104 protein-coding genes, 2 pseudogenes and 2 riboswitches (1 of these 108 running past the window's edge) are annotated in these 115,343 nt (G+C 43.6%); of the genes and pseudogenes, 80 read left to right on the top strand and 26 right to left on the bottom strand.

Features of this window, described 5'->3' with window-relative positions; translation table 11 throughout:
• The 5 genes from AC58P7_RS20095 to AC58P7_RS20075 form a co-directional block, all read right to left on the bottom strand.
• Positions 1 to 359, bottom strand: partial view of an MMPL family transporter gene (locus AC58P7_RS20095; RefSeq protein WP_497345962.1) — the start only. The gene continues 1,897 nt to the left of window position 1, outside the view; 359 of the gene's 2,256 nt are visible here — the first part of the coding sequence; the start codon lies at positions 357 to 359; its stop codon lies beyond the left edge, outside the window.
• 76 nt (positions 360 to 435) lie between these two features.
• Complete coding sequence (locus tag AC58P7_RS20090) at positions 436 to 1,815, bottom strand: sensor histidine kinase (RefSeq protein WP_497345960.1); 1,380 nt, start codon at positions 1,813 to 1,815, stop codon at positions 436 to 438.
• Positions 1,812 to 2,492, bottom strand: a complete 681-nt coding sequence (locus AC58P7_RS20085) for a response regulator transcription factor (RefSeq protein ID WP_497345958.1) — start codon at positions 2,490 to 2,492, stop codon at positions 1,812 to 1,814. The genes AC58P7_RS20090 and AC58P7_RS20085 overlap by 4 nt, the downstream gene beginning before the upstream one ends.
• Positions 2,493 to 2,650: 158 nt before the next feature.
• The gene (locus tag AC58P7_RS20080) at positions 2,651 to 3,013 is read right to left on the bottom strand and encodes a cupredoxin domain-containing protein (protein WP_497346014.1); all 363 of its coding nucleotides are present in this window, start codon (positions 3,011 to 3,013) and stop codon (positions 2,651 to 2,653) included.
• A 165-nt stretch (positions 3,014 to 3,178) separates the two neighbouring features.
• Positions 3,179 to 3,661 (bottom strand): HPP family protein, encoded by a 483-nt coding sequence (locus tag AC58P7_RS20075; protein WP_497345956.1) that lies wholly within the window; start codon positions 3,659 to 3,661, stop codon positions 3,179 to 3,181.
• A gap of 115 nt (positions 3,662 to 3,776) precedes the next feature.
• Between AC58P7_RS20075 and AC58P7_RS20070 the strand changes: the two genes are divergently transcribed.
• The 8 genes from AC58P7_RS20070 to AC58P7_RS20035 all read left to right on the top strand — a co-directional run bounded on the left by AC58P7_RS20070 (position 3,777) and on the right by AC58P7_RS20035 (position 10,785).
• On the top strand, positions 3,777 to 4,667 hold the full coding sequence (locus AC58P7_RS20070; protein WP_497345954.1) for a LysR family transcriptional regulator: 891 nt from the start codon (positions 3,777 to 3,779) through the stop codon (positions 4,665 to 4,667).
• A gap of 243 nt (positions 4,668 to 4,910) precedes the next feature.
• Positions 4,911 to 5,516 (top strand): undecaprenyl phosphate transporter UptA, encoded by a 606-nt coding sequence (gene uptA, locus AC58P7_RS20065; protein ID WP_497345952.1) that lies wholly within the window; start codon positions 4,911 to 4,913, stop codon positions 5,514 to 5,516.
• Positions 5,517 to 5,584: 68 nt separating this feature from the next.
• Positions 5,585 to 6,151, top strand: coding sequence for a thioredoxin family protein (locus AC58P7_RS20060; protein WP_497345950.1), 567 nt, complete (start codon positions 5,585 to 5,587; stop codon positions 6,149 to 6,151).
• 13 nt (positions 6,152 to 6,164) lie between these two features.
• A complete protein-coding gene (locus tag AC58P7_RS20055) occupies positions 6,165 to 6,788 on the top strand; it encodes an MBL fold metallo-hydrolase (protein WP_497345949.1) in 624 nt (207 codons plus the stop codon).
• A gap of 325 nt (positions 6,789 to 7,113) precedes the next feature.
• Positions 7,114 to 7,410, top strand: coding sequence for a hypothetical protein (locus tag AC58P7_RS20050; protein WP_497345947.1), 297 nt, complete (start codon positions 7,114 to 7,116; stop codon positions 7,408 to 7,410).
• 55 nt (positions 7,411 to 7,465) lie between these two features.
• Positions 7,466 to 7,729, top strand: coding sequence for a hypothetical protein (locus AC58P7_RS20045; RefSeq protein WP_497345945.1), 264 nt, complete (start codon positions 7,466 to 7,468; stop codon positions 7,727 to 7,729).
• Positions 7,730 to 8,515: 786 nt separating this feature from the next.
• Positions 8,516 to 9,670, top strand: coding sequence for a Gfo/Idh/MocA family protein (locus AC58P7_RS20040; RefSeq protein WP_497345943.1), 1,155 nt, complete (start codon positions 8,516 to 8,518; stop codon positions 9,668 to 9,670).
• A 32-nt stretch (positions 9,671 to 9,702) separates the two neighbouring features.
• Positions 9,703 to 10,785 (top strand): Gfo/Idh/MocA family protein, encoded by a 1,083-nt coding sequence (locus AC58P7_RS20035; RefSeq protein ID WP_497345941.1) that lies wholly within the window; start codon positions 9,703 to 9,705, stop codon positions 10,783 to 10,785.
• Here AC58P7_RS20035 and AC58P7_RS20030 read toward each other — a convergent pair.
• The gene (locus AC58P7_RS20030; RefSeq protein WP_497345939.1) at positions 10,769 to 11,671 is read right to left on the bottom strand and encodes an AraC family transcriptional regulator; all 903 of its coding nucleotides are present in this window, start codon (positions 11,669 to 11,671) and stop codon (positions 10,769 to 10,771) included. The two genes, AC58P7_RS20035 and AC58P7_RS20030, sit on opposite strands and share 17 nt — an antisense overlap.
• A gap of 522 nt (positions 11,672 to 12,193) precedes the next feature.
• Here AC58P7_RS20030 and AC58P7_RS20025 point away from each other — a divergent pair.
• The 4 genes from AC58P7_RS20025 to AC58P7_RS20010 are packed head-to-tail and all read left to right on the top strand — an operon-like array spanning position 12,194 to position 15,893.
• The gene (locus tag AC58P7_RS20025; RefSeq protein ID WP_497345937.1) at positions 12,194 to 12,922 is read left to right on the top strand and encodes a (Fe-S)-binding protein; all 729 of its coding nucleotides are present in this window, start codon (positions 12,194 to 12,196) and stop codon (positions 12,920 to 12,922) included.
• Positions 12,919 to 14,439, top strand: a complete 1,521-nt coding sequence (locus tag AC58P7_RS20020) for a LutB/LldF family L-lactate oxidation iron-sulfur protein (protein ID WP_497345935.1) — start codon at positions 12,919 to 12,921, stop codon at positions 14,437 to 14,439. Before AC58P7_RS20025 ends, AC58P7_RS20020 begins: the two co-directional genes overlap by 4 nt.
• Positions 14,432 to 15,172, top strand: a complete 741-nt coding sequence (locus tag AC58P7_RS20015; RefSeq protein WP_497345933.1) for a LutC/YkgG family protein — start codon at positions 14,432 to 14,434, stop codon at positions 15,170 to 15,172. Before AC58P7_RS20020 ends, AC58P7_RS20015 begins: the two co-directional genes overlap by 8 nt.
• Before the next feature lie 13 nt (positions 15,173 to 15,185).
• Positions 15,186 to 15,893, top strand: coding sequence for a FadR/GntR family transcriptional regulator (locus tag AC58P7_RS20010; protein ID WP_497345931.1), 708 nt, complete (start codon positions 15,186 to 15,188; stop codon positions 15,891 to 15,893).
• Between the two features lie 88 nt (positions 15,894 to 15,981).
• Here the strand turns inward: AC58P7_RS20010 and AC58P7_RS20005 are convergent, their stop codons facing one another.
• The 4 genes from AC58P7_RS20005 to AC58P7_RS19990 form a co-directional block, all read right to left on the bottom strand.
• Complete coding sequence (locus AC58P7_RS20005; protein WP_497345929.1) at positions 15,982 to 17,061, bottom strand: Ger(x)C family spore germination protein; 1,080 nt, start codon at positions 17,059 to 17,061, stop codon at positions 15,982 to 15,984.
• Entirely contained in the window at positions 17,058 to 18,167 is a 1,110-nt protein-coding gene (locus AC58P7_RS20000; protein WP_497345927.1) for a hypothetical protein, read from the bottom strand. The genes AC58P7_RS20005 and AC58P7_RS20000 overlap by 4 nt, the downstream gene beginning before the upstream one ends.
• A 2-nt stretch (positions 18,168 to 18,169) precedes the next feature.
• The gene (locus AC58P7_RS19995; protein ID WP_497345926.1) at positions 18,170 to 19,510 is read right to left on the bottom strand and encodes a spore germination protein; all 1,341 of its coding nucleotides are present in this window, start codon (positions 19,508 to 19,510) and stop codon (positions 18,170 to 18,172) included.
• A 137-nt stretch (positions 19,511 to 19,647) separates the two neighbouring features.
• Positions 19,648 to 21,459: a putative bifunctional diguanylate cyclase/phosphodiesterase gene (locus AC58P7_RS19990; RefSeq protein WP_497345924.1), complete on the bottom strand. Its 1,812-nt coding sequence runs from the start codon at positions 21,457 to 21,459 to the stop codon at positions 19,648 to 19,650.
• Positions 21,460 to 21,529: 70 nt separating this feature from the next.
• Positions 21,530 to 21,621, bottom strand: a riboswitch (cyclic di-GMP riboswitch).
• Positions 21,622 to 22,015: 394 nt separating this feature from the next.
• Between AC58P7_RS19990 and AC58P7_RS19985 the strand changes: the two genes are divergently transcribed.
• From AC58P7_RS19985 to AC58P7_RS19950, 8 genes are all read left to right on the top strand, one after another.
• A complete protein-coding gene (locus AC58P7_RS19985; RefSeq protein ID WP_497345922.1) occupies positions 22,016 to 22,984 on the top strand; it encodes a lysylphosphatidylglycerol synthase transmembrane domain-containing protein in 969 nt (322 codons plus the stop codon).
• Between the two features lies 1 nt (position 22,985).
• Positions 22,986 to 24,446, top strand: coding sequence for an alkaline phosphatase family protein (locus tag AC58P7_RS19980; RefSeq protein ID WP_497345920.1), 1,461 nt, complete (start codon positions 22,986 to 22,988; stop codon positions 24,444 to 24,446).
• Complete coding sequence (locus AC58P7_RS19975; protein ID WP_497345918.1) at positions 24,439 to 25,188, top strand: glycosyltransferase family 2 protein; 750 nt, start codon at positions 24,439 to 24,441, stop codon at positions 25,186 to 25,188. The genes AC58P7_RS19980 and AC58P7_RS19975 overlap by 8 nt, the downstream gene beginning before the upstream one ends.
• Positions 25,185 to 26,714, top strand: coding sequence for a hypothetical protein (locus AC58P7_RS19970; protein WP_497345916.1), 1,530 nt, complete (start codon positions 25,185 to 25,187; stop codon positions 26,712 to 26,714). The genes AC58P7_RS19975 and AC58P7_RS19970 overlap by 4 nt, the downstream gene beginning before the upstream one ends.
• A 104-nt stretch (positions 26,715 to 26,818) precedes the next feature.
• A complete protein-coding gene (locus AC58P7_RS19965) occupies positions 26,819 to 27,847 on the top strand; it encodes a hypothetical protein (protein WP_497345914.1) in 1,029 nt (342 codons plus the stop codon).
• A 45-nt stretch (positions 27,848 to 27,892) separates the two neighbouring features.
• The gene (locus AC58P7_RS19960) at positions 27,893 to 29,374 is read left to right on the top strand and encodes a copper amine oxidase N-terminal domain-containing protein (RefSeq protein ID WP_497345912.1); all 1,482 of its coding nucleotides are present in this window, start codon (positions 27,893 to 27,895) and stop codon (positions 29,372 to 29,374) included.
• A 90-nt stretch (positions 29,375 to 29,464) separates the two neighbouring features.
• A complete protein-coding gene (locus AC58P7_RS19955) occupies positions 29,465 to 30,388 on the top strand; it encodes an FTR1 family iron permease (protein ID WP_497345911.1) in 924 nt (307 codons plus the stop codon).
• Between the two features lie 50 nt (positions 30,389 to 30,438).
• Complete coding sequence (locus tag AC58P7_RS19950; RefSeq protein WP_497345909.1) at positions 30,439 to 31,206, top strand: Rossmann-fold NAD(P)-binding domain-containing protein; 768 nt, start codon at positions 30,439 to 30,441, stop codon at positions 31,204 to 31,206.
• A gap of 83 nt (positions 31,207 to 31,289) precedes the next feature.
• On the opposite strand, the gene AC58P7_RS19945 is transcribed toward AC58P7_RS19950, so the two are convergent.
• A complete protein-coding gene (locus tag AC58P7_RS19945; RefSeq protein ID WP_497346012.1) occupies positions 31,290 to 32,018 on the bottom strand; it encodes a response regulator in 729 nt (242 codons plus the stop codon).
• Complete coding sequence (locus tag AC58P7_RS19940; RefSeq protein ID WP_497345907.1) at positions 31,996 to 33,627, bottom strand: ATP-binding protein; 1,632 nt, start codon at positions 33,625 to 33,627, stop codon at positions 31,996 to 31,998. Before AC58P7_RS19940 ends, AC58P7_RS19945 begins: the two co-directional genes overlap by 23 nt.
• Before the next feature lie 276 nt (positions 33,628 to 33,903).
• Between AC58P7_RS19940 and AC58P7_RS19935 the strand changes: the two genes are divergently transcribed.
• The 6 genes from AC58P7_RS19935 to AC58P7_RS19910 all read left to right on the top strand — a co-directional run bounded on the left by AC58P7_RS19935 (position 33,904) and on the right by AC58P7_RS19910 (position 39,443).
• Complete coding sequence (locus AC58P7_RS19935; RefSeq protein WP_497346010.1) at positions 33,904 to 34,935, top strand: Bug family tripartite tricarboxylate transporter substrate binding protein; 1,032 nt, start codon at positions 33,904 to 33,906, stop codon at positions 34,933 to 34,935.
• A gap of 66 nt (positions 34,936 to 35,001) precedes the next feature.
• On the top strand, positions 35,002 to 35,463 hold the full coding sequence (locus AC58P7_RS19930) for a tripartite tricarboxylate transporter TctB family protein (protein ID WP_497345905.1): 462 nt from the start codon (positions 35,002 to 35,004) through the stop codon (positions 35,461 to 35,463).
• Between the two features lies 1 nt (position 35,464).
• A complete protein-coding gene (locus tag AC58P7_RS19925; protein ID WP_497345903.1) occupies positions 35,465 to 36,991 on the top strand; it encodes a tripartite tricarboxylate transporter permease in 1,527 nt (508 codons plus the stop codon).
• 5 nt (positions 36,992 to 36,996) lie between these two features.
• Positions 36,997 to 38,424 (top strand): NAD-dependent malic enzyme, encoded by a 1,428-nt coding sequence (locus AC58P7_RS19920; protein ID WP_497345901.1) that lies wholly within the window; start codon positions 36,997 to 36,999, stop codon positions 38,422 to 38,424.
• 54 nt (positions 38,425 to 38,478) lie between these two features.
• Entirely contained in the window at positions 38,479 to 39,165 is a 687-nt protein-coding gene (locus tag AC58P7_RS19915) for a TerC family protein (protein ID WP_497345899.1), read from the top strand.
• A gap of 35 nt (positions 39,166 to 39,200) precedes the next feature.
• Positions 39,201 to 39,443, top strand: a complete 243-nt coding sequence (locus tag AC58P7_RS19910; protein ID WP_497345897.1) for an HPr family phosphocarrier protein — start codon at positions 39,201 to 39,203, stop codon at positions 39,441 to 39,443.
• A gap of 67 nt (positions 39,444 to 39,510) precedes the next feature.
• Here the strand turns inward: AC58P7_RS19910 and AC58P7_RS19905 are convergent, their stop codons facing one another.
• A complete protein-coding gene (locus AC58P7_RS19905; RefSeq protein ID WP_497345895.1) occupies positions 39,511 to 40,716 on the bottom strand; it encodes a COG4705 family protein in 1,206 nt (401 codons plus the stop codon).
• 704 nt (positions 40,717 to 41,420) lie between these two features.
• Here AC58P7_RS19905 and AC58P7_RS19900 point away from each other — a divergent pair.
• From AC58P7_RS19900 to AC58P7_RS19890, 3 genes are all read left to right on the top strand, one after another.
• On the top strand, positions 41,421 to 42,080 hold the full coding sequence (locus tag AC58P7_RS19900) for a TVP38/TMEM64 family protein (protein ID WP_497345893.1): 660 nt from the start codon (positions 41,421 to 41,423) through the stop codon (positions 42,078 to 42,080).
• Between the two features lie 299 nt (positions 42,081 to 42,379).
• A complete protein-coding gene (locus AC58P7_RS19895) occupies positions 42,380 to 43,681 on the top strand; it encodes a bifunctional DedA family/phosphatase PAP2 family protein (protein ID WP_497345891.1) in 1,302 nt (433 codons plus the stop codon).
• Between the two features lie 493 nt (positions 43,682 to 44,174).
• Positions 44,175 to 44,942: a YheC/YheD family protein gene (locus tag AC58P7_RS19890; protein WP_497345890.1), complete on the top strand. Its 768-nt coding sequence runs from the start codon at positions 44,175 to 44,177 to the stop codon at positions 44,940 to 44,942.
• Positions 44,943 to 45,001: 59 nt separating this feature from the next.
• Here AC58P7_RS19890 and AC58P7_RS19885 read toward each other — a convergent pair whose 3' ends face one another.
• A complete protein-coding gene (locus tag AC58P7_RS19885) occupies positions 45,002 to 45,763 on the bottom strand; it encodes a YheC/YheD family protein (protein WP_497345888.1) in 762 nt (253 codons plus the stop codon).
• Between the two features lie 237 nt (positions 45,764 to 46,000).
• Here AC58P7_RS19885 and AC58P7_RS19880 point away from each other — a divergent pair, with 237 nt between their 5' ends.
• The 8 genes from AC58P7_RS19880 (at position 46,001) to AC58P7_RS19845 (ending at position 52,653) form a co-directional block, all read left to right on the top strand.
• Positions 46,001 to 46,600 (top strand): undecaprenyl-diphosphatase, encoded by a 600-nt coding sequence (locus tag AC58P7_RS19880; protein WP_497345886.1) that lies wholly within the window; start codon positions 46,001 to 46,003, stop codon positions 46,598 to 46,600.
• Positions 46,597 to 47,601 carry an alkaline phosphatase family protein gene (locus AC58P7_RS19875; protein ID WP_497345884.1) on the top strand — a complete coding sequence of 335 codons (1,005 nt, stop codon included), beginning with the start codon at positions 46,597 to 46,599 and terminating at the stop codon, positions 47,599 to 47,601. Before AC58P7_RS19880 ends, AC58P7_RS19875 begins: the two co-directional genes overlap by 4 nt.
• Before the next feature lie 162 nt (positions 47,602 to 47,763).
• Positions 47,764 to 48,687 carry a hypothetical protein gene (locus AC58P7_RS19870; protein ID WP_497345882.1) on the top strand — a complete coding sequence of 308 codons (924 nt, stop codon included), beginning with the start codon at positions 47,764 to 47,766 and terminating at the stop codon, positions 48,685 to 48,687.
• 81 nt (positions 48,688 to 48,768) lie between these two features.
• Positions 48,769 to 49,512 carry an ABC transporter ATP-binding protein gene (locus AC58P7_RS19865; protein WP_497345880.1) on the top strand — a complete coding sequence of 248 codons (744 nt, stop codon included), beginning with the start codon at positions 48,769 to 48,771 and terminating at the stop codon, positions 49,510 to 49,512.
• Positions 49,505 to 50,251, top strand: coding sequence for an ABC transporter permease subunit (locus AC58P7_RS19860; protein ID WP_497345878.1), 747 nt, complete (start codon positions 49,505 to 49,507; stop codon positions 50,249 to 50,251). Before AC58P7_RS19865 ends, AC58P7_RS19860 begins: the two co-directional genes overlap by 8 nt.
• A gap of 16 nt (positions 50,252 to 50,267) precedes the next feature.
• Positions 50,268 to 51,770, top strand: coding sequence for a sensor histidine kinase (locus AC58P7_RS19855; protein WP_497345876.1), 1,503 nt, complete (start codon positions 50,268 to 50,270; stop codon positions 51,768 to 51,770).
• Positions 51,733 to 52,428 (top strand): response regulator transcription factor, encoded by a 696-nt coding sequence (locus AC58P7_RS19850; RefSeq protein WP_497346008.1) that lies wholly within the window; start codon positions 51,733 to 51,735, stop codon positions 52,426 to 52,428. The genes AC58P7_RS19855 and AC58P7_RS19850 overlap by 38 nt, the downstream gene beginning before the upstream one ends.
• A 45-nt stretch (positions 52,429 to 52,473) precedes the next feature.
• Entirely contained in the window at positions 52,474 to 52,653 is a 180-nt protein-coding gene (locus AC58P7_RS19845) for a hypothetical protein (protein WP_497345874.1), read from the top strand.
• Between the two features lie 61 nt (positions 52,654 to 52,714).
• Here AC58P7_RS19845 and AC58P7_RS19840 read toward each other — a convergent pair whose 3' ends face one another.
• Positions 52,715 to 53,233, bottom strand: coding sequence for a C40 family peptidase (locus AC58P7_RS19840; RefSeq protein WP_497345872.1), 519 nt, complete (start codon positions 53,231 to 53,233; stop codon positions 52,715 to 52,717).
• 390 nt (positions 53,234 to 53,623) lie between these two features.
• Here AC58P7_RS19840 and AC58P7_RS19835 point away from each other — a divergent pair, with 390 nt between their 5' ends.
• Both AC58P7_RS19835 and AC58P7_RS19830 read left to right on the top strand, forming a co-directional pair.
• Complete coding sequence (locus AC58P7_RS19835) at positions 53,624 to 54,244, top strand: COG4280 domain-containing protein (protein WP_497345871.1); 621 nt, start codon at positions 53,624 to 53,626, stop codon at positions 54,242 to 54,244.
• Positions 54,241 to 54,453, top strand: a complete 213-nt coding sequence (locus tag AC58P7_RS19830; protein WP_497345869.1) for a hypothetical protein — start codon at positions 54,241 to 54,243, stop codon at positions 54,451 to 54,453. Before AC58P7_RS19835 ends, AC58P7_RS19830 begins: the two co-directional genes overlap by 4 nt.
• A 19-nt stretch (positions 54,454 to 54,472) precedes the next feature.
• On the opposite strand, the gene AC58P7_RS19825 is transcribed toward AC58P7_RS19830, so the two are convergent.
• Together AC58P7_RS19825 and AC58P7_RS19820 are read right to left on the bottom strand one after the other, a co-directional pair.
• A complete protein-coding gene (locus AC58P7_RS19825) occupies positions 54,473 to 55,846 on the bottom strand; it encodes a sensor histidine kinase (RefSeq protein WP_497345867.1) in 1,374 nt (457 codons plus the stop codon).
• A complete protein-coding gene (locus AC58P7_RS19820; RefSeq protein ID WP_497345865.1) occupies positions 55,843 to 56,550 on the bottom strand; it encodes a response regulator transcription factor in 708 nt (235 codons plus the stop codon). Before AC58P7_RS19820 ends, AC58P7_RS19825 begins: the two co-directional genes overlap by 4 nt.
• Before the next feature lie 193 nt (positions 56,551 to 56,743).
• On the opposite strand from AC58P7_RS19820, the gene AC58P7_RS19815 reads away from it, so the two are divergent.
• Together AC58P7_RS19815 and AC58P7_RS19810 are read left to right on the top strand one after the other, a co-directional pair.
• On the top strand, positions 56,744 to 57,664 hold the full coding sequence (locus tag AC58P7_RS19815; protein ID WP_497345863.1) for an ABC transporter ATP-binding protein: 921 nt from the start codon (positions 56,744 to 56,746) through the stop codon (positions 57,662 to 57,664).
• Positions 57,657 to 58,604, top strand: a complete 948-nt coding sequence (locus AC58P7_RS19810; protein WP_497345861.1) for an ABC transporter permease — start codon at positions 57,657 to 57,659, stop codon at positions 58,602 to 58,604. Before AC58P7_RS19815 ends, AC58P7_RS19810 begins: the two co-directional genes overlap by 8 nt.
• Positions 58,605 to 58,607: 3 nt before the next feature.
• On the opposite strand, the gene AC58P7_RS19805 is transcribed toward AC58P7_RS19810, so the two are convergent.
• Complete coding sequence (locus tag AC58P7_RS19805; protein ID WP_497345859.1) at positions 58,608 to 59,261, bottom strand: phosphatase PAP2 family protein; 654 nt, start codon at positions 59,259 to 59,261, stop codon at positions 58,608 to 58,610.
• Positions 59,262 to 59,375: 114 nt separating this feature from the next.
• Between AC58P7_RS19805 and AC58P7_RS19800 the strand changes: the two genes are divergently transcribed.
• The 11 genes from AC58P7_RS19800 (at position 59,376) to AC58P7_RS19750 (ending at position 73,110) form a co-directional block, all read left to right on the top strand.
• Positions 59,376 to 60,173: a COG4705 family protein gene (locus tag AC58P7_RS19800; protein ID WP_497345857.1), complete on the top strand. Its 798-nt coding sequence runs from the start codon at positions 59,376 to 59,378 to the stop codon at positions 60,171 to 60,173.
• 117 nt (positions 60,174 to 60,290) lie between these two features.
• The gene (locus AC58P7_RS19795; RefSeq protein WP_497345855.1) at positions 60,291 to 60,965 is read left to right on the top strand and encodes a response regulator transcription factor; all 675 of its coding nucleotides are present in this window, start codon (positions 60,291 to 60,293) and stop codon (positions 60,963 to 60,965) included.
• Positions 60,962 to 62,383: a HAMP domain-containing sensor histidine kinase gene (locus AC58P7_RS19790; protein WP_497345853.1), complete on the top strand. Its 1,422-nt coding sequence runs from the start codon at positions 60,962 to 60,964 to the stop codon at positions 62,381 to 62,383. Before AC58P7_RS19795 ends, AC58P7_RS19790 begins: the two co-directional genes overlap by 4 nt.
• 193 nt (positions 62,384 to 62,576) lie before the next feature.
• Entirely contained in the window at positions 62,577 to 63,695 is a 1,119-nt protein-coding gene (locus AC58P7_RS19785) for an MGDG synthase family glycosyltransferase (RefSeq protein ID WP_497345851.1), read from the top strand.
• A 16-nt stretch (positions 63,696 to 63,711) separates the two neighbouring features.
• Positions 63,712 to 64,512, top strand: coding sequence for a polysaccharide deacetylase family protein (locus AC58P7_RS19780; RefSeq protein ID WP_497345849.1), 801 nt, complete (start codon positions 63,712 to 63,714; stop codon positions 64,510 to 64,512).
• 222 nt (positions 64,513 to 64,734) lie between these two features.
• Entirely contained in the window at positions 64,735 to 66,423 is a 1,689-nt protein-coding gene (locus AC58P7_RS19775) for a GMC oxidoreductase (RefSeq protein ID WP_497345847.1), read from the top strand.
• On the top strand, positions 66,420 to 67,115 hold the full coding sequence (locus AC58P7_RS19770) for a gluconate 2-dehydrogenase subunit 3 family protein (protein ID WP_497345846.1): 696 nt from the start codon (positions 66,420 to 66,422) through the stop codon (positions 67,113 to 67,115). The genes AC58P7_RS19775 and AC58P7_RS19770 overlap by 4 nt, the downstream gene beginning before the upstream one ends.
• Complete coding sequence (locus tag AC58P7_RS19765) at positions 67,108 to 68,814, top strand: GMC family oxidoreductase N-terminal domain-containing protein (RefSeq protein WP_497345844.1); 1,707 nt, start codon at positions 67,108 to 67,110, stop codon at positions 68,812 to 68,814. The genes AC58P7_RS19770 and AC58P7_RS19765 overlap by 8 nt, the downstream gene beginning before the upstream one ends.
• Positions 68,815 to 69,278: 464 nt before the next feature.
• Positions 69,279 to 70,802, top strand: a complete 1,524-nt coding sequence (locus AC58P7_RS19760) for a spore germination protein (protein WP_497345842.1) — start codon at positions 69,279 to 69,281, stop codon at positions 70,800 to 70,802.
• Positions 70,803 to 70,816: 14 nt separating this feature from the next.
• Complete coding sequence (locus AC58P7_RS19755; RefSeq protein WP_497345840.1) at positions 70,817 to 71,989, top strand: Ger(x)C family spore germination protein; 1,173 nt, start codon at positions 70,817 to 70,819, stop codon at positions 71,987 to 71,989.
• Between the two features lie 29 nt (positions 71,990 to 72,018).
• On the top strand, positions 72,019 to 73,110 hold the full coding sequence (locus tag AC58P7_RS19750) for a GerAB/ArcD/ProY family transporter (protein WP_497345838.1): 1,092 nt from the start codon (positions 72,019 to 72,021) through the stop codon (positions 73,108 to 73,110).
• Positions 73,111 to 73,178: 68 nt separating this feature from the next.
• On the opposite strand, the gene AC58P7_RS19745 is transcribed toward AC58P7_RS19750, so the two are convergent.
• The 4 genes from AC58P7_RS19745 to AC58P7_RS19730 form a co-directional block, all read right to left on the bottom strand.
• Entirely contained in the window at positions 73,179 to 73,586 is a 408-nt protein-coding gene (locus tag AC58P7_RS19745; RefSeq protein ID WP_497345836.1) for a (2Fe-2S) ferredoxin domain-containing protein, read from the bottom strand.
• Positions 73,555 to 74,679, bottom strand: coding sequence for a hypothetical protein (locus AC58P7_RS19740; protein WP_497345835.1), 1,125 nt, complete (start codon positions 74,677 to 74,679; stop codon positions 73,555 to 73,557). Before AC58P7_RS19740 ends, AC58P7_RS19745 begins: the two co-directional genes overlap by 32 nt.
• A gap of 61 nt (positions 74,680 to 74,740) precedes the next feature.
• Positions 74,741 to 74,938 carry a hypothetical protein gene (locus AC58P7_RS19735; RefSeq protein ID WP_497345833.1) on the bottom strand — a complete coding sequence of 66 codons (198 nt, stop codon included), beginning with the start codon at positions 74,936 to 74,938 and terminating at the stop codon, positions 74,741 to 74,743.
• A 176-nt stretch (positions 74,939 to 75,114) separates the two neighbouring features.
• A riboswitch (cobalamin riboswitch) is annotated at positions 75,115 to 75,302 on the bottom strand.
• A gap of 271 nt (positions 75,303 to 75,573) precedes the next feature.
• Positions 75,574 to 76,125, bottom strand: a complete 552-nt coding sequence (locus AC58P7_RS19730; RefSeq protein ID WP_497345831.1) for a helix-turn-helix domain-containing protein — start codon at positions 76,123 to 76,125, stop codon at positions 75,574 to 75,576.
• Positions 76,126 to 76,268: 143 nt separating this feature from the next.
• Between AC58P7_RS19730 and AC58P7_RS19725 the strand changes: the two genes are divergently transcribed.
• The 7 genes and pseudogenes from AC58P7_RS19725 to AC58P7_RS19695 all read left to right on the top strand — a co-directional run.
• Positions 76,269 to 76,673 carry a DoxX family protein gene (locus tag AC58P7_RS19725; protein WP_497345829.1) on the top strand — a complete coding sequence of 135 codons (405 nt, stop codon included), beginning with the start codon at positions 76,269 to 76,271 and terminating at the stop codon, positions 76,671 to 76,673.
• A 22-nt stretch (positions 76,674 to 76,695) separates the two neighbouring features.
• Positions 76,696 to 77,355 carry an alpha/beta hydrolase gene (locus AC58P7_RS19720; protein WP_497345828.1) on the top strand — a complete coding sequence of 220 codons (660 nt, stop codon included), beginning with the start codon at positions 76,696 to 76,698 and terminating at the stop codon, positions 77,353 to 77,355.
• An 8-nt stretch (positions 77,356 to 77,363) separates the two neighbouring features.
• Positions 77,364 to 78,134 carry a DODA-type extradiol aromatic ring-opening family dioxygenase gene (locus tag AC58P7_RS19715; RefSeq protein WP_497345826.1) on the top strand — a complete coding sequence of 257 codons (771 nt, stop codon included), beginning with the start codon at positions 77,364 to 77,366 and terminating at the stop codon, positions 78,132 to 78,134.
• Between the two features lie 28 nt (positions 78,135 to 78,162).
• The gene (locus tag AC58P7_RS19710) at positions 78,163 to 79,527 is read left to right on the top strand and encodes a hypothetical protein (RefSeq protein ID WP_497345824.1); all 1,365 of its coding nucleotides are present in this window, start codon (positions 78,163 to 78,165) and stop codon (positions 79,525 to 79,527) included.
• A gap of 79 nt (positions 79,528 to 79,606) precedes the next feature.
• Entirely contained in the window at positions 79,607 to 80,368 is a 762-nt protein-coding gene (locus AC58P7_RS19705; RefSeq protein WP_497345822.1) for a GTP cyclohydrolase II, read from the top strand.
• On the top strand, positions 80,361 to 81,458 hold the full coding sequence (ribD, locus tag AC58P7_RS19700; protein WP_497345820.1) for a bifunctional diaminohydroxyphosphoribosylaminopyrimidine deaminase/5-amino-6-(5-phosphoribosylamino)uracil reductase RibD: 1,098 nt from the start codon (positions 80,361 to 80,363) through the stop codon (positions 81,456 to 81,458). The genes AC58P7_RS19705 and ribD overlap by 8 nt, the downstream gene beginning before the upstream one ends.
• Before the next feature lies 1 nt (position 81,459).
• Positions 81,460 to 81,552: pseudogene (locus AC58P7_RS19695) on the top strand (5' nucleotidase, NT5C type); the annotation flags it as partial.
• 222 nt (positions 81,553 to 81,774) lie between these two features.
• On the opposite strand, the pseudogene AC58P7_RS19690 reads toward AC58P7_RS19695, so the two are convergent.
• Positions 81,775 to 82,110 (bottom strand): annotated as a pseudogene (locus AC58P7_RS19690) (pirin family protein); the annotation flags it as partial.
• Between the two features lie 724 nt (positions 82,111 to 82,834).
• Between AC58P7_RS19690 and AC58P7_RS19685 the strand changes: the two are divergent.
• Entirely contained in the window at positions 82,835 to 85,210 is a 2,376-nt protein-coding gene (locus tag AC58P7_RS19685) for a glycoside hydrolase family 95 protein (RefSeq protein WP_497345818.1), read from the top strand.
• Positions 85,211 to 86,019: 809 nt separating this feature from the next.
• Here AC58P7_RS19685 and AC58P7_RS19680 read toward each other — a convergent pair.
• A complete protein-coding gene (locus AC58P7_RS19680) occupies positions 86,020 to 86,604 on the bottom strand; it encodes a TetR/AcrR family transcriptional regulator (protein WP_497345816.1) in 585 nt (194 codons plus the stop codon).
• A gap of 124 nt (positions 86,605 to 86,728) precedes the next feature.
• Between AC58P7_RS19680 and AC58P7_RS19675 the strand changes: the two genes are divergently transcribed.
• The 16 genes from AC58P7_RS19675 (at position 86,729) to AC58P7_RS19600 (ending at position 110,675) form a co-directional block, all read left to right on the top strand.
• Entirely contained in the window at positions 86,729 to 87,154 is a 426-nt protein-coding gene (locus AC58P7_RS19675) for a tautomerase family protein (RefSeq protein ID WP_497345814.1), read from the top strand.
• Between the two features lie 272 nt (positions 87,155 to 87,426).
• Positions 87,427 to 89,667 (top strand): GH92 family glycosyl hydrolase, encoded by a 2,241-nt coding sequence (locus AC58P7_RS19670; RefSeq protein ID WP_497345812.1) that lies wholly within the window; start codon positions 87,427 to 87,429, stop codon positions 89,665 to 89,667.
• Positions 89,668 to 90,207: 540 nt separating this feature from the next.
• Positions 90,208 to 94,974 carry a X2-like carbohydrate binding domain-containing protein gene (locus AC58P7_RS19665; protein WP_497345810.1) on the top strand — a complete coding sequence of 1,589 codons (4,767 nt, stop codon included), beginning with the start codon at positions 90,208 to 90,210 and terminating at the stop codon, positions 94,972 to 94,974.
• A gap of 312 nt (positions 94,975 to 95,286) precedes the next feature.
• Positions 95,287 to 96,216, top strand: coding sequence for an ABC transporter permease subunit (locus AC58P7_RS19660; protein WP_497345808.1), 930 nt, complete (start codon positions 95,287 to 95,289; stop codon positions 96,214 to 96,216).
• A gap of 17 nt (positions 96,217 to 96,233) precedes the next feature.
• Positions 96,234 to 97,118, top strand: coding sequence for a carbohydrate ABC transporter permease (locus AC58P7_RS19655; RefSeq protein WP_497345806.1), 885 nt, complete (start codon positions 96,234 to 96,236; stop codon positions 97,116 to 97,118).
• Positions 97,119 to 97,197: 79 nt separating this feature from the next.
• A complete protein-coding gene (locus AC58P7_RS19650) occupies positions 97,198 to 98,943 on the top strand; it encodes a type 2 periplasmic-binding domain-containing protein (protein WP_497345804.1) in 1,746 nt (581 codons plus the stop codon).
• A gap of 143 nt (positions 98,944 to 99,086) precedes the next feature.
• Positions 99,087 to 100,706 (top strand): response regulator, encoded by a 1,620-nt coding sequence (locus AC58P7_RS19645; protein WP_497345802.1) that lies wholly within the window; start codon positions 99,087 to 99,089, stop codon positions 100,704 to 100,706.
• A complete protein-coding gene (locus tag AC58P7_RS19640) occupies positions 100,693 to 102,531 on the top strand; it encodes a cache domain-containing sensor histidine kinase (RefSeq protein ID WP_497345800.1) in 1,839 nt (612 codons plus the stop codon). Before AC58P7_RS19645 ends, AC58P7_RS19640 begins: the two co-directional genes overlap by 14 nt.
• A 179-nt stretch (positions 102,532 to 102,710) precedes the next feature.
• Complete coding sequence (locus AC58P7_RS19635; protein ID WP_497345798.1) at positions 102,711 to 103,679, top strand: alpha-L-fucosidase; 969 nt, start codon at positions 102,711 to 102,713, stop codon at positions 103,677 to 103,679.
• Between the two features lie 147 nt (positions 103,680 to 103,826).
• Positions 103,827 to 104,831, top strand: a complete 1,005-nt coding sequence (locus AC58P7_RS19630; RefSeq protein WP_497345796.1) for a Gfo/Idh/MocA family protein — start codon at positions 103,827 to 103,829, stop codon at positions 104,829 to 104,831.
• Positions 104,832 to 104,922: 91 nt separating this feature from the next.
• Complete coding sequence (locus tag AC58P7_RS19625) at positions 104,923 to 105,090, top strand: hypothetical protein (RefSeq protein ID WP_497345794.1); 168 nt, start codon at positions 104,923 to 104,925, stop codon at positions 105,088 to 105,090.
• 139 nt (positions 105,091 to 105,229) lie between these two features.
• Positions 105,230 to 106,315: a Gfo/Idh/MocA family protein gene (locus AC58P7_RS19620; protein WP_497345792.1), complete on the top strand. Its 1,086-nt coding sequence runs from the start codon at positions 105,230 to 105,232 to the stop codon at positions 106,313 to 106,315.
• 11 nt (positions 106,316 to 106,326) lie between these two features.
• Complete coding sequence (locus AC58P7_RS19615; RefSeq protein WP_497345790.1) at positions 106,327 to 106,860, top strand: phosphotransferase; 534 nt, start codon at positions 106,327 to 106,329, stop codon at positions 106,858 to 106,860.
• 199 nt (positions 106,861 to 107,059) lie between these two features.
• Positions 107,060 to 107,695, top strand: coding sequence for a TnsA endonuclease N-terminal domain-containing protein (locus AC58P7_RS19610; RefSeq protein ID WP_497345789.1), 636 nt, complete (start codon positions 107,060 to 107,062; stop codon positions 107,693 to 107,695).
• Positions 107,688 to 109,655, top strand: coding sequence for a hypothetical protein (locus AC58P7_RS19605; protein WP_497345787.1), 1,968 nt, complete (start codon positions 107,688 to 107,690; stop codon positions 109,653 to 109,655). Before AC58P7_RS19610 ends, AC58P7_RS19605 begins: the two co-directional genes overlap by 8 nt.
• A gap of 129 nt (positions 109,656 to 109,784) precedes the next feature.
• A complete protein-coding gene (locus AC58P7_RS19600; protein ID WP_497345786.1) occupies positions 109,785 to 110,675 on the top strand; it encodes an ATP-binding protein in 891 nt (296 codons plus the stop codon).
• Positions 110,676 to 111,684: 1,009 nt separating this feature from the next.
• On the opposite strand, the gene AC58P7_RS19595 is transcribed toward AC58P7_RS19600, so the two are convergent.
• Together AC58P7_RS19595 and AC58P7_RS19590 are read right to left on the bottom strand one after the other, a co-directional pair.
• A complete protein-coding gene (locus AC58P7_RS19595; protein WP_497345784.1) occupies positions 111,685 to 112,017 on the bottom strand; it encodes a hypothetical protein in 333 nt (110 codons plus the stop codon).
• Between the two features lie 121 nt (positions 112,018 to 112,138).
• The gene (locus AC58P7_RS19590) at positions 112,139 to 112,339 is read right to left on the bottom strand and encodes a ribbon-helix-helix protein, CopG family (RefSeq protein ID WP_477503831.1); all 201 of its coding nucleotides are present in this window, start codon (positions 112,337 to 112,339) and stop codon (positions 112,139 to 112,141) included.
• A 146-nt stretch (positions 112,340 to 112,485) separates the two neighbouring features.
• Here AC58P7_RS19590 and AC58P7_RS19585 point away from each other — a divergent pair, with 146 nt between their 5' ends.
• From AC58P7_RS19585 to AC58P7_RS19570, 4 genes are all read left to right on the top strand, one after another.
• The gene (locus AC58P7_RS19585; protein ID WP_497345782.1) at positions 112,486 to 113,079 is read left to right on the top strand and encodes a TetR/AcrR family transcriptional regulator; all 594 of its coding nucleotides are present in this window, start codon (positions 112,486 to 112,488) and stop codon (positions 113,077 to 113,079) included.
• A 31-nt stretch (positions 113,080 to 113,110) separates the two neighbouring features.
• Positions 113,111 to 113,974 carry a hypothetical protein gene (locus AC58P7_RS19580; RefSeq protein ID WP_497345780.1) on the top strand — a complete coding sequence of 288 codons (864 nt, stop codon included), beginning with the start codon at positions 113,111 to 113,113 and terminating at the stop codon, positions 113,972 to 113,974.
• Positions 113,975 to 114,176: 202 nt separating this feature from the next.
• On the top strand, positions 114,177 to 114,362 hold the full coding sequence (locus AC58P7_RS19575; RefSeq protein WP_497345778.1) for a response regulator: 186 nt from the start codon (positions 114,177 to 114,179) through the stop codon (positions 114,360 to 114,362).
• 58 nt (positions 114,363 to 114,420) lie between these two features.
• Entirely contained in the window at positions 114,421 to 115,107 is a 687-nt protein-coding gene (locus AC58P7_RS19570; protein ID WP_497345776.1) for a hypothetical protein, read from the top strand.
• Positions 115,108 to 115,343 lie beyond the last annotated feature (236 nt).

The raw sequence follows: 115,343 nt of genomic DNA, 5'->3' as shown, positions 1-115,343 counted from the left end.
GGCATTTGATGGAAAGGTACGGAACGCGTGATATATGGCGGTTTCTGATCAGAATCCAACCAAGCACTGACGCTAGTAATGGCGCCGCGTTCGGTATCCGTGATCGGTTGCTCCGAATGAAAAACGAGGAGGGCGGTTAAGCCGTCTTGTGAAGGGTACGCATGTTTTAACAACTGCTGAGCTTCTTCAGAAAGTGTATGACCAGCTAGGCTGCCTTCACCGCCGCTTTGGGCAACTTCCTTGGATGATGGCGCAAAAACGCTTAATAAAATAATGGCAGCTAGCCAGCTAATGAGAACGATTTTGACGCCTTTGCTACTACTAACAAATCGGGCAAAACGCGTGAAGAAATGCTTCATCGTAGGTTCAATCCCCTCTCTCCTAAATCTACTTCAAATTGTAGGAGAGGAATATGAACGGATCATGAATGCGTGATTACAATCGCGGCAGTCGTACGGTAAACGTCGTTCCTTTGCCCAGCTCACTCTGGACATGAATGCTGCCGCTGTGCAGCTCAATGATTTTCTGCACAATGGATAAACCGAGGCCTGTACCTGCGCTTGCACGGTTTCTTGCTCGATCCGCTTTGTAGAAGCGGGTGAAAATATGAGGCAGCTCAGCCTCCGAAATCCCAATGCCAGTGTCGCGCACCACAATGGTAACCCCTGTCTCTGAAGGTTGAATCTCGATGCGTAAGGAGTCGCCATGTCGAGCATATTTGATGCTGTTGGTGATGAGATTAAGCCAAACCTGATGCAGCAGTTGGTGATCGGCAGAGACGTCTGTTTCTGGAAGATCTAGTTCGATCTCCATGCCCTTCTCCGACCACTGCCATTCCGTATGGATGAGAATCTGACGGATTTGTTCATCCAAACGATATACGGTGCGTTTAATTACATGACTCTCTTTATCTAGGGAGGCGAGTGTTAGCAGCTGTTTACTAAGAGAGGACAAGCGTTTACTTTCGTCTAAAATGATATGAAGATAACGTTCCTTCTCCTTCTCGGAGGTCGTTTGATCTAGGATGGATTGGGCGAAGCCCTGAATTGATGTCAGGGGGGATTGAATTTCGTGGGATACATTGCCGACGAATTCTTGCCGCATATCATCGAGTTGTTTCAGCGATTGCGCCATGAAGGTGAAATCTCGTGCAAGCTCCCCGATTTCATCCTGCCGTGAAACGTCCATCGTAATAGCGTAGCTGCCGCCAACGATTCGCTTCGTGGCTTCTCGCAATCTTTTGACAGGCTTCACAATGAATTGGGAGAAAATAATGATCAGCACGATGCTGAATACGAAGGTTAAGCCAAGCAGGAAAGCCATCAAGATGCGTACGCCCCCGATTTGCTGCTCCAAATTAGGCCTAACAAATAGGGCATACGTTTTCCCCAGCACCTGGACGGGAACGCCGATACTGTTTCGCAGGCTATTTTCAAAATACCCAATGACCATAAGAAAATGACGCTCCTGCAGCATTCCACGATACGTCTCACCCGCCAAGACAAGGCGAATTTGCTCCGGATCAAACTGCGTATGCTTATAAGGAGTCCCGTAGAAAGTTCCTTGCATCTGATCGTTCACGACATAAAGCTGAAACCCCATATTGGCAATATGGGAGAAATAGGTCGCGGGCTCTACCCCAGGCATTGCCTCATATAGCGTGCGAATCTCCGTAGTTATCTTCCAAATTTGTTCCTCGTTCTGATCCCTTAACTTCGCTAGATAATACCAATTGGAGAGAAAGAGTGCGAGCATCGAACTGACCATCGCAATGAGAATAAACGTAATGACGATGCGGGTATACAGTGTTTTCACGCTTCATTCACCTCTAACTTGTAACCAAGCCCTCTAACCGTCGTAATCATAAAATCATTCGTTTTTTCATAGAAACGCTCCCGCAGTCGCTTAATATGAACATCGATGGTACGGCTATCGCCCTCGTAATCGGAGCCCCATAACATTTGAATCAATTGCTCACGGGTAAAAATACGTCCCGGATGACTCGCCAATTGCGCGAGTAGCTGAAATTCCTTGAGCGGCAGCAGCAGCGTTTCACCGGCAATTGTCACTTCATAGCTTTTGCGATTGATGATCGTTTGGTGGAGTGTAATGATCTCAGAGGAGACGAGCTGGTATCGACGCAGTAAAGCACGGGCTCGGAACAGCAGCTCCTTCGGCTCAAACGGCTTCACCATATAATCATCGGTACCTGATGCGAAGCCCTTTTCTTTATCTTCGATTTCTCCTTTGGCAGTCAACAGAAGAACGGGAATATCGTAGTGTTCACGAATTTCCGCACATAGCTCTAAGCCATCACGCAGCGGCATCATGACATCGACCACGGCCAGATGGATCTGTTCGGTTTCCAAAAGCCTGGATGCTTGTTCACCGTCACTAGCTTCAAATACGGCATAACCTTCTTTGGAAAAAAGGAAGCGAAGCAATTCACGAATATGCGGATCGTCGTCGGCGACGAGGATATGTGTTTTCAAATGGAAGCACCTTCTAACTTCAAAATGGTAGAGCTTGGCATCAGTGTAAACGAAAAAAAACCTGAATGCCACTTCTGATTCCGAGAAGTCGGAAGACGACGTTTCGGGAGACAGAGGGTAGCATTCAGGCATCGCGTATCGATAGGAAGAACGATGTGCTAGTAGACTTCGATATAGCCGATCATCGGACCGTTATGGGCCATATCCGTATGTGTCATGCAGATAAGCCGATAAGTGCCCGCTTGATTAGCGGTAAAATGAACGATGGTTTCTTTGCCTTTCTTGATCTCACCGCTGATATTCAGCCCTTCGATGAGGAAAGGATGGCTTTCGCCATTAATACCGTAGATGCTGAGCTTGATGTGCTCCCCTTTTTTCACGGAAATTGAGCCGGGATCCCAGCGATAAGCTTCGATGGTTTTACCATCTGTGGTGGTGGATTTGAACTCTCCGACAACCATGTGGATCGTGCGTTCAGCTGTAGGTTCAGCTAAGGTGGGTAAAATGGTTCCCCGATTCATATACAGCCATCCTATGAGAATAAGCACAAGTGCAGCTGCAATTTGGTAAAGATGCTTGCGTTTGACAATCCATACTCGGGACATAGGGTCCGCCTCCTGTACAAGGGTCTTGTACATCTTATGCGGGGGCTTGTCAGCGCATGAATGGGGATTACACAGTTACAGTTACCACCACTGCGTGGGGTACTGGTTCTTGGTTGCCCGGTGATACCCGAAGGCAACGAGCACGATCAGCGCTGCGCCGAGGAGCACCGGCGTGAGCAGGAAGCTCCAGCTGGCGCCCGTGAGCATCACGAGCAGCGGGTCGGCGCCTGCGGGCGGATGCAGCGTGCGTGTCAGCTGCATGAGCGTGATGGCGGCGCCAACCGCAAGGGCGAGGCTCCACGCGTGCACGCCGAACGCGGTAAGGGCGCAGAGCCCGACGAGCGTGCTCAGCACGTGGCCGCCGATGAGGCTGCGGGGCTGCGCGAGCGGGCTCTGCGGGAGCGCGAAGGCGATGACGCAGGAGGCGCCGAAGGGGGCCATGAGCAGCGAGGTGCGGGCGAGATCGCCGAGCAAGCTGCACAGCAGGATGGCGATGAAGCCGCCGATGCCAGGGATGAGCTTGATGAATAGGGGAGAGAGCTGCTGGCGAAAACGAGTGAACATAGGGGGTGTGCCTCTTTTCATAGTGATATCCTTGATGGTATCATGAGATTATGTATTTGAATAACGAATGAATGCGATAGATGATATTTGATATTTCGATGGGTGGTGCTTTCCTATGTTGGAACAACTGGATGGTCGAAGTATGAAAACCTTCATTACGGTCATGGAGGAGGGGAGCTTCAGCAAAGCAGCGCACAAGCTTGGTTATGTGCAATCCACGGTGACGATGCACATCCTTCAATTGGAGCAAACCTTGGGACAATCCCTCTTCCAGCGGTTGCCACGCGGTGTCGAACTGACGGCAGCAGGTCGAGAAGTGGCCCCGTATGCGTACCGTTTTCTGCAGTTGGGTGATTCGTTACAGGAGAAATTAACCGGGCTCGGGGAGCCCAAAGGTATGGTCCGACTGCGGGCGTTGGAATCTTTCTGCGTGCCGCATCTGCCTAAGATGCTGCCTGCGTTGTTTGAGCAGTATCCGCAGATCCAGCTGCAGCTGGAGACGGGCTTTCAACGCGATATTATCCAAGAGGTATCGGCATTTCGCGTGGATTTGGGCATCGTCCCGCGGGATCCCAAGGTGCGGAATCTTACTTTTATCCCGCTGCTTGCGGATGAATTGGTATGGGTAGGCTCTCCGGCATTGGTGGAGAGAATCGAGCAGGAGGGTTGGGAGGCGGTCGCGCAGACGCAGGTCATCGGCTTCGGCAGCCGCTGTATCTACCAGTCGATGGCCTCGCAAGTTTTGGCTGATAAAGGGATAGCTAGCTTTACAGAAATGTCCTTCGATAGCACCGAGATGCTCAAGCAAACGATGATGTGCGGGATGGGCTTGTCTTTGCTGCCAGTCACCTCTGTAGCGGAAGAGCTTAGCATGGGTAAGCTGCGCCGCGTAACGCAAGAGAAATCGATCCCGCTGGAGCACGGACTGATTCACCGTGCCGGCAAGGAGCTCAGCGCGCCAGTGGAAGCATGCAAAGCGCATATTATCGCGTATTTTTCTGTATGAGTTGCATATAAGTAGAGGATGAGAGCCCGTCTATGTTAAAATATAAGACATGAATATAGCACGTAGGTTTTATGGGGAAGTTGTTCTCTTTTAACAGGAAAAACTAGGTGAATTTTAAATGGAGAAATGCCTGTTATTTGCTGGTTCAAGGCTCATGCACAACAATTAGATGTAGTTTTTCCCGCTATTGTAAGTAGGTAAGTCGCAATTTGGATGGAAAGCGAAGCGAAGAGAGGGTTACGAATGAGTGAGTTGATTCATAGTGTTTTGGTGTATTTGGAAGACTTGGGGTACTGGGGGATTTTCCTTGGCCTTATGCTAGAGGTCATTCCGAATGAATTGCTTTTAGCTTATGCAGGTTATCTGGTTTCCAATGGTCAAATTAACTTCGTAGGCGCCATTCTTTGTGCAGTCGTAGGAGGAACGTTGGCTCAGATCGTGCTATACTGGATCGGGCGTTACGGCGGCAGGCCTTTTCTGGAGAAGTATGGCAAATTCTTGCTGATCAGCAAGCACCATATCGATGTCGCAGAAAATTGGTTCAATCGGTATGGAACGGGTATGATTTTTACAGCGAGATTCATTCCCATTGTACGTCACGCGATTTCGCTTCCAGGCGGAATGGCCAAAATGCCTTTGGGGAAATTCTCATTGTACACGGCGTTAGCCTTAGTTCCTTACTCATTCCTCTACGTGTATTTGGGTATGAAATTGAAGGACAACTGGGAGACGATTGGTGAGTACGCAGGACCTTATATTAAACCTTTGATTATCGCTGCAATTGGGTTAACCATTCTGTATGTGGGTTATCAATTTTATCTAAAAAGAAAAGCGAAAACTAGCAAGTAGATTTGGCGGTTTCGCTTGCTTTTGTTACAATGAGTGTGAATAAGGACGATCTTGGGAGGATGTAAACAATGAGTACGAATCTTGCTAGTAAGCTGCGCACAGGCTTGAAACCGAAACAATTTATCGATGCTATGGAGAAAAATAAAGAGCAATTCCTAGCGTATTACGATGGTTTCGCATGGGATAATGAAGAGGATAAAGAATATTTTGAATCCCTCAATAATCGTGATGATCTTCGTTGTTTGATTATTGCTGCTGACTGGTGTGGAGACGTTATTCGCAACGTGCCTGTTGTTTTCAAGGCTTTGGAAGACAGCGGTGTGCCGACAGAAGTTCTGATTATCGAGCAAAATTATGACGTCATCGACCAGTTCCTAACAGGCGGCGGCCGTGCCATTCCGATTGTTGTGTTCACGGATACAGGCGGTTTCGTGCTGGGACACTGGGGACCTCGCCCGAAAAATGTACAAGCGGTTATGACGCAGTTCAAGAAAGAAAATCCAGATCGCGAAGCGGCTGATTATAACGAAAAAATTCAAGTAGCCAGAGCCGAAATGGGCCGTCAATATGGCGAAGGTAACGGATATCATGCTGTTATTGTGAAGGAACTTCGTTCATTAATCGAGTCGTTCTAAGGGTGGCATCACGATGATTAACATTCAATCCTTCGTCCTGGGTCCGGTTCAGACAAACGCATACTTACTGTCCAATCCAGAGACGAATCAAGGCATTATTATCGATCCCGGTATGAATCCGAAGTCGCTGATCAAAAAGATTGCCGACATGGATATCGTTGCGATTTTGCTGACACACGCGCATTTCGATCACATCGGTGGCGTTGACGAGATTCGTAAGCTCAAAGGTTGTCCCGTGTATATTCATGACCTGGAAGCCGATTGGCTGACGAATCCTAAGAAAAACGGCTCAGCTCGCTGGCCTGATCTGGGCGCTCCGATCCAAACCGATCCGGCGGAATTTGCGCTTGATGAGGGGCAAACCCTTGAGTTTCTGGGTATCCAGCTCAAGGTGTTCCATACCCCTGGTCATTCGCCAGGCAGCGTAAGCTTCTTGTATGACAAACACCTGTTCAGCGGGGATGTGTTGTTTAAACTATCCGTAGGTCGTACGGATCTGCTAGGTGGCGATAACAATACCCTGCTGGATTCCATTCAGGATAAACTGTTCCTGCTGGATGACGATGTTATCGTCTATTCGGGGCATGGCGCCAAAACGACGATCGGCTTCGAACGTGAGAATAACCCATATGTGTAAGAAATGAAGGACTGCTCCCACTGATGTGGGGGCAGTCCTTTTTTTGTATGGAGACGCGAAAGCTAACCGTGTAGCGATGAAAAACAACACTACAGCTATGGGCATTGGGACCAAGCCTGATCAGAGTTTTGTGCAGCACATATGCTCGTTCGCCCATGACACCCAACCATTTTATTTGTAATCTGGGTGTTTACCGTGTGCAACGTAGGTGGTTCCCCATAGACTGATGTTGTAAGCTATTCACCCAACTTCAACAATAACCTTCAAGTTAAACCGTAAGCTTGTGAAAGTCCCTTTAGGGAAAATATGAAGGAGGTGCTCTCTCATGGAATATGTTAAAGTTCCGAATTACCCAATGCAACCAATGCCAATGCCAACCCCGATGCCAATGCCAATGCCAATGCCGATGCCGACTCCGATGCCAGCTCCTGCGCCGATCATGCAACAACCTGCACACAATGATATCCACCTGCACGCATCCTACCAACATACCGAATTTATCTACCCGAAACCAGTCCACACGCAAGCTGTTGCTTGTCCGCCGAAAAACAATTCGGCCGCTAGTATCCTTGTACTTTTCATTTTGCTAGTTATCATTACGCGTGGCATTTGTAGATATTAATTTACGGATTGCACGGGTAAAACGTGAAGGTAATCCCACGGGACTTAGGGTCTTGGTGGGGTTGCCTTTTTTGTTGCTCGGGGTTTTTGTGCTGGATGACCGCAAGTATTATTTTATTAGTCTGATGATCGTGTTATATACGATGATTCCGTTCGTGATGGTCTTTGAAAATCGCAAGCCACAGGGGCAGAGGCGTGGTTTTCTCGTTGGCGCGACCGCAGGGTTCGTGTCCAATTTCTTCTTTGGTCAAGGACCGTGGACGCCGTGGCAGATGTTTTGTTTTGGCCTCATCGGCTTCGTGGCGGCATTATTAATTTAGGCTCACTGCTGGTGACACCGAGCTTTTCTTGGGAAGCCTTGCTTGCGACTTACATCTCTGGCTTCTGGTTTGATTGAGTTCATACGATTGCGAGGGTGTTCTTCCTCTTCGTGATCTCGGGTCCGATGATCGAGAAATTGGAGCGGATCAAAATCAAATATGGACTGATGGATTCGTAAGATAGATCCTTAAGGTATATCCTTAAGGTATATCTCTAATAGATAGTTGCTAAGTACGGATTCAAAGTCAGCTCATGCGAGCTGGCTTTTTTTCATTTCAGAGCTGCATGGATCATCTGAGGGACGAGATTGGAAAGATGCCTAATTGGAATGGAACGAGGGTGCTCTAATTTTGGGAAATGAGGCTGTTTGGAAACTTTGAGGGAACGAGGATCCGCTATTTCGGCGAAAACATGCGTAATCACATGAAAATGGACGTAATAGTGCACTAACGTTCCCTTTCGCGCCACAAATGGCTATTTTCATGGAAATAGCGCACTGACGTTCCTTAACTTTCGAAAACATGCTGTCCCGACTTCCCAGTCTACGCAAAATGCGGCTTCGATCACGGGATCTGTGAATGTAAATCAGGCTTCGCGATTAGATAACTCCAATGGCATGCTCCTTTTCCGCCTCAACACGATGAATACACTGAATTTATCCAATATTGGGTAGAAGGATGCTACCAATAACCGCAAAGTAACGGTATTTTTGCACAAGATAGTGTCACTTTTGTAACCGCATTCTTGATATGCTGAAAGCAATAAATAGCAAGGAGATGAAGCGAATGTTGAAGGTAGCCATTATCGGAGCTGGCGCCATTTCGAAGGCGCATATTGAAGCGTATTTACAATTTCCAGAGCGTTGTACCATCGTGGCGATTAGTGATATTTATAAGGATAAAGCACAGGAGCGAATTGATCATTTTCAGCTGAAAGATGCGAGAGCTGTGAAGGATTATAAAGAACTGCTGGACGCGGACATTGATCTTGTTTCCATCTGTACACCGCCGTATACGCATGCTTCCCTAACGGTGGAGTTTCTAGAGGCAGGCTCGCATGTCATGGTCGAGAAGCCGATGGCTTCTTCCCTGGAAGAATGCGACTTGATGAATGCGGCTGCGCAGCGGACGGGCAAGCTTCTCTCGGTTGTCGCGCAGAACCGTTTCAAGACGCCGATGATGAAAATGAAAGCCGTGCTGGAAAGCGGCCTCATGGGCAAAATCGTCCACGTGCAAGTCGACTCCTTCTGGTGGCGCGGCCACTGCTACTATGATCTATGGTGGCGTGGCACGTGGGAGAAGGAAGGCGGCGGCCCAACGCTGAACCATGCGGTGCATCATATCGATGCGCTGCTGTGGATGATGGGCAGCCCGACGGAAGTGCAAGCGTTCATGAGCAATGTGTCTCATGATAACGCTGAGGTCGAGGACCTCTCCATCGGCATGCTGCGCTATGCGGATGGTTCCTTAGGGCAAATCACCAGCTCAGTCGTTCACCATGGTGAAGAGCAGCAGTTGATTTTCCAAGGCGCCAAAGCGCGCGTATCGGCCCCATGGAAGGTAAAGGCGTCGAACTCGACGTCGAACGGTTTCCCTGAGCCAAACACGGCGTTGGAGGAAGAGCTGCAAGCTTTGTATAGCAGCTTACCGGAAGTCATCTATGAAGGGCATGTCGGCCAAATTGACAATGTGTTAACTGCGATTGAAACCGGCGCTCCCGTTCTGATCGATGGGATTAGCGGTCGTCAAACCTTGGAGCTCATCACGGGGATTTACAAATCAGCGAGCACTGGCGAGCTTGTGAAGTTCCCACTAGACGCGGAGGATGCGTTCTATACGAGAAGCGGCGTGCAGGCGAATGCGACCCATTTTTACGAGAAGAACACGTCGATTGAAAATTTCGCGCCACAGACGATTACAACGGGAAGTACGTTTAACTAAAACAAGAGACAACAGACAGGAGACTGGTAAAGATGCAAAAGAGCGATGGCATGACTTACGCACCACAAGGAAGCTTTAACACGGTTTGTCAGGCAGGTGAGTTTGTTTTTGCGGCGGCAGCGCTGGATCACGGGCATATTTATGGGATGTGCAATGGTCTGCGGGAAGCAGGCGGGGAATTGAAATGGGTGTATGATCCGGATCCGGCAAAAGTAGATAAATTCCTGAGCATATATCCTGGAGTTCGGGCAGCAAGCTCGCTTGAAGAGATTCTGCAGGACGTAGAAGTAAAGCTAGTTGCAGCTGCAGCGATTCCGTGCGACCGCGGACCACTTGGACTGCGCGTGATGGATAGCGGCAAAGATTATTTCACGGACAAAGCACCGTTTACGACGCTGGAGCAGTTGGAAGCAGCTCGTGCCAAGGTGGCGGAGACAGGCCAGAAATATGCTGTGTATTATAGCGAGCGTCTGCATGTTGAAAGTGCAATCTACGCGGGACAATTAATTGAGCAAGGCGCGATCGGCCGCGTCCATCAAGTCATTGGATTAGGGCCGCATCGCATGAACTTGAAAAGCAGACCGGATTGGTTTTTTGAGAAGGAGAAATTCGGCGGTATTTTGTGCGACATTGGGAGCCATCAGATCGAGCAGTTCCTGTATTTTACGGGAGCGAAGGATGCGAAGGTAGTGCACAGCAAAATAGCGAACTACAATTACCCACAGTATCCGAATTTTGAGGATTTTGGAGATGCTACCTTGGTCGGGGACAATGGTGCAACAGGTTATTTCCGGGTGGACTGGATGACACCAGATGGTTTAAGTACATGGGGCGATGGCCGCATGACGATTCTGGGGAGCGAAGGGTACATTGAGCTGCGGAAATATGTCGATATCGCCAGAGATCAGACGAGTAATCATGTGTACCTTGTGAACAAAGATGGAGAGCAGCATTTTGCGGTCACTGGCCAAGTCGGTTTCCCTTACTTTGGACAACTGATCTTAGATTGCTTGAACCGTACGGAAGAAGCGATGACGCAGGAGCATACCTTCAAAGCAGCAGAGCTGTGCCTGATTGCGCAGCGCGATGCGATGATCATCACGGCTTCCGAATAAGGCTGGGGCTAAGCTGCTGCTGTTGCCATTGCTTGCGGTATTGATGCGGCGTCACGCCAATTTGGCTTTTGAACATTTTGCAAAAGTAAGAACAGTTCGTCACACCGATCGCTTCACCAATATGAGCCACTGGCTGATCCGTCGACGTCAGTAGTTTCACAGCTTGCTGAAGCCTTCTAGCAGTTACATAGTCAGAAATGCTGGTGCCGGTACACTCTGTAAACAGATGTGACAAGTGGTATGGAGATAGGTGCAGATCAGCCGACATCAGCTCCAAACGAAGCGGTTCGGTATAATGCTCCTCCAACCAGCCGAGAATGCGTTCGGCCTGATGGGTTTTGCGCGTTGTGCCTGAGCGGATCTGACCTTCTCTTTGCTCCCACAGGGGCATGAAGCTGCGAAAGAAAGCGACTAGGAAGAGTGAGTACTCTTCCAACTCTTCTTGTTTGCTCAAGGTAGGCAGTTTATCCGCAAGGCTATTAAAAAGTGTAAGAAACTGGCTCGTCTCACCAAGTCCGTAAAGACAAGGATCTTGCAGTTTGCTTGTATGAATATGCTTAAAAAAGGCCAATAATCTCGGCCAATGTTCGAAGTAGGCTTCGTAAAGAGATGGCTCATAATGAACAATGGAGCGCACGAATGGCTTTTCCGAGTCCATCTGAATATGGTGCAGCTGATAAGGCTGAAACACACACAGCATACCAGAGGTGACTTCATAGCTCTTCTGATCCACAATGAGTGTGCCATGTCCCTCATGAACGATCAGGATTTCAATGCCTTGATGAGCGTGGAACGTACCCTGATAATGTTCGGTTCCGATGGTTTTTCGCTGATAGGCAAAATAGAGCGGAATCGCGTTCAAGCCAATATTTTGCACATAAGACATCAGGGTCACTTCCTCTCCAAAGCGTGGGATCTTGGGCGCAATACAGCCAAAGTATACAGGAATAGAGCCTTCGTCGGCAAGACGATGCGGGGGCTTTGAGTTCCGCGTGAAATTAGGATTTCACTAAGAGAATCGCGAGAAACGGAACGACGTTCCACTATTTTGCAATTTTCGGGTATTTTGGCGTCTAAACGGAACGAGAGGGCACTATTTTGCTATTTTAGGTGGTATTATCGCACGCAAATCAGCAATAGCGAACTGAGGTTCCGCATCGTGCATAAAAACGTCACTTTCAGGCATATTAGCACACTGACGTTCCCTTTCATGAAAAAATTGGTGTTCGTAGCGCATAAGGTGTCCCTGGACGCTCTCGGCCTTCGGTCAGTTCAGTATCATGGTGCTACTTGGTTAGGTATATGAATAAAATTTCCCCCACAAACCCCTTCTCAAACTAAGGGGTTTTATGTTAAACTCAACTTGTCTGACAACCTGATAAGTTAATGAAAGAAAGTGGGGCTTCTCATGAAGGTTTCCTTATTTATTACATGTCTAAGCGATGCACTATATCCTAAGGTGGGCGAAGCGATTGCGCGTTTGCTGGGGCACTACGGCATCATGTTGGAATTGCCAACTGTGCAAACTTGCTGCGGTCAGCCGGCTTATAACAGTGGCTACTGGGACGAGGCGCGAGCAACAGCGAAGACGATTCTTACTGCTTTTGAAGATAGTGATTTTGTGATTTCGCCTTCGGGCTCTTGCACGTATATGATTCATCACTATGGAAATTTGTTTAAGGATGAGCCGGAGTGGTTGGAGAAAGCGACACAGCTCCAGAACAAAACGTATGAATTCACGCAGTTCCTCGTGAGTGTCCTAAACATCACTGACTTAGGTGCTGTGTTTCCACATAAAGTCACGTATCATCCGTCCTGCCATGGAAGCAGGCTGCTCGGCGTCAAGGCAGAGCCGCTTGCCCTCTTGCAAAGCGTAAAAGAAATGGAGCTCGTGCCGTTGCCTTTTGCCGATGATTGCTGTGGATTTGGCGGTACGTTCGCTGTGAAAATGGCCGATATTTCTGGCGCGATGGTGCAGGAGAAGGTAGATCATGTGAAGGAAACCGAAGCCGAGGTATTGGTCGGTCTGGATATGGCCTGCTTGATGAATATTGCGGGGAATTTGCGCTATCGGAATGAGCCAGTGAGAGTAATGCATTTAGCTGAGCTGCTGTATGAAGGGGTGAAGCGCGCATGAGTCACGCGAATGATGGGAAAGCAACAACAGTTAAGGAACGGGCAGATCTCGCGCTCAATGATGAGTTTCTGCGCAAAGCGGTGAAGTTTACGACAGAGCGGCTGCGCGGCGGCAAAATGAAAGCGGCGGCAGAACACGGCAATTGGGACGATTGGCGCGAGCGCGGCAGACAGATTCGGCTGCATACGATCGCGCATCTGGATTATTATTTAACGACGTTTGCGAACAATGCGAGAGCGAATGGGGTTCATGTGCATTTTGCGGATACGGACGTCGAGGCAGTGCAGATTTCACTCCAGATCGCGGCCGCGAAGTCAGCCAAAACGGTCGTCAAATCCAAGTCGATGGTGACGGAGGAGCTGCATTTGAACAAGGCGCTTGCCTCCATTGGTGTTGAAGCGATTGAGACGGATCTAGGTGAGTATATCATTCAGCTAGCCGATGAAACGCCCTCGCACATCATCATTCCAGCTATTCATAAAAATAGATATCAAATCGCCGAACTATTATCGAAGGATGCAGGGGAGACTTTGGCCCCGGATACCACGATTCTGGCTGGCTATGTTCGGAAGAAATTAAGAGAGAAATTCCTAGAAGCGGATATTGGGATGACGGGCTGTAATTTTGCCATTGCAGAGAGCGGATCGATGGTCTTGTTCGAAAATGAAGGCAACGCCCGCATGGTTACGACGGTGCCCAAAACGCAAATCACCCTCATGGGGATGGAGCGGATTATCCCTACGTGGGCTGACCTCGAGGTTATGGCGACGCTGCTCCCACGTTCAGCAACAGGTCAGAAGCTGACTGTGTATATGTCCGGCATCACAGGTCCGCGCAGAGACGTAGATGCTGATGGTCCGGAAGAGATGCACATCATCATCGTGGACAACGGGCGCTCCCAGCAGCTCGGAGATCCTGAGTTCCAGGAGCTGCTCAACTGCATCCGCTGCGGCGCGTGTCTGAACGCTTGCCCGGTGTACCGCCATATCGGCGGCCATGCCTACGGCGGCACGTACAGCGGCCCGATTGGCGCGGTGCTCACGCCTGCGCTCAAGAAAAACGTGGCGGAATGGGACGACATCGCCAACGCATCAAGTCTTTGCGGTGCCTGCTATGAGGCATGCCCAGTGAAGATTCCGCTGCACGACATGCTCGTATCGCTGCGCAGGCGCAAGGTCGAAGGCGGCCATGGCGATAAGATCGAGGCTGTGGGGATGAAAGGTTTTGCTGCGGTGATGGGGAACGCGAAGCGTTTCAACGCCGTGCTCAAGCTGGGCAGAATCGGCCAAAAGCTGGTCGTTCGTGACGGCGGCATCCGCCTGAAAGTAGGGCCGCTCAAGGGTTGGAACACCTACCGTGTCGCGCCAAGCTTGCCGAAGGCATCCTTCCGTGACGGCTGGAAAACACTCGAGCAAGAAATTCGTCATGGGCTTACGGAGGCTGATCCTGCTATTCAAGCAAGGATGGCTGACGCACTAGCCGCACGGGGGAAAAAGGGAGGACATCATCATGGGTAAACGAGACATAACGCCCGATTGGCAGGCGAAGTTAGATAAGCTGGATCAGCAATCCCTGGCTGAGCAAGAACGTTTCATCCAAGGCATCGCACAGAAGCTGGGGCGTGCACGGGTAACGGAAAAGCCTGGGCATCCTTACCAAGGGGCTTCGGATAGCTGGAAAGCGTTCAACTGGTCACCAGAGGAACGCGTAGAGAACTTCACAGCCAACTTCCATGCCGCAGGCGGGCACGTGGTTAAGGTCCCTTCGATGGAGGCGGCGAAGGCAACCATCCAAGAACTCGTCAACACGCTAAGCGTCAAACGTGTTATCCACCAGGATCAAGCTGAGCTTCATGCGCTTGAACTAGCCGATGCCCTGCCAGACGTCGACTTCGCGATTTGGAACACCGATGAGGACACCAACTGGAAGGCCAGCGCAGCGAATGCCGATCTGGGCATTGTCCTTGCTGACCATGCTGCGGCTTACACTGGATCGCTAACTGTGTTATCATCGAAAGAAAAAGGCCGATCGGTCAGCTTGCTTCCCACGGCATTGATCGTCCTGCTGCCGATTGAACGATTGAAAACGAGACTAGGCGAAATACTCGCCCCACTCGATCAGATAGCAAGGAAAGACCTGCCGGCCGGTATCCACTTCATCTCGGGTCCAAGCCGTTCGGCGGACATTGAGAACGATTTGACGATTGGTGTTCATGGTCCAGGGATTGTGCACGTGCTACTTATCGGATAGAAGAGGTACCCTTATGGAAGTTACTAAGCTGCAGAAACAGAATCACTATGATGAGATCGCACAGCAGATTAAAGAGATGATTATGCAGGGACAATTGAAAATGGGGGATAAGCTTCCTTCCACCAAAGAACTGTCCGAGCGCTTCGGCGTCGGACGTTCCACGATGCGGGAAGCCCTCAGCGCCTTGAAGGCGATGGGCCTTATCGAGATTCGCCAAGGCGGTGCGTGCCGTGTCATCCGGCAGGTGCCAGCGGAGGTTTCTTTGCCAGAATGGTCTTCACTTCGCATGAATCGGACGACGCTTCTGGAGCTTATGGAAGTGAGACAATCCCTCGAGATTTCGATTGCAGCCATTGCAGCACGGAAGAGAACGCCCGAGGACCTAGCGCAGCTGAAGCTCATTATGCAGGATATGGAGAATTCGATCAACGATGATGCTGAGGGTGAACGAACGGATCTTGCCTTTCACGAGCTGCTCGTGCAAGCAACGCATAACGCAATTATGGTGCAGACGTGTGACTCCATCCGCAACGCGATGGAAATGATGATTCGTGACATTCGCCGGGCGGAGCTATATGCGAATCAGGAAGTGGCTGTCCAGCTTTTGAAGGAGCATAAAGTGATTTATGAAGCGATCCTCAGCGGCGATCCGGTGCTGGCTTCTGGGGCGATGCGCGAGCATTTGGAGCATGTGGAAAGCATTTTGATCAAATATATGTAAGGGCATTAATCAAGAGAAAAGCTTAACTCCATCAACTAGTATGTTGAGGAGCTAAGCTTTTTTGCCGTGCTCAGAGGGGAGCTTAGTTTCAATGTACCAATCCTGTACTCTCGATTTTAACGTGCGTTTCCACGTCGAACCTAATCTCCGGGTAAACGGATTGCCAATGCGCCCAGTCCTTTTCTTTGCCAAAATGCTGGCCCAAATAATGAAGTCCAAAGCCATACGGATCAACCTTGGCATCCCTGATTTTGTATAGGAGATTCTTAAGGGACTCGTTTACTTGCTGTTCAAGCAGCGGCTGCACTTCGTGAATGTTCAAACCCAATGCGCCTTGTTCAATCAAACCTGTAAGATTGAGTTTCAGCTTCACGACGGGTATTTCTTCTTTGGTCACGGAGATATGCCGCGAGACTCGCGCAACATAAAAGGCCAGCGGCTCCCCATTATATGTGATAGCAATCCCCGACTTGCTGAACTTATTCGCACTCAAATTATAAAGCTGAGTCTCCTGCGGGTTGAGGACGACACACTGATTGGTTTTATTAAGTAAAGCAAGATGCTCAACGACGTAAGAATCACCATCAAAGCTAATAATTGGAAAATAGGGATCTAACCCTTTTTCTTTGAAACGCCGGAATGTGTCAAACAATAGCTCGGTCACCGTATAGGGAGAAACTGTTCCTTCTTTACCGAAGGTGAGGAAAAAGGAGTTTCCAGCTAGTCTCTCTGTTGTTGGGTTTGCCTCAAGTACTTTACGCGCATTCGGTTCTGCTACGGCCATATAAGAGATCAATTGAATGTCGCGCCTTCGCGTAAGCCAATTCAAAGGTTCTTCCAGAGACTCCTTCGCTAAGCGATCCCCAAATAAGAACACCCGGCAATGCCCGAAATCAAGCTCTTTATCAACATGTGCTTTGAGATTTCTAACTGCTTCCGCGATGCTCTTGGCTTCTTGGTATTCGATCTGGCTTTGTGCCAATCCTTCTCCCAACTTGGAGGCGGGGATGGCAAGCCGCAGTGTGACGAGATACGGTTTATCTTCCTTCCCTGTCCAGTCTATCCCCATGGCGACGACGAAGAATCGCTTGTCAATGTCTTTAAAGCTGCATCCTCCAACTAAAGCACAGCAGATGAAGACAAGTAGACATGTGAGAAATCGTTTCATAAGTTTACATGTTCCTTTTTTTGCTTCCATACGAAATAGAGCATGAGGAATAGGAAATAAATTTCCACAAAGAATCGAAGCACTAACCAGATTTCGGAGAATAGCTGACTTCGATCCAAATTGACGAATCGCATGAATAGGAAGGAAAGGGCACCGAGGGCTAACCCTAGCCATAAGTTAATCCCTGGGACCGGGTCTTCTTCAACAGCGACCGAGCCATTAATCGAGTACCGGAGCAGCATGATCGTCGTGTGCCATGTATTCATGACGAACAAAAGCGATAACCCTGTGAAGAGGAGCAGAAAGACGAACAAAACGCGGTTAATAAATCCATATTCCGTCATCATGGAATCAGCTGTCATACTCCATAGGTAAACGTAATCTTCAACCCCAACCGTACCATGAAAACCAATAGGTACAAAAAAAGTAATCGTTAAGAATAATATACCGAATAACGGGACAATCCAGCGAAAATGAAATTTAAAACCAACCGTATACAGCCGATTGAAAATAAGGAGGCTGAGATAGCCAGAGAATAAAAAGGTAGAGGCAGCGACCGTAATGAAAGACGGAGGCTTATTGACATAGCCAGCCACGTAACGAATGGCATCCCAGTTAATATTTTCATTGAAAATGGCTTTCATGATAAACAAAATGAGCAAGGGAGAGCTGAGGATCACCATGATTTCATGAATGAATTGGACAGAACGGGTAGATCGACTGCATGCCCATACTGCCGCGGTTGCCATGAGAAACAGATTCAGATAGGGGTTGATGTCTGGGTAAAAGAACATACGGACCGTCTCGGAGTAAGCGTAAATAACGATAATGCCAGCTGGTAACCAAAGGCATAGCGCAGCAAATAAGATGTTGGTTTGGGTGAACCATCGGGGTGTATAACGATCACATATCTCTGGGAAGCCGAGTCCTGGAAACCGCTCAAAGCAAGCCATGGTTCCGAGCGAGAGGATGGTGCCAATAACCATCGCAACAAGCATGCCCGAGACGGCTCCATTAAACCGATCTCGGATCAGCAAAGAGGGGACAAACATCATGATATTAATCATGCCGACATAGAGCACATGATAGTAGGTATATCGCGACATGATTATTTGGCCCCCTTTTTAAAGTTGTGGTGTGCTTTCGCTTCAAGTTTGGGGATGTATAAAGCCAAATAGGGTTGACCAAAGCTTCTAAGACTGCACCAATAGCTAATTAAGATGAAGCCTAGAACGACGACACCAAGCAACCCAAAGAAAATGGCAGCTATCACAAAGATGTACTTAGCGAAGCGAACCGAGTAGCCGAAGCCGTTATTCGGGATAACGAAATTGGAAATCGCAACAACGGAGGTCACGATAATCATAATGCTGCTGACTAATCCAGCTTGTTGGATCGCTTGACCCAGGATTAGGCCCCCAACCGTTGTTGCCGTCGAGCCAATATAGCGTGGCAGCCTTAGACTTGCCTCGTTCAAGGCTTCAATCATGAATAACATGATGAAGACTTCGATAAAGGACGGATAGGGAACGACGACACGGCTTCCTGCGATCGAAAGTGTCAATTGAACGCGAAGCACTTCAGGATTATAAGAGACAATCGCAATATAAAGAGCAGGTAGTGTAATGGTTAAAAACATGGCTAAATATCTCAGAATCAAGAGACATTTGCTCATCCAATACGATTCATAATCATCGTCCATTGCGTGTAGGAAATCGAATAACCGAACGGGCAGCACGAGCCCGAAGCGACTTCCATCCTGAAGCAGGGTGACTTTTCCCCTTTCAAGCATGGCTGCGATCCGGTCCGGCCTCTCTGTTTGGAGGATGATGGGAAAAAAACGATGCCTCCATCCTGATAGCGACTGCAATAGCTGACCAGAAGCTTGGAGGATTTTTATTTGTATGTTGGAAATCCGCTCGTTTAATAGTCCAAGTACATCTTCATTGACAAGATTCTTGTCATAAAGAACGGAAACTCGTGTGTTCGAAATTTGGCCAATCATATGATTTTCAACGCAAAGGGAAGGCGCGTTATAGCGCACGCGAATGAGGCTTATGTTTAAATCCAGATCTTCGGTAAGGGCTGTTTGAGGCCCCTGTATCGCTACCTCTACCTGAACTTCATCGGGTTTGTCTTGAAATTTCCTTTGGACGTCGTATCGGTATACTTGATCTTCTATTTGTAAGAGGACGGTGCCTTTAAGCAACAAACTGGACCAATGCATAGATTGATCGGCTTTTCCGAAGGCGGGGTTGGTGTGAAGCATGCGATCGAATTCTTCCGGATTGAAGCAATAGGAGTAAGGAACCGTTAAGCCATTCTTGATTAAAGCTAGATCGCAGAGAGAAGGGAAGTAGATGACTTCCATTTGCATATAGCCATTGTCTAGGGTGTCATAGAAAAGGTCAGCTGGATTGTTCAACTCAGCACGGATTTGTTCGATCATGCCAATCCCCCCAATTCCCTTACATTACCATGTGGCTTAGCGTGCCCTGAATGGGGAAAAAGCATACAACCCATTGTTGTATGCCTGAAAGGACGATTGGATGATCGGAAAGCCAATGGGAATCTATCCGGGAATCACTAACTGCCGGCAGCACGCAATCGGATCACATAATTACGTTCAAACTGATCGGCAGATAAAGGGGCAGCCAATAAGTAACCCTGTACCTGATCACATCCATGGCTTTTAAGAAAATCAAATTGTGCTCTCGTTTCTACTCCCTCTGCAATAATGTCTAGCTGCAAACTGCGTGCCACAGCAATAATAGCAATTAGGAAGGAATTATTCGATGGCGAGTTAGACAGGCTTTGGACGAAGGTTTTATCGATTTTCAGTGTACGAATGGGGAATTTATGCAAATAATTGATGGACGAGTATCCTGTCCCGAAATCATCAATCGCGATTCGGAATCCCTGATGATGCAAAGCATGCAGCTTCTCAATCATGCAGAACCGATTCATTTCCATGCTCTCTGTAATTTCGAGTTCCACGTACTGCGGCTCAAGGTCATTTTCATGTAAAATGTCAATCAACGACTGGACAAATGTTTCTTGATGAAATTGAACAGGGGATACATTAACAGAAATAGTCACGCCTTGCAGCCCCGTATCATGCCATTTTTTCATCTGTTTGGTGGCCGTTCGCATTACCCATTCGCCGATGGCTTCGATTTGATGGGATTCTTCGGCTATGGGGATAAACACCTCAGGCGGTATGTTTCCTAACTGTTTACTCTCCCAGCGGAGTAACGCTTCGATCCCTCTAAGATCACCCGTTTGGATATCAAATATGGGCTGATACACAAGGGAGAGTTCATTATTTTCTATCGATTCTCGCAAATATTGTTCAAATACAATGCGTTGGGCATATTTCGTTTTCATATCTTGATTGAACAAATAGTAATTGTTTCGCCCTTGCTCCTTGGCTGCATACATGGCTTGATCTGCATGTTTGAGTAAAAGCGCTGGCAACTCTCCATCATAGGGATATATCGAAATGCCAATATTCGTAGACACATAAATATCTTTTCCATCAATACGCAAAGGTTTTTCCAACAACGTGATGATGTTCTTAGCCTGTTTCGTAATCGTATCTCCATTCCCAAGAGGCATCAGGATGACAAATTCATCCCCGCTCAGTCGGAAAGCCGAGCTATTATCAGGCAAATGACTCGAAATGATAGCGGAAAATTGCTGCAAAATCTGATCGCCAACCTGATGACCGAAGGAATCATTGATCCATTTGAAACGATAAATATCCAGAAACATAACGCCTACGGTCTCATGATGTTGCTGTGCGCGATGTAAAGCACGTTGGAAAAGTTCATTGAATTGATTGCGATTAGGCAATCCGGTCAAATGATCGAAGTAAGCTAACTGATGTATGAGTTCTTCCGATTTCCTTTTCTCGGTTAAGTCCCTCAGATAGGCGGTATAAATCGTTTTCCCCCTATAAACCATATCCGTTATGATAAGTTCTGCCGGAAATTTGCTTCTGTTCGAGCGGTAGGCCATGATTTCCATACGTCTGCCAATAATGGAATCAGCCTGCTGGCTTAACAGGTGATATAGGTTAGCAGCATCTCGTCCATCTTGATCGAAAGGAAAGAGGAGATTGAATAGCGTAAGCTTAAGCGCTTCTTTGCGCGTATATCCGAATATGGATTCTGCCGCAGGATTGAATTCTATGATCCAGCCCTGAGATTTAAACATGAAGATGCAATCAATCGTTGATTCTAAAATAGAAGCTTTGAGAGAAATCTGCTCAGCCAATCGTCGCTCCGCAGAGAGAGAGTTGATAAAACGGATTGCGAAAATGATGGCAAGCAGCATAATGATGAACGAAAACAGGCCGAGAGCGAAATGGTAACGATCCATTAGCGAATGTTGCATGAATGCCTCCCTATGTTCTCCTACAATAGAAAAAAGGATCATCCCGAATAAAAGGATCATCCCTTTGATACTCGGCAACCTGTCAACCGTAGCATTCCATTTGGAATGCGTTAGGCCATGGCTTTGCGTCTCATCGTTTCCGATGATTTGCCCTTTTCGATTTGGTCTTCAACTGTACCTCTGTACCCATTTAATCCGCTACTATTTAACCATTATAGAGTAGTGAAAAATTACCTGTATATAGCGATAAATATGGTCTTTTGTCGAATTCAATAAAGAAAGATTAAGTCCAACCATTTTTTTACTTTATAGGTAAAAACAATTCATGAATTAGAACCTCCATGGACGTTGGATTTTTTATTTCGAATCGCAAGCATCTTTCTGCGTCCAGTTCCAACCCAAACAGCAGCTTCATCCATCCTAAAGCATGACGACTGAGTACCACTCCACTACTCCTGTAAATCTAAGATTGACGTAACGGTATAAACCCCCTATACTGACCATGATTCTCATTCTCAAAATAAGCTTGATTTAACCCAAAGAGGGCACAACAGATATGTTAAAAAAGAAACAAATTGTTCGTTTGATAGCGATCCTTCTGGTCGTTTGTTCGATTGTTTTAACATGGCAATGGTTTGATTCGAAGGAATGGCTCCGCGATGTAGGGCTGCTTTTCCATCAACCGAAGTGGCTGATTTTCATGATTATCGTCTACCTGACTTCCTTTCTTCTCAAAACGGCAGGCTGGCGAATCTATGCGGGACAAGATGTGAAATTCGCGGTCTATTTTCATGCCATTAGCTACAGCTTGCTCGTGAACCATGTGTTGCCGGTCAAGGTGGGAGATGGTGTTCGTACTGGCTTATTCATGAAGTATGGCGGGAAGTCATGGGAGGACGCACTTCATTCCGTAGCGGTTATGCGTCTGCTCGATATGCTGGTGCTTGCAGGTATTGGGGGCATCGGCATTGTCCGCATGGGTTTGCCATCTTCATGGATTTGGGTGACTCTGCTGGCTTGCGGCATCGTGTTTCTCGCGACCGCTCATTATTTGCCTGTGATTCGAAGAATCCCATTTGTCGTCAAACACTCATCCTATTTCCAGCTGAAAATGCTTTCGGGCAAAGGGCTCGTCATCCTGGGCTTCATTACGCTAAGTTGGGTGTTGGAAGCGGGTGTTATCTTGGCTGTTGTCCAAATAATTGGATTGCAACAGGGGAGTATTTCACTCGTATGGGCCAATAGTATGACGATTGCAGGACAAATCTTTCATATTACACCTGGGGGCATCGGCACCTATGAAAGTACCATGAGCGGTTCGCTCGTCTTACTGGGTGTAGATGGGAAAGATGCGTATAGGGCGGCGCTGTTGTCGCATACGTTCAAATTTCTTTTTGCCTATTCGTTAGGCGGCTACTCCCTACTGCGGATGCCTTTACATTGGCGAGAAATGAAAACCTGGATTAGCCGAGTTACGGGTCAAACCAAGTCACCATCACATAGCAAAGTGCGGAAGGAAGATTAATATGAAAAAAGCTTCATCCTTTGAAATCGTTGCAGCTCGCTGCTGGAACCTGTTGAACGAGGGAAAACCATTTACACCCATCTTCGTTGTCGGTGTGTTTTTACTTTACCATATCGGCGTATGGTCCGATCCTAGCTTTTGGATGGCGGCTGGTTTAGGCCTGCTCGTTACGCTTCCTCTATTTATGCTGTATTATTACTTCGATTTCCCGCTGTTTTTACGCAATTATTTATGGATGCCGCTTATTGCTGCACTTCTGATATGGGAACGGAACGATTTCTCTCTCTATTTGCTGGCAATAGGGTTATTTTTCTTTTTTACGATTTATTTCTGGGGCACGTTTTACTATCATTTGCGAATTGGTACGACATGGTGGAATTTCACACGATTCTGGAAGCTTGTCTTGAAGAACAGTGACTCGACCAGCGGCAACGCGCAGGAGCAGATGCCCAAGTTTTTGCTGCTGCTGTTCGTATGGACTCATTATTACCGTCAGTTTGAGGCAGGTGTTTCTGCTGATGTGGGCACGGGGCTGCTTTTTGCAGGAAGCTTGATGATTTACGCTTTCATTCTTCACCGCTACTTATTCGACTGGAAGCCGGTTGAAATTCCTACCTATACACGTGATTCAAGCGCTGTACAAGCCGGCGGAGAGGCTTTGAACCACAAGGTCATCGTCATCGTTGTAGATGGCATGCGCAAAGAGCGTTTTGAGGAAGCTGATGCACCCTTTATGAAGAAACTGCGAGCAGAAGGCACCGAATATGCGCAAATGGAGACCGTGTATCCGGCTCGTACGGTGGTCTGCTTCTCCTCCATGTTTACGGGTACCTATCCACGCGAGCACGGCATTCGCTCCAATATGGTTTGGAGGCTCGGTATTCGGGTTGAGAGTATTTTTGATTCACTGCGTAAAGTGGGGAAAAAAGGGCGTTTGCTTGGCATTGCTCACTTAATCGATTCCATGGGAGACGATGTAGAGAGTGTGACGGCCGTTATGCACAACGATGTTGCGGATCGTAACATTATGGAACGGGCTAAGAAGATTATGACGGAACAAAATCCGGACTTACTTGTTGCCCAATTGATTGGGGTTGACCAAACGGGTCACAGCCGAGGGGTTCTCTATGACGATTACACGCAGAAGATTGCAGAAGCGGATCAATTAATTAAAGAGTTCGTTGGCTGGCTGGAAGAGCGCGGCATGATGGCGAATACGACGCTGATCATCTGTGCTGATCACGGGCAGGCAGACGGCATTGGCGGACATGGACATCTCGACGAAGGCGAGCGTTACGTGCCATTCTTCCTTCACGGTCCCACCATCGAAGCGGGTCACCGCATTGATGAGAAGCATTCACTTGTATCCATGGCGCCGACGCTGGCTTACCTGCTGGGAGCACCCTTCCCGAGCCATAGTCGTGGACCTGTTCTAACGGAGGCGATCAAGCATCATGACTAAGAAGAAAATCATTGTATTCATGCCTGCACATAATGAAGAAGAGAATATCAGCGGGGTCATTGCCCGCGTTCCGAGAGATTTCCACCCTCAGTATGAGGTGGAAGTGCTCGTGATCGACGATGGGTCCAAGGACCGCACCGTCCAAGTCGCTCGCGAAGCGGGGGCCGACCACATGGTGTCGTTCCCGCACAATAAAGGGCTCGGCGCTGCGGTTCGCGAAGGACTAAAGCAATGCTGCCTGCTCGGCGCCGACATTGGCATCATGATCGATGCGGATAATGAGTATCCGCCGGAGCAAATCCCGGATGTCCTTGCGCCCATTATCATCGGGCGCGCAGACTACACCTTTGGCTCACGCTTCAAAGGCCACATTCAAGGGATGAAGCTGCATCGCCGCTTAGGCAACTATACCTTTACGCTGCTGCAGGCGATCCTGCTGCGCAGATGGATTTATGACGGCCAGTCAGGGATGCGCGGATTCTCACGCGATGCCATGGAAAATGCCGTCATTATCCATGACTACAACTACGCCCAGGTGCTCACAATTAATCTGGTTCGTCAGGGCTACCGGTTGGAGGAGATTCCGATTTCGTACCAAGTTCGGACCAAAGGCCAATCCTTTATCAAATTCAGACAGTATGTGTCTTCCGTACTTCCGGCGATTTACAAAGAAATGAGACGTCCCGTCTCGAAAAAAAGCAAAGTGACTCTCCAGATGCAACGAGATGAAGCGCGCATATGACACGTAACACGGTGATGTTGGTTCTTTTCGCAGCTGCGGTTATTGCCGGAGTGAGCTGCCTCAGTCTACTATACGTCAGCCCCTATGTGCGTACATGGGACGAGGTAGACTTTACGCTGGCTCTGCATCGATATGATTTACTCGCCATGCAGCCTCATTTTCCAGGATACCCCTACTTTATTCTGGGTGGTTGGTTTATTAACCGGTGGATAAATAATGCCGCAATGGCTTTATCCGTTTTCAATACCTTAGCGGCTATATGCTCCGCGATTCCTATGTTTTTACTAGCACATCGACTGACGGGCAGCGGCATCAAGAGCCTTTTACTGCCCGCGCTCGTATTAAGCAGCCCCTACATTTGGCTGATGTCTTCGCGTCCCATGTCGGAATGCGCAGGCATGGCCTTGCTGTGGTGGTTTCTTTGGAGTATCCGCTTTGTGATGGATCGACCGAGCTCAGCGCTTCGCCATGGAATAGCGCTGCTTGTGTTCAGCTTTTTGATGGGGACACGTCTATCATTCTTTCCTTATGGCTTAGCTTTAGTTCCGCTCTGGTATTCGCTTTGGCGACAGGGGGCGCACGGCTTACGGAGGTGGCTCCGGTTAGGAGGATCTATTCTGGCTGCGGGGCTGTTTCAGCTGATTTGGGTAGCTGGATTGGTGCTTTCCGAAGGAAACGTAGCTGGCTTTTGGAAGCTGTCCTTAGCTTTCGTAGAAGGCCATTTCTCTGAATGGGGCGGTGGTGTGATCGCATCGTCGATGCCGATGGGAGAACGAATCATTCAGCTCTTTGGGCATAATTTACTCGGCTCAGCCCTATTTGGCGGTTCCATGCTCATTGGCTTGTGTTTCGGAATTATGGTTGTATTGACTTGGGGGGTGCAGAGATTCGTCGCAGTTCCTATGGAGCTAAATAATGAGAACAGGCACTATCTATTCTGGTTGGTCGGCTGTGCTGCCCTATATACTCTATGGGCGTTAATGGGTCAGAATATTGAAAAACCACGACATATCGTTCCGGTCGTTGCGCCAATCTTACTTTTCTTATTTGTTTATATGATACGAATAGCAGATGCTGTGAAGGCATCAGATCATAAGTCACGATTGCTAAAAATAGCTCCGAAGATCGTGTACATTTTCCTCATAGGCATCATATCTGTACAAGTTATCTATGGTTCTCAGTTGTTGAAAAGGCAGGCGGTAGAGGAGCCGGCAGTCTATCAGCTGAATGACTATTTAAGCAGCTTACAGGAGCCTTTCATCCTATTTACATGGGAAGAAACGAGAGTCCTTCAGTATTTACAGGCAGACTATGAACACGAGCGCATTTATACGTATGGGTATTTTCAATCATTGGCAGGTGCCAATTCGGATCGTCGAGTTTTCCTTACGGATCACGTCGTGCAAGGCTTTGCACAGCAAGGGAAATCGATGGAGGAGCATCTGAAGAAAATTGCGGAGTTTACATCGGATCCGCTGTTTGATCCAGCGTATGGGCACATCATTTTATATGAGTGGGTTCGTTAAGCAGGTAAGCTATTAGTAGAGTAAAATAATGGTTGACAGTATTCCGGACAATGATTATCATTATCAATGACAATGAGAATCAAATTCACAGCAGGGGTGAAGATATGAAACGATGGCTACTAGCCGGATTGACTTTAGTTCTTGCGGCATTACTAATCCTGCCGACTTCCGCGCTGGCCTACTCTTACGGTGACGCGAATACCGAAGATGTCGCTGAGACTTTTAAACTGGTGCAAGCCAGTATTGGTGATGGGGCGAATGATTGGGGAGCTGCTGAAGGTGCCTATAAGGAGAGAAGAGCAGAACTCGTAGCGCACTTTGGGGAAGAAATCGGCACTACATTAGATGCAAATTTTAAGGCTAAAGACAATAAATTAGTCATTGCTAATTTTAAGGCCGTTCTTGTTATGAACTTGGATCGTCGGTTCACGTATGCCCTACAGGGACTCGAAGATTATGCGGAAGCTAAGCTTCTATTGGCCAAAGCAAAGGCAACCTATGATACCTTAGAGCCTTACATGGGATCAGGTAAAGCGGAGATTACTAAGGCATTTGATGCTGCTCTCGACGCACTGGGTAATCCAGGATTGTTCGGAGTAGGGAAGAAGCCTGTGCAGCCTGATGTATTTAAGGAAAAGGTTGATTTTATCTATGGGAAGGTAAAGCCATTATTTCCGTATAAAGCTTTCACAGCACCAGCGGCTACAAGTGTGCCGACACCTGCCGCTAAGACGGAAGAGACGCCAAAAACGGAGCCAGTAGTGAAGACGGAGGTTAGTCCTAAGTCAGAACAACCTGTTGCAGGGAAGGATGCTAAACCGACGGAGACGAAGGCACCTGATGCGGCAGCAGCTGTGGAAACGAAGGCACCTGAGCCAGCTGCATCCTCATCTGCAAGTCCAACTCCGACTGCGGAAGCTGCTAAGCCTACGGCAACAGTTGAAGCGCCTGCTACGGCTACAGACACAGCCAGCGCAGCTGTGAAGACTGAGCCTGCGAAAGAAGCAACCGCTCATGCAGCTATGCAGCGTACAGACAAAACGAATCCATTGGTCAGCGTTGCTGTTATCGGCGGGGTTATCGTTTTACTTGGCGGGGCCGTATGGTTCGCACGCAAAAGAAAGTGGATTTAACTTTTTGATCAACTAATAAATTGAGATGAATAGGGGAAACTTACCATGCGTAAATTTTTAGCTGTTGTTTTAAGTGCTTCAATTGCTTTATCCAGTGTAGTTACTGTTACATCTGTTGCTTTTGCAGAAAGCAAATTCCAAATCACCGAAGATCAAACGATCTCTGCTAGACTGCAATCTTTCACAGATATTAAAGCACTTTTTACAGATAAAACGGTTCTTGCTGATGTTAAGCAATTATACGTAGATAAATTCCAAACGGATGTCAAACGTCTGGATGTCAACATCAAAGCAGATGATCCTAAGATTGATACCAATATCTTGCTTGTTTTGGATGCTGCCATTAAAGGTGATCTGCAAGTTGGTCAAGCGGAAGAAGCAATCGACAAAGGCTTACAATGGTATTTCTACTTCGCGCTTCGTGATCTGATGAGCAACCAAGTTCGTCCTGCTTTGACGAAAGGTGACATTGCTGGAGCAACAGCTGCTTTCGATAAAGTCGTTCAAATTTATGAAGGCGCACTTCAACCAAATGTTGCAAAACGTGATTTGAAGTATAGCTTGAACATGGTTGCGCTTTTGAAAACTACAATTGAATTGATCCAAAAAGATATCAAAGACAACAACTTGAATGACTTTAACTTCCACCGTCAAATTCTTGACAAAACATTGATCAAAAATTACGCACTTGCTACGTATACATACGCTGAAAACGTTGGTTTGAAAGCAGCAGCTGACCAACCAACTGCGATCACAGAAGGCTACTTCCTTTACATGCCTGTTTACACCTACCTCAAAGGCGGAAGCCCTGCGGATGGCGACTTCGTGAAAAATGCTTTCGCTTCAGGCGATGCAAGCAAAATCAAAAAGGATGAAATCGGTGACGCGCTTCAACGCACTATGATCGGTAAAGTATCGGAATATTTTAACCAAATTTTGGTTAAACAAGAAGCTGGCGACCTGCAAGGTGCTCGTGGATATGTTGCTGAAGGTACTATGTTCCTTGCTAGCCAAGAAGTCTTCTTGGGTAAAGAGAAATATGCGGCTGCAAGTGTTTGGGCTACGAAATTAACAGAAGCTGTTGATAAATCAGATGTTGCCGCTACGAAAGAGTCTATTTTCGAAATCTTAAAGTTCCTCGTTGACAAAGATGGATCCAGCTTAAAAGTTGGCGACGTAGGATATAAAGTAAATGGCGCTGCTTACACTGCAGAGAACGCTCCGTTCATCAATCAAGAAAGCGGCCGTACATTAGTGCCAGTTCGTGTGATCGCTCAAGCTATTAACGCTAAAGTTGAGTGGGTTGAAGATACAAGAACTGTTGTTATTACAAAAGACGGTAAGAAAACAGAAATCACAGCTGGCTCCGATCAAGTTGTTGAGAATGGTAAAGTGAATGAGAAAATCAAATTGGATCAACCAGTTCTTCTGCAGAACGGCAGCTCTTTCATTCCATTGCGTGCAGTAGCTGAGTTGTTCGGTTATGGCGTATTCTACCAAAATGGTGAAATCACTATTCTTCGTTAATCATTTCGTTTAGGTTGGAGACACTTGTGCTGCATAAGCGCAAGTGTCTTTCAATGTTCAGATGTAAGGAAGAGAAAAGGAGGCAAGATCATGGATTTACAGGCATTTCTCATTACGTTTCGCGAAGCGCTTGAAGCCATTCTTATTGTTGGTGTTATCCTTACTTATTTAACTCGTATTGATGCGATCCATTGGCATAAATGGGTATGGGTTGGGGTGGTTTTGGCTCTAGTTGTGAGTTACGGCTTAGCCCTGGCTTTCCAGGTGTTATTAACCGGATTTGGTAGTATGGGTAGTCAGAATTACTTGAAAATAGGGATTATGCTCATCTCATCGGGTCTATTAACACATATGATTATGTTCATGGGCAAACAAAGCAGTGAGCTGCAAGGCAAGGTTCAGAGCAAAGTTGCGCATATTCTGACCATTGGCGGCGCCATTAATATGGTTGTTCATTCCTTTCTGGTTGTAGTGCGCGAAGGGGTGGAAACGGTGTTCTTCTTCGCTGCCATTACGGGAGGCGACATTCAGAAAGCACTTGAAAGCTGGGGCGCGCTATTCGGGCTTCTGTTAGCGGTAGTGGTGGGTCTTCTCTTTTTCAAAGGAACAAAGAAAATCCGTTTGGGTACGTTTTTCCGCATAACCGCCGTGTTTCTGATGATGATTTCTGCGGGACTGTTCGTTCAGGCCATTGGTATTATGCAGGATTTGGGGATCTTGGGTAGTTTATATCATACAGCAGGACATCAAATCGGTGAAATCTATAATATTACAGCCTTTATGCCGGAGCATCCCATCGATGGCGTACAATATCTCCGTGATTATGGGAAAGAGCCGCTGATTAACGGCCAAGTTGGTATTTTCTTTAAAGCTTTTCTGGGGTATACACAGAATCCTTCCCTGGAAGAATTCGTTGGTTACTGGGGATATTACTTCGTAGTATTCTTCCTACTGGCCGTTCAGAAGAAGCGTCAGGAACAGGAGCAAATACAGGAAGATAAAATAGCCGCTTAACAGATAAGGAAGAGACAATGAATGGATTGTCAACATGAGGAGCGAGGATAATGATGAAGATAGGAATTGTTGGATATGGTCATGTAGGCAAAGCGATTCATGCCTTATTCCCAAAGGCTGTAGTTTATGATGCGCCTCTTCAGTTGGGCAGCCAAGATGAGGTGAATGCATGTGACTTGGTATTCATCTGTGTGCCAACACCCTCGCTTCCTAGCGGCCAATGCGATACGTCCATTGTGGAAGAAGTTATTTTATGGCTGACGGCTAACGTACTTGTCATTCGTTCAACCATTCCCGTTGGCTTCACGGATGCAATGAAGGAACGAACAGGCAAAAGAATTGTGTTTCAACCGGAATATTACGGGGAAACGGTGGATCATCACTTCTCAGATCTGCGTCATCGGACGTGGTTCACCTTGGGTGGCGCATCTGCTGATGCTAGCCTCGTGATCCGTGCGTATCAACAGGTGTATAACGCGGAAGTCAGGATTCGGCTGACGGATGCCCGCACAGCGGAAATGGCGAAGTACATGGAGAATTGCTTCCTCGCTCTGAAAGTGTCGTTCTGCAATGAATTCTATGATATTGCTGGCGCTCACGGCATTGATTACAATGAACTGCGGGAAGTTTGGCTCGAGGACCCTCGAATCGGGCGAAGTCATACGTTTGTCTATGAGGATAACCGTGGCTATGGGGGCAAATGCTTGCCTAAGGATGTTCACGCACTCATCAGCATGGCGGAGGATAAGGACGTGAACGTCGATTTAATGCGATCGGTTCAGCAGAAAAATAGCTGGCTTCGTGATTTGACGGAGTGAGGTAAAAAAGAAGGCACAAAACCACTAGTAGGGGTCTTGTGCCTTCTTTTATTTTTAAAAACAACTCTTAGCGACTTTCACTCCTAGGGGGCGCCATCCGTAACATTTTTACGATACACCCGCTCGGGGCGTCCAACGACGCCATAAGTTAGATCGGCGAAAACTTCGCCCGAGGAGACCAAATGCTCCAAATAACGGCGTCCCGTCGAACGACTGACGCCAATTTCTTTGGCGATTTGATCTGCGGTCAACCCATCTGCCGCGGCAGAAATCGCCTGAACGATTTTGACTAGTGTTAATTTATCGATGCCTTTGGGAAGGTAGGAAACCTCAGAGCGGGAATCCTTCTTACCCGTTCCCGAAATGAGGCGATCCACATCGCTTTGATTGATAGAGCCGCTATTGTTAAGTCGATTCAATTCGCGGTGAAAGTCCAAATAACGCAGGAGCGTTTCCTGCAATCTGTTAAAAATTAGAGGTTTCATAATATAATCGAATGCTCCGCTGCGGACAGCTTCCCGTATGGCCTCGACCTCTTTGGCTGCAGTAATCATAATGACGTCGGTTTCTCGGAAATGTTGACGGATATAAGAGAGCATGTCTAACCCATTGGAGCCAGGAAAATAGACATCCAACAGCACTAAATTTGGCCGTAATATGTCTAGCTGCTCCTTGGCCTGAACATCATCGGTAGCGATTCCGACTACGTGAAAGCCGTCTACTTTTTCAATAAACCTTCGGTTAATTTCAGCGATTTTCACGTCGTCTTCGATGATTAAAACTTCAATGCTAGTTTGTTGGGGTTCCTGGATCACGATAAGGACTCCTTTCTGTGGACATGGGATGTTTCGGTATGGCGACGGTGAAGACCGTGCCGCATTCCGGATTTTTATGGAAAGTAATGTACCCGTTCAGCTTGTGTACAGCGTGCTGGACTAAAGCAAGACCAATGCCTCTATGCTCGCCTGCTTTGGTTGAGAAACCTTTCTCAAACACGGCGTTACCTAATTCGTCTGGAATACCGATACCGCAGTCCTCGCATTCGATAATCAAATCCTCACCAAGATCGGTTAAAAATAATTTTACATACGGCGCTGTCTGATCTTCGACTGCCAGTACGGCTTCCATCGCATTGTCAATCAAGTTACCGATAATGGTGACAAGCAAATTCCGATCGATTTCCTCTGGAATATCTCGAAATGAGCTTTCGCGGTCAATTTCAAAAGTTAGTTTCAGCTCCTGCGCATGATTGAATTTGCCAATCAACAGTCCCCCGATCATGGGATCAGGGATTTCAGTCATGATGAATTGCACCCAGTTCTGGTGCACATCAGATTCCTTGGAGATGAGATCGACAGCTTCCTGATAGGATTCCAGCTGGATGAGTCCGGAAATGACATACAGCTTGTTAGAGAACTCGTGCGTCTGAGCACGCAGCGCTTCTGCGAAGCGTTTCACCTGGGATAGCTCCTCGGCCAAACGGTAAAGCTCGGATTTGCTTCTAAAGCTTGAAACGGCGCCAGTGACACCATGTTTCCGGCTCACAATCGGCACGCGATTGACGATGACATCATGATCACCGATGAGCATTTCATGGTCGAACTCGGCTTCACCCGTACGTACCACCTCGGTCAGGCGGGTGTTCGGAATCACATCCTCAATGTGTCGGCCCGTGATTTTAGCACTGAGCGGTAGCTGCAGCAGCTGCAAGGCATAACGGTTTACCATCGTGATGATGCCATCTCGATTTACGGCAATAATCCCCTCGCGGATGGTTTGCAGAATAGCCTGTTTCTCGGTATACAGCTCGCCGATTTCCTTGGGCTCCAGTCCATGTATGGAGCTTCGGACGTTACGAGCGATAAGGATTGAACCGATCAGGCCAAAGACAAGGACGATAAGGGAGATCAGCTCGATACGTGATTGATAGGCATAGGTAATCGTATTGATATCCTTCGTAAGAAAGCCGACGGACACAATGCCGATCACTTTGCCTTGATCATCAAATATGGGCGCTTTACCGCGAAGTGAAGGGCCGAGAGAGCCGATGGCTTTGGAAATGATCGATTGTCCTTCGAGAACAGGACCATTGTCGCCGCCGACCATTTCTTTCCCGATTCGTTCAGGAAGCGGATGTGAGAAGCGAATCCCTTCACGGTTCCCGACAACGATGTACTCGGCATCAATTTTATCTCTAATTTTTTCAACGACAGGCTGGATGATCTTAGAAGGATCGGATGTTTGAAAAGCCTGACGAATGTCAGGCATATCAGCAACGGTTTCAGCGACCTTTAAGGCGCGTGTTCCGATCTGATCCTCGAGTGCCGTTGTCATGATGTAATAAAATATACTGCCTAAACTGATGATAACGATGGAAAGGAACGAACAAATAATTAAGATAAGCTTGGTTTGAAGCCTCATGTTCCACGCAAGCCTCCTATTTTTGTTTAAATTGTATCATAATGCGTTCTCATTTTGACTGTTATAGGGTAACCAGAACCGTGAACAATATGAACAAAATGGTCAAAAGGTTGTTATTACAACTAATCGCCATAAACTTCCCAATATGCACGTAGAGGTGTTATTCTGAAAGCGCTTCAAAGAAAGCGTATACAACAAAAACTAAAACCAATTATGGAGGGGTTTCATTTGATAAAACAACTTTTTTCAGCTTCGTGGAAAGTAACAGCGATTAGCATGCTTGCCGTAAGTTTGGCGGCTTGCGGCAGCAACACTGCTAAACCGGCTGCAACATCATCATCCGTACCAGCAGATAAAGCCAAAGAGACAACAGCTCCAGCAGCTGCTAAATCCAACTACCCAGAAAAAGCGCTTAGCATCATCGCTCCATCAGGAGCAGGCGGCGGCTGGGATATGACAGCTCGTACCATTGCTAAAGTATTAACGGAAACCAAAGCAATCGATAAACCCGTTTCCGTTGAAAACAAACCAGGCGGCGGCGGTACTGTATTTATGGCGGAATACGCGACCAAAGATGTCAAAGATAACTACAAACTTTTCGTCAGCTCGCCTCCAATCCTCATTAATCATTTGAAAAAAGAAGGCAACACGCCATACGGTTACAATGATACGACACCGCTAGCTCAATTGACGAAAGATTACGGTGCTGTTGCCGTAGCAGCAAACTCGAAATATAAAGATCTGAAATCGTTGCTCGATGATATGAAGGCAGATCCTACAAAGCTTACGGTTGCGGGCGGGTCAGCACCTGGTTCGATGGATCACTTGGTTTCGATTCTACCAGCATTCAAATATGGCATTGACCCGAAAAAAGTGAAATACGTGTCCTATGACGGTGGCGGCGAAGCCGTAACTGCATTGCTTGGCGGAAATGCTGACGTGCTTGGTACGGATGCTTCATCCTTGGATCAATACGTGAAAGCTGGGAAAATTCGCATTCTTGCTATTGCAGCACCATCCCGTCTTGGTGGCAGCTTGAAAGACATTCCAACCATGAAAGAACAAGGCGTTGATGCAGAATTCTTGATTTGGCGCGGTTTCTTCGGACCGAAAGACATGACGGCAGACGCGAAAAGCTATTGGGAAGCTACCATTAAGAAAATGGTAGAGTCCGATGCTTGGAAGAAGGAAATGGAAGCGAACAGCTGGCAAACGGACTACAAGAAAGCGGACGATTTCAAAGCTTTCTTAGGCCAGCAAGAAACTCAACTGAAAGATATGCTGACAGCGCTCGGTATGCAGAAATAAAACCTAAAGAAAAAAGGGAGAAGAGGAGATCTCTTCTCCCTTGCCCTTAGGGTAGGAGGCAGAGAAATGAATACTACGTTTGATCGTTATGCAGGCATCGCATTTTTCGCCATTGGCCTAGCATTTGTTATTGGTTCCTTAGGTATTTCAACAAGCGCTTATGGCAGTAATGTAGGGGCCAATATTTTCCCGATGATTTTGGGATCGTTCTTGTCCTTGATGAGTCTTCGTCTTATTTATGAGACTTTCCGTAGACAGCGTGCTGAAAAGGGTAAAGAAGATTTGGACTACAAACGATTTATCATTATTTTCATCGCCGCGGTATTATATGCCTATTTCCTTGAAGATATCGGGTTCGTGATCTCTACGTTCCTGTTCCTGATGATCGGTTTCCAAACGATGCAAAAGGGTAGAGTATGGGTTTCCTTGCTTATTGCTGCCGGCTTCTCTTATGGCGTTTATTATTTGTATGTGAATCTGCTGGATGGTTCGCTTCCCGGATTTCCAACATGGTTAGGGGGGGCATAAGATGAGTACTTTGGATTATGTGTTTCATGGATTAGGCACTGCGATGCAGTGGCATAATGTTGTTTTTGTATTTTTGGGCGTATTGATCGGCACGGTGGTTGGCGTGCTTCCCGGGATCGGTCCAATGAGCGGTGTAGCGCTCTTGATTCCGATTACTGCAACGATGACAGCTGGCTTAGGTCCTGAAGAAGCAGCGACGAGTTCAATCATTTTGCTGGCAGGGGTGTATTACGGGGCCATGTACGGAGGTTCCACGACGTCGATCCTGTTGAACACGCCGGGGGAATCGTCATCCGTCGTCACGACGTTGGACGGCTATCAAATGGCCAAACAGGGCAGAGCAGGGGCCGCGCTTGCGATTTCAGCAATCGGATCCTTCGCAGCAGGGATTATTTCACTAATAGGTCTAATTTTTCTGGCGCGTCCTTTATCCGCGGTAGCGATCAAGTTCGGACCAGCCGAATATTTCTCCCTGATGGTACTAGGCTTACTTGCGATCAGTGGACTTGCTGGTAAATCGATGGTGAAGGCCCTCATGATGACGGCATTCGGTCTACTGCTGGCGACTATCGGTATTGATAACGTGTCAGGAGTGGAACGATTCACATTCGGCATTCCTGAGCTGTATCAAGGCTTGGAATTCTTGACTGTTGCAGTTGGTACTTTTGCCGTTGGAGAGGTATTTAAAACAATTCTTCAACGCGAAGGAAACGATGGTGAGATTGCCAAAATCAATCGTATATTGCCGACGAAGCAAGATATGAAGGACAGTGCGGCACCTATTGCACGTGGTTCTGTGCTTGGCTTTTTCATCGGATTACTCCCTGGTGCGGGTGCTATCCTTGCTTCTTTCTTCGCTTATATCGTAGAGAAAAAGATTAGCAAAAATCCTGAAAAGTTCGGAAAAGGAGCCATCGAGGGAGTAGCCTCGCCAGAAGCTGCGAATAACGCTGCATCCGGTGGTGCGATGATTCCGCTTTTGACATTGGGGATCCCTTCCTCTGGTACGACGGCGATTCTGATGGGTGCTTTCATTATGTACAACGTCCAGCCAGGTCCTTTGTTATTTCAGGATCACCCTCAACTGGCATGGGGCGTCATTGCAAGTATGTTCGTTGGCAATCTCATGCTGCTAATTCTTAATATGCCGCTTGTTAAAGTGTTTGCCAAAGTGATTGAAACACCTGCGAAGTACTTAATCCCGTTAATTATCGTCTTTTCCGTATTCGGGGTGTATGCCGTACAATATTCGACGTTTGATTTGCTGCTCATTATGGGCTGCGGGCTTGTGGGTTACTTCCTATCGAAAAATGATTACCCTTTAGCGCCACTTGTGCTCGGTCTTATTCTGGGTCCGATGATGGAAAACAATATGCGAAGAGCGCTGACCATTTCCAATGGCGATTTCATGATCTTCTTGCAAAAGCCGGTCTCGCTCGTATTTCTAATTATCGGGGTGCTATGGATCTCCATTCCGTTAATCTTGAAGCTTAGAGGTAAAAATGTACTTGTGAACGAGGAAGGTTAAAACTAATGAAAAATACGATGGGTGGAAAAAGCATTATATTACGTCTGGAGCTGCTGACAGAGCAAATCCACTTCGGACAATTGATCACAGTTATTACGGAAAATGGTGGGGATGTAATCGCGATTGACGTCATCCAAACCGGTGCGAATTGGACGGTTCGAGACATTACGGTAGCGGCATCCGAGCAAGCCCAGCTGGACAATATTGTTGCCAGGATGAAGGATCTCGCTGGCGTACGGCTCGTTCATGTCTCCGATCGCACATTTCTGCTTCATCTCGGCGGCAAAATCGAAATGAAGCCCAAATCGCCGATCCAGAACAGGGACGATCTGTCCCGCGTGTACACGCCGGATGTTGCGAGAGTTTGTATGGCCATCCATGAAAATGAGGATAACGCCTACAAGCTGACGATCAAGCGGAATACAGTCGCTGTTGTTTCCGACGGCAGTGCCGTTCTAGGTCTCGGCAACATCGGACCCTACGCGGCGATGCCCGTTATGGAAGGTAAGGCGATGCTTTTCAAGCAGTTTGCTGAAGTGGACGCGTTCCCCATTTGCTTGAGCACGCAGAGTACCGACGAAATCGTCGCAACCATCAAGCACTTGGCTCCAGGCTTTGGCGGTATTAATCTGGAGGACATTTCCTCACCTCGCTGCTTTGAGATCGAGGAGCGGCTCCGCAATGAGCTGGATATCCCCGTGTTCCACGATGACCAGCATGGTACAGCCGTTGTCTTGTACGCAGGACTCATTAACGCGCTGAAAGTCGTCGGTAAGCAGATCAATGAGGCCAAGGTTGTCGTCTGCGGAGTTGGGGCAGCGGGCATTGCCTGCTCCAACATTTTGCTGGCTGCAGGTGTGAAAGAGCTGATCGGGGTTGACCGGGAAGGCGCGTTGGTACGTACGAACGAGTACGCAAATCCGCATTGGAAGGAGTACGCGGAAAGAACGAACCCTAACCTGCGATCCGGTTCCCTTCATGAGGTCATCGAAGGGGCAGACGTGTTCATCGGCTTGTCCGCTGGTGGTTTGCTGAAGCGAGTGGATGTGGAACGGATGGCGGCAAAGCCCATCGTGTTCGTGATGGCGAATCCAACGCCTGAAATTCATCCGGATGAAATCGAAGATATCGCTGGTGTCATAGCAACGGGGCGTTCTGATTTTCCGAATCAGATTAACAATGTACTTTGCTTTCCGGGTATTTTCCGGGCCTCCTTGGACTGCCAAGCCTCCACGATCAATGAAGAGATGAAGCTAGCTGCTTCCGCAGCGATTGCCTCCGTTGTCACGCAGCAGGAATTGAACAAGCTGTATATCATTCCAAGTGTGTTTAACCAAGAAGTAGTTAGACGTATTCGGGAAGCCGTCATTCATGCCGCCATTCAAACGGGTGTGGCACGACGGATCCCCCGCGAGTTTCGCCATGCAGAATAATCAGACCAAACCAGACGTCAACGAGGTAACAAGATTGGAGGGTTTTAATCTGGTATGGAGCTTTTATTACTCGGGTTACTAAAGATTATTGTCATTAATATTGTATTGAGCGGAGACAATGCGGTAGTGATTGCACTGGCCTGTCGTAATCTGCCTACCGAACAACAGAAAAAAGCAATTTTTTTCGGTAGCTTTGGTGCGATTGTACTGCGTGTGATTTTTACTTTCGTGGCCGTATGGTTGTTGCAGGTTCCGTTTGTTCAAGTCCTCGGCGGCCTACTGCTTATATGGATTGCTGTTAAATTGATGATGAATGAAGAGCAAGAAGAAAAACTGCCCTCTAGCCAGCATTTGGGAGCAGCGATTAAAACCATTCTTGTTGCCGATATGATCATGAGTCTGGATAATGTGCTTGCGATTGCAGGGGCTGCAGGCGGTAACTTTCTGCTCATTGCTCTTGGATTAACGATTAGTATTCCATTGATTATCTTTGGAAGCAAGCTGCTTATGGCGCTGATGAACCGTTTCCCCATCATCGTTATGTTCGGTGTTGGTTTGCTGGGGTATACTTCCGGGGAAATGATCATGAGTGACGCTGCGGTCGCATCGCGAATAGAATCCATTCATTCGGTATTCCACTACGTGCTCCCCGTACTGCTTGCTGTAGCTGTTATTTGTATAGGTAAGTGGATGCAAAAGAGGCAGAAGAACGAATCCATGCGTGCAGATTTGGTAAGTTAATCGTAACTTAATCGTAACACAATGGAGGGATCAATATGGGTAGTTTGGAAACAAAAGCCATTGTAGAAATCAATCAAGCGGCGAATCAGTTCCAATCAAGTATTGTCATTCAGGTGGGGACGAGGTTTATTGATGTGAAAAGCATCCTTGGTCTGAGTGTCACGCTCTTCAACAATCAAGCGTACAAGCTTGATATTCATGGACCAGATGAAGAGGAAGCCATCGAGGTCATGAAGGGTATTTTTGACAAGCATGGTCTTAAATTAAATGGGATATAAGCAGCTAAAAAGAAGAAACGAGAGACAAATGTCTTTCGTTTCTTTTGCTTGTCAAGCCTCGAGTGAATTAGTTAAGTACGGATATCAATGCTTCCAGCGACGTTTTACACGCGTTAGCATCTTGATGTACAGCGCGTACTTGTCTCAATACTTTATCTACGGCATTGTCCACCTCAGTCCACTTCGTTTTGTTTATTGGCTTAAGCCGAGCCTCAGCTTTGTCCCATGCGGTCTCCAAATCACTAACGCGTGACTTTGCGGCGGACAAATTTCCTTCTTGCACAAGACTTAGTGTATCTTCCGTAATTTTCTGGAAATTAGTCATATCATCCTGCGGGAAGGCTTGCGTGACGGAGCTAGACGAATCCCCCTGAGGTAAGACATCTTGAAGACTAGCATGACGTAAAAAATAGCCTGATCCGGCCGCGAGCACCAGTACAGAGACAACCACCGCAACTTGCCAGATAACGGTAGATCGTTTTGTATCAGTTGCTTTCTTTGTTGATGTGGGGATCAAATCTCGCTTGGTGACAGAAAGGAAAATGACCAACAGCAGAATCGCTAGAATGAATATTGCGCTTGTAGCAGTTGCACCTAATCCTAACCCACCGTTATTTTGTGTTTGTGAAAGGAAATCTCCTAACGAAGCACCCAAAGGACGCGTCATGATATAGGCAATCCAGAAAGCTAGCACAGAATCAAGCCCAAATCTCCAAGCGACAGTCATTGAGGCAATTACCGCACAAACTATGACACCAGTTACTACGTAACCAAGGCCAAGGCTCTCTGCCATCAGGTCTCCTGCCGCCGTACCCAGTGCAAATGTGAAAAGGATTGTTAACCAATAAAAGAATTCTCTTCGTTTAGTGAAAATGGAGTGGATAGAGAGTGTTTTCTCGTTGACGTACCATAAGGCAAAGCTCAACACCAAGACTACACTGAAAACGATCGTGCTCACTTCAAGAGGGATACCCAAGTTGTCTGTCATATTGTCAGTAACAAGTGTACCAAAGATGCTGATTAAGAATACCGTCAACCAATAAATACTAGGTATATATTTCTTCGCTTTAAACTGAAAGTAGATTGCAGCAAGTAACAAGACTCCCATTACAATGGAGGTACCCGTCAGACCAAAACCGAGATTGACATTCAGGAAATCGGCTGCAGTTTCACCGACTGTGGTACATAAAATTTTTATGATCCAAAAAAAAATGGTTACCTCTGGAACTTTACTTAACATGCTTTTCGGTTCATTTGATTTGATCGTTTCCATGTGCTATCTCCTTTTAAAGATTTTTTAAAACACCACTCGTAAGAAAATTTATTACCATTCATCTTCCTCGACTTGGTTATTGTACATGCTTCACATGAAAAGATTATGAGAATTCTGTTGACGAATTGCAGTCAATTCGATTAGTCAACTCAGTCATACGCAATTTCTTCATTAGTTTTTAATCTTGGTTTAGTAAGCTTTCTAACTGAGGCTAATATAACGATTGAAGGAGTTACTTATGAATTTATCTCAATTAGACTACCAATGGTTTCAAGCGATTAATCACTTAGCTGATAGGTTTTCCGCTTTGAATCCTCTGGTTGCTTTCTTTGCCAATTAACAAGATTATGCGTCAGAAAGGGCTGAAAAAGCTTTCGGAAACCATAATCCGCATGTATGAATCCATTGAACATAAGGTATGGAAGCCTTAAACAACGCAGACAAGCCAGGATAGAGTATGCTCAGTCCTGGCTTGTCTTGTCAGCCTCATCTTCACTGGATTAAGAAAAGCTTAAGAATTATGGTGAGTGATCGGAGAAGCAAAGGAGCGCTAAGCGAATAAAAACAAAATTACTAGCCAAACTACAAAACGATAATGGGCAGACTTTTGGGGCGGATAGACGAACTTTACAAAAAATACGCGGTTTCTTCAGAATCGATTACGATTTCAGAACATGCGATTTCGATTAGTTAGGATGATTCATTTGAAGCAAACTCAGCACAATACGAAGCTTTTAAGCGGTATAAGTATACTTGTCATTGCAGGCATCATAGGCTATTATCTCTATCTTGTTCATACAGGGGAAGCAGAAAGGCTCATTAATCGTATTCGGGATTTTGGGCAAATAGGAATTGTTATTGGCATCCTAGTTCAGTCCATCGTGAATATGATCCCAGTACCTGGAGAATTTATTTCTATTGCACTCATGGAAATATATGGCCCAATTTGGGGCGGTGTTTATTCGTGGATTGGCGGTGTAATGGGCGCGGTTGGTGCGCTCTATTTAACCAAATGGATAGCAAAGCCTTTCTTCGGTAAATTAGCGCAGCCGTTCCTTCAGAAAGTTGAAGAATTCACAAAAAAGCATGAAACGTTTGGTCTATTACTCATCCGATTCGTCCCGTTGGTCCCGTACCATTTTGTGAATTATACAATGGGTTTTTTGAAAATAAACATCTGGTCTTTTATCTGGACCACTGGATTGGGGATACTTCCCTACACGATAGCAATGAGCGGTCTCTATGCGGGAGTTCGCAATGGTTCATTCCTATGGGGAGCCATTGGTATCGTCGTATTTATATTATTGCTAGGATTAAGCTGGATGTTAAAAGGCAGGCGGAGACGTATATCAAATCGGGTGTGAATTAATTTAAGCTTTAGATCCTTAGCCCAAATGAAGAGCACCTCTCTTAAAATAGACATTGGAAAAGCCCCTAGTAATCCGATTCTATTCTTAGGGAGGCGCTTTTTTTATTTACAAGGGAATATTATCCAATTAAGCCAACGGTTTTCGAAAGAGGAGATACTCCTCATAGTTACTGATGACTGGTAAGTGATGAGCAAGTGACGAAAGCGGTAGGTAAGAACCTATATAAAAGGAAAATGGGTGAGGGTTATTTTTCCTATATTTTGTTCAGAATACAAGGGATGGGAGGGCTTTGTGTGGGTGTTTTAACAACTTGGCTAGAACATTACGGCTACTGGGTTCTTTATTTTGCCCTCTTACTTGAAATGCTGGCTTTACCGTTTCCAGGGGAAGTCTTGATGAGCTATTCAGGTCTACTTATCTTTCAGGAGAAACTAAATTGGATCATTGCTATCATTACAGCATGGGCTGGTGTATCGACCGGGGTGACCATTTCCTATTGGATTGGGCTTCGCTTAGGTACTCCTTTTTTCAATAAATATGGTGCTCGCATTCATTTAGGCCCTGATAGGCTCCATAAAATTTCCTTTTGGTTTCAAAAGTATGGTAATAAATTGCTGATCATAGCCTTTTTTATACCAGGCGTTCGACATTTTACAGGCTACTTTGCTGGCGTAACCCGTATCTCTTTTCGTACGTATACTTGGTATTCCTATATCGGAGCGTTCATCTGGGTAACGGTTTTTATCTCGCTTGGCAAGGTTTTGGGTCCACAATGGGAGCAATATCATCACTCGATACATCGGTATTTGGTTTACGCAGGGATCGTCGCGGCTTTCATATTGATTACGGTCTATCTGTTTCGGAAAAATAAGACTCGATTTACGGAAATGCTTACAGGAAGTCTCCAGAAGGGTATTTATCATTTTCACTCGATGGGTAAAGTGAAGTTTATTGTGCTTGCTGCTTTTACGGTTTTAGCTGCTTGTGTATCTCTCATGATCGGCATGATTCAGGAGTTCTTAGAAAATGAGTTTACGTTATTTGATGAGATTGTTAGCTTTATCATTCACGAAGTGTTCGACCCTAATTGGAGTGCCTGGATGAATCGTTTTGCACTACTGGGTTCGTATTATGTATTTATTCCTTTAATCGTCTTAACTACGATTCTGATTGTATGGAAAGGCAAGGATCGCATGCTTGAATTGATGAGTTTTGCATTCGTTATTGTGGGAGGAGAAGCGCTGGATGAAGGATTGCGAGCGTTATTTCATCGCGTGGGGCCTTCAACTGTCAGTCACGAATTTCCCTACACATTTCCAAGTGAGCAAACATTGCTTTCCTTGACGGTATGCGGCTTTGCCGCGTATTTGCTAGTCAGACATAAAGGGAATTTGAAAATTCGTCTCGCTGCGACCTTGTTAGTTATTACACTATGTCTGTTAGTCGGGATCAGTCGCATCTTCTTTTATGTTCAATATCCAAGTGATGTTCTTGCTGGCTACGTATTTGGGGGTACTTGGTTCAGCTTGAACGTGATTCTATTAGAGATTCTTCGTATGCTGCGCAGAAATGAAATACGAGAAGTAATGAAGTGACGTTAAAAATGTTTAATCTATTAAACTAGCCCTCGCATCTATGAATTATAAGAATATTATATATTAACTCAATTGAAAGGAGTTGATATATATGACAATTTTGGTCAACCAGTTTTATGGCATAGTCTACAGAAACAGCAATGGAACAACAACCGTTTTTAATGCACGAGTTGTGGCAAGAGGGTTAACTAGAATAAGAATTAAATTCATGAACGCAAGAGGTTTTATCGTATTTAGATTTCTTTTCATTCGTCAAATTCTTAGATTTGTCTTAATCTAATTCAAACTGTTTTGCTAAAAGCCCCAGACCTCTGGGGCTTTTTCAGTTGCGGCAGGCACGGACAAAGATGTGGTTCATGTATAAGAACTAGGCAATACCTAGATCAATTTCCATCTTTTAAGAATATAAAGAAGTAGTTAATGAAAGGGGGATTGTATGGGTTAAGTAGGTACATTACGGCTCGCGAGATACTTTAACAAGGGAGAGGATGGAATGCCTGGTAAGTTGGGATTGCACATATTTTATTCTAAGGATCACCATATACGATCTTATTTGCCTTCGACATCGGTATTGAATCGGGATTCTTTTTACCGCTTAATGAAACGGTATCAATCGGTTTACATAAAACCGAATTTGTCTCACATGGGCAAAGGTATCATTAAATCTTGGTCGACGAAAAAAGAGTATCGATTTGTCAAAGTGAAAGGGAATGTCAAATCCTTTAGGAACCTTAGGTCTACGTATAATGCTATACAAAAACAAACATCCACAGGCCTATATATTATCCAGAGAACGATTGATTTAGCAAAAATCAATACTAGACCTTTTGATATCAGAGTCATGATGATGCGAAACGCACAGAATCAGTGGCAGTATGCAGGAATGTTAGCTAAAGTTGCTGGACGATCTAGTGTGATTACGAACGTAAATAGGGGAGGTGGATATGCAACGCCCATTGAGAATGCGTTAGACACATCACTTCATTTATCCCATGATCAGAAACAAAGAATTATTCATGAACTAATTCGTTTAAGTCATCGTATTTGTAAACGATTTAATAGCTACAAATATTCTTCTCAAATTGGCATCGATTTTGGTATCGATCAACATCACAAAATATGGATCATTGAAGTCAATTTTGACTATCCATCTCATGAGCTGTTTAACAAACTCAAAGATAAAACGATGTATCGAAAAATTAAAAGCTTAAGAAATACGTATTTGAAAGCTCTCCGAGCTGGGACGATTAGAAGAAAGTGATTCTCCTCCAAAAGCATTAAAACTCCAATCCCATGGTTGAAGGGGTTGGAGTTTCTTAATTACTTACGTTTCATACGTAAGAACCGGCCGTTTGCTCTCGCGTAACGCAGAACTTTGAAAAACATTTTTTTATCTTTTAATTGGTTGAAAATAAAGGGGTCCGGTGCTGTGTTTACTTCTAGTACCCATGGTTTCATATGTTTATCGATTCCGATGTCGACACCAATTTCTTTGAATCGCGGAAAACTCTTCTGGTAATGCGTTGCAATTCGATAGCCTAAATTTCCCAAGCTATGGATATAATCTTTTTTCTTCTGTCCATGTACATAGGAACCCAGCAACAATTCTAAGGGCAACGGTTTTCCGCTATTATGAAAATTCGTCACTATTTTTTTGGGGTGTGCGACGCGACCGATATAACCAGTTGACTCCCAAATTCTTTTCGGGCTTTTTTGCACCATAATACGTATGTCGAATATTCGCTTTTGATGGGTTAATAGATGAATGCCTTGCTGGACCAGATAAGATCGGTTTAACTTGGCTTTGTTCAAAGCAGCGAATAAGCCTTGAAACGTATCAAATGACTTAGCAACTTTACCGGCTTGAAAGCGGTATTTATCATTTTTCACCACTCGAATAACGCCATGTCCGGCAGAGCCATTGCTGGGCTTCACATAAACCATCTTATGTTTGATTAACATTTGAAGCAGGTTTGTTTGACTATAGATCCTTGTTTCCGGAACAAATTTGCGAAGCTCATTATTTAATAAAAGAACCTTCGTTTTTATCCATTTACTGCTTATTGTACTTGCTCGATTCATTGTCATAACAACACCTTTACTTAGAAATTTGCGTTGCGTTTCTGTTGAGCTTTCCAATTATCATATTCAAATGAAGTTAAGGGACTTGGAGTGGAGTCTATTAGGAAAATAAAAATTTGATGATTCATTTCGTCTACGATCTAAGATTCGTATTCTCATTTTTTTCTCATCTTTATCAAGTAAAGTTATTGTAAATGCATGTTATCTTGCATTCAAAATAACTAAAGGATGATGATGATGAGTTTCACAGAGGTAGACTTTCACTTGTTCCAACTGATTAATCAATTAGGAAATGATCTTTCCTTTTTAAATCCAATTATGCGCTTCTTAGCTTCAAAAGCGGAGTATGTATTTTATCTCGGGGTTGTCGTGTATTGGTTTACAAGACAAGAAGCGAATCGCCGTATGGTTGCGCAGTCCTTACTATCCGCTTGCATCGCATTAGCATGCAGCGGTATTTTGGGTCATTTCTTTTACAGAGATCGACCATTCGTCACCCATACGGTCCTTCAATTGATCCCGCATCCGGCCAATGCTTCATTCCCAAGTGACCATGCAACCGCGGCTTTTGTGATCGCCACATCGATTTGGATGTTCCGCCGAAAAGCTGGGAATGTATGGCTAGTCTTAGCTGCTTGTATTGCTTTCTCCAGAGTTTGGACAGGCGTGCATTATCCAGCTGATGTCATGGGAGGAGCAATAATTGGAATAGTTACAGCTGTGATCGTAAATCAGTTATTTCTGCATTCCTCAATGGCACTGAGATATTTGAAGCTGATCATTCATGGATATGAAGTTGTGGAAACTAAAGTTTGGCGTAGGAATGTGAGAGGATGAAAGCATCTTGGGGAGTCATTTCTTTTCTATTGTTAGTGATGACTGCGTGCTCCAATTCGGATCAAAGCAATCCAGTGACAACCGAACAGTCTCCAAACCCTATTCCCATCGTTTCACCAACAAGCCCTCCGGTTAGCACGATTCAACCGCTGAAACCAGATATTGTAACTCCTCAACAAACGCCTGCTTCAAGTCCAGTGTCAAAGGAGCAGGCTCAACCTAAGGTCACTAAGCCAATTTTTGAAGGAGCAAGACCTGACCATGTTGTCATTGTTGTTGAAGAAAATCACTCCTATGAGAAATTAATCGGAAATCAAGCTGCTCCATATATCAACTCATTGGCCAAGGAAGGAGCATTCTTTACGCATTCCTATGCCGTAGCACATCCGAGTCAGCCGAATTATCTCGTATTATTTTCCGGCTCAAATCAAGGCGTTACAGATGACTCTTGCGGACATATGTTCAAAACGGCAAATTTGGCAAGCGAGCTGGTACAAGCAGGCTTTTCATTCGCTGGCTATTCGGAAGATTTACCTGCAATAGGCTCTACATCTTGTACAAATCACCAATATGGTCGAAAACATAGTCCTTGGGTGAGTTTCTCCAATGTAGCGAAGGAAAGTAACCTGCCATTTACGCAATTTCCAAACGATTATAGCAAACTCCCTACGGTTTCTTTCGTCATACCCAACTTGGATAACGACATGCATGATGGAACGATTCTATCCGCAGATGAATGGCTGAGAACCCACATCGGGACCTATGTAACTTGGGCTCAGACCCATAATAGCTTGCTCATACTCACATGGGACGAAGATGATTCTTCCAAAGACAATCATATTCCGACGATCTTTGTTGGATCGATGGTCAAGCCTGTTACTTATGATCAGCATATTACCCATTTGAATGTATTACGAACCATAGAAGATTTATATCATCTGCCTTATATGGGGGCTACAAATGCGGTCCCTGCTATTCAAGGTATTTGGAAAGACAAGTAAATGATAATCCGTTCGTATCCGTTCGTAGTTGAACGGATTTTTTCTTACTTTGTTTGGACGAATAGTTAAGAAAGATTTAAGAAATGGTTCATAAGCACTTCATTTCTGTTGTCTATCATGTAGTTGTAAGCCCATCATACAAACTTATTTTAGGAGGAAAACATGAAAAAGAAGTGGATAATGTTAGGTAGCGCTGTTGGAATTAGCTCTATTGTCATGGTAACAACTGGGTTTAGTGCATTAGCAAGTACATCGGGTTATGACGCTTATAAGTCAGCGCTTAAGAATACCAAAACGGTTCAAAACGTAGCTGTTCAAGCAGCTGCATCCTTGCAAGATAATGGAAATGTGCTTGCAAATGCAAGTGGTAATTTCAAGCTGAGCTTGGATTCGGAAACAGCAAGCGGCACTGCTAAAGTGTCGGCGAATGGGACAGACCAATCGCTTAGCTTCTATAAGCAAAGTAATCAAACCGTACTTAAATCCGACGCAAGTGATGTGTACTTCGTAAGTCAAGAAATGGAGAAGAGACACAAAAACGAGAAGAAAGTGAACGAAACGGAGATTCCTCAACAAGTTGAGACGGTCATTGATGCTCTAGTTGGGAATTTGAAGGACTTTGTAGCTGTTGACACGAAAGCCGATGGATCCAAAGATATCTCCATTCAATTGGCTAATGCTCAGATCCCTACGGTTGTTAATGCACTTGCGCCAATCGCATTGAAAGAAGTTACCAAGGATGAGCACGATGGTGAGAAAGCAGCGAATGGTAAAGATGCGAATGAACTTCCTTTCAATGAAGATTTCTTGAAAAATGCTGCGCCGCAGTTGACACAAGACATTAAGATTGAAAATGTATCCATTAAGGCTACAGTCAATGCTGCGAATTATATCTCTCATCAAGAAGCGGATCTAACTGTTTCTGGTAAAGATGATAGCGGCGTTGCACATCAAGTTACCCTTCATCTGCAAGCAGATCTATCCGACTATAACAACACAACGCCGGATACTATCGATCTTACAGGTAAAACCGTACAAACAGTGAAGCATAATAAACACGGTGAAGGTCATGACGCAAACGATTAATTGGAAATAAGTCATGTGATCCGTGCAGATAGGCTAGGAAACTAGCCTATCTGCTCATCTCAATAGGAAAGGGGAAACCTAATGAAACCGATTTTAGAGACATCCCATTTGAGCCGGGTGTATCGGAACGATCGTGGGATTCGAGATATGAATCTTCAATTATTTGAAGGGGATGTTTATGGTTTACTTGGGCCCAACGGTGCGGGTAAAACAACGTTTCTGAAATTGATTACGGGACTAATTCGTCCTGATCAAGGCACGATTTCCTTGTTTAATACAAACCTTGCCGAAAATTTCGCACAAGGCATGGGGCAGGTTGGCAGCATGATTGAATCCGCTGATTTCCATGAATTTCTCAGCGCATGGCAATATTTAGCGCTTGTTGCACGCTTCTATCCAAGTGTCACACCTGCGCGAATGGAAGAAGTTTTGGAACGAGTTGGCTTATTCAAAGTTCGCAAAGAGAAAATTAAGGGCTTCTCAACGGGCATGAAGCAGAAATTAGCACTTGCCGCGGCCATTCTCCCGGAGCCAAAGCTTGTCATCTTGGATGAACCAACCAATGGATTGGATATCGAAGGCACGGTAATGTTCCGTAAACTAATTAAACAACTCTCTTCAGAGAAGGGAACGTCATTCCTCATTTCGAGTCATATGATTCATGAGTTGGAACAGTTGTGTAATCGCGTAGGGATTGTCGTAGAAGGGCAATTGAAGAAAGAAGGGTACGTATCCGAATTATTGCAAATTAATCAATCCTTAGAGCAATTCTATATTAATGAGCTGCAGCTATCGGGGGAAAAGGAGGGGCTTGATTGTGCATAGTTGGCGCGCTGGTTACTTAAACGAACTTTATTTAATGTTTTATCGAAAGAAAATAGTGTTGTTTGTTGTTCTTTCGGCTTTACTTCCTGTCTTGCTTGCCCTTTCGCTTCATGCCTTACAGCCTATTCTAGGGCTTATTGCCGTGAGCCAGTCCTTTCCGATACAAATGCTTACGATTTATACAAGTTTGTGGATCCCACTGTTTATTTTCACTATGGTAGGAGATTTATTTCCCAATGAAATAGCGGCTAAAACATTAAAGCTTGCCTTACTTCGCCCGAATTCACGTTATCAAGTCTATGGCACGAAAGTCGCGGCGCTAGGATCAGGTATTGCTGGCATTCTGATTATTCTTGGCATCGTAACCTTCATTTGCAACCTTTTTACAGGAACATCAGCTAATTTCACGGATACATTACACATCGTCTTTGCTTATGCAGCAGCATTTGTCTCGATGTTTGCCTTATCGGCCGTTTTTATCTTTGTATCACAGTTTTTCAAAAGCGCGAGCAGCTTCATGGTCTTCTCTATCGTCTTGTACGTGGCAGCGAAAATCGCTCCATTCCTATTGAAATCCATTTCTGCCTTTTCACCATTTTCCTATACGGATTGGCACGTGTTATGGTTAAGTCAGGCCGTTCCGACAGGTAGATTAGTAACGTCAACCCTGTTCCTACTGTCCAGTTGGTTATTATTTCTGGCAATTGGTTACTATAAATTCGATAAAAAAGAAGTCTAATGCGGGGAAACCAATCATGTCCATTCGGCTGAGATTATTGCTATCGTATGCGGCCATGCTGCTCGTTCCACTCGTTATGATGATCATTACTGCTGCTTTACTCGTTCTTGTTTTTCGCGGCGATTTCCAGGGCATACGTGATCAACTGCAAACAGGGGTTGGATTATTTGAAAATCAGAATGTCGAACATTCCATAAGAGACTTGAAACGTACTTCAGAGAAAAACCCTGCTATTCTTGCAGATGTAGGCTACTTAGCAGATATTGATCAAGATCTCCAAATTAATAATGCTAGATTGATTGTTCGTAAGGAGAATTCCCTTGTTTATATTTCTCCATCCTTGCAAACATCAGATATTCTACAACACCTCCCTGTATTCAAACATCCAGGTCATCCAGAGCATGAAGATGCCAAGCATTATGGCAAAGATCTGTTTGAAGTGAATTCCTTTGATTTTTATTATAATGGGCAGCAGCCCGGCAGTATGTTCATTGTCACCACAGTTAGCCCTCTAGTTAACTTTACCCAAAAGTTTTTTCCTATTCTTTTTCTAACCCTGTTTATTATTCTGATTCTCACACATACGCTTTTAACGATTTTCGTCTCTAGGAGTATTGTTCGTCCTCTTCGTAAGCTAAAGAATGCGATGAAACGGATTCAAGCCGGAGACCTCGATTTCCAAGTGCATATCGCAAATAAAGATGAAATTGGGCAGCTTAGCATTGCTTTTGAACAAATGCGTAAACAATTGAAGGAATCCATTCAAACTCAAATTCAATATGAAGAAAATCGCAAAGAGCTTATTTCTAACATCTCACATGATATTCGTACACCACTTACCGCCATTAGGGGCTACGTGGATGGATTAGGAGATGGCATTGCGGATACACCAGATAAAAGACAAAAATACATGGAAATCATTTCGTCCAAAGCGGAAGAGATGGATCATTTAATTGATGAACTATTTTTATACTCTAAATTGGATTTGAAGCGAGTACCTTTTAATTTTGAAATCGTAGATTTCGCCTCTTTTTTATTGGACTGGTCAGATGAATTAGATTTTGAGCTTGGTAAAAAAGGCGTTCACTATAAGTCGGACATCACTTTACAGGAACAGGTACTGGTCTCGATTGATCGGGACAAAATGAGACGTGTCTTCTCTAATATTTTAGATAATTCGTTGAAATATTTGAATAAAACAGAGAAGTTCATTACTTTGCAGGCGAAAATAATAGGGAATCACGTCATGATAGAAATAACGGATAACGGAATTGGCGTTGATGCGGAAGCACTCCCTCATATCTTTGATCGGTTTTACCGGGCAGACCCCTCTCGTAACAGTCAACAAGGTGGAAGCGGGCTTGGACTCGCGATCTCGAAGCAAATGATTGAGGGGCATGGGGGAACGATAGGGGCGCGCAGTGTGAAGGATGAAGGAACTTGTATTACCATAAACTTGCCGCTTAGAAGGCTCAAAGATGGTGAATCGATTGAAACAAATTCTAATTGTAGAAGATGAAGAACTCATTGCAGAACTCGAGAAGGATTATTTAGAAGTGAGCGGCTTTAAGGTCGATATCGCGATGGATGGGGAGAAAGGCTTACAGCTGGGGCTAAGTGGGGAGTATGACCTGATCATTCTAGACGTCATGCTGCCACTCATCAACGGGTTTGAGGTCTGTAAGCAGATACGCGAAAAATATCAAATACCTATCCTGATGGTTACGGCAAAAAAAGAAGACATTGATATGATTCGCGGCCTTGGACTTGGTGCAGATGATTATATTACAAAGCCATTCAAGCCCGTAGAGCTGGTCGCGAGAGTCAAAGCCCATTTATCAAGGTACGATCGTTTAATAGGGACGAAGGAATACAGCGAGGAGATTCGGATTCATGGACTACTTATTGATTACGGATCCCGCCGCGTATTTGTTCATGAGCAAGAAATCAATCTAACAACCAAGGAGTTTGATTTACTGTATTTCCTTGCCATGAATCCGAATCGTGTATATAGTAAGGACCACCTTTTTGAGCGGATTTGGGGAATGGATGCAGTGGGAGATTCGCAAACCGTTACGGTTCATATTCGTAAAATAAGAGAAAAGATTGAAATCGAGCCATCCAATTCGCAATATATTGAAACCGTATGGGGAGCTGGCTATCGTTTTCGTATATAGCGTGTACAAAGCCATTTCAAATAGGAGTAGGAAGGATGGGTTCGGATGAGAGATCCATTGGATGAATTGGATGTTTTCTTGCATACGATACACAATCTTGAGGAAAAAGTAGCTGCTCTTATTCACCGTTCGAATTTAACTGAAAACGAAAAGGCGTTTATTTTAGAGCATATTCTTATCATTCCCGGAAAAAACAGAGACTATGAGGAGGGAAAACGAGTGTAATACAATGGCAAAAGGCCTCCTTCACTTTGAGTGAAGAAGGTCTTTCAATCTGTGCTAGCGCTTAGTTAATTACGCGGCGTGCCGTCGCGTAATGCGTCTTCCACCAACCTGAGTTCATATCGGTGATAGTCACACCAGGGCTTCCGTACGTATGCATAACCTTGCCATTACCGATATAAATACCAACGTGATGAATAGGAGAATAGAAGAAGACTAGATCTCCAGGCTGAAGTTGATTTCTAGGTACATAGCTACCAACTTGAGACTGTGCCTTAGAAGAACGCGGCAAACTAATGCCATTCTTGCCATATACATATTGGGTAAAAGAAGAACAGTCAAATGAGCGTGTATTTCCTTTTTGAGCGCCGAACTTATAAGGAACGCCAAGATAGTTCTTACCCAATGCAATGATGCTGCCAGCCTTGCTGGATACGGAAGTTGATGCAGTTGACATCGTGCTGGCTGTAGCAGCGTGAGCGGCTTGTGGTACCGCCATGACATTAATGGTTGCAAATAAGGAAACACTAAGTGTAATTCCTAATAGCGACTTTTTCAGGCGATTCGTTTTCACAGTATTCATGATTGGATATCCTCCTTAAGGATCGTGTATTAGGCTTTCACCTGGGATAACCTTAACACACATAAAACCTCCTAAGGATTACTAACTAGCTCTGTAAACGAGCACCCGCAAGGCTTCAATGAGGATTATTAGAAAACAATGAGAGTTCAGTGAGCATAAAAACATTGACATAACAAAGAAACATCTCTACATAACTATTAAAGAGGGTATCATACAAATTTTTGTCTCAAAGGAGTGACTGAGCATAGAAGCATTGTATGCCATATTCATAGGTTTTATTGGGACTGCCGTAGAATTTGTTGAAGCATTAACAGTCATCCTAGCGGTTGGGTTGGTTAGGGATGGAGATATGCGATAGGGGGAGCGGTTGCTGCTTGCATCGTTCTTATTTTGCTAGTATGCCTAATCGGAGCTCCTTTAGCTTTAATTATCCAAATAAGCTGGGTTCAAACTATTGTCGGATTATGCTCACTTTTATTTGGGATTCGATGGCTGCGTAAAGCTATTCTGCGTTATGGCGGATTAAAGGCACTTCATGATGAGGAAGAAGCATTCAAAGAAGAATTTAATCGTTTGCAAAAGGTTGGATTCGTCAAACAAGGGTTTGATCGATTTGCATTTATGACGACCTTCGGAATTACCATGCTGGAGGGTCTAGAAGCTATTATTATTGTTATTACATTCGGTCTTAGCCTTCATGAGATGAATTTTACTGTATTGGGCGCCGCGATTGCTCTGATACTCGTTATTTCAGCTGGCTTTATTTTACGTAAACCGTTATCCAAGGTACCTGAGAACACGATGAAATACGTCGTAGGAGTGATGTTAACCAGCTTTGGCGCCTTCTGGACGGGAGAGGGATTCGGTGTCATTTGGCCAAATGAGGATGCATCTATTTTATATATGGCGTTATCGATAGTGGTATTTTCATATGTTATTGTAAAACGTATTAAGAACAAATTACTGGGTGTAGGGCTTAAGAAAAGTAATAACGGGGGAGTGGAGATATGAAAAAAGTACTGAATATCATTTGGGGCTTATTTGTAGATGATGCCCGGTTAGCCATAACCTTAGTTATTTCTGTTGCAGCTTCCGCCTTCGTGTCTACACTTGGACATCCTTACATCGGAATGGTTTGTTTGTGGGTAGGTTTACTGTTGGCGCTTTTTATTTCCATTGAATATCAACTTCATGTAAAGATTCATGCAGGGAAAAAGTAGTCAAAAAACCCTTCAACTCTTAATTTGAGTTGGAGGGTTTCCTTATTGGAAGGGAAATAATCACCTCAGTTCCCCTATTACGATCGCTATTCATTTGGATTATCCCATGATGCAGATTGACGATAGATTTCGCTATGGCTAAACCTAAACCGGAACCGCCTGTTTGCCGGCTTCTAGAACGGTCGACACGATAAAACCGTTCGAAGATGAAAGGCAATTCTTCGGAAGGAATCCCAATACCATCATCAACAATTCGCATACATAGATGTGACTCCTGATTTTCAAGGTAAATTTCAATGCGTTGGTTCGCATATTTCAAAGCGTTATCCAAAATAATTAACAGTACCTGTTTGATTTGTTGTCGATCGGCTTCCAACAGTAGTTTTTTCTCGGAAGGGAAAAAAAGGATTTCTTTGCTAGTGAGTGGCTGAAGGAGCTGAATAGTCTCATTACAAAGCAATACGAGATCAAAGTTGCTAATGGAAAGTTTCGTTTCATGTTCTAGTTCAGCCAACTCAAGCAATTGATACGTCACTTGCTTCATTCGGTTACTTTCTGCATGAACAGCATCAATAGCTTCCCTATGAAGGTCTATGTTCTCGAAGCCCCATCTTCGAATGAGTGATGTATAGCCTTCAATAATCGTGAGTGAAGTCTTGAATTCATGCGAAGCATCGGAAATAAACTGTCGCTGTTTCAACATACTAGTCTCAATACGTTCCATCATGTGATTAAATGTCTCAGACAGCTGATAAAGTTCATCTTTTGACTTTCGATTCAAGGGGAGTTTTCTAATCTCAAGACTCGTTTCAATCTCTTTCATAACTTTAATCATACGTGAAAGAGGTAAGAATAGCAGTCTGGACAATAGAAAACTCCCTGAAATCGATACAAATATAGCACCCAAGGCAACATAACAGATAATTAAGATTAAGCGATACAAGCTTTGTTCTAACTCTATTGGCTCCGAAATGATCTCCAACGTTCCGATGATTTCTGTCCCGTTTTGAATAGGCGTTCGAACAATTAGTATCGTTTCCTGGTTATACGTATCTAAATAAGACTCCTGTGTATACGAAAATTGAGGAGGGATAGGCAATAATTCAAAACGGTTTGAAGCTTGGTTTCTTATCTTAGAAGTCTTGTCTATGGAGCGAATCATCGTGTGATTCGGGAGATACTTGCTCAGAAATAGGTTATTCTTAGTATCCTCATGAAGCAACTCTAAGGGGGATATGTTTTTGAGTATTTCAGTAGCTGCATTTTGCAGGGTTTCTATTTCTTCCTCTTTTTCGAACTGTGCGTAATAATAGTAAATAACAAAGATGAGAGGCAATAAAATGCCAATTAACCAAACGAAGGACAGCAGAGAGGCTTTTGTTTTAATTTTCATGTAGGCGAAATCTCCAAAATGTAACCAATGCCGCGGATCGTTCGAATAGTCGGGAAGGATGCATGTAACTTTTTTCGGACATATCGGATATAGACATCCACCACATTTGAATTCCCCAGAAAAGCATATCCCCACACATCATTCATGATTTGCTCCCGACTAAGAATTTCATTGGGATGCTCGATCAAATAAATCAGAAGTTGGAATTCTTTGGGTGTTAAATCGACCTTAACTCCGTTCTGTAATACCTCTCTCATTCTGAGATTCACAATGGTTCCCTCTAAAGAATAGATGAACGGCTCATTTTTTTTAAGTGCATTATAGGACTCTCGCGGCCGATTGTGGTAACGAATGCATGCTCGAATACGAGCTAATAGCTCCTCCATGTGAAAAGGTTTAGTCACATAGTCCTGCCCGCCAAGGTCAAGACCATTCACTATATCAGTGGGAGCACCACAGGCAGTTAGTACGATAATAGGCGTTTCTGTATTCACTTTACGGAAGCATCTTATGAATTCAAAACCGTTCATAACAGGTAACAAAATATCAAGAAGAATGAGGTTCCACTCATCGTTCATTGCTTTCTTTAACCCATCTGAACCATTTGAGGCTAACTCGACTGAGTATCCAGCATGTATGAGCTCTAACTGTAGAAGCCTTGCTATTCTCTCTTCATCCTCGATGACGAGTATTTTGCTTGTCATGAATACCACTCTCTTCCGACATAACGCAATAAAATGCATAGACCATGCATCTTATGCTTCATGAAAGTGGTAGGTTCGATTTCATTTTTGCTATTAATGGTTTCTGTTTTCTCATTATAATCTCATGAACAATCCTTATAGTAAGGTGACAGGTGGAAATATGATCGATTATGAAAAAGGGGAGGGCTTTTTGATGGGAAAACCAATTCTTCAATTATTAAATTTGACGAAACGGATTGGGAATAAAGTCATTATTGATAATTTAAATATCGCAGTGCCTAGAGGAGAAATTTTCGGATTTCTAGGGCCAAATGGCGCAGGAAAGACGACAACCATTCGAATGATGGTTGGTTTGATGAGCATCACGGATGGCGATATTCTCATTGATGGCGATAGTATTACACGGAATTTTAATAAAGCGATTATCAAAGTAGGGGCCATTGTTGAAAATCCTGAAATGTACAAGTATTTAAGTGGGTATAAGAACTTGATTCATTTTGCTCGAATGGTGCCGGGTGTAACGGAAGAGCGAATCCAAGAAGTCATCCGATTGGTTGGTTTAGAAAATCGCATTCAAGATAAAGTCAAAACGTATTCGTTAGGAATGAGACAACGGTTAGGCGTTGCGCAAGCCTTGTTGCATAAACCTTCTCTACTCATTTTAGACGAACCAACAAACGGACTTGATCCCGCGGGCATTAGAGAATTAAGGGATTACTTATACACCTTAACGCGTGAAGAAGGAATTTCTGTTCTTGTTTCTAGCCATTTACTTTCCGAAATGGAACTCATGTGTGATCGTGTAGCGATTATCCAAAATGGCAAATTAGTTGAGGTGCAATCCATTAAAGACTTAATGAATGAGGGACTCCAGAGCTCGGTTTCTTTCGAAGTGGACAACCTAGAAGCAGCCGTTCAAACGCTTGCTGATTTCCCAGAGGCACAAGCGAAGAAGGCAGAAGATCGTCTAGTCTGTTGGTTGGAAAAAGAACAAATTGCTCTGGTGGCTGAGCGTTTAATGAGAGCGGGTATCAAACTATATGGGATTAAAAAGAACTCCCCAACTTTGGAAGATAAATTCTTGAAAATGACAGGTGGTGAGTCAATTGGGTAATCTGCTTTTAAATGAAAATATGAAAATATACCAACGATTGCGTACTTGGTTGTTAATTATTGGTCTCGTTCTAACGACGATCTGCTTTCTGATTGCTCAACAATACAGTGTAAAGCCTGCACAAGTGGCCGATGCAAATTGGAAGGTCAATATGCAGCAACAGATTCAAAATGATACCCAGCAACTAAATAATATGAACAGGGGACCTGATTGGAAGACACGTGTCACTTCACGTATCCATGTGAATCAGTATCACATCGATCATAATATTCCGCCAACGGAGGAAACGCTTTGGGGGAACATGCTGAACGCTTCTAGTCTGATGATTGTGGTAACATTGATGACTGTTGTTATTGCCGCAGATAGTGTTGCGGGAGAATTCACTGATGGTACCATCAAACTGCTTCTAATACGACCATCGTCTCGATCCAAAATTCTACTTTCCAAGTATATTTCAGCATTTACGTTTTCCATTTTATTATTTGTCATCTTGTTTGCAACAGCATTCTTAGTATCAGGTATCTCACATGGATTTAAGGACATGAGTGCTCCATATGTCTACGCATCCAGCGACACGATTGCTCATGAAACCAGTATCGTGAAACATGCCATTAGCACCTATTTATATCAATGTATCCAGATGGTGATGATTGTCACGATGGCCTTTATGATTTCTACCGTATCACGAAGCAGCTCTATCGCCATTGCGCTTTCTGTCGGTATCATGTTTGCAGGTACAAGTATCGTAGGCTTCTTGTCCCAATATAACTGGGCGAAATATTACTTATTTGAAAATACGGACTTAACACAATACCTGAATGGGGCTCCCAATATTGTTGGAATGTCTTTAGCTTTCTCGGTCAAGGTTATTGTGATTTACTTTATCATTTTCAATATCTTCTCGTGGGTTGTTTTCAAGAAAAAAGATGTAACAGCATAACGATTACAAACGTGCCCTCTTATAGCGATTGTCCATATACCATTGGAAGATCCAAACACTGAAAGTGAACCAAAATCCGCTGGCAAAATAAGCACCAACAACATCACTTGGATAATGGACACCCAGATAGATCCGGCTAATACCAATCATGAATATCATAATCATGCTGATCAAAATGACCGCCGTTCTGCCACGCTTCGTTGGGACATGTCTCCAAAGTAGAAAAGCAAGCGCAGCGTACAGCGCAAAGGCCTCCATGGAATGACCGCTGGGAAAACTATAACCCGTTTCTTGGATCAGTCTGTGCAGGGATGGCCGTTCCCTATGAAAGATAATTTTCAAGAGCTGATTCAAGACTGCTGTGCCAGCAATAAGAACTACAAATAGAATTAATTCCATTCGGTGATGCAGGAATTTGAAAAATAGAAATAGGCAGAGGATTGAAATGACAATAACAACTGGCGTCGAACCGATAAAAGTAAAACATTTCATTACGGAAGTCAGCCTTGGACGTTCCATTCCTTGAATAGAGGAGATAACGCTGCTGTCAAAGCGTGCAATTTGCTGCCCCTTTAATAGGGAAGCAATCGCGGCAAAGCAAAGAACGGAAAGGATGCTTAGAACAAGGAAAATAGTAACTTTCATTTTTGAATTCATATCAAGAAGCTCCAATTCACTGAATGTGTAAGATAAGGGTAGTATAGCAAATTTAAGCTGTGAATATGTCGTTATGGTAAATTTCGTAACCTGTCAGGTAAGGAGAGATAGACAATGAACAATTCTTTAACAAATACGTTGAAACATGCAAAACAAATAGCTGCCAAGGTTCCAGAAATTACGCTCTATTTCTGGATCACGAAGCTGCTAACGACGGGCATGGGGGAGGTCGCCTCCGATTACTTATTTGAACATCTGAATCCATTGATTTCAGCACCTCTTAGTGTTCTTATTTTCATTGCAGCCATGATATTACAGTTCAAAGTTCGCAAATATGTGCCAGGTGTTTACTGGCTAGTAGTTATCATGGTTAGTATTTTTGGCACAATGGCTGCTGATGTTGTACGAGTCGGTCTGGGCATTCCATATATGGTTTCGACGATCTTCTTTGTGGTGGCACTTGCTGTTATCCTCATCACTTGGTTTTCCAAAGAAAAAACGCTATCTGTCCACAGCATTTTCACACGCCGTCGTGAGATTTTCTATTGGCTCACAGTCCTTACGACATTTGCGCTTGGTACCTCAGCGGGAGATATGACCGCGACGAGCATGCACCTGGGCTACTTCTCTTCTGGGGTGTTATGTACTGGTATGCTTGTGATTCCAGCCGTAGGGTATTTTTTGTTTGGCATGAAAGAAATTTTCGCTTTTTGGTTCGCTTACATCTTGACGCGCCCTGTAGGAGCCTCGTTTGCTGACTGGTTATCCGCCTCACAAGTTAACGGAGGAATGGGATTTGGCAGTGGTGCGGTTAGTCTAGTTCTAACTATCTTTATTGTAATCCTAGTCGTATTCCGTGGAGGTTCTCCCGCAACAGCACAAGATACGAAAGTGGATGTTAAGGTTGCATAAAGCCAACGTCCAATCAAACGACCTGCCTTCATAGGGCAGGTTTTTTTGTATTTTCATTGTTTTCTCATATACTTCACTTATAGTAAAGAGAATAGCATAGGAAGGGAGACGCCGCCGATGAAGCGCATATTGCTTATAGAGGATGAAAAGAATTTGGTTCGTTTCATCCAGTTGGAACTCGAACACGAAGCTTTTGAGGTAAGACCATCTTATGACGGGAAAACAGGTCTAGAATTAGCCCTTCAAGAAGAATGGGATCTGATCCTCTTGGATATCATGCTGCCTGAAATGAATGGAATTGAGGTCTGTCGACGTATCCGTGCTGCCAAAAAGACACCGATCCTGATGTTGACAGCGAGAGATAGCGTGGAGGATCGTGTATCCGGCTTAGACAGCGGTGCGGATGATTATATTCCCAAGCCTTTTGCCATTGAGGAGCTATTAGCTCGCATTAGGGCAGTTTTTCGACGTATGGAGCTAGAAGGAAATGCGCAGCATTCCCTGCTTTCTTTTCAGCATATAACAGTGGATTTGGATGCAAGGTTGGTTTACAAAGATAAGCAGCTCGTTGAACTAACGAAACGGGAGTTTGATTTATTAGTGATGTTTATGAAAAATCATCATCTTGTCCTTACGCGAGATATGCTCCTTGATCAAGTATGGGGATTTGATTCGCTCGTGGAAACGAATGTGGTGGATGTCTATGTCAGATATCTACGTAATAAATTAGATCATACGGGTGAGAATAGCTGTATTCAAACCGTGCGGGGAATAGGATACGTGATGAGATGAGAGGTCGTATAACGAGGTCCATTCAAAGTCTTCCAATAAAATGGAAGCTCATGTTGGGAGCTGCTTTGCTTATCTTCTTGCTATTTGCCTCCTATAATTTTGCGCAATATTTAGTGCTCAAGCAGTGGATGATGAAACAAGAGGAAGATCAAATCCAAGTGAACATGGTACAGCTCCAGGACTATTTCCAGGATAAATTAGCTTCCACAAACGACTTGCAAATTGCGGATACCCAACCCTATATCGAGAAACTAACGGGGAGAAACCAATTTGTACGCATTCTCGACAAGGAGGGCAAGCCGCTTTTAACCGTTTCGAACCATTTCGGAATGGGATGGGTGGTGCCGAAGTCAGTGGTTACGCCTGAACTTTACGATACGACGCACAAAGAGGATCATATTCTCATCTATCGAAGTCCGTTAGTCGCTGGGAAATTCGTTGGAACCATAGAGCTGGCGAGTAACCTTGAAACCTTCGATCATTTTAGTGAGACCGTACTATGGGTGATGCTGATCGGTGGGATATTAGCTGTTTTCATAAGCGGGATCAGCGGTTTAGCCATTTCGCGGCAGTTTATGCGGCCGATACGCGCATTGGCATCAACGATTCGCAGTGTGAAAGAGAAAGGGCTATCGGAACGTGTTACGGATATTCAAAATGGGGATGAGTTGTCTAGCTTAGCCAAGCTGTTTAATGAATTGATGAATCAACTTGAATTTTCTTTTCTTCAGCAAAAGCAGTTTGTAGAAGATGCTTCACATGAACTGAGGACACCCATTACCATCGTGGAAGGCCATTTGTCTTTGTTAAATCGATGGGGAAAATCAGATCCTGCTGTTCTTGATGAATCATTGGAAGCTTCGCTGCAAGAAGTTAGGCGTTTGAAAAAGCTGGTTCAAGAGCTTTTAACTTTAGCTAAAGTAGAAGCTAATTTGTTAAGTGATAGCTATACCTATCTCCAATTGGAACCGGTCATTCATGAGTCGTTAAAACGCTTTGAAATCCTTAATCCTGAATTTGAGTTTATTGAGAGCACGGAAAGCATCAGGGACGTCATGCTGCTCATGAACCCATTGCACTTGGAGCAAATGCTGATGATTACTCTGGATAATGCAGTCAAATATTCAAACCAGACGAAACGGATCGTCATTGAAGGGATTCGCCTGAAAAATGAGGTGCAAATCATTGTACAAGATCATGGCATCGGTATTCCTGAAGCAGATTTACCCTTCGTATTTGATCGTTTCTATCGGGTTGATAAAGCGAGAAATCGCGAGATTGCGGGCACTGGACTCGGGCTTGCGATAGCTAAACAGCTCGTTCTCAATTATCAGGGAAGTTTGACGATATCAAGTAAGGAAGGTGAAGGAACCCGTGTACAATTGACCTTCCCGATACACCAAATGAGGGATACCTAGTTTTCTCATCTTCCTCTCATTTTTATCAGGTAAAGTAATTGTAGTGTCTGTCCGAGGTATTGATTATTCACCTGCATGAAGCGATGGAGTCTAAAGTTTGGAGTCGAAAAGTCACACACGAAACATCGGCGAAATAAGGGGTGTTCTTGATATACCCCTGTGATGTTGGTGATGAAAGGTGGTTTCCACTTGCATGAACGCGAATCCTCGTGTATTAATTCTTACGGCTAGCTACGGGAATGGGCATCTCCAGGCTTCCAAAGCTTTGTATCAGCAATTCGTAAAGCAAGGGATAGAGCATGTCAAAATCGTTAACCTCATGAAAGAGGGGCACCCGTTCATTAATTTAATTACAACCACGCTGATTAACACCAGTGTAAAAAGTTCACGCTTCGGTCTTGATTATTACGGTTGGTGCTATTATTTAACACGTGAAACGAAGCAGACCGCGCTCTTTCAGAAATCGATGACCTATCTAGGACAAAAGAAGTTAAGAGAGCTCATTCTGCAAGAGCAACCCGATGTGGTCGTTAATACGTTTCCATTTGGGGCATCCCCGGAAGTTTGCAGCTCGATGGGGATTCAGAATTTCACTGTACTTACGGATTACGCTTTGCATGCGAGCTGGCTGCACACGAATGTCGATAAATATTATGTGGCTACTGAAGAATTAAAGCAGCAAATCGTTTTTAAAGGAGTCAGCAAGGATCGCGTAGAGGTAAGCGGTATTCCAATTCGTCAAGAATTCGCAAATGAAAGCACAGTAGCCCGAGGTAGAAAAAGAAAGCTCATTCTCATTATGGCAGCTGACAGCGGTGTCAACAGCTATATGGAGGACATGTTGAGTGCGTTAGTCGCGTTCCCTCAATCTCGTTTCGTTGTCATTTGTGGGCACAATGAGAAACTACGTCATCGACTCAGTGAAATGTTTGCAATGAACAAAAGTATATCCATATTGGGATATGTGGATAACGTGCATGAATGGATGTCGCAGGCGACTTGTATTATAACCAAAGCAGGAGGAATCACCATTACGGAAGCCATGGTCCTTCGGCTGCCAATTTTCATTTATAAGCCACATGCAGGGCAGGAAAAGGAGAATGCTTTATACCTCTCCAGTCGTGGAGTTGCTTCGATTTCCAATAATTTGGAAGAGCTTATGTCAAATATGCATTATTTCTTTCAACGTCCAAGTCTATATGAAGAGATAAGAAAACGCATGGAAGACATGCAGCGAAGTCAAGCGGCTGCTCACATCGTGAGTGATATTACGCTTAGATCGACGAAGCAATTCATATCATTGTCGATTTAGAAGTGGAGGGCCTCAGATGAAGATGCGTCTGTATGACAGTCATTATGGATCATATTTGTTGTGGTCGATTCTAATCGGACTGCTTGTATATACAATTATTCCAACGGTTATTGTGCGATTAGGTGGATTTGGCGCCTATCGAAAAGGGAAGAGACCGACGGGGATCGCGCTGACGTTTGATGATGGTCCAGACCCAGCGTTTACACCGCAACTCTTAGATATATTGCAATCACACCGCATTCAAGCGACATTTTTTGTACTTGGCTCGAAAGCAGAGAAATACCCTGAACTCATCATAAGGATGCATCAAGAAGGACATTTAATCGGAATTCATAATTATGTGCATTGGACAAATGCTTTCCTGACACCCAAAAAGGTGAGAAAGCAATTACATGACACAGTAACTGTCATCGAGAAAATTCTAGGTGTCAAACCTATCCATTATCGCCCGCCATGGGGAATTATTAATGTGTTTGACCTTCTACTCATGAAGCAATTTCGATACGTATTATGGTCCTTAATGGTTGGGGATTGGAGCTGCAGCGGGGGAAAAGAAAGGATTAAGCGGAAGCTGTTTGCGAGGCTGAAAAGCAACGACATCATCGTACTGCACGACAGTGGGCAGACATTTGGTGCGAATCAACTTGCGCCTATATATATGTTGGAAGCGTTGAAAGAATTTGTGGAAGAATGTATGAGGCAAGGTATTCCCTTTATGCGGATTGATAAAAGAATGCAGATCGATGATCAAACGAATTTTGATGTTCATCCGATAGATCTGGATAATCAAATGTTATTTAGTAGGATTCGTGAATGAACTAGCTGTTATTATTTTAAAATTAGAGGTACTCTCATGTGGCTAGGCCTATGGGGGTACTTTTTTTGTTGTAGTCGAATCCTAAATCAGTCCGGCACGAGTTCGAACCATAAATACGAATTTGCGCATAAAGGCTCCAATTTCAACATTATAGTATAAGTAGGGTACTCATCACTTTGACATATGAAGTACAGTAACTGGTCGGATGGAGAGTGAAAGCCGTTGAAAATATGGGTTTCTAACAACCATGAAACACTTAGAGCTATCGCGAATAAAAACCGGTTACTGGTTGAAGAGCTCGTTTTGCTCAATCCACATATTGAACACCCGGATCGGGACATCACCGGCAAATCGGTCTATCTTCCTTCCGTAACTGAAATGAACAATGAAATGCATGCGAGAGCAGATTCGAAGGGCACAATTCCGACTTGCTCGGTCGCACCGCCAGAAACGCTGAATAACTGGATCCCCCTCACGCCACTCTCTCAGATGGCAGAACAGGAATATGATGTTCTGATCATCGGTACCGGAGCCGGCGGAGGATCTGTCCTATGGAGATTGTGCGAACAATGGAAGAGGGAAAAGAAGCGGATTGGCATCATTGAACGCGGAGATCAGGTGATCCCGACGCATGCGAGAAATCTGTCGACGTTGAACCAAGAGCGCCTCGTAGCTTATTTTAGTTACTTATCCAAGCCGCTGCCGGGTTCTTTACCCGAATATCCGGGAGCCAGGCAACTTTTTGCGCTGGGAGGCAGAACGTTATTCTGGTATGCGTTTACTCCGCGGATGCATGCATGGGATCTGGCGAAATGGCCTATACCTGTCCATGAGATGGAAAGCTATTACGGTATTGCCGAACAAGTTATGAATGTCACGGGAGCATTTGCAGAAGGGGCTTCCTTCACGGAAATATTATTGGAGCGGTTGTGGCTGCGCGGTTATTCTAAAGCCGCACCTCTACCAGTTGCGGCTGATATCGTACCCCAATCTTTCGGTCAGATGCATACCGACATGTTTACGAGTTCTATTTCCTTGCTTGCCAGGGCTCTGAATCAGAGGCCTTTCGATTTGGCGATCAACGCACGTGCCACGAAAATACTTCAAGATAACGGAAAAGTCACAGGAGTTACGGTCGTTTCCCCAGATAAAACAGCGTATACCCTAAAAGCCAAAACAGTTGTTTTGAGTGCGAGTACGTTTGAGACGCCACGCTTGCTGCTAAATTCGGGATTTCAGAACCGCGCGTTGGGGCATTACCTGACGAATCAAACTTTTGTGCAAGCAACGGGATTGATATCTACAACTGATTTCCCTATCCCTTGGGGTCCTTTGAATATTATGATACCGCAAAAACCGGAAACGCCATACTCTGTACTAATGACCGGGCCGGAAGCTTTCTACTGGTATCCAGTTAGCGTTGAAAGACCATTAAAAGGTGAAACTACGGTCAATTTCTTTGGTTATGGCAAAGTCGAACCGAGATACGAAAATCGTGTTACTCTGAATCCGGATAAAATAGACGAATACGGCGTCCCTGAAATTAAGGTTCATTTTTCCTTGAGTGAGGCGGATAGAAACGTCGTTGATCAAATGACGGAAGGGATAAAGCGCATCGCCAAGGATACGGGCGTACGACTGATTAGTAAGAACGGCAATCCGCCTATTTGCTTGACTCCGCTCGGCGATTTGCATCATGATTCAGGCACATGCCGAATTGGAGCCGATCCCAATACTTCCGTCGCAAACCAATATGGACAGATCCACGGAATCTCCGGCCTCTATGTGGCCGACAACAGTATTTTGCCTTACATTGGAGCCGAAAATCTTACACTGACCACGATTGCGTTCGCCATTCGTACGGCTGATCATATTATTCAGCAGGGAGGCAAACAGCCAAAAACGAAATGAAGACGGCCATTCAGGATGATGAAGAAAGGATGATGTATTCCATGCAAGCCTACGATGCGATGGCAAGTGAGCACATCCGGACAACTTTTATTGCGTTGGTCGAAGCAATAGTCCCGAATACGCCTGAGTTAGCCGTATATGGGGCAGAGCAATCCGCAGGTGCAGTGGAACTGGGTATTCACGATTATATGATCTGGGAATTGGATCACAATCTTTCGCTTTTTATGGGTTACTATCTTGCCAATATTCCTATGGCGTCCTCTACGGCAATGCTTCTCAATGCCGGTGCGGTTCAGTTTATCGCAGCGGGCAAAGCTTTGGATTCCAGGCTTCATGCAGTTTGGGGGGGAGGCCCATTCGCCAGTCTCTCGCCCCGCGACCGTATACGGGTTTTGGCGATGCTGGAGCAGCTTGATGTTGATCTCGGGAGCTTGCCGCCCCCCTATAAAGACGATGGCGGACTCGTTGTATTTATAGTCGATTATCTGAATCGGGCGACGATGTTTGGTTTTTATTCGGAATGGTCCGCATACGGGTCGACACGACTGAGAACACCTACGGAACGAAGACTAGAATATTTTCCAATCGGTTGGAAGCAGGTGGGCTATCCTGGCGTATCTAAGGGATACCGCGCACTTCGTGGTTTTTTGTTGACGATAGAACGACCAGGGGGGGATTCGTCAAATGCTTGATGCCGATGTGATTGTAATCGGGTCAGGTGGCGGTGGAGCCGTCGCCGCCAAGGAACTCGGAGAAATGGGACTTAAAGTATTGGTGCTTGAGGCAGGCCCGTGGTATGGGAACAGCAAGTGGCCGAACCCTAACAAAGAACGCGGTGCGCAGTGGAGCTCCGATCATGCCGATCTGGATGTGGGACTCTATAAGAAAATCTTCAATTCATATGAGAACAATATGAACGACCAGGTGTCAGGTACATTTCGCTTTGGACCCGCGGATCGCCGGCGTACGCCTTGGCACCGGGTTATGAAGCAGAAGGGCGAAGTTTGGCAGCTATCCGGAGTCGGAGGAACGACCCAACATTACTGGTCACAGTCTCCGCGCGCTTTTCCTGCGGCTGTTGATAATGTTTGGCCGATTAGTTATCGCGAGCTCATTCCTTATTATGAAAAAGCGGAAGCCACATTGCCCGTTCAATTCGCGCCTACGACTCCGAAAGAAGAATTGTTCTACTACGGGGCCAAAAAGGCTGGATGGACGCTAAATCCGACGCTTGATGTCGTAACTCCGGGTTATCGCCCGAATCCCAATGCGATTCTACGCGCCAATGAACATCTGATGGATCCCAATTACTCGATGGAGCAATTATCTCATATGGAAGGATGCACGTTGAGGGGACATTGTGTTAATGGATGTACGACCGGTCCTTCGGTAGATCGAATTGCTAAACGGAGTACCCTTGTCAGTTATATTCCCCTTGCTCTCAAGACCGGGAACGTTTCGATTCGGCCCAATACCTTTGTGATCAACATTTTGACGGAACAAGATCCGAAAGAAGGACTTCGCGCAACCGGGGTGCAGTTTCGGGATACGTGGACGGGAGAAATAGGAGAGCTTAATGCCAAAACAGTTGTTATGGCAGCGGGCTGTGTCGAAACGCCGCGTCTTTGGCTGAATTCCGGACTGCCTCACAACCCCTGGGTAGGGAGAGGACTGACCAATCATTATTTCGATTGGGTTGGAGGTGTATTCGACGAAAAGGATCTGATGAGTATACTGGGAGTTCCGTCCGTTTATCCATACATGGGACCCACGTCCGGGGGCAGAGTCGATATTCCGGGAATTGGCGTATTTCAGGTTTCCTGCCTAAGCCCCGGATTAATGGCCTCCTTGACTTACGGCTTCAGTGAAGCCGGATATGATGCGCTCAATCCGCCTGAACCGGGAGAGCCGTGGGATATACGAGGCAGGGTCGTAGGACCGGAACTAAAAGAATTGATGGCGAACTATAGCCGAACGATGACGATGCTGCTTCTTGCAGATGACGATACGCTCTATAGCAATCGAGTCGAAGTCGATCCGCTGCTGAAAGACGAACACGGGCCGATCCCGGTTATCCATTATACCCCCAATAAGAAAACTTTGCAGCGGCGCGATCAGTTGGCTAGGTATGCATGCGAAACCTTGCAGAAGGCCGGCGCAAAGAAAATCATCAGAACGGACTCGCCAACTGGCTGGTTGCTCCATCTCGAAAGCACGATGCGCATGGGATATGTTGTGGATACGAACTGCGAAGCTTTTCAAGTTAAGCGTTTATATATTGCTGATAATAGCGTGCATTTCAACGGAATCGGAGGACCGAATCCGACACTTACGACTCAGGCGTTGGCGACACGAATGGCCGAGAAGTTGGCCAATACCTATTTTAGTTAAACCAAACAGGCAGGTCAGGAGTGAATATCCTGCCTGCCTGTTTATTCATTTCGGGACCCCCATATAGAAGCTTTTGTGCCTCACGACACGTTGTGAGGCCATTTTGTTAACCCTTGGAAACTGTATAATAAAGCACCAGACCCGATAAAACAACAATACATAAAAAACCGATGATTTTCCCAACTAACCCGTTGCGCATGTTATTGTACATCCTTCCTATCTCAAAATATAAGAATTTATGATGTTTCATATAATAAATCGGCTATATTTCTCCATAAACACTTTGATACGTCCTAAGAGGACGGCGTAGCCGTTTATTTTGTATCCTTTAAGATTGCTTGGACTAGGGGAAAATATACCAATGATATTTATCCCTTTTTAGGGAGAAACTTTAAGTTGAATTGAGAATGATACTACCCTCAGTAACCTCTTCTTTCCGATAAACGCAAAGGGTGTGAAGACATATGCCATATAAAGGAGTGCTACATTGGCCAAGGAAAATTAAGCAGGAGAGGCTTGAAGCTACAACTGTAGGTGAAATTGAAGATGAACTATCTGATAAGCTTGATGACAATGAGACTTGGTTAAACCAGACATTTTCAAATTGTTCTGATCTGATTGTGAGAAAGGTACATCTATTTAATTCGATTCCTTGTATGGTAGTTTTCTTCAGGGAATTGGTCGATACCAAACAATTGGATGATGAATTATTCAGAACGCTTTTGAATAATAAGACGTTGGTCTCCGATACGTTCACTCCGCTCATTGAACAGATGAAAAGTGAATTGCTTCCCATAGCGCAGACAGTAATCGTTAGTAATAAGAAAGATACGGTTAAGCAAATCACCAAGGGACACGTGGTTCTTTTTGTGGAATCTTCAAACCAAGTTCTGTCCATAAGCATGAAAGAAAAACTGCATCGTGAGCTGCAGGAACCCAATATGGAGGCGGTGATTCGCGGGCCGAAAGTTGGGTTTATTGAAAATATCGACATCAATATGGGTTTAATCCGTCAGCAAATCCGAACACCTCAGTTGAAGATGGAACAGATGCTGGTTGGGGAAGTTTCACAAACGGAGGTCGTTGTCGCCTATATAGAAAACGTGGTATCGCCCGCGGTGATCATAGAAGTAAGAAATCGCCTATCGCAACTGGATATGGATAGCGTTCTGGAATCGGGTTACATTGAAGAAATGATCCGTGATGCGCCTTATTCACCTTTTCCAGTGATCCAAATGACCGAACGGCCTGACGTCGTGTCAGCTTCACTGCTTGAAGGGAAAGTTGCCATTCTGGTGGACGGAACTCCGATGGTGCTCATCGCTCCCATTACGTTCTGGCATGCCTTCCAAACGGCGGAGGATTATTATACGAACTTCATTATTGCGACATTTTTACGATGGCTTCGGTTCTTGTTTACCTTCATAGCCTTAACCTTGCCATCCTTGTTTATTGCTGTGGACACGTTTCACCCGGAAATGATACCCACAAGTTTAATTTTGTCTCTTGCGTCGGCAAGGGAACCGGTTCCTTTTCCGACATTGATGGAAATCATGATGATGGAAATTGCTTTTGAAGCGATTCGCGAGGCGGGAATCCGCCTTCCCAAACAAGTTGGCCAGACGATTAGTATCGTAGGCGTGCTAGTGATCGGACAAGCTGCTGTTCAGGCAGGTATCGTATCGGCGCCCATTGTTATTGTCGTATCTTTGACGGGAATCGCTTCCTTCTTGATTCCGAGTAACAATATGAGTCAGGCGATTCGTATTTTGCGATTTCCGCTTATGATATCTGCAGGTATCTTCGGCTTGTACGGTTTTGGCGTTGCTATGATTGCGCTGCTGATTCATCTCGTTAACCTGCGTTCCTTCGGCGTTTATTACATGTCACCACTCGCTCCGTTTCAATTATCCGGACTATTGGATGTATTCGTAAGAGCACCGTGGTGGGTCATACACAAGCGTCAAAATCGGGTTCGCCCGAAATAGGAGTTGAAGAAACAATGAGCCGGATGAAAGGGTATAAAACGATAGCACTCATCCTTTGTTTCAGTTTAATGACGGGCTGTTGGGATCGGAGCGAGGTTAACGATCTTGCGTTTGTGCTCGCCAGCGGTCTCGATCTTGCGGAGAATGGAGAAATAGAGGCCACCATACAAATCGCTCTTCCTACAGAAATGCCCAGTGGTATGCAAGGTGGCAGAACGGGCGGGAATAAAACGGTCTTGGTCATCACTGAAAAAGGAAAGGACGGTGCGGATATTTTGCATAAATTGCAGAAGCGGTTGTCCCGGAAAATCTTTTTGGGCCACAGAGGGGTGGTCATCATCGGTGAAAAATACGGCAGACATGGTATTGATCAGGTTTTAGATCAATTGCTGCGTTTCCCCGGCAGCCGGTATAACAGTTATATTCTAACTGCAAATGGAACAACCGCCAAACAAGCGTTACAAACGCAGTACAAGCTGGAAGCCATACCGGCCATTGCTCTTAAAAAAATGCAATTAACAGGTCTCGGTTTATCCGTCAAATTGGATGAATTTTTGGATGCGCAATCCTCTTCCGGGAGATCCGCTGTCACTGGAGCCTTAAAGGCATACACCAGAAAGAGTGGAGAGGGGGAGTTCAATGTTGATGAAGCGGCCGTTTATCAAGAAAATAAGCTGGTCGGATTTTTATCGCCAGATGAAAAGAAGATATTAATCTGGCGGAGAGGGAAACTCAAACATAGCAAAATAACCGCGCAGGTTGAACCAAAAGTGAAAGGCTTTAAGGGAACCGTTGGCGTTGATATATTGCAATCTAAAGCGAAATTGCGCTCGAAGATGAATAATGGCATGCCCGAGGTGACGATTGTCTTCAAAGCCAAGGTAAGAGTGGTGGAAAACGATACGAAGTTGGATTTGAGCAAAGCTGAGAATTTAAAACACGTGGAAAGCAAGCTTACGGGTGAGATCGAAGAACAAATACAAAGTACGCTCCATCGCGCACAAAAGGAGTTAAAGGCAGACATTTTCGGTCTTGGGGATGAAATTCATATTAAACACGCCTCTTATTGGAAGCAAAACAAGGATCAATGGAATGACATCTATCCTGGGGTTCCGGTTACTGTTAAGATTGACCTCAAAATTCAACGGATTGGCCGAACCCAGTCGCCTGCGCACATGAAAAAGTAGAACGAATCAACCCAAAAAGGATGATAACAATGAAAGTGAGCGGAATTCAAGTGTTCTGGATGATCACCATTATGGATATTGGCATGACCTTGCTAATGACGTTTACGCCGGGTTTGCAGGCTGCTAAGCAGGATGCATGGGTCTCCATGCTTGTTGCGGGATGCATCGCCGTGCTGATCGCTGTGGTGACAACAAAGCTTGTGCTTCTTCATCCGGAGCAGACCTTCATCCAATTCAGTCAAACGATTATGGGGAAATGGCTCGGCAAGATCATCATCGTTATCTATCTTGTCCAATGGTATACTATCATTCCCATTGTTCTGCGCCAATTTAGTGATCTGCTCCGAATTCTGCTTCTGAATTCAACTCCGGGCGTATTTATCATATTGCCTATGGTCCTGATCGTTATCTATGTGACCTATTCCGGAGGGATAGATGGGATTGGACGGGTAAGCGAAATATTGGGACCCTTAATTTTTTTGATGATACTAGTGGTTCTGACCACAAACCTGGGCAACATCCACTGGAATCGTCTGCGGCCCTTTTATGCGGACAGCGGTACCGCGGCTATCTTCAAGGGCGCTTTACCCTCCGCTTCCTATCTTGGACATGCCGTTGAATTCGTCATGATTTCACCGTTTCTTTTTACGCCCCGCAAGGGATCTTCTTATGTGATTTGGGGTGTTATAGCTGCAAGTTTTGGTGTGCTGTTGTCGATGGTCATGGTCATTTTAACTTTAGGTGTCAATCTCTCCTCCAATATGTGGTATCCATTTTTCGAAATGACAAAAAAGATCGCTATCTTCGGTTTCATTGAAAATTTGGACGCGCTTGCCGTTGTTATCTGGATCGCCAGCGTATTCATAAAATTGTCTATTTATATGTTTGTGACCAGTTACGGAACGGCTCAGTTTTTACAAGTGGCAAATTGGAAGAACATGATTTGGTTTGTTGCCCCGGTTGTTACGGCATTTGCGTTCATCCCCCAGAATGTCTCCGAGGCGACCGGCAGTTATTTGATTAACTACTGGGTTCCGTTTGTACTTCCTGTTAACATGATCGGGTTGCCCTTGCTGATGCTTCTCGTAGGGAAAATCAGGCAGAGGAAGACAATAGCTTGATCGGCCGTGTAACAAATGTAAATAAAAGCTTATTTATCCTCATAGGGACATAAGCTTTTACTTGTTTGTTAGTTTATAAAACGCTCAAACATTCGTGACTGTAGAACTTCTGGAAGTGGGAGGAAGAAACCTGCTTCAGCGAAGGACTTACACCAGTCAAACAAAGTCTCATAATGATTCTGTTCTGTCAAACCACCAAGCCAATATTGTTTAGTTGGAGTTAGGATACAAACCACATTCGTTACATCACAAGGTCCTAAACAACTGGTAAATGAGAGCTGTATTTTCTTTAAAAGTTTATTATGATTCCAATTGCTCTTTAACCATTCAACGGGTACTTCCGCTGCGCCTAAGTTCGTTTGACCGCAACAACATCCATTAGCACAAATTAAAACTTGCCCTAAAACTTGAAATTTTGTATCCAGGATTATTTCCCGTCCTTTCTTAAGCAAAGGATGGTTTTCTTTTTGTGCCAAAGAACCCCAAAACAAAGCCCAAAATCAAAACAATTAGCATTAATGTCCCAGCCCTTAATTGTGCCGATAAGTTTGGCTGTACGGGGGGAACATCAAATGCAAATACGCCATCAAAAGGTGCTGTTAGAGTTGATTTTTGTGAATTTGGTGAAGAATGAAAGATAAGATGGTAAGAAGCTGTATCTGGAAAAGCATAGTCAAAATCTAACTTCCCCTCCTGAATCTGCGTCCGATTTGAAAACATATTTAAGTTATCGTCTTCGTGGTAAAGGGATAGGGAAGTATCCATTCCTTGTATGTACTGACCTGTCTTAGAGTCTTGAAAAGTAACAGTAAAATGAGCAGGATCTCCTTTTTGAACAGGCTCCATTGGATTTAACTTTAATTCAGCTTTGACCCCATTTTTTTCAACTACCATTATATGATTGTTAGTCGTTGTTTCGTGTGCTAATGCAGTTGAGGAAAGAGAACCACCAACTAATAAACTTGCAAGTAAGAGTAAGGATGCAACTGACGTTGAATAACGATTTTTATATTGTGATTGTTTTTTAAATGGATTTTCCAGTCGTTTAGCAAAAATTCCACTGACCATTGCCAACAAAAAGATTGCCAAGAACAAAAGGATTGTTCGTATGATTTGACCTAGTGGTACTTTGACTTTAATGGGTAAGTTAATTTCAATTGGTTTATCTATTTCATTTGAAGTCGCTTTTATGATGGCTTCGTAAGAACCAGCGTCCCATAGAATAGACTCCATCTCAATTTTCCCGTCTAATAGAACCGAGTCCATCTTATAAACAAGCCCAGTGCCTTCATTATCATCACGTAGGTAACCAACATTGAGCCAAGGATTTGTTGCCTTTGTTTTAATAATTTCTAACTGAACACTAGCGTTCTTTAACGGTTCTTTTTTAGTGGGATTGATCAGTTGGTAAGAGAACTTGGCTGGTTCGTGAGCAACTGGATTTTGTGGTATTAAATAGTCGCCTTTTTCTTCATAACTTTCGTAAATTGCCACTCCAAACACAAAAGTACCTATAATTATTACAGGCAAAATAAGCAGCATAAGAAATCGTAAAAGATTGAACTTCATATTGTCCTCCTTGAAATATATCTTTGAAAAATTTAGCCATACGGGGGAAATGATGATTACGCTAGTGACAAGGAACTATAGTGACGCTATGGCGGGCTGGATGAACTGCATCATGTAACGACATAATCGGAGTAAAGAATAATCCGTATAATGTCAAAGGAATCCAAGAAAGAAGCAAAATCCACTGTAAAACAAACATTATTTTGGCAACATTTTGTCCAAGTGAAATTGAAGTAAGTCTTTGAATAGCTATACTCATTTTTTCACCTCCTCTAAGTGGGTTTTTAAACATATCCCCCGTATGGCTAAATTTTTCATAGAAAAATGAAAACCCCAACCAGATTGGTTGGGGTAAGAAATTACGAGAAATTAAGCCTGATGAGTGTATCAGGGGTCTCTTCTTACACCGAACCTTATTCCACGAAGGTTATGTACGATGGTGTCCAAAACTAGGTAGGTCTCCTGGCTTACAGATTAACGCTCTCTTTCGCCTTCCCCAAAAGTATGATTGAGTGGCGTTATGAAAGAGAACTCTGCTTTACAGTGGCGGGTCCGCTCGGGATTTTCACCCGATTCCCTGTTACCCCTTACTCTCACAAGGGCACCTAGAATGTTTATAATATGTCGTTCTAACTATGATGAATTAAAGCTTATCTAAGAGATAAAGTCAATAGTCCAAGCAATACTTGTTACATTTATTCTTATTCAGAATAATAAGATATAGAACGAAGCTCCATGTTTATCTTGTGTTATTAGCCACTCTAATTGACGGTGAAATCGGAACCGGCTTCTAACTGTTGAAAAAGAAAGCCCTCAACTTGGCCGATTGGCTCAGTTGAGGGCGATTTTTTTGGTTTAATCGAAATGAGTGACTCCAGACTGCCCTTACACATGTTAGATAAGGTCTCGTTCGCTGTCGCTTTCTGTATAGATGGATATGAGCACGATTGCCGTGTCATCCCCTATATTTCTCACCACATGGGGCGTGCATGCGTTCCAACTGAACGAATCGCCATCTCCGAATTCAGCCGCATCTTCTCCCTGCTCTGCGTATATTCTTCCTTTAATGACTACATGGACCTCTTCGCCTTCATGAGCATGAGGTATGTCCCCCGTCGAAGCCCCGGGAGGGAACTCTACAAGCATCATCCTTACATTTTTTGTGGAGCTCAGATGCTCCACCTTTAGATGTTCGGAACCGCTTGTTGTGATTCTTCGTTCATCTTTCCGAACAATGCTCATTCGATCCTCTTTCTTTAGGAGCAAATAAGCCAAAGGCACCTTTAAAGCCTGCGCTATGTTTTCCAGCGTCGATATGGAGGGGGAGGTTTTATTGGTTTCAACCTGACTCATGAAGCCTTGGGACAAGCCGGTTTCTTCGCAAATTTGAGCGATAGTGACATTCTTTCTCTTCCGAATCGCTCGTATCGTGGAGCCGATATCCATCCTAATACACCCCTTAAATATTTGTAATAGAAAATATAATTTTATATTAGCAATTTTCTTGTTGACAAGTCAATGTATTCCGCATAAAATTACTCATATAAAATTTATATCTTTATAACTAATATTTCTGGGGGAGAATACGAATGAACAAGACAGCAGTTATTTCAATTATTATGCGTGTGGGGATGGGAATCATATTTATGATTCATGGAATCGCCAAGTTTCAAATGGGACTGAGCAATGTTGAGGCGTGGTTCACCTCTATCGGTATACCGGGATATTTGGCTTATGTCGTGGCAATTCTTGAACTTGTCGGCGGTATTATGATGATTGTGGGATTGTTTACTCGTTATGTATCAGGATTGTTTGTAGTCATGCTAATCGGTGCAATTGTAACGGCGAAGCTTTCGGCAGGACTTCTGGGAGATGGACAAATGCCAGGCTATGAGCTTGATCTTGGGTTTATGTTGGTTTCGTTGTATCTGGTTGTTACCGAACAATCGATTCTCTCAGTCGACCGTCTTATTATGAACAAACGCAGTGCATAACTTACTACTAAGGGGGATTATGATGAACCCGTTTTATCAATATGACGTTCATTTACCGGCCAATATGGACCCGGGCAAGAAATATCCGACGGTCTTTACCCTGCATGGCAAAGGCTCCAATGAAAGAAATATGTTCGGTTTGGTCGCTCCGTTGGCTGATGATTTCATCATTATCGGTATTCGCGGCAATTTGCCGCTTGGTGCCGGCTACCAGTATTATGATTTGAAAAGTCTGGGCAATCCCATCCGCGAGATGTTTGACGAAGCGGTTAAACAACTCGAAGCATTCATACATTATGCAACGGAAAAGTATCCGATCGATCCAGGCAAACGGTATTTGCTTGGCTTTAGCCAAGGCGCAATTCTGTCGATGGCACTTGCACTTACGATGGGAGATCAGCTGAATGGGATCGTTGCGCTGAACGGGTACGTTCCTGACTTTGTGAAGACGGAGTATCCACTGCGAAGCGTGAAGGACGTATCGATATTTATTTCCCATGGAGAGTACGATTCCGTATTCCCGGTTCGGATCGGCCACGAGACGGCGTCGTATTTTAAGGATCAGACACAGCGCTTGACATTTAAACTATATCCAACCGACCACGGCGTATCAGAAGAGAACCAACTTGATGTTCTGAATTGGCTTAAGCATGATGCTGGTTTGATTACAAAAAAGGAGTGAGAAGCCTCATGATGCCTTCCTATTTATTCGCGCACGGAGCCCCATCGATCGTGCTTGAGGATAACGAATATACACAACTGCTTAAGAACTTTAAGGATCATACACCTAGACCGAAAGCAATCGTGCTCTTTAGCGCTCACTGGGAAGAGTCGGTACAAACGGTCAGCGCTGCTGAAACGTATGAAACCATTTATGATTTTGGCGGGTTTCAGGATGAGCTTTACAAGATGACCTACCCGGCCAAGAGCGATCGTTCGCTAAGCGAGCAGGTTCGAGCGCTGTTTGAAAAGCAAGGCATTCAGAGCGTTCTGAATGAGAGAAGAGGACTGGACCACGGGGCTTGGGCGGTTTTGAAGCTGCTGTATCCTGAGGCGGATATCCCGGTTGTCGCTCTATCTGTGAATCGTCATCTGAGCAACGAGCAGCAGTATCAAATCGGCAAAGCGTTGTCGGAACTAAGGGAACAGGATGTTCTCATTATCGGAAGCGGAGGAACAGTCCACAATTTAAGAAGATTGGAGTGGCGGTCTGAAGGAAACGACGCTTGGGCGGAGCAGTTCGACAACTGGCTTCAGAATAAGCTCGAGTCATGGGATACAGAAGCGCTATTTGAATATCGTGAACTGGCTCCTAATGCTCAAGAGGCCGTACCAACGAGTGAACACTTTATTCCTCTCTTTCTCGCAATGGGATCCGGCGACTCCAATCGTGAGGCGAAGCTGCTTCACCGCAGCTATCAATACGGCAACTTAAGCTTAAGCTGCTGGCAATTTAATTAATAATGCTGAGTGAAAGAGGGCGGATCGGATGAAATCCGCAGTTAAAGCGGCAATGGAGAGGACGATCATATTCTCCATTGCCGCGGTTTATATTGTACAGCAGCTGACGCAGCTGGAGATGCTTACTCCTCTGCTGGGATGCCTTGTCTTTTTGGCAATCGCCATATTGTTGCCGAAGCTTAAGGGGTTGACCCTCTGGCTTACAGTATCCTTTATGGTTGCCGGGACAGTCCTCATGTTGCTTCAGAAAGTGGAGTTGGCAGTTTGGTTCGAGTCGGCGGGAATAAACGTGACAATCGTTACGCTGTTCCTATTTGCGCCGTTGTTTGGGATTCCGGTCCGGCTTCCCGAATACGTCGAAGCCCTGAAGCGTTTCTACGAAGAAAAATTTCGCAGCAAAGCAGCATTATTCATAGGAACGCAATTTCTTACACAAATCATGGGCGTGTTTATCAACGTCGGTTCGATCCCTGTCGTATATCAGATGGTCTTTGTAAAGCCGCAACCAGGTATGTCCCGGCTGCTTGCCAATGCGCTAAATCGGGGATTTGCGGGAGCGATTCTATGGTCGCCTTATTTCGCCGCGATGACGCTCGTGACATCGGCGCTTGAGTTACCTTGGTCGTCTGTTCTGCCTTATTTGCTCGGATTGGCTGTCCTTAGCCTCGTCGTAAGCTGGGCGGTTGATTTCCGGGAGCTGCGGGAGGCTGAAACGGAGCCGCCTCAACAAGAGCTGGCTAAGAATCAGGGGAGTGCGGCTTTTCCAATAGGGCTTGGGATGTATTTAATAACTGCTATAATCGCCATATTGGTATTGGAGCGGTTGGTCGAGCTGCCGATGGTGATATTAATTTGTATGGCGGCTGTATTATTTCCGCTGATCTGGTGCATGGCTAAGGGGTCGATGGCTGTATACAGACAAGGTTTGAAGAATCATGTTACCGTCACGCTACCCGCCTTGCAGAAGGAAATCACGTTGTTTTTGGCGGCCGGTTTCTTCAGCGGTTCAATCGGCGTAACGAAGTTCGGATCCACGGTTCCGGCACTGCTGGAGCAAATACCGCTGTCGGTATCCTTAACATTCTCGGTATTCACGGTGGCGCTCATTGCGGGAACATCGTTAATCGGCCTTCATCCGATCGTGCCGGTCACCATTCTTGCTGGCGGCATTGATCCGGTGAGCGTGCAAATTAGTCCGATGTATTTCGCAGTGCTGCTGCTGGGAAGCTGGAGCTTGTCCAATCCCATATCACCAGCCTCGGCCGTGAACAATTTGCTGGCGGGTCTGTTTAAGAAGCCGGTGTTTGAGGTGGCCGTGCCAAATTACAAATTCGCCGGCTGTATGGCGATCGTGCTGATCATATATTTGAAGGTTGTTGTTGCCCCCACATAATCACGCATTTTTTTAAGCAATATAAGACTAAGATTATTTGTCGGAAATTCCAATCCAGTTTATCAAAGGAGACGTTTCCATGCCTGCTGTAAAAAGCTTTGATCCTAAAGTGATTTCTCTTTTACAAGAGAAAATAAAACTGATCAAAACGGACGAAGGAGCCGTATATCTTGTCGGACCCATTAAGCTGCCGGTTAACTTACATGGGGAGACAGTTCAGTTCAAGTGGTACTGCTGGCTCAATTGCAACGAAGTGACGGAAGATTTTGAGCGTATTGTCGCCAAATTATCTGCTGCTAATTTAGCGGAATATCAACAATCGAGTGTACTTGTCCATGGGGATTTTCAAAATGCAGATCATGCCTTGATTCGGTTTCACTCTATCTGTCATACCGGAGATATTTTCGGCAGCAAGCGATGTGACTGTGGATATCAGCTTAATCAGTCGTTGAAACATATTGCTGATCATGGAAGCGGTGCGTTATTTTATCTGGCAAATCATGAAGGACGAGGTATTGGGCTCTTCAGCAAAGCTCTTGCCTATATTCTACAGGAAAACGGATATGATACCGTGGATGCCAATCTTCAACTTGGTTTTGTTGATGATTCACGTGATTATAGCGATGCGATAAAGGTTTTGAAAGCACTTCGGACAAAGCCAGTTACACTGATCACAAACAATCCCAAAAAATTAGATGCGCTTAATAAGGCAGGTCTGGATGTAGAGGATAGGGTGCAGCTTTGGGGAGATGTCTCCGAGTATAACGAGAAATATTTGAAAACGAAAATCGAGCGGTCGGGACACTACAATGAAGGCGAAGGCTGTTGCAATAATGACTAACGACGAATTTTACATGAGGCTGGCATTACAGAATGCGATGGCTATGAAAGGGCAGACAGATCCGAACCCACTTGTTGGCTCTGTCATTGTGAACGATAACCGGATCGTTGGCATTGGGGTTCATATGAAAGCGGGTGAGCCTCATGCTGAAATTCATGCTATTCGTATGGCTGGCGAACACACGCGAGGGGCGACCATTTATGTAACGCTTGAGCCATGTTCTCATTATGGTAGAACAGGGCCTTGCGCTGTGGCCATCAGGGAAGCCGGTATAAAACGGGTGGTAATTGCTTCAATGGATCCTAATCCATTGGTATCGGGTAGAGGAGTAAGTTTACTTCAGGAAGCAGGCATCGAAGTCATCGTCGGTGTATGTGAAGAAGAATCCCGAAAAATGAATGAAGTTTTTAATAAATTTATCGTTCAGCAGACGCCTTTTGTAACCCTAAAATCTGCTATCACGATGGATGGAAAGATTGCAAGTTTTTCATCAGATAGCAAATGGATTACCTCCGATTTAGCTCGCGAGGACGTCCATATGCTTCGAAATCAGAACGCCGCGATACTTGTTGGTGTCAATACAGTGATAAAAGACGATCCCCAGCTTACAACAAGGATGCCTAATGGGAGGAATCCTGTTCGCGTGATCCTAGATTCCACTTTACGTTTGCCCACGGGAGCAAAGGTGGTAACGGATGGGCAAGCCCCAACATGGGTATTTACGACAAAGTCTCATGAGCCTGAAAAGCGAAAAGCATTGGAATCAGCCGGTGTCAAAATATTTGTAACCGAGCAGACCGGCAAGGTTAATCCACCCGAAGTTCTTCAGGTACTAGGTAAACAGTTGATCTCTTCTCTTTTGATTGAAGGAGGCAGTGAAATCAATGCCTCCTTTTTTGAAAATAAGCTCGTAGATAAAATGATTATTTACATGGCTCCCAAATTAATTGGTGGCCAAAATGCGCCGTCGTTTCTAGGGGGAACCGGTTTTGATAAAATGAGCGACGCCGTAGAGCTATCCGATATAAGTGTTCAAACACTGGGCAAAGATTTTAAATTTATTGGATATCCGGTATATAAAAAGGGATAACATGAAGTTCGGATTCGATATAGATGATACACTGATCAATTTGCGAGGGCATGCGTTTGAGCTTTATAAAAAGAAACTTGGTAAAAAAAGGGGATGAAGGTGCCATGCCCTCTATGCTGGGAGTCTGCAGCCTAGTGCCCGCTTTGGCATGAGCGTCATAAACCGCTACTTGCTGTCGAATTTCAAGTGGGGCCTCCATTTCTTTCGCCCCTGCAAGCAATGTCCATTCTCCATTGGAAGTAATGACAGGACGTTCATAGAATTGAAGCTTTGGAGGGAGATCCGTTTTTTCCGGCCGAAGAAAGATTTGTAGCATATCAACAGTACTATTCGGAGTGGATTCCTCATGGTATATACTTGTACCAGCGTTCATCATCATTAAATGGTTTGGAGATACTTCTACCCGATGTCCGGTTGAATCTTCGTGGAGCATCGTTCCCTTCCACATATAACTAAAAATCTCATCATTGCTATGCTCATGCATTCTAACAAGCGCTCCTGCTCCCAGCGTTGCGCGATCTATCCTGCTCAGAGGACCAAAAGCATAATCTTCAAGTGAAGGATCTCCCCATATTAATCCTGGGCGTATCAAACGAATTTGAAAATTTCCTTGATCGATATGATTTGATTGTTCAGCTTTAAATATTTGCATAGGATTCACCCTCCTTTGATTTTGAAAGTTAAGTGTTACTAAAAAACACAACAGCACTGGAGGAACAGGAAGAGACGACCCACACGTCCGGATCCGTGAGTGGTCCATGCAAATGCGCATGGGCCTATTTTATTGTGATTTTTTCTACTGAAACAAAAGAAAGGAGAACAACAAAAGTAGAATTTTACCAGAAATAATAACAAATTCTATTCCATTTATCTTTCTATTTCTCTAGAATTTGTTTGTGAATTCTAAAAATAAAGGAGATGGTTGAAGATGATTTAAAGGTTGAATCAAATTAGGATGGGGCGTATATTGGCAGTTTTCAACAACTTATTTGTAAGCGTCTCTAATTTTTTGACCTGCCCATAAGCCGCTAATAGGCTGGAGCAGCACAACATGCAGACGTACAGCGGAAACGGCTGGATCTCGGCGGTGCAATCAAAGACGCTATGCAGCCTCGCCTCAGTTACACGACTGGGGGGCTCCGAATAAGAAAGGCTTGTTGGACGAAAATGTTTTGGACCGTTTTAAAGAAATCGGCAGATACCTCTTCTGGCGATTCGATGAAGGGCATTGAAAGAGGCGAGTTTCAGCGGTTTATCGGTTATAACATGGGAAGATAATCAAAACATTGGGCGGAAGAAAGCCGCCAAAGCAGGTACCGGAAGTGCAGCTCCAAGAACAGAGCGGAAGCGCACCTAAGCAAAGGGGAGATAATTGATTGAATAGATTATTCTATAGAAAACCCGCCGGCCACTGGACCGAGGCTCTACCTTTGGGGAATGGCAGAATGGGCGTGATGCATTTCGGCGGTGAGGAAACGGAGAGGTTTCAGCTCAACGAAGACACCCTTTGGTCCGGACCGCCGCATCGCCAGGAGAAATACGACGACCGGGAATCCTTGAGAACCGTAAGGACGTTCATTCAGGAAGAGCGATATGAAGAAGCAACAGAGGCAGCAAAAAATATGTTCGGCCCCTATACGCAGGCTTATATGCCGCTTGGGGATCTTATTATTCGATTTTTGCACGGTAACGAAGCTCAGCGTTATGAACGGACATTGGATATTGAGAATGCGATATCCACGGTGAAATATAGGATCGGAAAAGTGGAGTACACGCGTGAAGCGTTCGTCTCTTATCCGCATCAAGTGATGGTAGTCAGGCTGACCAGCTCCTTACCGGGACAATTGAACTTCAGGGCTGAATTGAATAGTCAACTGAAGGTAAGAGAAAATCCAGTCAGCGAAGATCAACTTGTCATGCAGGGGATATGTCCCGAATATTGTGCGCCGAATTATTTCCATGAGGATGAGCAACCAATCGTTTATGGAGAGTTTGGGAACACGAAAGCCATCCATTTCGAAGGTCGATTGAGCGCGGCAGTTCAAGATGGAGAAGCGGAATGGCAGAAGGGATCGCTTTCGGTTAAGCAGGCAACGACAGCGGTCATATATTTCTCCGTTGCCACGTCCTTCAAGGGATTCGACAGTATGCCCAGAAATGATATGGACGATTTGGCGAGCACGAATAAGATCATTCTATCCACCGCCATGTGCCTGAAATACGAACAATTAAAAGAAGCACATATCCGCGATTATCAGAATCTGTATCATCGTGTACGCTTTCTATTAGACTTCGAAAAATCGTATAAGCCGGAGTTGGACACGGATGAGCGAGTTCGGATCTACGGTTCCGAAGATCCGGAATTGGCCGAGCTATTATTTCAATACGGCCGATATTTACTCATTGCATCATCCCGCGAAGGAACGCAGCCGGCTAATTTGCAAGGGATATGGAATGATTCTACCCGTCCACCATGGTCATCCAATTATACGCTTAATATCAATACGCAAATGAACTATTGGCTTGCGGAAGTAACGAATTTATCCGAATGCCATCAGCCCCTGTTGCAGGCGATTCAGGAGCTATCTATTACCGGTGGAGCGATGGTGAACGAGCGGTATGGGATCCAAGGATGGTCTAGCCATCATAATACAGATATATGGAGACATGCGGACCCGGTAGGAGGAGATCGACACGGCTTTCCAGTTTGGGCTTTCTGGCCGATGTCTGGACCCTGGTTATGCCGGCATTTGTGGGAGCATTACGCCTATACGATGGATCAAGAATTTCTCGCTGAGACGGCTTTCCCCATTATGAGAGGTGCAGCGCTATTTTGTCTGGAATGGCTCATCGAGGATAAGCAAGGCTACCTCATCACATCGCCTTCTACGTCACCGGAGCATTGCTTTTTTTCGAGAGACGGACAAATGGGAACTGTAACCCAAGCCGCAACCATGGATCTGCAAATCATTTGGGATTTATTCAGTAATTGCATGGAGGCAGCAGCGATCCTACGCACCGAGGAGGAATGGATTCATAAGGTACGGGAAGCCAGGGAACGTCTCCACCCCTTGCAAATCGGTAAATACGGCCAATTGCAAGAATGGCTTATGGATTATGAAGATGGAGAGCGGAATCATCGTCACGTATCTCATCTATATGGCGTGTATCCTGGAAAGCAAATCACGGAGGGACATTTGTTGGATGCCGTCCGGCAAACCTTAAACCGAAGGGGGGATGAGGGTACCGGTTGGAGCCTCGGTTGGAAAATTTGTCTTTGGGCTCGTTTGAAAGAGGGAGAAAGAGCGATAGAACTCATGCGCCAGTTATTTAAAATTGTAAAAGTGCAAGGCGAGGGTTATATTGGAGGCGGTTTATATCCGAATCTGCTTGGCGCTCATCCGCCGTTTCAGATTGACGGTAATTTCAGCTATACTGCTGGGGTAGCCGAGATGCTTGTTCAATCTCACCAAAGTTATGTCGAGTTGATACCTGCGCTGCCTTCGTCCTGGCCTAAAGGCTCAATAACCGGCATTCGCGTTCGTGGAGGGTTTGAGGTAAGTGTTGCATGGGATAAGGGTAGAGTGCATCAAGTCGATGTACTTTGTTGGCATGATAATAGATTTATCCTTCAATCAGCCGAATCTTTGACGCTATGCGAACCAGGTAAAGCAGAACGAATGATAGAATCCATTCGAGGATTCGTATCCATTGATATGACAAGAAACCAAAAATATTCTCTTCTATTCTAAGATAGTGATCGTCCCTGTGAAGTAGGTCGGGAATGGAAGTGGATAACTGTGGGTCACTTCGGCCATGTCAGTCTGGGCTGGCCAAGGTCTTAGATAAGCCAAAGATTACGCAGCTTCGAAAATCGTCACATAGTCCGTTGATCAAGCTTACCTTCTTGTTAAAAGCTGTGGTAATCTTGGGAAATGAGTTTGATATAGTTATTGAACTAACGGAGTATGGAGTTGAATACATCACGAAGTTGCTGCGGAAATGAGCGGCAGCCTCGTGATTAACCGAAAAGAATATATGTTCTTATCTTTTAAAGTATGAACGAATTTAATAGATTAGAGTAGTCAGCTCAGCAGCAAATAAGTCACTAAGATTGTCTGGAAAAATACTTGAAGGAATATTTTATTTTGCAATGGAGAAGGAAATCCCTGTTGGAAATTGTGGTATGACAAGAAGAAATATGCTAAAGGATCCGCGTGCTGCGCGGCTTCTTTGTTCAATGGATATATGTTCTTGTCTTACACCGGGGACAAGAACATATATCCATTGCAGATTCTTGACAAGAACATATATATTTGCGGTGTCCGATACAAGGAGGTGTCGTCGTGGTAAAATAGGGGATCTTTGAAATAGACTAGATAGGTTAATTTGACATACAATTCCTAATAAATTTATAACTAATTAAGGTAAAAAACAAAGCAATATTTCTGTAAAAAAAATCCAAAAGCAAGTAAAGGTTTAATACGATCAGCTTTCCCTCGGCTGCCGGTAATTAGGAAACGGCACTTTCTTTGTATGGATAAATAAGCGAACACTACAGTTAGATAGCAGCGCTCAGTAGTTTTTCGGCAGTATCTCGAGCGATTACAGCGGCATTATGGTTTCGATCCATTCGAGCTGCAACAATCACTCCATCATAAAGGAGGATTAATTGCGTCGCAAGAATCTCGGGACGATCGGCACCAGACGATTGAACAAGCTCAATAAACAAATTTCGCACTGAGTTCCGGTACGCATCGGAGGCTTCTTCAACGTAGGGGTTTGGGATTCCCTCAGCTCGGGCGTTCATAAAGGAGCAACCTCGAAATTCAGGATGAACCACCAATTCGTTAAGCATGTCGAAGATTCCTAAAATTTTCTCCTTAGGTGTATTGTATAAGGCTAATCTACTATGGATGTTATTTCTCCAGAAATCAAGCCTCCGTAACAGGTAAGCACTAATCAGTGCTTCTTTGCTTCCATATGCGCTGTAAAGTGTTGCCTTTGCTACACCAGCATGATCAATAACTCTGTCAATGCCGACCGTGTGAATACCTTCTTTATAAAAAAGTTCACTTGCAGAATTTAATAATCTTTCCTTAGCAGAAGGTGGCTTTATTTTTGACGATTCTGTTTTCTTTTCCATGTTCTGATCGTACCAAACAAGTCTGTCTAGTGCAAGGTACTTGCATATCTGCCTAGCTAGTATATACTATAAACATACAGACTTGTCTGTCTGTTTATTGTGAAAAATAAGGGAGGAATTTTATATGCCAATGATTGATGTTTATGTTGCTTCTGATCTTTTTCCAGTCGGTACTGACCGACAACTTGCTGAGGAACTTAGCGCTGCGTTGCTCCGTGCCGAGGGCGTAGTTAACCCTAGCCCCCTACATCTGAATAATACAGGTGTTTACATTCACCGTTTGGATCCTTCATTGGTGCATACTGCAGCAACTGATCGAGCACGAACTGTGCGTATTCAAGTGATCACTCCTCCGAACAGTCTCAACCGGGAGGGACAAAAACAACTCGTAAAAGACGCGACAGACATTGTAGCGAGAATTGCAAATGATGCCACGTTGACACAAAGAACTTGGGTATTGCTCTCGGAGGCGGCCGAAGGAGGTTGGGGCATTGCGGGCACAGCATTTGGTCGGGAGGAATTTGCTGCATTGCTTAGCCCGAAATCGTAACTGGACAAACGAAAAAAGACGTTGCAATCTTGCAACGTCTTTTTTCGTTGCTCAAAATTTTATGAGATTAGGGTAGTAAAGCGGTAACTTAACATTTGTAGTTTATGTATGACAAATGGTAGGAAAACGTTTATAGGGATGATAATGAAGGAATGAATCAAAAAACCATAAAAAGTCCCACTTAACTTAATTTTTTGCATGTTATTTTAGAAAAATCGATGTTAAATTGTATAATATTCTAACCTAACTTCAACAGACGGAGGTCAACTGTTTTGACTACTAATCATAACGAAAGCTATTCCAAATATGTAAATACGATTACCGGTTGTGTGGCAGATGTAGAGTCTGCGAACATTCATGGAGGGGGAAAAACCTATCCTGGTGCTGTTATGCCATTCGGCATGGTACAACTCAGCCCTGATACCATTACCGGTGGGGATAACGGACCGGGTTATAGCTATCACCACGAAACAATTGAAGGTTTTAGTTTCAACCATTTGAGTGGAATAGGATGGTATGGCGATTTGGGGAATTTACAAGTCATGCCTACAACTGGAGAGATAAGATTCCATAGCGGCAGCAATAGACATGATTTGTATCAAACTGATAAACCAGGCTGGAAATCACGCTATGATCATACATCCGAAGTCACGCAAGCAGGTTATTACGCCGTGACACTTGATGATTATAATATTCGTGCTGAAATGACAGCTACACATCGTGCGGGTATACTTCGTTTTACATTTCTTGAAACTGATGAGGGTCAGATTCAAATTGATTTAGCAAGAAGAATTGCTGGAAGGTCTACCAAACAATATATTAAGGTAACTGGGAAAGATACAATTGAAGGCTGGATTCATTGTCCACCGGAAGGTGGCGGGTTTGGACATGGAGAAGGAAATGTTAATTACACGCTTTATTTTTACGGCAAGTTTAATAAAAAGTGGAACTCTTTCGGGTTGTGGAATAAAGGCGAAGACCTGGGACAAATTACTGAGAATCAGGAAGAGGATCTAGGATTTTACGCCCGATACACTACTGTCGGCAAGCAGCCAATCCTATTCAAGGCGGGAATTTCCTATGTAAGTATTGAAGGAGCAAAGGAAAACCTCAATACGGAACTTTCGCACTGGGAATTTGATGTAGTAAAGAAATTTAGTCAAGAAGCTTGGGATAAAGCATTGTCTTGCATGCGGATCGAAGAGGAATCTAGCGTAAAAAAAGAAATTTTTTATTCTTCTTTATATCGAACATTATTGGACCCTCGGGAAGCATGTGATCGCAACGGCTGGTATTTCGGTGCAGACAAGCAACCACACAAGAAAAGCGACGACTTCCAGTATCGAACCATCTTTAGCGGCTGGGATGTATTTCGAAGTCAATTTCCATTACTGACCTTGATTAGACCAGACGTTGTAAACGATCAAATGAATACACTGCTTTATATCGCTAACGATTCCGGTAAAACGTTTCCGCGTTGGGAGCTCCTAGGAACGGAAACCGGCTGCATGATCGGTGATCCAGGTGTAGTCGTCATGACAGATGCCTTTTTGAAGGGAATTCGTGGTTATGACTGGGATAAAGCATACAAACTTTCTCTCAGGACGGCGAGAGGTTTGAACTCAACCAGATTGGGAGCAGAAGAGATGAACCGGCTTGGTTATGTTCCGGGCCAAATTTCGCTGACACTGGAAAATGTTTTTGCCGATTGGTGCATTTCGAAATTTGCAGATGCAGTTGGCGACCGGATTGTTGCAGAAGAATTTTCAGAAAGGGCTTCTGGTTACCTGAATTTATACGACTCTCAATCAGGATGGATGAGAAGAAAAGATGAAAATTGCAATTGGATGGAGTTAAGTGGAAAATACGATGAACGCGGATGCGTTGAAAGTAATGTGTTTCAACAACATTGGTTCGTACCACATGATATCTATGGGTTAATAAAATTGATGGGGACTCAACGATTCCTAGCCGAGCTCGAACTGTTGTTTGAAGGTGCCGACTTAACAGCCCTTTGGAATGATGACTATAACCATTCCAACGAACCTTGCCATCACGTGTCGCATCTCTTTATTTATGCAGGTCAACCATGGAGAACCCAATATTGGGTGAGAAGAATTCAAACTGAAGCTTATCGAACGGGCCCATTTGGTTATTGCGGAAATGAAGATGTCGGGCAAATGTCTGCATGGTTCATCTTGACTTCTCTTGGTCTACACCAAACCTGTCCGGGAGAACCGGTTTTTACGCTTAACACACCATTGTATCAAAGATCTACGATTCAACTCGACAGACGCTGGCATTCTTGCAAGCTTGACAATACTTTAGTTATTGAGACGGATAAAGATCCTGACACACATCACTACATTAGTGCAGTAGAGTTAAATGGGATCACTTTGGACCGATTATGGGTAACTTGGGAAGAACTGACCTGGGGTGGCGTTTTGCGGTTTTCATTAAGTCAAAGTCCAGATTTGGAATTTGGAATTCGAAACATGCCTCCTGCTCCTTGATCATTAATTGTCTGTTTTATGCGGGATTAGTATGGTAAATAAGTTCAAACAAAGTTTGGGGATCAACAAAAAGAATGACTCTCAAATCCTTAATAACGGGAAGTCCATGAATGTTTCTTTCATGGGCTTTTCTAATAGTATGAGAAACAAACAGTAATCGTGGAATTCTACCAGAAGTCATAACAAATTCCATTCCTTAATCCCATGCATTTCTTTAAAATTTATTTAAATTCTAATATTAAAGGAGATGATAGAATCTAATATTTATATTCTAATCGGAAGAAAGGTTATTCATTTTTTTAAAAGCAATTTTGTAAGCGTACCCATAGGAGGTGTTAATAGTCGAATAAAGCTAAGTGAGTATTTAACAAGTTAACCTAGTGTACAGCAATAGAGAATCCGATATCGAGCGTAGGTTTAATAAAACGAATGGTAAGCATATCGATCGTAGTAAACCAGCACTAACATGCTGGAGGATCCCCTAAGGACATTCGAGTAATTAGATGGTCAATCCGTCTAAAGAACACGGGGAAGACACGAATGCCTTCATTCGTACAAAAAGGAGATGTAACAGAGTTGAAGATCCTAATGAGAAGAACCTGGCAGACCCTTGTGCTAGTTGCATTGGTTTTTGCGCAGTTTGGTTATATTTCACCGACAAGAGATGTTGCAGAAGCAGCTGACAATGGTTCGGCCCAAAAGCCTTATATGGGTTGGAGTAGTTATAGTTTGCAAGTATATGACGGTCCGGGGAACTGGACGTCAGAGACAAAGCTCAAAGCTATATCTGATGCTATGCATGAGAAACTGCAAGCATATGGTTATAATTATATTAACATCGACGCAGGCTGGAATGGCAGTATGGATGAATACGGAAGGCCTGTTCCAAGCACAACGTTATATCCAAGTGGATTCCAGAACTTAATTGATTATGTGCACAACAATGGACAAAAAATCGGAGTCTATATGATTCCGGGATTATCGAAGTATGCTTACGAGCAAAATTTGAAGATTTATGGAACAGAAGACTGCCGTATGCAGGATATCGCAGCAAAGCCGCTCAGGAAGTCTGATTATTGGGATATCGGATATAAAATGGATTTCTCGAATCCGTGCGCTCAAAAGTATATCGATTCCATTGCTGACTTGTTTGGGGAATGGGGAATTGATTTCGTCAAATTCGACAGTGTAACCCCTGGATCTGGCCACAACGATACATCAATTGACGCGCGTGATGACGTAGTTGCTTGGTCAAAAGCACTGAAAAAACATAATATCTGGTTTGAATTGTCCTGGGCACTTGACCATAACTATATTGACTTTTGGAAAAAGTATGCCAATGGTTGGCGAGTTAATTGGGATGTGGAATCATACAATCCTGCAGTCGGAATGACCGAATGGAATAATATTGCCCGATTATTCCCTGATGCAGCTCTTTGGTGGCGTGATGCTGGTCCTGGTGGTTGGAATGATTTCGATTCCCTGAATATTGGAAACGGGGCAACATCCGGATTGACCAAAGACGAGCGCCAAACAGCAATGACATTTTGGGCAGCTTCTTCAGCTCAACTCTTCACAGGTGACAATCTGACGAATCTGGACGATTATGGTCTTCAATTGCTGACAAATAAAGAGGTCATTGCGGTAAATCAGGCAGGGCGCCCGATCCATCCAATGTCCACAGATAAACCGCAGCAGGTTTGGTATGCAAACAATGGCGACGGTACATACACAGTTGCATTGTTCAATCTGGGTAGCAAGGCAGCGAGTATTGGAGTCAAATGGAGTGATATTGGTCTAAATGGCAACGCCTCAGTCCGTGACTTGTGGAGCCATACTGAGCTCGGTACGTTCCAAAATGGCTTGGAGCCCATTTATTTAGAGCCTCACGCTTCACGATTGTTTAAAGTATCGACAATAAATGGTACGAACAGCGTAAATGACGATGACACCGGCGTGCGATATACAGGAAACTGGGCTAGGAACGGTGGTAAGGAGCAGTTACATGATACACAAGACTTGTCGGTAGTGATTAACGATTCTGCACAGCAAGTCAACAGTGTTCCGAACACCAGCACCAACTCTGACAGCAGCTCAGTGGTTTCGGATAATACTGTCTCTACTATTAATTCTGACAACACAGTATCCCATTCCGTATATTTGAACGATACGGATCCGACCATTACTTATACAGGGGATTGGAATCATAACTCGGGTAGATCGGATAGCTTCCATAATTATATGAACGATGTTCATTTTACCGAGCAGCAATCTGCTGAGTTCCAGTTAACGTTTACCGGTACCGGTATCGAATACTTGACAGAGCAAGATAAAGGCGGAAGCGACATTGATATATATGTCGATGGACAACAAGTTCAGCAAGTTAGCTCTATTGATGAAAATATCAGCAACAACGGGCAGTATCTGGTATATAGCATTTCAGACTTGCCTCAAGGTCAGCATACATTAAAAGGTGTAAAATCAGGAGGCAGGTATTTTATCGTCGATGCTTTCAAGGTGACGGCCGATTCTCTGCTTGAACAGACATCAGGTAACTTTAATAAAGACAATCCATTTGATGTAAAAGTTACACTTCCTAATGGTTCCAGTTCGTTGACAGATATCAAAAATGGTTCAACCACACTCGTAAGAAATACCGATTTCACCGTTTCTGGCAACGATGTGACAATTAAAAAAGAATACCTTGCCAACCATTCAATAGGGGAAATTAAACTAAACTTCGGATTTGCTGGTGGCGACTCTGAAACCTTCTCAGTTACTATCTCTGGCACACCAGCTAGCACGATCAATCCGCTAAATGTTACCTTTGACAAGAAATTGACAAAGCAAGCAAATGTGAATACCAGCCTTACCTTGAACGGTAATACACTAACGTCGATTAAGAATGGTAGTACTACGTTAGTGGAAGGTACTAATTATTCAGTTTCAGGAAACGTCGTATCAATCAGTAAGACCTATCTAGCTAATCAACCTGTTGGTGAAACAAACCTCACTTTTGTCTTCAACGCGGGAGCGAACCAAACGCTATCTATTCAAATTATCAATTCGTCATCTTCAGGCAGAACAATGATGGTTAACAATGACTCGGCTAAGATAACGTATAAGGGTGGGTGGTATCGCAATGGCGGCCGATCATTAGGGGATTATATGGACGATGTCCAATACACCAACACAAACGGGGATTATTTCGAATATACCTTCAAGGGTACTGGGATCCAATACATTACGGAGCTTGACAGGGGTCAAGGTTTAGTAGACATCTATATCGATGGTAACTTTATTAAAACAGTTGATACTTACGGAGATGTAAAGAATAAAGTCCAACAAGTTGTATTTAGCGCTACTGGACTGACTAGTGGTCAACATACTTTGAAGGCCGTCAAAAAATCGGGTGATTTTATGCTGCTCGATTCGCTTAAAGTTCAAATGGTGGATCTTATCGATATTTCAGAAGCGGATTTTAATAAATCAATACCAGCTGATATCACGATTAACGTAGTTGGTAATATTGCCAACCTTACAGGTATTTTTAATGGTACTCAGGCACTGAGCATTGGAACTGACTACACGGTAACAGGTAATGCGTTAACGATTAAGAAAGAGTATTTAGCAGCAGAGCCAACGGGTACAACCACCTTGAAGTTTAACTTCAGTGGAGATTACATGGAAGACATTCATGATACGAATACGAACGGGGATTACTTTACCTATACGTTCAACGGAACAGGCATCGATTTCATAATGCCAAATGGCCCCGAGCAAAGTGAAATGGATATTTATCTCGATGGTGCGCTTGTGAAGACAGTGAGCGCATATAGTGAAATCCAGAGCGCGCAGCATACGGTATACTCTGTTTCTAAATTGCCTTCTGGCACACACAGTCTCAAGGTAGTTAATAAATCAGGAAATCTTATGTTGTTAGACGGTCTGAAGTATACAGTAGCAAATAGCTCAAGTAACGGCTCGGTAGGTGGTGGTGGTGGTACACCATCGACAACTACTGAAATCATTTCATCCGGGGGCGACCCGAGCACAGTAAAAATTGATATCAAACGCACTAAACAGGCAGATGGTAAGAAAACAGATGAATTGAAGTTTACGGAGGATGTAGCGAAAAACTACATCGACAAGCTGCTTGCAGATGGTGTTAAACGAGCGTCAATTATCATTCCGGATGAGAAAGACGAGGTTTCACAGACGAATGTTACCTTGTCTAAGGAATCCGTAAAGCTTCTGGCTGATAAAAAGATGGACATGAGTATTGAAACGGTCGGAGCGAAAATAGTTATTCCTAATACTTCGCTACAGGGTCTGACTAACGATTTGTATTTTAATCTCATTCCGGTTAAAGATGTCGGACAAAAAGATCAAGTCGAAGGGCGTGCAAATCAGTCAACTGTTGTTATAACCTCAACTGAAGGAGAAAAGGTGAAGGTTATCGGTCGTCCAATTAAGATTGATACGAATCTACAAAACCAGGATGTTACACTTGTACTTCCTTTGCAAGATGAAAACGTTAACGAAAACGATTTGAAGCAACTTGGTATCTATATTGAACATAGCGACGGTACTTTACAATTTGTGAAGGGCGAAATTGTATCTTTTGGAAAGGGCAAGGGAATTCAATTTACAGTGAACAAATTTAGTACATTTGCAATTGTCAATGCGGAAGGTGCAGTAAATGCAGAAGAGCATGCTGCTTACATCCAAGGTTATTCGGGAGACTTGTTTAAGCCGAATAATCAGATTACACGCGCAGAAATGGCATCAATTCTGTCACGTGTCATTTCGCTTGATAGTAAATCTGAAAAAATTGCCTATCAAGATGTCAAATCCTCGCATTGGGCATCTAATGCCATTGAAAAAGTTACCACTATGGGCTTAATGAGTGGCTATGAGGATGGAACTTTCAAGCCGGAACAATCGATTACACGTGCGGAGATAGCAGTGGTTGCATCCAAGTTGGCACCAGAGTCAACACAACCAGGGGCAGGCTTCTCGGATACTGATGGAAACTGGGCAGAGCAGGTTATTAAACTTGCTCATGGAGCCGGATTCATGAAGGGCTACCAGGATGGTACATTCCAACCTAATAATTCACTCACCAGAGCAGAAGCTGTTACAATCATCAATCGAGCGCTGGATAGAGGTCCACTTTATGGAATTGAGATTTCACCTTGGAAAGACGTCCCTAACAGTCACTGGGCGTTTAATGATATTCTAGAAGCCTCTGTCGATCACGATTTTGAGTCGAAAACAGACAATGGCGAACAAGTGAAAAAATAGCAAGGTGTTTTATTTTCCCTTGTAATTTTCCAAAAGAATCCCTACGACGGGCCTCTCACATGGATGTGGGAGGCCCGATTGTTATATTGCTTTGCTCTCATCGACAATGGGAGGCAGAGAAAAGACAAGTTTCAACCAAATAATCCTATTCCGCGGAAAAAAATCCTGCCTAATCGTTCGTAAGCAATGGATATCTTCATCTCTTTAGGTAAGATCGTAGAAAAGTCCTAGAAGTGAGAATAAGCTTCATTCTGTTTAATCGTTGAAAGTTATAAAATCTAATTACAAAACACAGAAAGGGGGTTGCCGGATATGATTAACAAACCTGTTGCAGTAAAAGCAAATAAAAGATGGATCGGTAAGGATGGCATGTCATTATTTCTATTCTCTACGCCATTTATCGTATGTTTGCTGCTTTTTGATTATTTTCCGGTTTACGGATGGATATATGCCTTTTTTGATTACAAACCAGGCATTCCATTATCCATGACGCCTTTCGTGGGGTTTGAGCATTTCAAGGAAATTTTCAATTCCTCTGCAGATTTAAGAAATGCGCTTATCAACACACTGGCGATGAATTTTTTAAACATTTTATTATCCCCGCTGGCAATCGTATTTGCAATTATGCTAAATGAGATTCGATCCAAGAAGTACAAGAAATTTGTCCAGACGTTTTCGACTTTGCCGAATTTTATCAGCTGGGTGCTGGTTTTCTCTGTAGCATTTGCGATATTTTCAAACGAAGGCCTTGTCAATTCCTTGTTAGCGAAATTAGGTGTGAATCACACCTTGGATCCAATTGGGAACGAAAGAATTACCTGGTATTTTCAGGCAGGGATTAACGTTTGGAAAAGTCTTGGCTGGAGCTCCATTATTTATATAGCTGCGATCGCTGGTATTGACGGCGAACTATACGACGCAGCAAAGGTGGATGGAGCAAACCGATTCCGCATGATTTGGCATATTACAGTTCCTGGCGTAATGCCAACATTCCTAGTTTTGCTCTTGTTAAGCATCAGTAGTATGCTCTCAAGCTCCTTTGATCAGTATTTCGTATTTTATAATCCACTCGTCGCAGGCAAAATAGAAGTGCTCGACTACTACGTTTACCGTTCCGGGATCAAGGTCGGCGATTATCCATACGCAACGGCAGTCGGCATGTTCAAAACGATAGTGAGTGTTGTGCTATTGTTCGCCGTGAATGTTGTCTCCAAACGCGTCCGAGGACAAAATATAATTTAGGCAGGGAGGTAATAACAATGCGAACGCTACATTTAGGCAGCAGGACGTTTGACGTCGTCAACTACTTAATATTAACCTTATTTGTTTTCTTGTGTATCTATCCATTCTATTACATTTTTATCTATTCCATAAGTGATCCCGCTAAAGTCGTACAAGGTGTATTCATTTTACCTGCAGGTTTTAAACTAGAGACGTACAAAAATATTTTGTCGCTCCCATCTATTAGAAACTCATTTTTTATCTCAATAGCACGCACAGTAATCGGTACGTTACTTACGGTCATCTGTTGTAGCTTCTTTTCGTACTTGTTAACAAAAGATAAAATGTTGTTTCGAAAGTTCGTCTATAGGCTCTTAGTTGTTACACTCTATATCAATGCCGGTCTTATTCCATGGTATATCACAATGAAGATGTTGCATTTAGATAACAATTTCCTTCTATACGTGTTACCGACAGCAGTATCAGGATTTTATGTAATTTTAATTAAAACTTATATTGAACAGCTTCCTAGTCCCTTAGAGGAGTCGGCAATGATCGATGGAGCAGGGTACTGGACGGTTTTTTGGAAAGTGATCTTTCCACTCTGTAAGCCTATTGTCGCGACAGTTGCAATCTTTGCGTCTGTAGAACAATGGAACACATGGATTGACAACTATTTTCTCGTGCATAGCGCTAACTTAAAAACGTTGCAGCTTACTTTGTACGAATTCCTAAGTTCAGCGAGTTCCTTCACAAATATGGACCCATCTAGCATAACCAAAAACGCACAAAGCATTAAAATGACACCGGAAAGCATTAAGATGAGTACGACAATGATCGTAACATTCCCAATCCTGTTAGTTTATCCGTTCATGCAGCGTTATTTCGTTGAAGGCATCATGCTAGGAGCAATTAAAGGTTAAACCCATTCCATTGCGTATATGCCGTCCTCTCCCAAAGGACTGTATATAGATATAAAAATTTTAAGGAGGGTTCATGAAAATGAAGAAAAAATTAAAAACTTCCCTACTCGCACTAAGTCTTTGTTCCGCTTTAGGATTAACGGCTTGTAGTGAAGGAAACAGTAACAGCACTAATACTCCGGCAAGTGCATCACCAAGCGAGTCAGCAAGCTCATCAACAGCATCAGGTAAGAACACTACTTTGTCCATCAGCTGGGACCAGCAGTTCAACGGCACTCCTGGTGTCCAAAAAAACGCAGTAGCAGATGCGATTAAAGAGAAGACCGGCGTAACCATGGATATTATGAGCATGGATCGGGATAAAATCAAAGTGATGCTAGCAGGTGGAGACCTTCCGGACATTATGGTTTTACCACCGGAACTCGCCCAAGTTGCACTTGATGGCAAGTTGGCATTGCCTCTAAAAGATTTGCTCGCCAAAGCGCCAAATATCTCGAAATATAAAAACGCGCTTGATGTGATTAACTCTCGTTTAGGTAATAAAGACGGAAATTATTATTTCCTTCCGAATAGCATTACTCCTGATGCGAAGCCGTATACTAACTACTCACCTTGGATTGGTTGGTATACACGCTGGGATTACTATAAAGAAGCAGGTTATCCAAAACTTAACTCGTATGATGACATTATTCCAATGATCGCCGAACAATTGAATAAACACCCTAAGACGGACGAAGGTAAGAAAGTATACGGATTATCTGGTTGGTCGGATTGGGGACTTTGGCCTTATTATGTTCCATTCATTTATGCCGAAGGGTGGACGGAATCAACGAGAAATACTACAACGAAGCCAGACGGATCATATGTATACCGCTACGGTGCAGACGGACCATTCTGGAGAGGCGTTTCGTTCTATAACAAAGCATTCCGTGCTGGAATTCTTGATAAAGAAGCCTTTACACAAAAATATGCAGATTACCAAGCAAAGCTGAAAGCAGGTCAATTGCTCACTATTCATATGGGCTGGGAGTTAGACGGTGCAAATGCCTATTTTAAAGCCAAAGGTCAATCAGACAAAGGTTTTGTTGCTCAAGTGGTAAATGGCGCTACATCACAAGCTTTGAGTCTGCAATCCATTGTAGGCCAAAACGATCCATGGATTGTTATTTCAAAAAATGCAAAAAACCCAGAGAAAATTATCGCTTTCCTTGACTACTTCTATTCCCCAGAAGGTACACGTCTACTCCTCGATGGAGTTAAAGGAAAAGACTGGAACGTAGAGAATGGAAAACCGGAGTTTACTGACGCGTCGATTAAAGCCAAGAATGAAGATTCAAACTTCTCGGTGAACACTGGTATCGGTTTGTACGGTAAGTTTGCCGGACTCGGTGGAAGCTACGTGATGCCAGATGGTTCGTACTTAGACCTCAGTTTTAGCGAGAAATACTTCAAAACGAAGTTAACCCCGTTAGATAAAGAGTACAGTGAATATTATGGTGGTACGTTCCCAGGAGATGCGTGGAACAAACTTGTTGAATCCGGAAAAGCGAAAAGCTTAAGTTCTGCTTACATTCCTGCTCTTCCTGCTCTCCAACCGCAAGGCGATGATAAACTCATTAAAATTGAGAATAATATTGAGCAAATCCTTATAAAAGAAATCCCAAAAGCCATTATGGCGCAAGATGACGCTGCCTTCCAGAAAGAAAAGGAGCGAATCACTGAGCTTGTGAATACAGCAGGGCTTCCTGATGCAGATGCCTTCTGGAAAAAGTCATATGAAGAAGGTTTAGCGAGTTATAAACAACTCATTTCCGGCACGAAATAATTAATTTCTACTTCTTAGATTTGGTACAAGATTCTGGTTCGCTGTTTCTTGGCGGATCTGAGTCTTGTACCCTTATTGATTGAGCTATGCGGCTCTGTTATTCTTAAATCCTAAGGATACTTCTCTTCGATTTGAGGTGCTACATGTTCAGAGTAATAATCGTTGAAGACGAAATGCTCGTCCGCGTCGGACTAAAAAACTCCATAAAATGGAGCAAGTATGAGATGGAAGTTATTGCGGACGTATCCAACGGGAAAGAAGCATTGGCCGTTTATGAGCAAGAAAAACCAGATCTGATTATTACTGATATTAAAATGCCAGTTATGGATGGAATGGAGCTCATTTCCATCATTAGAAAAAATGATCCGGATACGAAAATTTTAATTCTTTCCTGTATTGAGGAGTTTGAATACGCTCGAAAAGCAGCGAACCTTAAAGTCTCTGGGTATATATTGAAATTAACGATGTCGCTTGAAGAGATCGAGGCCATTCTAGCTTCCATTCAGGAAGAATTGAAAAATCGCAAACGGTCTGTACCCGTTTCGTTAAACCATCAAATGAATCAGCAAAAGTTGAAAGAAAAACTTTTTATGGATTTCTTATTCTACGGTGTTTATTCCGTTTCAGAGCTTGAAATTCTTCTTATGCAAATGAACTCCCGCATAGTTTCGGGCAAAATGACGATGGCTATTATGGAAACGAGTCAATATTCCCGCCTTTCCCAACGCTTTAACGACGAAAGAGGGGAGCTCATCCATTTTACGATTTTAAACGTTCTAAATGAGATTTTAGGAAATCACAACATCGGTGAAGCATTTCATGATCACGATAATCGTTACTTGATGGTGTTCTCTTTTGAGCCCCAACTCGAAGATTTTGAAATACGTACGAAATTAAACGACCTGTTTGAGAACATACGTAAAGCGATGAATACCTATTTCTATGTTCCAGTTTCCATTTGTGTGAAATCCGGAGGACAAGGGTTCCAATCGTTAAAAAAATTATATCATGAGTGTAATGTCGGTATGGAGGCTAGATATTTTTCAGAAGTTTCAATCGTATTTCTTACCGATGCACGCATAAAAAGTTCTGAGGTCAAATGGAAAAAGGAATTGCTTGCTAGCTGCTCAGCTTGGGGGAGTTTGGGAGAGCCTTATCTCCAAGACTTAAAGCTAGAAGTCCAGAAACGATCTGAATTGCCGTTACCCGACGGACGAAGCTGGAAACGATTATTTATTGATCTTTTGGATTGGGCAATTGCCTATTTGGAACTACCTGATGATCGCTCAACCTTACTTGAGTTATCGGCAGGCGAGAGAATAGAAGCAAGTTCTTCTATACGCGATTCGTTAGACGCATGGGAAACCCTGCTCGAGGAACTAGCAAAAGATAAGGGTATGATGAAATCAGTGAGTAAGGATGTAGCCAACGGTTTACAATTTATACGGGAACGCTATGACCAAGATATTTCGCTAAAAGAAATTTCCGAACATGTCAGGTTAAGTCCTAACTACTTTAGTTTTCTTTTTAAGAAGGAAATGGGCCGGAACTTAATTGAATACCTTACGGATTACAGGATGGAAAAAGCAAAGGAACTGCTTAGGAACACGACGCTTAAAACATATGAAATTGCTGAAAATGTCGGTGTGCAAGACAGCGTCTACTTCAGCAGAATTTTCAAGAAAACAACAGGAGTTTCCCCACTCGAATTCCGGAAGAAGAGAGTGATGGACGATGTGGCGGGTACACATGAACATTTTTAAAATTATTAATAACCATAACTTTACCGTCCGTTTGAAGACTCAACTCATTGTTTCCTTCTTGGCAATGACGTTCGTGATCGTGATCGTATTTTCTGGCCTATTCTATAACAGCGTACTTTCCATCCTAAAGAAACAATCTGAGGAAATGGTTACACGCCAGTTTAGTCAATCTGATTACAATATTCATAATTTTCGTAATCAATTGGAGCAAATTGCTGGTTTACTGGCTATTAACACAGATGTTCAAGGGTTTATTGGACAACCAAAAATAGAAGATGAGATAACCAGATTAAATACAGCTCAAGAAGTCATTAAGACCATGAATTCGATATTGACCACCTTTCCTTATATTCATTCAATTGCTATCTATACACCAAACGGAGAAGCTATAAATGACTCTGCGTTAGGTAGCTGGTATAGTGCTGAGGCGAAAGAAGAAAGCCCATTTTATTCATCTTCTCTCTATGAAAAGATTAATCAAAAATCATTTGGTTTTCTCTGGGATGGACAAACGAATTCTTCTTTGTTTGGTTTAACAGAAAGAACTTATTCGAATGAGAAACCAGTGCCCTTTATGACTGTCGTTCGTAAGGTCACAGTTCTCGGAAGCGTGAACCAAACAGCGGTACTTGTATTTAATGTCAAGCAATCGGACTTCGTTTCCATATACAATGGAAGTGAGGGGGACGCTTGGAAGAGTAGTTCTTATTTAATAGATGTTTCCGGAAATCGCATCTCTCATTCCGACCCCGACATGATTGGTTCTAGATCATCGCTGGCTGAACAGATCGATCGTTCAAGGCAGTATGGTAGTTTCACAACGAAAATAGGAGGCCGCTCACAAGAAGTTACTTATTACCAAATTGCTAAGACTGGGTGGACTCTTGTAAACGAAACACCGGAAACGGAATTTATTCGTAATATTTTGACTTTGCGGAAGTTAATAATTGTTGTGGTGACTCTAAGCATTATCCTCGCATTTGTTTTTTCTTATTATTGGATTTACCGAATAACTAGGCCTCTTAATCATTTGGTTAATGCCATGCACAAGATGGAGAAAGGGCATGTTGGCATCTTACTCGATGAGACGCCGAGATCAGAACTCGGCATGATCGGAAAGCGGTTCAATAATATGTCCCTCAGTATCGAGGAACTGATTGAAAAAAATAAAGTCATCGAAGAGGATAAAAGAAAACTGGAGATAGAAGCGCTCCAAAGTCAAATTAATCCCCATTTTCTCTATAATGCACTTAATACAATCAAGTGGGTCGCTATGGTCCGCAATGAATTAAGTATAGTGGATGGCATTACAACACTCGGCAAGATGCTTCGAACAATTTATAAAGATAGATCCCTTATGATGACGATTCAAGAAGAAATCTCGTATATCGAAAATTATCTAAAAATAATGAATGCCCGTTACGGAGAAGGCGTCCAAGTTTCGATAATAATCCCTGAAGAACTAAGGGATTATAAGATAATTCGATTTATTCTCCAACCAATCGTAGAAAACGCATTCATTCATGGGATGAACTCAAAAAATTACCATGGGATGATTTCAGTTATGGCTTTTAGAGCCGAAGAAAGTATTGTCATAACCGTATCTGATAACGGGACAGGCGTTACTGCTGAACGATTGAACACGATAAGAGAGTATCTGAATGCGGATGTTAACACACCTCAGTCCTCCAAAGATGCGAGCATTGGATTGGCCAATGTAAATCGAAGAATACGAATGCAGTATGGTGAAACTTATGGTTTAACTATTGATAGCTGGGTAGATGGTGGAACCGTCGTCGGAATTCGGGTGCCAGCAATTCAATAGCACAAGTTACAGGTACCGATTTAGGTGACTAAATGGATCTGGCCATTTGTGTGAGTAGTGGGAAATTGCGCGGCGTAATAGATTAGCAGTCACATGAGTGATAAGTATTCTAATAATGATCACGAAAAAAATCTAACTGTGAATGGGTTATTCAAACCCTTTAATTATGGGAGGTAAAAATGAGTAACGAAAAATTAGTACAAAGTCAGCAATGGTTTGTTAATCAAAGATTAGGAATGTTCATTCATTTCAATAGCGCTACGTTTCAATTCGCCGATTCAGAAATTGAAGATTGGGAAAACGGGCATGAAAATAATAATGAACCTCGTAGATTCGTTTTCAATCCAAAAGACTGGAACCCAGAACAGTTGGATTGCACACAATGGGCACGAGCAGCTAAATCTGCAGGAATGAAATTCGCTGCTTTAACTGCTAAACATCATGAAGGGTTTAGTTTGTGGCCTACCCGATATACGGATCACTCGGTCGCAAATGCATCTAACAAACGTGATGTCGTGAAGGAATATCTTGAAGCATTCAGAAATGAAGGAATTGCAGCAGGACTTTATTTCTCAATGTTAGATATTCACCATAAAATCGGTAGAAAAAAATGTACACTAGAGGACAAGCAGTTTATTAAAAACCAATTGGAAGAATTATTAACCGGTTATGGTGAAATTCAGTTTTTGATCATTGACGGTTGGAACGCGCATTGGGGTGGCCCTTATTATGAATTCTTGCCATTCGAAGAAATCGATGCTTGGGTAAAACAATTACAACCGAACTGCCTATTGATGAATATTAGTTGTGAATCCAATCTGAATCATACGGATATCGTTTTTTATGAAAATGCTGCCGGCCAAGAAATCGAGGATTCATTTACAGGTCCAGGAGCAAGTTGCAATATCTTAACAAAAACTTGGTTTTGGAGAACGACTGATACCACATTGGAACTTAAAACAGCTGACTGGGTACTGGATAAAGTAACTGATGCAAACAAACACAATGTTACGTTTTTATTAAATGGGGCACCTAATCAGCTAGGTTTATTGGATGAGAATGTGCTGAGTCGCTTTAAAGAAATTGGTGAGCGTTATCAGCAACCTGCAGATCTCACGACAATTCCTGAAAATTGGCTATATAGATAATAGGATAATCACTTACAACGTTTATCGTATTGTGATTGTTCTGAATATTCACAATACTTATTATTTTGCCTAGTACTACGGGCACGAATGCCTTCAGAATTGTTTCCATTTTGGGATAAGACAAATATTAACAGGGAGAGATTTTAAATGATTAGAGTTGGGAAATTAAGTTTTTGGCATGTCCATGCGGATGATTATACTCGTGAAGTATTAATAAATCCAAATACGGAATTAGTGGCGATCTGGGATGAAAATCCAGATAGAGGTGCTGAGAAAGCTATTAAGTACGGGGTTCCTTATGTGAGCTCTTTGGATGAGTTATTAGCTCGTACGGATATAGATGCAGTTGTTGTCGATGCTCCAACTACAATGCACAGGGAAGTTATCGTAAAAGCTGCTAAAGCGGGTAAACATATTTTCACCGAAAAAGTAGTCGCGCCGACTTATGAAGAAGTACAGGAAATCCTTGCTGCTGTTAATGAAGCAGGTGTAAAGCTTACCGTCTCGTTACCACGTCTGTACGATGGATATACCAGTTCTATTTTGAAAGTAATCCAAGAAGGTATCCTTGGCCAATTGACATTGGCACGTGTTCGTCTAGCGCATAATGGATCCACAGAAAATTGGTTGCCGGAGCACTTCTATTCATTAAATCAAGCAGCAGGTGGAGCACTAATCGACTTAGGTTGCCATCCAATTTACCTGGTTCGCCGTTTTCTGGGAATGCCAGTTAGCGTTAGTGCAAGCTATGGCTATGTTACAAGCAAAGAAGTAGAAGATAATGCGGTAGTTACTTTCAAGTACGAAAATGGGGCTATCGGTATCGTAGAAACAGGGTTTGTGACTTCTCATTCTCCTTTTGTAATTGAACTACATGGGACTGAAGGAACATTACTATACGGATACCCTGAAGAAACGATTAAAGTCCGTAGTAATCTCCTACGCGAAGGATGGCAGGATATTGAGTTGGGGAGCGATTCGCCAAGATCTTTCTCTCAATGGGTAGAGCACATCTTGCAAGTAATCGAGGCATCCGAGAATATCTTACTCGCTACGGATCTTACCCGTTTAGTTGAAGCTGCGAATAGGTCAAACACTGAATCTCGAGTTATTCGATTGGATGAATTGAAAACAAAAATTGCAAACGTTTAGGCAAAGAATAGGCTTAATAAATCGACTTACCGTATAAAATTTGGAGAGATGGCATACAAGACGGTAGCCTTTTCTGAGATGAATCTGACATATGAGCGACAGAGTTAAAATCGGAATTATTGGTACCGGGGGAATCGCACGTGCACATGTCTCCGCTTATAAAAAATTGCCTTATGTGGATATTGTAGCTGTAGCAGATATCATCCCTGGACGTGCGAAACTTTTTGAACCGATTCCAGGGGAACAAATACTCATCTAGCAAGCGATCATCGACGGAGTACTTCGTTCGGCGGATCTGAAACGTGAAGTTGAGATTATACTTCTAGATTAATTGTAGTTAATGAGACTGTTAAAGCTAAATTTAAAATAAACCAATTATATTTACACGGAGGATGGACATGAGTAAGTTATTAAAAGTTGGTATCATTGGCTGCGGTGGAATCGCCAACGGCAAGCATCTCCCGGCACTCAGCAATAACAAAAACGTTGAAATTGTTGCTTTTTGTGACCTGGTAGTAGATCGTGCTATTGAAGCACAGCAGAAATACGGCGTGGAAGGTTCGAAAGTATACGCGGATTACCGCGAATTGATTGCTGACCCATCGATTGATGTTGTACATGTGTTAACACCGAATGACTCGCATTCTTTTATTACAATAGATTCTCTTGAAGCCGGCAAGCATGTGATGTGTGAAAAGCCAATGGCTAAGACCGCAGCTGAAGCCAGAGCGATGCTGAATGCTGCCAAGCGCACCGGTAAAAAACTTACAGTTGGTTACAATAACCGCTTCCGTCCGGATAGCCAATATCTAAAAAAGGTTTGTGAGCAAGGTGAATTAGGCGAAATTTATTACGCTCGTGCTCATGCCCTTCGCCGTCGTGCGGTACCAACATGGGGCGTATTCCTTGACGAAGAGAAACAAGGCGGTGGTCCGCTTATTGATATCGGTACACACGCACTTGACCTAACGCTTTGGATGATGGATAATTACAAGCCTGTATCGGTGACAGGCTCTGTATTTCATAAGCTTGGGTCGAAAGAAAATGCCGCTAACGCATGGGGTCCATGGGATCCTTCTAAATTTACGGTAGAGGATTCTGCTGTAGGTTTCATTAAGATGGAGAATGGCGCGACCATTACACTGGAAGCAAGCTGGGCTCTTAATACGCTTGACATCGATGAAGCAAAATGTACGCTCTGTGGTACAGAAGGCGGAGCGGATATGAAGAATGTCCTTCGTATTAATGGCGAGACAAACAGCCGCTTGTTCGTAAAGGAAATTGACTTCTCTGCTGGTGGCGTAGCGTTTTATGACGGCACATCGGAACGAGATATCGATGTGGAATGTGCAGCCTGGATTAATGCCATTCTGAACGACTCAGAAGTTGTTGTAACAGCTGAACAAGCTCTTGTTGTCACTGAGATTTTGGAAGCAATTTATGAATCAGCCCGATCAGGCAAAACAGTCTATTTAAACAGTTAATCTTAGGGAAGATGCATTTAATTCTTAACTCAAAAAGTAATACTAATCAGGTACTTCATTGGAATGTTCCAACTAAAGAAGAAATGATGGATAGCTGGAATCGACGATGGGAAGAAGCAATCAAGAACAACTCAAGCTATTATATTGGAGCCTTAGAAAAACAGAGACGAATTATTGATAATATTGATCTTTCATTCTTCTCTAGCTGTGATCAAGGATGGGTTCATTGGGATCTATGGGTTGATAATTTGTTGTTTTCTGAGCACGAACTTTCTGCAATATTAGATTTTGACAGACACCATTACATTTATCCGGAGTTTGATATTTCAGGGGCAATCCTATCTTGTTCATTAAGGTTTGATGAACTTTATAATGAAGCTGCTCATGCTTTTTTGGAAAGAGCCACCTTACGATTAACTATCGTAAGGTGTTTTCTTTTTAGGCTTTTTTCCTTGAATGTCTGCTCATATTTGAGGGATGTTCATGTCGCTAATGAGGGTATTTTCTTGTCGTTAGACTCTATTATTATTAGTCTAACGACATGAAAGTACCTACAACGAAACCTTGTTAAATCAAGGTTTTTTTGCTTTTGTAGGGATATTCTTGTCGTTTTTTTTGCGACAAGAATATCCCTACAAAACGTGCTAGCGACAAGAAAATCCCTACAAAATAAGCAATGGTAGTTTAAAAGTAATGAAAACTGAACAAAATGGTTAATAATCTATTCCGAAGGAGGGAATTTTTTTGTATACACCATTAATAAAGAAACGAACAGGCAGATATGGAAATAATCACTGGCTTGTGTTTAGTCCCAAATTAAATAGAGAGGTAAATTTATTTAGTGATCTGGAGTTAGATCAATGGATCTTAATTGAAACGGATCCCTCGATTGAAACATTTTGTGAGCAACCATGCGAAGCAAGTGTTGAAGGGGAAGAAGTAACATCAATCTTTGATATGTGGGCAAAACGAAAGGATGGTTCTGATTTATATATTGAAATTAAATACGATAATGACCTGGAGAAGGAGGAAGTAAAGAAACAAATCACAATTCAGAAAAAATGGTGTGATGTGAACGGAAAGGAACATATAGTACGGACAGAAAAGGATATTCGCAAAAACTTGATATATCTAGAAAACTTAAAAGAAATTATTCCTTATGTTCTTAATAGTAATACCCCGGTGGAAATAGATCAGTTTAAAATTAAAGAACAACTCAAGCAGGGTAAGAGCACCGTAGCTGAATTACATAAATTGCTTACTGTATCATTGCCGCGTATATATGAGGCTATCAGCTGCTTAATCTACTCCGGTGAAATTGAAGCGGACATTGAAAAACAACACCTAGGCCTTGAAACGGAGGTCAGGATCAATGGGTAGAAAAATCTTATTTGAAAAGTTAGGTATAGATTACTCGAGTCTTAATTTAGCAGATTGGCCTATCGTGGATACTAGTAACTTCACTGATTCAGATAAAGATAGGTACGAAAGAAGAAAATTGGCCGTTGAGATGTATGTTCAAGGTGAGACACCAGTTCGCGAGATTTCAATTGCTACAGGTATTGAGACAAAAGAAATTTTGCGATTTGTAAATAGATGTCTGGAATCTGATCCATATGGAGATGTCCAGGGATTTAGAGCTCTAAACCCCAGCTTTCATGTGAAAAAATATGAACGTGAGCAACTCCCAAAAGGTAAAAAATCGAACTATTCTGGTGCATTTCAACTTTTACTTGAAAGATATGAAGAGCTAAAGTTCCTCATTACGGATTTAGCTTTAGGAACTAATAAAGATTCATTACAACCCACCTACAGGGTTAAAGACATACATAGGAGAATGATAGATAAGTGTAAAGAACTGAATATTACTGCCGACCAGTACCCACGGAATACAGAAGATCGCGGAAGAAGATCCTTAGAGAGATATGTGAAAAATCTGAAAGAACGCCATTTCGGGAATGCACATATTCATGGAGAAACCGCTGCTATGATTGCAAGGACTGTCGGGAAAGGTGAAAAGAATTATCCAATTAATTTTAGACCGTATAATCGTGTTCAGTTTGATGGACATAAAATAGATTTAATCGTAACGATACGCTATACAGATCCTGATGGTAACTGGGTTAGAAAGACACTGAAAAGAATTTGGCTACTTGTCATTTTAGAAATACCGACTAGGACTGTGCTAGGGCATTTGCTGTGTGTGAAGCCAGAGTATTCACAAATGGATGTCTTACAATGCATGCAAAATGCGATTTATCCTCATCAGCCAAGGGCTTTCACTATTCCTGGGTTGCAATATCCAAAAGAGGGAGCATTTCCCTCATCATGTATTCCAGAGGCTCAATGGGCTGTATGGAGAGAATTCTGGCTGGATAATGCTAAGGCAAACTTAGCAACTAATGTAAAGGATAAACTGACTAAAACCATTGGATGTTTTATGAATGCGGGTCAAGTTAGATCTCCGCTTAGAAGGAGCTTTATTGAGAGGTTTTTTGGAATTCTAGAAGAGAATGGTTACCACCTAATGCCATCTACAACAGGTAGTAATCCAAACGATCCTAGGAGGAAAAATGCTGAAAAGAGAGCTCTGAAAAGTGAAATTAGTATTGAGCATTTAGAAGAATTAACTGAAGTCATGCTGGCACAATATAACAACGAACCTCATTCCGGTGTATCATATTTATCCCCTCTTGAAGCAATGCGTGACAAAATTGCGAGAGGGTTCATCCCAAGAATTCTACCTGAGCATCGTAGACAAGAATTAGGGTTACTGACAATCAGTACTACATGTGTTGTAAAGGGAAATACATCGCAGGGTAAAAGACCATTCATTAATTTTGAAGGTGCCCAATACAGAAATGATTTATTATCAAATAATGCTAGCTTAATTGGGAAAAAGCTGACAATATACATTAATTTAATGGATATTCGGACGATTAAAGCTTTTCATCCAAATGGAAATGAGCTTGGATATTTACGTGTATCGGGAAAATGGGCAATGACACCTCATTCATTGGAAACTAGAAAAGCGATAAATAAAATGAGAAGGCGTAAGGACGAATACTTTCTTAATAAAGAGGATTTTGTTCAAGCTTATTACGATTACCTAGGCAGTAGTGATAGTAAGGCTGATAAGAATAAACTTGCACATGAGCAACGCTACCAGCAAGCACAAAGCCAGCAAAGTCAAGAAGTAGCAATTTCTAATGATGATACTGAGGGCTTAAACAGCTCCACATCAATAAGTCCACCTCACGAAAACAGATCCGAATATACAAGAAGAAATTTCGAAATACCAGCAGACATAAAAGCTATATTTAAACCAATTTCTTTATAAATGTGAGGTGTAATTAATTTGGATTCGTCTAGCAACGCTAATAATAATGATTATCTAAGTAGACCAATTATATCAAGAGGTACACACCCCTTGGAGTTAGACAGATATCTCGTACCCACGAATGAGATAATGAATATGTATTTAGAAGTCGGAGAATGGATTGAAGATAGAACCCCGGGGGGAATTATTCATGGGCGTCAAAGACTAGGGAAAAGTCGCGCAATCGATTTTTTAACACAAACACTACCTTTAAAATACGGAGATGAATTACCTGTTTTCAAGATTCCTGGGAGACATAAAAAAAATCCAAATGAAGAGGTCTTTTATGAATTATTACTAGAAGGAGTAGGACATGGCTTTCCACACAGCGGTAAAAAAAATCAAAAGTTTGACCGGCTTACTAGATTCTTATTAGAAAAAGGTGAGAATTCGAAATATAAAATGATTGTGATGTTTATTGATGAAGCACAATGTCTTTATGAATATAACTATAATTGGCTCATTGATGTATATAATTGGCTTGAAAGATATCAAATAAAATTAACCGTGGTATTAGTTGGTCAACCAGAACTTAAGCACCAGAAAGGACTTTACGTAGCTGAAGGAAAACATCAAGTTGTTGGTAGGTTTATGGTAAATGACTACGAATTCCTCGGTGTAAGAACTATTGCGGACATTACAACTTGTCTTAAAGGATATGATACGATTGAATATCCTTTGAACAGTGGGTGGTCATACACTCGGTATTACTATCCTTTTGCTTATGCTGATGGAAAAAGACTAGAACAATGTGCGACGGAACTATATGAAGCATTTGTAATTTTGCGTCAAGAGAAAAAGATTGGTGGACAGCTTGAAATACCTATGCAATATCTAACTAATACGATTAAGTACGCATTAACTAAGTTTGGAATGGATGGTAAAAAGAAAGGGTGGATCGATCAGGATACATGGATTGAATGTATAAAGAAATCAAGGTATATAGAGTCAGAAATATCATTTATTGTATCAAGTAAATAGATAGGATGTTCTTGATTCAAGGGAAGCGCCTTACGACTAATAGTAAGGTGTTTTTTGTATTTATAGTAAAATCTATATTAATAAGACTATTAACGCATCCTGAATTAGTTAAATTAACATCAATTAGTGACGTGCAGAATGGGGTGAATTTAAAAATCTTCATGAAAGATAATCGAAAAAGGGTATTCTAGGAGCCTGATGAACCCCTCATAGATGACCCGATAATACACAACGATTCTCTCTATTAATAGAACTTTTTATCTGCAATTTTGACGCTTCAGGAGGCTCTATAGCTTAAATTCAATTAATGGTGGACTTATGAAATTCCAAAAGAAATTTCATGGCGTGTGGTTTGTTTACTAGCGCTGGAAGGTATAAATACGTGCTTGTAAGTTTAGATGATACAGAAAAATCTGTGTTTAACCACTCTAGCAACAAATCATTTTTTATTGGTAGATTAAAGTTCCATTCAGTAAAGGATGAAAAATTATAATCTATTATTTTTTTTGTGCAATTACAAATAAAACCACCTGCTCTAGGTTGATTCCATAGTTCGAAATTTAGTGATTTGCCACAATTGCTACAAGTATGACTTAATTCACACAAATGATAAGGACACTGATTTAAGAAACAAAACTGATGTAATAGACTGTGGTATCCAAAACTCAAACACTTTTCACAATAGGTGAATTCATTTCGTAGAAGACAGATGGAGTCCGTTTTGAGTGAAAACATGCTAATCTTTTTTAGAAAACGCTCAGTATGATCATGAATGTCAACACCTAATGAATTTGCAAGTAACACGCGATTAAATCCCTCTAATTCCACCAGACCTCGATGCTGCTTCCCGAGTATGCTGCTACTTAAACTTTTTACTGAATAAGTACCGAATTCTAATAATAAATCTCGGGAGGTAATGACATTTGCATACTTAATCTTTTCAATGATTGACCACCCAGACTCAAACGGGTTTATCCATGCACGATTCCACGTTATGTTTTTCAAAAACTCAACTCCGCTTTTTATTATTTAGTTGTTTCGCTGCCTTGAACTCTGATTTAAGTTGATTAATTTTTTGATAATAATTATTCAATTCTATTTCAGATGCAAAGTTTAAATTTGTTAGTTTTGAGGTAGACACGACGTCCCCAGAATCTAAAAGTAGGGTAAGGGTTTCTGTAATGTCAGAATAGACAGCAGGTATTCTTAATAAGTAGTAAGGACTGTCTGGAGAAAACCACTGTTGTGAGATGGCTGATGAGCAGGAAAATGCAGAACCTTTAAAATTAATCCCGTGCGATGTAACCAGGGCGATTGAATCAGAATCATTAAAAATAATCATAGACAGGTCTCCTTATGTTTATTTAGCTATTAGCATGTATTACCACGTTTGATAAAATAAATTCAAAAATGAACACAAAATGTAATTAAAAAAGATGACAACAGCCATTTCCGGCTTGTTGTCATCTTTTTTCGTGAGTCGTTTTAATAAACTTTGCATTTTTCATCGCATATTCAAGAGCTAAGTTAATTAACTCATTTCTTGAACGGTTACTAATTTTAGAAAGATGATCAAACTTTTCTTGTAAGGCTCTATCTACTCTTATAGTAATCGTAACTGATTTATCTTCTTTTGGTGTAATGATAAAGTCATCTTCACTCATATTATTCACCTCTACCAACAGTATAGAAGTAAATGAGTACATAAAAAAATAACACAATTTGTGTTCAATAATGATTACATTATTACGATTGTGGTAAAAATGTTTATATTAAATTCTTTTTAACCGTCATACGGAGGTAACATCTTATGAATCAAGCTAATTTACAAGCGAAAATGAATATACTAACAGCTGCCAAAAAACTCTTTGCTATCCAAGGATATGAGAAAACAACTGTACGTCAAATCTGCGAAGAAGCAGGGGTAAATATGATGATGGTATCCTATCATTTTCGTGGAAAAGAAAACGTTTTGTCTGCAATATTTCAGACATTCATGCCTTTAGTAAGTGCATCAAATTCTATTGAGGAATTAAACGATCCTGTAAAGAGAATTAGGCAGATTATTTATGATATTACTTCTCTTAGAATTAAAGATCCCGATTTAGTTATAGTAATGCAACAACTTATTTTGTGCCTTGCTCCTCAGAATGAGCTTGTTAAGTGGATAATCATCCCCATATGGAAAGAGTTACGTGATTTACTGGCTCTGGGGAAAGAATGTGGTCTGTTTATGTTTGACTCGATTGACATTACTTTAACTTTCGTAATTAGCTCAATTCTAATGTTTAAACACTGGGACTTTTTTGATTTGATACTACAGGACCCAGGGACAGATAATGACTCATTAGTAAAGGAGGCGAGTAAGTTCGTATTAAATGCTTTAAATTATAGGGGAAATTAAAAATGCCCCATTTATTCTGTAGGAGGATACCATGAGCCTGTTGCAATTAGAACTCTTTATCGAAGAAGAGAAGTATCAGAAACTCAAGCATACGGATAATAAGATCAAGTTGATCAAAGGCTTAGTACGTAATGATTTAGAATGTTTAGATGTTAAACGAAAAGTCTGGGCAGAACATGGTGTTGTAGGTAAATTTGCGAAAGTCAATCGAAACGAATACGATAATCAAAATCTCAATGAGTTTCTATACAATTTAGGTATTTTACCTATGGTTTCGTATGTAGATGGGAAAAACTTAGAAGCAGAAGAAATATGGTTTCTGGATGAGAAAGCCAAAATAAAAATATCTAAGCATGTTCATTTTTATCCCAATAATCTAGCATATAGTAAAAAGTCATTAATCATTGAAGATGCTTCTATCCTTAGTCAAATGAGTACCTTGCAAAAGGTAGAATGTTGGAAAAAGCTGAAACTACTGAATGATTATCTCTCCGATCAATGGATTAATTTAATCCAAGACTTAACTAATTCATTTGAATCTAATGAAACTAAAAATGTAAAGAGCAAATTCGGCACTTTCATATTCAAAGAAAATAAATTATTTTGTCCTAAAGATGTGCTTAAGTTTATGGGTGAAAGGGTGTTACTAAGAAGTTGTAAGACCGATTTTCAAAAATTAGAGGAATATGCTGCAAGAGGTTTTTTGAATCTACCGGAAATAAATAACTATAGGAGAATAAGTGGAGCTAAAGTACATTTTTCATTAATGGAATTAAGCAAGGAGGAAATAGTAAATGCATGGTTGCATAAAAGGCAAAATAGACTGTCAGAACTAAGCAGAAATCGGTTTCTACCAACTGATTTACTAGGGGATACGAATTTATGGATTATGTGATTATGTGTTAGCGGCACTGGAAAAGGATATGAAGAATATGTGAATTAGTACGAGATGGCTATAGAATGTAAGTATGATGTATTGAGTCTCGAGGAGAGCAACGGCCTATGATATAAGTCATGATTGTTGATGTTATCAAGGAAAGTGGATTTGAAGTGGTATGTGAGGCAACATCGAGACTAGAAGCGATTGAGATGTATTATTGCATCATCTTGATATCACGATGCCAGAAATGGATGGTGTTCAGGCATTAACGAAAATTCTGCAAAGTTTTCCCGATGCAAAGATCATCATGTGCTCAGCGGTGGGGCAGAAACCGTTGGTTATTGAAGCCGTACTTGCTCGCGCGAAAGACTTTATTGTAAGCCGTTTCATGGTGAGCGGGTGAAAGAGTCTATATTAAGGGTTTTGGGTTAGCACCGTATATTATGGGGGAAACCACTTGCATGGCTACGGTTCTTCTTAAGACAGGATCGCTTACTGGTGATGGACAAGACATCATTATTGATGTAATGGTCTATAGGGATCACGCCGATATGAATTCGGCTCAAAAAGTCTCATCCCTAAAGGATGCTTCAGAGGCAATTCAGGGGTTAGAGCTCAATGAGAAGGCTACCAAGCAGCGCATCGACTTCATCATTGAACCAATCGAGAAGCCAGAGTCTACACCGATTCCAACACCAATTCCGGTTCAGCCTGAGAAGAATAATATTCCGTATAAGTATTTTCCTCTTCTCTTGATCGTAGTGCCTTTCCTTCGTAGACGAAACGTGATTATCTACGCTCTTACTAATGATTCTACAGATGAAAAAGGTACGCTAATCAAGAAGATGCGAGTCAAGTCTAAAGATGGAGCAGTTATTGACCTTACTGGTTTGAGTGCCGAAGAGTTCAAGATCGAATTCAAGCGTCCTAAGCAATTCAAGGACAAAGTCGTTATCGTTATGTATGGGGAGCTTCAGAATAGAATCCAACTCACTGGTGAAGAGAAGAGCTTTATCTTCCCCCCCCGAAGAGGAGTAATCTTAGTCAGTATTTTGAAGAAGCGCTTCGCTAACTGCGAGGTGCTTTTCTTTTCGTTAAAAAGGGGTGTATCACTATTATCAAAAATTGTTTACTGTTTGAACCACTGAGTCGAATTTCACATGACTTAGAGGCACGCTGGAAACAAATTTAACACCCAATTTCAGAGAAAAGATATATCAAGTAAGAGGAAGGAGCGTGAAAATTATGAGTGCACTACTGAACGGTATCAATGTAAGCGTCAAATCGTCCACACCTTACAAACTCCCCCTATTCATGAGAAGATGATGGCATCCTAAGAAAAACAGGAGGTTGCTTCATGTCCCTAAAAGAACAACGCCAATAC

The organism is Paenibacillus sp. J22FR5, from assembly GCF_059691975.1.
This window is presented reverse-complemented; position numbering and strand designations above follow the sequence as displayed.

Coding starts and splice junctions, on each gene's coding strand:
- AC58P7_RS19655 (WP_497345806.1), top strand. CDS start 96,234: ATGCGAACGCTACATTTAGGCAGCAGGACGTTTGACGTCGTCAACTAC.
- AC58P7_RS20030 (WP_497345939.1), bottom strand. CDS start 11,671: ATGTCTTATGTGCAAAATATTGGCTTGAACGCGATTCCGCTCTATTTT.
- AC58P7_RS19785 (WP_497345851.1), top strand. CDS start 62,577: ATGAACGCGAATCCTCGTGTATTAATTCTTACGGCTAGCTACGGGAAT.
- AC58P7_RS20040 (WP_497345943.1), top strand. CDS start 8,516: ATGTTGAAGGTAGCCATTATCGGAGCTGGCGCCATTTCGAAGGCGCAT.
- AC58P7_RS19790 (WP_497345853.1), top strand. CDS start 60,962: ATGAGAGGTCGTATAACGAGGTCCATTCAAAGTCTTCCAATAAAATGG.
- AC58P7_RS20075 (WP_497345956.1), bottom strand. CDS start 3,661: ATGTTCACTCGTTTTCGCCAGCAGCTCTCTCCCCTATTCATCAAGCTC.
- AC58P7_RS19765 (WP_497345844.1), top strand. CDS start 67,108: ATGCTTGATGCCGATGTGATTGTAATCGGGTCAGGTGGCGGTGGAGCC.
- AC58P7_RS19855 (WP_497345876.1), top strand. CDS start 50,268: ATGTCCATTCGGCTGAGATTATTGCTATCGTATGCGGCCATGCTGCTC.
- AC58P7_RS19645 (WP_497345802.1), top strand. CDS start 99,087: ATGTTCAGAGTAATAATCGTTGAAGACGAAATGCTCGTCCGCGTCGGA.
- AC58P7_RS20080 (WP_497346014.1), bottom strand. CDS start 3,013: ATGAATCGGGGAACCATTTTACCCACCTTAGCTGAACCTACAGCTGAA.
- AC58P7_RS19675 (WP_497345814.1), top strand. CDS start 86,729: ATGCCAATGATTGATGTTTATGTTGCTTCTGATCTTTTTCCAGTCGGT.
- AC58P7_RS19815 (WP_497345863.1), top strand. CDS start 56,744: ATGGGAAAACCAATTCTTCAATTATTAAATTTGACGAAACGGATTGGG.
- AC58P7_RS19630 (WP_497345796.1), top strand. CDS start 103,827: ATGATTAGAGTTGGGAAATTAAGTTTTTGGCATGTCCATGCGGATGAT.
- AC58P7_RS19980 (WP_497345920.1), top strand. CDS start 22,986: ATGAAAAAAGCTTCATCCTTTGAAATCGTTGCAGCTCGCTGCTGGAAC.
- AC58P7_RS20025 (WP_497345937.1), top strand. CDS start 12,194: ATGAAGGTTTCCTTATTTATTACATGTCTAAGCGATGCACTATATCCT.
- AC58P7_RS20050 (WP_497345947.1), top strand. CDS start 7,114: ATGGAATATGTTAAAGTTCCGAATTACCCAATGCAACCAATGCCAATG.
- AC58P7_RS19660 (WP_497345808.1), top strand. CDS start 95,287: ATGATTAACAAACCTGTTGCAGTAAAAGCAAATAAAAGATGGATCGGT.
- AC58P7_RS20000 (WP_497345927.1), bottom strand. CDS start 18,167: ATGTCGCGATATACCTACTATCATGTGCTCTATGTCGGCATGATTAAT.
- AC58P7_RS19750 (WP_497345838.1), top strand. CDS start 72,019: ATGAAAGTGAGCGGAATTCAAGTGTTCTGGATGATCACCATTATGGAT.
- AC58P7_RS19920 (WP_497345901.1), top strand. CDS start 36,997: ATGAAAAATACGATGGGTGGAAAAAGCATTATATTACGTCTGGAGCTG.
- AC58P7_RS19935 (WP_497346010.1), top strand. CDS start 33,904: ATGCTTGCCGTAAGTTTGGCGGCTTGCGGCAGCAACACTGCTAAACCG.
- AC58P7_RS19740 (WP_497345835.1), bottom strand. CDS start 74,679: ATGAAGTTCAATCTTTTACGATTTCTTATGCTGCTTATTTTGCCTGTA.
- AC58P7_RS19930 (WP_497345905.1), top strand. CDS start 35,002: ATGAATACTACGTTTGATCGTTATGCAGGCATCGCATTTTTCGCCATT.
- AC58P7_RS19680 (WP_497345816.1), bottom strand. CDS start 86,604: ATGGAAAAGAAAACAGAATCGTCAAAAATAAAGCCACCTTCTGCTAAG.
- AC58P7_RS19955 (WP_497345911.1), top strand. CDS start 29,465: ATGGATTTACAGGCATTTCTCATTACGTTTCGCGAAGCGCTTGAAGCC.
- AC58P7_RS19970 (WP_497345916.1), top strand. CDS start 25,185: ATGACACGTAACACGGTGATGTTGGTTCTTTTCGCAGCTGCGGTTATT.
- AC58P7_RS19640 (WP_497345800.1), top strand. CDS start 100,693: ATGAACATTTTTAAAATTATTAATAACCATAACTTTACCGTCCGTTTG.
- AC58P7_RS19890 (WP_497345890.1), top strand. CDS start 44,175: ATGCCTGGTAAGTTGGGATTGCACATATTTTATTCTAAGGATCACCAT.
- AC58P7_RS19600 (WP_497345786.1), top strand. CDS start 109,785: ATGAATATGTATTTAGAAGTCGGAGAATGGATTGAAGATAGAACCCCG.
- AC58P7_RS19905 (WP_497345895.1), bottom strand. CDS start 40,716: ATGGAAACGATCAAATCAAATGAACCGAAAAGCATGTTAAGTAAAGTT.
- AC58P7_RS20060 (WP_497345950.1), top strand. CDS start 5,585: ATGAGTACGAATCTTGCTAGTAAGCTGCGCACAGGCTTGAAACCGAAA.
- AC58P7_RS19615 (WP_497345790.1), top strand. CDS start 106,327: ATGCATTTAATTCTTAACTCAAAAAGTAATACTAATCAGGTACTTCAT.
- ribD (WP_497345820.1), top strand. CDS start 80,361: ATGACTAACGACGAATTTTACATGAGGCTGGCATTACAGAATGCGATG.
- AC58P7_RS19770 (WP_497345846.1), top strand. CDS start 66,420: ATGAAGACGGCCATTCAGGATGATGAAGAAAGGATGATGTATTCCATG.
- AC58P7_RS20005 (WP_497345929.1), bottom strand. CDS start 17,061: ATGAAACGATTTCTCACATGTCTACTTGTCTTCATCTGCTGTGCTTTA.
- AC58P7_RS19995 (WP_497345926.1), bottom strand. CDS start 19,510: ATGATCGAACAAATCCGTGCTGAGTTGAACAATCCAGCTGACCTTTTC.
- AC58P7_RS19595 (WP_497345784.1), bottom strand. CDS start 112,017: ATGATTATTTTTAATGATTCTGATTCAATCGCCCTGGTTACATCGCAC.
- AC58P7_RS19830 (WP_497345869.1), top strand. CDS start 54,241: ATGAAAAAAGTACTGAATATCATTTGGGGCTTATTTGTAGATGATGCC.
- AC58P7_RS19585 (WP_497345782.1), top strand. CDS start 112,486: ATGAATCAAGCTAATTTACAAGCGAAAATGAATATACTAACAGCTGCC.
- AC58P7_RS19780 (WP_497345849.1), top strand. CDS start 63,712: ATGAAGATGCGTCTGTATGACAGTCATTATGGATCATATTTGTTGTGG.
- AC58P7_RS19865 (WP_497345880.1), top strand. CDS start 48,769: ATGAAACCGATTTTAGAGACATCCCATTTGAGCCGGGTGTATCGGAAC.
- AC58P7_RS19755 (WP_497345840.1), top strand. CDS start 70,817: ATGAGCCGGATGAAAGGGTATAAAACGATAGCACTCATCCTTTGTTTC.
- AC58P7_RS20070 (WP_497345954.1), top strand. CDS start 3,777: ATGTTGGAACAACTGGATGGTCGAAGTATGAAAACCTTCATTACGGTC.
- AC58P7_RS19985 (WP_497345922.1), top strand. CDS start 22,016: ATGTTAAAAAAGAAACAAATTGTTCGTTTGATAGCGATCCTTCTGGTC.
- AC58P7_RS19915 (WP_497345899.1), top strand. CDS start 38,479: ATGGAGCTTTTATTACTCGGGTTACTAAAGATTATTGTCATTAATATT.
- AC58P7_RS19590 (WP_477503831.1), bottom strand. CDS start 112,339: ATGAGTGAAGATGACTTTATCATTACACCAAAAGAAGATAAATCAGTT.
- AC58P7_RS19715 (WP_497345826.1), top strand. CDS start 77,364: ATGATGCCTTCCTATTTATTCGCGCACGGAGCCCCATCGATCGTGCTT.
- AC58P7_RS19730 (WP_497345831.1), bottom strand. CDS start 76,125: ATGGATATCGGCTCCACGATACGAGCGATTCGGAAGAGAAAGAATGTC.
- AC58P7_RS19720 (WP_497345828.1), top strand. CDS start 76,696: ATGAACCCGTTTTATCAATATGACGTTCATTTACCGGCCAATATGGAC.
- AC58P7_RS19580 (WP_497345780.1), top strand. CDS start 113,111: ATGAGCCTGTTGCAATTAGAACTCTTTATCGAAGAAGAGAAGTATCAG.
- AC58P7_RS19950 (WP_497345909.1), top strand. CDS start 30,439: ATGATGAAGATAGGAATTGTTGGATATGGTCATGTAGGCAAAGCGATT.
- AC58P7_RS19620 (WP_497345792.1), top strand. CDS start 105,230: ATGAGTAAGTTATTAAAAGTTGGTATCATTGGCTGCGGTGGAATCGCC.
- AC58P7_RS19605 (WP_497345787.1), top strand. CDS start 107,688: ATGGGTAGAAAAATCTTATTTGAAAAGTTAGGTATAGATTACTCGAGT.
- AC58P7_RS19825 (WP_497345867.1), bottom strand. CDS start 55,846: ATGAAAATTAAAACAAAAGCCTCTCTGCTGTCCTTCGTTTGGTTAATT.
- AC58P7_RS19760 (WP_497345842.1), top strand. CDS start 69,279: ATGCCATATAAAGGAGTGCTACATTGGCCAAGGAAAATTAAGCAGGAG.
- AC58P7_RS19805 (WP_497345859.1), bottom strand. CDS start 59,261: ATGAATTCAAAAATGAAAGTTACTATTTTCCTTGTTCTAAGCATCCTT.
- AC58P7_RS19990 (WP_497345924.1), bottom strand. CDS start 21,459: ATGCAACATTCGCTAATGGATCGTTACCATTTCGCTCTCGGCCTGTTT.
- AC58P7_RS19625 (WP_497345794.1), top strand. CDS start 104,923: ATGAGCGACAGAGTTAAAATCGGAATTATTGGTACCGGGGGAATCGCA.
- AC58P7_RS19940 (WP_497345907.1), bottom strand. CDS start 33,627: ATGAGGCTTCAAACCAAGCTTATCTTAATTATTTGTTCGTTCCTTTCC.
- AC58P7_RS19800 (WP_497345857.1), top strand. CDS start 59,376: ATGAACAATTCTTTAACAAATACGTTGAAACATGCAAAACAAATAGCT.
- AC58P7_RS19975 (WP_497345918.1), top strand. CDS start 24,439: ATGACTAAGAAGAAAATCATTGTATTCATGCCTGCACATAATGAAGAA.
- AC58P7_RS20055 (WP_497345949.1), top strand. CDS start 6,165: ATGATTAACATTCAATCCTTCGTCCTGGGTCCGGTTCAGACAAACGCA.
- AC58P7_RS19705 (WP_497345822.1), top strand. CDS start 79,607: ATGCCTGCTGTAAAAAGCTTTGATCCTAAAGTGATTTCTCTTTTACAA.
- AC58P7_RS20035 (WP_497345941.1), top strand. CDS start 9,703: ATGCAAAAGAGCGATGGCATGACTTACGCACCACAAGGAAGCTTTAAC.
- AC58P7_RS19710 (WP_497345824.1), top strand. CDS start 78,163: ATGAAATCCGCAGTTAAAGCGGCAATGGAGAGGACGATCATATTCTCC.
- AC58P7_RS19845 (WP_497345874.1), top strand. CDS start 52,474: ATGAGAGATCCATTGGATGAATTGGATGTTTTCTTGCATACGATACAC.
- AC58P7_RS19665 (WP_497345810.1), top strand. CDS start 90,208: ATGCCTTCATTCGTACAAAAAGGAGATGTAACAGAGTTGAAGATCCTA.
- AC58P7_RS19735 (WP_497345833.1), bottom strand. CDS start 74,938: ATGAGTATAGCTATTCAAAGACTTACTTCAATTTCACTTGGACAAAAT.
- AC58P7_RS19960 (WP_497345912.1), top strand. CDS start 27,893: ATGCGTAAATTTTTAGCTGTTGTTTTAAGTGCTTCAATTGCTTTATCC.
- AC58P7_RS19875 (WP_497345884.1), top strand. CDS start 46,597: ATGAAAGCATCTTGGGGAGTCATTTCTTTTCTATTGTTAGTGATGACT.
- AC58P7_RS20020 (WP_497345935.1), top strand. CDS start 12,919: ATGAGTCACGCGAATGATGGGAAAGCAACAACAGTTAAGGAACGGGCA.
- AC58P7_RS19965 (WP_497345914.1), top strand. CDS start 26,819: ATGAAACGATGGCTACTAGCCGGATTGACTTTAGTTCTTGCGGCATTA.
- AC58P7_RS19725 (WP_497345829.1), top strand. CDS start 76,269: ATGAACAAGACAGCAGTTATTTCAATTATTATGCGTGTGGGGATGGGA.
- uptA (WP_497345952.1), top strand. CDS start 4,911: ATGAGTGAGTTGATTCATAGTGTTTTGGTGTATTTGGAAGACTTGGGG.
- AC58P7_RS20015 (WP_497345933.1), top strand. CDS start 14,432: ATGGGTAAACGAGACATAACGCCCGATTGGCAGGCGAAGTTAGATAAG.
- AC58P7_RS19910 (WP_497345897.1), top strand. CDS start 39,201: ATGGGTAGTTTGGAAACAAAAGCCATTGTAGAAATCAATCAAGCGGCG.
- AC58P7_RS19650 (WP_497345804.1), top strand. CDS start 97,198: ATGAAGAAAAAATTAAAAACTTCCCTACTCGCACTAAGTCTTTGTTCC.
- AC58P7_RS19635 (WP_497345798.1), top strand. CDS start 102,711: ATGAGTAACGAAAAATTAGTACAAAGTCAGCAATGGTTTGTTAATCAA.
- AC58P7_RS19870 (WP_497345882.1), top strand. CDS start 47,764: ATGAAAAAGAAGTGGATAATGTTAGGTAGCGCTGTTGGAATTAGCTCT.
- AC58P7_RS19570 (WP_497345776.1), top strand. CDS start 114,421: ATGGCTACGGTTCTTCTTAAGACAGGATCGCTTACTGGTGATGGACAA.
- AC58P7_RS19820 (WP_497345865.1), bottom strand. CDS start 56,550: ATGACAAGCAAAATACTCGTCATCGAGGATGAAGAGAGAATAGCAAGG.
- AC58P7_RS19795 (WP_497345855.1), top strand. CDS start 60,291: ATGAAGCGCATATTGCTTATAGAGGATGAAAAGAATTTGGTTCGTTTC.
- AC58P7_RS19885 (WP_497345888.1), bottom strand. CDS start 45,763: ATGAATCGAGCAAGTACAATAAGCAGTAAATGGATAAAAACGAAGGTT.
- AC58P7_RS19925 (WP_497345903.1), top strand. CDS start 35,465: ATGAGTACTTTGGATTATGTGTTTCATGGATTAGGCACTGCGATGCAG.
- AC58P7_RS19880 (WP_497345886.1), top strand. CDS start 46,001: ATGAGTTTCACAGAGGTAGACTTTCACTTGTTCCAACTGATTAATCAA.
- AC58P7_RS19840 (WP_497345872.1), bottom strand. CDS start 53,233: ATGAATACTGTGAAAACGAATCGCCTGAAAAAGTCGCTATTAGGAATT.
- AC58P7_RS20010 (WP_497345931.1), top strand. CDS start 15,186: ATGGAAGTTACTAAGCTGCAGAAACAGAATCACTATGATGAGATCGCA.